The organism is Streptomyces sp. NPDC001604 (assembly GCF_042893475.1).
In the GTDB taxonomy this organism is placed as follows: Bacteria; Actinomycetota; Actinomycetes; order Streptomycetales; family Streptomycetaceae; genus Streptomyces.
In genome coordinates, this window is record NZ_JBIAUY010000014.1 from 1 (window position 1) to 113,327 (window position 113,327).

At 70.5% G+C, this 113,327-nt stretch carries 107 protein-coding genes and 3 pseudogenes (1 of these 110 running past the window's edge); 71 read left to right on the top strand and 39 right to left on the bottom strand.

Going from position 1 to position 113,327, the window contains the following annotated elements; all coding sequences use genetic code 11:
• The first annotated feature begins 271 nt into the window (after positions 1-271).
• Positions 272-433 carry a hypothetical protein gene (locus ACFY1E_RS31315; RefSeq protein WP_389081676.1) on the top strand — a complete coding sequence of 54 codons (162 nt, stop codon included), beginning with the start codon at positions 272-274 and terminating at the stop codon, positions 431-433.
• A gap of 84 nt (positions 434-517) precedes the next feature.
• On the opposite strand, the gene ACFY1E_RS31320 is transcribed toward ACFY1E_RS31315, so the two are convergent.
• The 5 genes from ACFY1E_RS31320 to ACFY1E_RS31340 all read right to left on the bottom strand — a co-directional run bounded on the left by ACFY1E_RS31320 (position 518) and on the right by ACFY1E_RS31340 (position 5,951).
• Entirely contained in the window at positions 518-3,025 is a 2,508-nt protein-coding gene (locus ACFY1E_RS31320; RefSeq protein WP_389081678.1) for an ATP-binding protein, read from the bottom strand.
• A gap of 170 nt (positions 3,026-3,195) precedes the next feature.
• Positions 3,196-3,996: an intradiol ring-cleavage dioxygenase gene (locus ACFY1E_RS31325; RefSeq protein WP_389081681.1), complete on the bottom strand. Its 801-nt coding sequence runs from the start codon at positions 3,994-3,996 to the stop codon at positions 3,196-3,198.
• A 161-nt stretch (positions 3,997-4,157) separates the two neighbouring features.
• Complete coding sequence (locus ACFY1E_RS31330) at positions 4,158-4,832, bottom strand: pyridoxamine 5'-phosphate oxidase family protein (protein ID WP_389081683.1); 675 nt, start codon at positions 4,830-4,832, stop codon at positions 4,158-4,160.
• Positions 4,771-5,361, bottom strand: a complete 591-nt coding sequence (locus ACFY1E_RS31335) for a CoA-transferase (protein WP_389081685.1) — start codon at positions 5,359-5,361, stop codon at positions 4,771-4,773. The genes ACFY1E_RS31330 and ACFY1E_RS31335 overlap by 62 nt, the downstream gene beginning before the upstream one ends.
• On the bottom strand, positions 5,358-5,951 hold the full coding sequence (locus ACFY1E_RS31340) for a VOC family protein (RefSeq protein ID WP_389081687.1): 594 nt from the start codon (positions 5,949-5,951) through the stop codon (positions 5,358-5,360). Before ACFY1E_RS31340 ends, ACFY1E_RS31335 begins: the two co-directional genes overlap by 4 nt.
• Before the next feature lie 88 nt (positions 5,952-6,039).
• On the opposite strand from ACFY1E_RS31340, the gene ACFY1E_RS31345 reads away from it, so the two are divergent.
• The 6 genes from ACFY1E_RS31345 (at position 6,040) to ACFY1E_RS31370 (ending at position 11,224) form a co-directional block, all read left to right on the top strand.
• Positions 6,040-6,801, top strand: coding sequence for an MFS transporter (locus ACFY1E_RS31345; protein ID WP_389081689.1), 762 nt, complete (start codon positions 6,040-6,042; stop codon positions 6,799-6,801).
• A gap of 91 nt (positions 6,802-6,892) precedes the next feature.
• Positions 6,893-7,048, top strand: coding sequence for a hypothetical protein (locus ACFY1E_RS31350; RefSeq protein WP_389081692.1), 156 nt, complete (start codon positions 6,893-6,895; stop codon positions 7,046-7,048).
• A 254-nt stretch (positions 7,049-7,302) separates the two neighbouring features.
• A complete protein-coding gene (locus ACFY1E_RS31355; RefSeq protein WP_389081694.1) occupies positions 7,303-7,692 on the top strand; it encodes a YciI family protein in 390 nt (129 codons plus the stop codon).
• 5 nt (positions 7,693-7,697) lie between these two features.
• On the top strand, positions 7,698-8,966 hold the full coding sequence (locus tag ACFY1E_RS31360; RefSeq protein ID WP_389081697.1) for an RNA polymerase sigma factor: 1,269 nt from the start codon (positions 7,698-7,700) through the stop codon (positions 8,964-8,966).
• Positions 8,967-9,037: 71 nt separating this feature from the next.
• Positions 9,038-10,648 (top strand): MFS transporter, encoded by a 1,611-nt coding sequence (locus ACFY1E_RS31365; RefSeq protein ID WP_389081699.1) that lies wholly within the window; start codon positions 9,038-9,040, stop codon positions 10,646-10,648.
• Between the two features lie 42 nt (positions 10,649-10,690).
• On the top strand, positions 10,691-11,224 hold the full coding sequence (locus ACFY1E_RS31370) for a dihydrofolate reductase family protein (protein ID WP_389081702.1): 534 nt from the start codon (positions 10,691-10,693) through the stop codon (positions 11,222-11,224).
• Positions 11,225-11,321: 97 nt separating this feature from the next.
• On the opposite strand, the gene ACFY1E_RS31375 is transcribed toward ACFY1E_RS31370, so the two are convergent.
• Positions 11,322-12,566 carry a cytochrome P450 gene (locus ACFY1E_RS31375; protein WP_389081704.1) on the bottom strand — a complete coding sequence of 415 codons (1,245 nt, stop codon included), beginning with the start codon at positions 12,564-12,566 and terminating at the stop codon, positions 11,322-11,324.
• 384 nt (positions 12,567-12,950) lie between these two features.
• Between ACFY1E_RS31375 and ACFY1E_RS31380 the strand changes: the two genes are divergently transcribed.
• Both ACFY1E_RS31380 and ACFY1E_RS31385 read left to right on the top strand, forming a co-directional pair.
• Positions 12,951-13,493 (top strand): MOSC domain-containing protein, encoded by a 543-nt coding sequence (locus tag ACFY1E_RS31380; protein ID WP_389081707.1) that lies wholly within the window; start codon positions 12,951-12,953, stop codon positions 13,491-13,493.
• A 198-nt stretch (positions 13,494-13,691) separates the two neighbouring features.
• Positions 13,692-14,624, top strand: coding sequence for an NADP-dependent oxidoreductase (locus tag ACFY1E_RS31385; protein WP_389082241.1), 933 nt, complete (start codon positions 13,692-13,694; stop codon positions 14,622-14,624).
• A gap of 99 nt (positions 14,625-14,723) precedes the next feature.
• On the opposite strand, the gene ACFY1E_RS31390 is transcribed toward ACFY1E_RS31385, so the two are convergent.
• Together ACFY1E_RS31390 and ACFY1E_RS31395 are read right to left on the bottom strand one after the other, a co-directional pair.
• Positions 14,724-15,575 (bottom strand): MarR family transcriptional regulator, encoded by an 852-nt coding sequence (locus ACFY1E_RS31390; protein ID WP_389081709.1) that lies wholly within the window; start codon positions 15,573-15,575, stop codon positions 14,724-14,726.
• Between the two features lie 202 nt (positions 15,576-15,777).
• Entirely contained in the window at positions 15,778-18,117 is a 2,340-nt protein-coding gene (locus ACFY1E_RS31395; protein WP_389081711.1) for an alpha-L-fucosidase, read from the bottom strand.
• Positions 18,118-18,470: 353 nt separating this feature from the next.
• Between ACFY1E_RS31395 and ACFY1E_RS31400 the strand changes: the two genes are divergently transcribed.
• Positions 18,471-19,907, top strand: a complete 1,437-nt coding sequence (locus ACFY1E_RS31400) for an RICIN domain-containing protein (RefSeq protein WP_389081713.1) — start codon at positions 18,471-18,473, stop codon at positions 19,905-19,907.
• 42 nt (positions 19,908-19,949) lie between these two features.
• Here the strand turns inward: ACFY1E_RS31400 and ACFY1E_RS31405 are convergent, their stop codons facing one another.
• On the bottom strand, positions 19,950-21,365 hold the full coding sequence (locus tag ACFY1E_RS31405) for an aspartate ammonia-lyase (protein ID WP_389081715.1): 1,416 nt from the start codon (positions 21,363-21,365) through the stop codon (positions 19,950-19,952).
• A 106-nt stretch (positions 21,366-21,471) separates the two neighbouring features.
• Here ACFY1E_RS31405 and ACFY1E_RS31410 point away from each other — a divergent pair, with 106 nt between their 5' ends.
• The 5 genes from ACFY1E_RS31410 (at position 21,472) to ACFY1E_RS31430 (ending at position 25,303) form a co-directional block, all read left to right on the top strand.
• Complete coding sequence (locus ACFY1E_RS31410; RefSeq protein ID WP_389081717.1) at positions 21,472-22,815, top strand: dicarboxylate/amino acid:cation symporter; 1,344 nt, start codon at positions 21,472-21,474, stop codon at positions 22,813-22,815.
• Positions 22,812-23,543 carry an aspartate/glutamate racemase family protein gene (locus tag ACFY1E_RS31415; protein ID WP_389081719.1) on the top strand — a complete coding sequence of 244 codons (732 nt, stop codon included), beginning with the start codon at positions 22,812-22,814 and terminating at the stop codon, positions 23,541-23,543. Before ACFY1E_RS31410 ends, ACFY1E_RS31415 begins: the two co-directional genes overlap by 4 nt.
• Positions 23,544-23,563: 20 nt before the next feature.
• On the top strand, positions 23,564-24,250 hold the full coding sequence (locus ACFY1E_RS31420; protein WP_389081721.1) for a GntR family transcriptional regulator: 687 nt from the start codon (positions 23,564-23,566) through the stop codon (positions 24,248-24,250).
• Positions 24,251-24,594: 344 nt separating this feature from the next.
• Positions 24,595-24,810 (top strand): hypothetical protein, encoded by a 216-nt coding sequence (locus ACFY1E_RS31425; RefSeq protein WP_351464546.1) that lies wholly within the window; start codon positions 24,595-24,597, stop codon positions 24,808-24,810.
• A gap of 211 nt (positions 24,811-25,021) precedes the next feature.
• Positions 25,022-25,303 (top strand): hypothetical protein, encoded by a 282-nt coding sequence (locus ACFY1E_RS31430; RefSeq protein WP_389081724.1) that lies wholly within the window; start codon positions 25,022-25,024, stop codon positions 25,301-25,303.
• Positions 25,304-25,333: 30 nt separating this feature from the next.
• Here ACFY1E_RS31430 and ACFY1E_RS31435 read toward each other — a convergent pair whose 3' ends face one another.
• Complete coding sequence (locus ACFY1E_RS31435) at positions 25,334-26,563, bottom strand: GNAT family N-acetyltransferase (protein WP_389081726.1); 1,230 nt, start codon at positions 26,561-26,563, stop codon at positions 25,334-25,336.
• A 193-nt stretch (positions 26,564-26,756) separates the two neighbouring features.
• On the opposite strand from ACFY1E_RS31435, the gene ACFY1E_RS31440 reads away from it, so the two are divergent.
• Positions 26,757-28,406 (top strand): NAD-dependent malic enzyme, encoded by a 1,650-nt coding sequence (locus tag ACFY1E_RS31440; RefSeq protein ID WP_389081728.1) that lies wholly within the window; start codon positions 26,757-26,759, stop codon positions 28,404-28,406.
• Positions 28,407-28,629: 223 nt separating this feature from the next.
• Here ACFY1E_RS31440 and ACFY1E_RS31445 read toward each other — a convergent pair whose 3' ends face one another.
• The 3 genes from ACFY1E_RS31445 to ACFY1E_RS31455 form a co-directional block, all read right to left on the bottom strand.
• Positions 28,630-29,088: a DUF2267 domain-containing protein gene (locus ACFY1E_RS31445; RefSeq protein WP_389081731.1), complete on the bottom strand. Its 459-nt coding sequence runs from the start codon at positions 29,086-29,088 to the stop codon at positions 28,630-28,632.
• 69 nt (positions 29,089-29,157) lie between these two features.
• Entirely contained in the window at positions 29,158-29,553 is a 396-nt protein-coding gene (locus ACFY1E_RS31450; protein WP_389081733.1) for a DUF2267 domain-containing protein, read from the bottom strand.
• 118 nt (positions 29,554-29,671) lie between these two features.
• Complete coding sequence (locus ACFY1E_RS31455; RefSeq protein WP_389081735.1) at positions 29,672-30,103, bottom strand: Hsp20/alpha crystallin family protein; 432 nt, start codon at positions 30,101-30,103, stop codon at positions 29,672-29,674.
• Between the two features lie 126 nt (positions 30,104-30,229).
• Between ACFY1E_RS31455 and ACFY1E_RS31460 the strand changes: the two genes are divergently transcribed.
• Positions 30,230-30,883 (top strand): type III effector protein, encoded by a 654-nt coding sequence (locus ACFY1E_RS31460; RefSeq protein WP_389081737.1) that lies wholly within the window; start codon positions 30,230-30,232, stop codon positions 30,881-30,883.
• Positions 30,884-31,273: 390 nt separating this feature from the next.
• Here ACFY1E_RS31460 and ACFY1E_RS31465 read toward each other — a convergent pair whose 3' ends face one another.
• Complete coding sequence (locus tag ACFY1E_RS31465; RefSeq protein ID WP_389081739.1) at positions 31,274-32,647, bottom strand: oxidoreductase; 1,374 nt, start codon at positions 32,645-32,647, stop codon at positions 31,274-31,276.
• Positions 32,648-32,833: 186 nt separating this feature from the next.
• Positions 32,834-34,186: an RICIN domain-containing protein gene (locus ACFY1E_RS31470; protein ID WP_389082243.1), complete on the bottom strand. Its 1,353-nt coding sequence runs from the start codon at positions 34,184-34,186 to the stop codon at positions 32,834-32,836.
• Positions 34,187-34,401: 215 nt separating this feature from the next.
• On the opposite strand from ACFY1E_RS31470, the gene htpG reads away from it, so the two are divergent.
• The 6 genes from htpG (at position 34,402) to rph (ending at position 43,523) form a co-directional block, all read left to right on the top strand.
• Positions 34,402-36,306: a molecular chaperone HtpG gene (htpG, locus tag ACFY1E_RS31475; protein ID WP_389081742.1), complete on the top strand. Its 1,905-nt coding sequence runs from the start codon at positions 34,402-34,404 to the stop codon at positions 36,304-36,306.
• Between the two features lie 271 nt (positions 36,307-36,577).
• The gene (locus ACFY1E_RS31480; RefSeq protein ID WP_389081744.1) at positions 36,578-37,642 is read left to right on the top strand and encodes a LacI family DNA-binding transcriptional regulator; all 1,065 of its coding nucleotides are present in this window, start codon (positions 36,578-36,580) and stop codon (positions 37,640-37,642) included.
• 245 nt (positions 37,643-37,887) lie between these two features.
• Positions 37,888-39,003, top strand: coding sequence for a hypothetical protein (locus ACFY1E_RS31485; protein ID WP_389081746.1), 1,116 nt, complete (start codon positions 37,888-37,890; stop codon positions 39,001-39,003).
• Positions 39,000-39,209 (top strand): hypothetical protein, encoded by a 210-nt coding sequence (locus ACFY1E_RS31490; protein WP_389081748.1) that lies wholly within the window; start codon positions 39,000-39,002, stop codon positions 39,207-39,209. The genes ACFY1E_RS31485 and ACFY1E_RS31490 overlap by 4 nt, the downstream gene beginning before the upstream one ends.
• 15 nt (positions 39,210-39,224) lie before the next feature.
• Complete coding sequence (locus ACFY1E_RS31495) at positions 39,225-40,739, top strand: glycoside hydrolase family 43 protein (protein WP_389081750.1); 1,515 nt, start codon at positions 39,225-39,227, stop codon at positions 40,737-40,739.
• A gap of 186 nt (positions 40,740-40,925) precedes the next feature.
• Positions 40,926-43,523 carry a rifamycin-inactivating phosphotransferase gene (rph, locus tag ACFY1E_RS31500; RefSeq protein ID WP_389081752.1) on the top strand — a complete coding sequence of 866 codons (2,598 nt, stop codon included), beginning with the start codon at positions 40,926-40,928 and terminating at the stop codon, positions 43,521-43,523.
• 7 nt (positions 43,524-43,530) lie between these two features.
• On the opposite strand, the gene ACFY1E_RS31505 is transcribed toward rph, so the two are convergent.
• Complete coding sequence (locus ACFY1E_RS31505) at positions 43,531-44,634, bottom strand: ABC transporter substrate-binding protein (protein ID WP_389081754.1); 1,104 nt, start codon at positions 44,632-44,634, stop codon at positions 43,531-43,533.
• A 249-nt stretch (positions 44,635-44,883) separates the two neighbouring features.
• On the opposite strand from ACFY1E_RS31505, the gene ACFY1E_RS31510 reads away from it, so the two are divergent.
• Positions 44,884-45,864, top strand: a complete 981-nt coding sequence (locus tag ACFY1E_RS31510) for a threonine/serine dehydratase (RefSeq protein ID WP_389081756.1) — start codon at positions 44,884-44,886, stop codon at positions 45,862-45,864.
• A complete protein-coding gene (locus tag ACFY1E_RS31515) occupies positions 45,795-46,394 on the top strand; it encodes a hypothetical protein (protein WP_389081759.1) in 600 nt (199 codons plus the stop codon). The genes ACFY1E_RS31510 and ACFY1E_RS31515 overlap by 70 nt, the downstream gene beginning before the upstream one ends.
• Before the next feature lie 59 nt (positions 46,395-46,453).
• Here the strand turns inward: ACFY1E_RS31515 and rox are convergent, their stop codons facing one another.
• Positions 46,454-47,884, bottom strand: coding sequence for a rifampin monooxygenase (rox, locus tag ACFY1E_RS31520; RefSeq protein ID WP_389082246.1), 1,431 nt, complete (start codon positions 47,882-47,884; stop codon positions 46,454-46,456).
• A gap of 109 nt (positions 47,885-47,993) precedes the next feature.
• On the opposite strand from rox, the gene ACFY1E_RS31525 reads away from it, so the two are divergent.
• The 6 genes and pseudogenes from ACFY1E_RS31525 to ACFY1E_RS31550 all read left to right on the top strand — a co-directional run bounded on the left by ACFY1E_RS31525 (position 47,994) and on the right by ACFY1E_RS31550 (position 53,779).
• Positions 47,994-48,305, top strand: coding sequence for a DUF6228 family protein (locus ACFY1E_RS31525; protein WP_389081761.1), 312 nt, complete (start codon positions 47,994-47,996; stop codon positions 48,303-48,305).
• Positions 48,306-48,491: 186 nt separating this feature from the next.
• Positions 48,492-49,487 (top strand): Gfo/Idh/MocA family protein, encoded by a 996-nt coding sequence (locus tag ACFY1E_RS31530; RefSeq protein ID WP_389081763.1) that lies wholly within the window; start codon positions 48,492-48,494, stop codon positions 49,485-49,487.
• Positions 49,488-49,753: 266 nt separating this feature from the next.
• Positions 49,754-50,516 (top strand): annotated as a pseudogene (locus tag ACFY1E_RS31535) (alpha/beta hydrolase).
• A gap of 34 nt (positions 50,517-50,550) precedes the next feature.
• Positions 50,551-51,552 carry a GlxA family transcriptional regulator gene (locus tag ACFY1E_RS31540; RefSeq protein WP_389081765.1) on the top strand — a complete coding sequence of 334 codons (1,002 nt, stop codon included), beginning with the start codon at positions 50,551-50,553 and terminating at the stop codon, positions 51,550-51,552.
• 123 nt (positions 51,553-51,675) lie between these two features.
• Positions 51,676-52,674, top strand: a complete 999-nt coding sequence (gap, locus tag ACFY1E_RS31545; RefSeq protein WP_266951612.1) for a type I glyceraldehyde-3-phosphate dehydrogenase — start codon at positions 51,676-51,678, stop codon at positions 52,672-52,674.
• A gap of 145 nt (positions 52,675-52,819) precedes the next feature.
• Positions 52,820-53,779: a hypothetical protein gene (locus ACFY1E_RS31550; protein WP_389081767.1), complete on the top strand. Its 960-nt coding sequence runs from the start codon at positions 52,820-52,822 to the stop codon at positions 53,777-53,779.
• Between the two features lie 22 nt (positions 53,780-53,801).
• Here ACFY1E_RS31550 and ACFY1E_RS31555 read toward each other — a convergent pair whose 3' ends face one another.
• The 3 genes from ACFY1E_RS31555 to ACFY1E_RS31565 all read right to left on the bottom strand — a co-directional run bounded on the left by ACFY1E_RS31555 (position 53,802) and on the right by ACFY1E_RS31565 (position 57,299).
• Complete coding sequence (locus tag ACFY1E_RS31555) at positions 53,802-54,623, bottom strand: SAM-dependent methyltransferase (protein WP_389081770.1); 822 nt, start codon at positions 54,621-54,623, stop codon at positions 53,802-53,804.
• Between the two features lie 131 nt (positions 54,624-54,754).
• On the bottom strand, positions 54,755-55,990 hold the full coding sequence (locus tag ACFY1E_RS31560; protein WP_389081772.1) for an alpha/beta hydrolase family protein: 1,236 nt from the start codon (positions 55,988-55,990) through the stop codon (positions 54,755-54,757).
• A gap of 118 nt (positions 55,991-56,108) precedes the next feature.
• A complete protein-coding gene (locus tag ACFY1E_RS31565) occupies positions 56,109-57,299 on the bottom strand; it encodes a permease (RefSeq protein ID WP_389081774.1) in 1,191 nt (396 codons plus the stop codon).
• A 95-nt stretch (positions 57,300-57,394) separates the two neighbouring features.
• Between ACFY1E_RS31565 and ACFY1E_RS31570 the strand changes: the two genes are divergently transcribed.
• Complete coding sequence (locus ACFY1E_RS31570; RefSeq protein WP_389081777.1) at positions 57,395-58,018, top strand: DUF1326 domain-containing protein; 624 nt, start codon at positions 57,395-57,397, stop codon at positions 58,016-58,018.
• 323 nt (positions 58,019-58,341) lie between these two features.
• On the opposite strand, the gene ACFY1E_RS31575 is transcribed toward ACFY1E_RS31570, so the two are convergent.
• On the bottom strand, positions 58,342-59,178 hold the full coding sequence (locus ACFY1E_RS31575; RefSeq protein WP_389081779.1) for a DUF2182 domain-containing protein: 837 nt from the start codon (positions 59,176-59,178) through the stop codon (positions 58,342-58,344).
• Positions 59,179-59,342: 164 nt separating this feature from the next.
• Between ACFY1E_RS31575 and ACFY1E_RS31580 the strand changes: the two genes are divergently transcribed.
• A complete protein-coding gene (locus ACFY1E_RS31580) occupies positions 59,343-60,014 on the top strand; it encodes an enoyl-CoA hydratase-related protein (RefSeq protein WP_389081782.1) in 672 nt (223 codons plus the stop codon).
• A gap of 97 nt (positions 60,015-60,111) precedes the next feature.
• A complete protein-coding gene (locus ACFY1E_RS31585) occupies positions 60,112-60,714 on the top strand; it encodes a methyltransferase family protein (RefSeq protein ID WP_389081784.1) in 603 nt (200 codons plus the stop codon).
• Between the two features lie 9 nt (positions 60,715-60,723).
• Here ACFY1E_RS31585 and ACFY1E_RS31590 read toward each other — a convergent pair.
• Positions 60,724-60,963: pseudogene (locus tag ACFY1E_RS31590) on the bottom strand (winged helix-turn-helix transcriptional regulator); the annotation flags it as partial.
• A gap of 12 nt (positions 60,964-60,975) precedes the next feature.
• Here ACFY1E_RS31590 and ACFY1E_RS31595 point away from each other — a divergent pair.
• Positions 60,976-61,227: a hypothetical protein gene (locus tag ACFY1E_RS31595; RefSeq protein WP_389081787.1), complete on the top strand. Its 252-nt coding sequence runs from the start codon at positions 60,976-60,978 to the stop codon at positions 61,225-61,227.
• 151 nt (positions 61,228-61,378) lie between these two features.
• Here ACFY1E_RS31595 and ACFY1E_RS31600 read toward each other — a convergent pair whose 3' ends face one another.
• On the bottom strand, positions 61,379-61,957 hold the full coding sequence (locus tag ACFY1E_RS31600; protein ID WP_389081789.1) for a TetR/AcrR family transcriptional regulator: 579 nt from the start codon (positions 61,955-61,957) through the stop codon (positions 61,379-61,381).
• Positions 61,958-62,049: 92 nt separating this feature from the next.
• Between ACFY1E_RS31600 and ACFY1E_RS31605 the strand changes: the two genes are divergently transcribed.
• From ACFY1E_RS31605 to ACFY1E_RS31615, 3 genes are all read left to right on the top strand, one after another.
• Positions 62,050-62,496, top strand: coding sequence for an anthrone oxygenase family protein (locus ACFY1E_RS31605; protein ID WP_389081792.1), 447 nt, complete (start codon positions 62,050-62,052; stop codon positions 62,494-62,496).
• Between the two features lie 88 nt (positions 62,497-62,584).
• Entirely contained in the window at positions 62,585-63,010 is a 426-nt protein-coding gene (locus tag ACFY1E_RS31610; RefSeq protein WP_389081794.1) for a DUF4267 domain-containing protein, read from the top strand.
• Positions 63,011-63,588: 578 nt separating this feature from the next.
• Positions 63,589-64,578, top strand: a complete 990-nt coding sequence (locus ACFY1E_RS31615; protein ID WP_389081797.1) for a phosphotransferase family protein — start codon at positions 63,589-63,591, stop codon at positions 64,576-64,578.
• Positions 64,579-64,628: 50 nt separating this feature from the next.
• Here ACFY1E_RS31615 and ACFY1E_RS31620 read toward each other — a convergent pair whose 3' ends face one another.
• Together ACFY1E_RS31620 and ACFY1E_RS31625 are read right to left on the bottom strand one after the other, a co-directional pair.
• The gene (locus tag ACFY1E_RS31620; RefSeq protein WP_389081799.1) at positions 64,629-65,387 is read right to left on the bottom strand and encodes an alpha/beta fold hydrolase; all 759 of its coding nucleotides are present in this window, start codon (positions 65,385-65,387) and stop codon (positions 64,629-64,631) included.
• An 82-nt stretch (positions 65,388-65,469) separates the two neighbouring features.
• The gene (locus tag ACFY1E_RS31625) at positions 65,470-66,393 is read right to left on the bottom strand and encodes an SDR family oxidoreductase (RefSeq protein WP_389081802.1); all 924 of its coding nucleotides are present in this window, start codon (positions 66,391-66,393) and stop codon (positions 65,470-65,472) included.
• 85 nt (positions 66,394-66,478) lie between these two features.
• On the opposite strand from ACFY1E_RS31625, the gene ACFY1E_RS31630 reads away from it, so the two are divergent.
• Complete coding sequence (locus ACFY1E_RS31630; RefSeq protein WP_389081804.1) at positions 66,479-67,045, top strand: TetR/AcrR family transcriptional regulator; 567 nt, start codon at positions 66,479-66,481, stop codon at positions 67,043-67,045.
• 20 nt (positions 67,046-67,065) lie between these two features.
• On the opposite strand, the gene pstS is transcribed toward ACFY1E_RS31630, so the two are convergent.
• A complete protein-coding gene (gene pstS / locus ACFY1E_RS31635) occupies positions 67,066-68,211 on the bottom strand; it encodes a phosphate ABC transporter substrate-binding protein PstS (RefSeq protein ID WP_389081806.1) in 1,146 nt (381 codons plus the stop codon).
• 404 nt (positions 68,212-68,615) lie between these two features.
• On the opposite strand from pstS, the gene ACFY1E_RS31640 reads away from it, so the two are divergent.
• On the top strand, positions 68,616-69,914 hold the full coding sequence (locus tag ACFY1E_RS31640; RefSeq protein WP_389081809.1) for a hypothetical protein: 1,299 nt from the start codon (positions 68,616-68,618) through the stop codon (positions 69,912-69,914).
• Positions 69,915-70,194: 280 nt separating this feature from the next.
• Here ACFY1E_RS31640 and ACFY1E_RS31645 read toward each other — a convergent pair whose 3' ends face one another.
• Positions 70,195-70,800 carry a cadmium resistance transporter gene (locus ACFY1E_RS31645; RefSeq protein ID WP_389081811.1) on the bottom strand — a complete coding sequence of 202 codons (606 nt, stop codon included), beginning with the start codon at positions 70,798-70,800 and terminating at the stop codon, positions 70,195-70,197.
• Between the two features lie 9 nt (positions 70,801-70,809).
• Positions 70,810-71,400 carry a TetR/AcrR family transcriptional regulator gene (locus tag ACFY1E_RS31650; RefSeq protein WP_389081814.1) on the bottom strand — a complete coding sequence of 197 codons (591 nt, stop codon included), beginning with the start codon at positions 71,398-71,400 and terminating at the stop codon, positions 70,810-70,812.
• Between the two features lie 164 nt (positions 71,401-71,564).
• On the opposite strand from ACFY1E_RS31650, the gene ACFY1E_RS31655 reads away from it, so the two are divergent.
• The 8 genes from ACFY1E_RS31655 (at position 71,565) to ACFY1E_RS31690 (ending at position 77,813) form a co-directional block, all read left to right on the top strand.
• On the top strand, positions 71,565-72,584 hold the full coding sequence (locus tag ACFY1E_RS31655) for an aldo/keto reductase (protein WP_389081817.1): 1,020 nt from the start codon (positions 71,565-71,567) through the stop codon (positions 72,582-72,584).
• A gap of 25 nt (positions 72,585-72,609) precedes the next feature.
• Positions 72,610-73,494: an LLM class flavin-dependent oxidoreductase gene (locus ACFY1E_RS31660; protein ID WP_389081819.1), complete on the top strand. Its 885-nt coding sequence runs from the start codon at positions 72,610-72,612 to the stop codon at positions 73,492-73,494.
• Between the two features lie 144 nt (positions 73,495-73,638).
• Entirely contained in the window at positions 73,639-74,295 is a 657-nt protein-coding gene (locus ACFY1E_RS31665) for a DUF1326 domain-containing protein (RefSeq protein ID WP_389081821.1), read from the top strand.
• Positions 74,296-74,388: 93 nt separating this feature from the next.
• Positions 74,389-74,748, top strand: a complete 360-nt coding sequence (locus ACFY1E_RS31670; RefSeq protein ID WP_389081824.1) for a zinc ribbon domain-containing protein YjdM — start codon at positions 74,389-74,391, stop codon at positions 74,746-74,748.
• A gap of 169 nt (positions 74,749-74,917) precedes the next feature.
• Entirely contained in the window at positions 74,918-75,256 is a 339-nt protein-coding gene (locus ACFY1E_RS31675) for an ArsR/SmtB family transcription factor (protein WP_389081826.1), read from the top strand.
• A complete protein-coding gene (locus tag ACFY1E_RS31680; protein ID WP_389082248.1) occupies positions 75,256-76,980 on the top strand; it encodes a SulP family inorganic anion transporter in 1,725 nt (574 codons plus the stop codon). Before ACFY1E_RS31675 ends, ACFY1E_RS31680 begins: the two co-directional genes overlap by 1 nt.
• On the top strand, positions 76,977-77,384 hold the full coding sequence (locus ACFY1E_RS31685) for a pyridoxamine 5'-phosphate oxidase family protein (RefSeq protein ID WP_389081828.1): 408 nt from the start codon (positions 76,977-76,979) through the stop codon (positions 77,382-77,384). Before ACFY1E_RS31680 ends, ACFY1E_RS31685 begins: the two co-directional genes overlap by 4 nt.
• Positions 77,385-77,399: 15 nt before the next feature.
• Complete coding sequence (locus tag ACFY1E_RS31690; RefSeq protein ID WP_389081830.1) at positions 77,400-77,813, top strand: ATP-binding protein; 414 nt, start codon at positions 77,400-77,402, stop codon at positions 77,811-77,813.
• Between the two features lie 306 nt (positions 77,814-78,119).
• On the opposite strand, the gene ACFY1E_RS31695 is transcribed toward ACFY1E_RS31690, so the two are convergent.
• On the bottom strand, positions 78,120-78,914 hold the full coding sequence (locus ACFY1E_RS31695; RefSeq protein WP_389081832.1) for a 2-phosphosulfolactate phosphatase: 795 nt from the start codon (positions 78,912-78,914) through the stop codon (positions 78,120-78,122).
• Positions 78,915-79,143: 229 nt separating this feature from the next.
• Between ACFY1E_RS31695 and ACFY1E_RS31700 the strand changes: the two genes are divergently transcribed.
• A complete protein-coding gene (locus ACFY1E_RS31700) occupies positions 79,144-79,494 on the top strand; it encodes a metalloregulator ArsR/SmtB family transcription factor (protein ID WP_351464415.1) in 351 nt (116 codons plus the stop codon).
• Between the two features lie 643 nt (positions 79,495-80,137).
• Here ACFY1E_RS31700 and ACFY1E_RS31705 read toward each other — a convergent pair.
• Both ACFY1E_RS31705 and ACFY1E_RS31710 read right to left on the bottom strand, forming a co-directional pair.
• Positions 80,138-80,806 carry a hypothetical protein gene (locus ACFY1E_RS31705; RefSeq protein ID WP_389081834.1) on the bottom strand — a complete coding sequence of 223 codons (669 nt, stop codon included), beginning with the start codon at positions 80,804-80,806 and terminating at the stop codon, positions 80,138-80,140.
• A gap of 21 nt (positions 80,807-80,827) precedes the next feature.
• Positions 80,828-83,134, bottom strand: a complete 2,307-nt coding sequence (locus ACFY1E_RS31710; RefSeq protein ID WP_389081837.1) for an FdhF/YdeP family oxidoreductase — start codon at positions 83,132-83,134, stop codon at positions 80,828-80,830.
• Positions 83,135-83,288: 154 nt separating this feature from the next.
• Here ACFY1E_RS31710 and ACFY1E_RS31715 point away from each other — a divergent pair, with 154 nt between their 5' ends.
• The 4 genes from ACFY1E_RS31715 (at position 83,289) to ACFY1E_RS31730 (ending at position 87,034) form a co-directional block, all read left to right on the top strand.
• On the top strand, positions 83,289-84,203 hold the full coding sequence (locus tag ACFY1E_RS31715; protein ID WP_389081840.1) for a LysR family transcriptional regulator: 915 nt from the start codon (positions 83,289-83,291) through the stop codon (positions 84,201-84,203).
• An 87-nt stretch (positions 84,204-84,290) separates the two neighbouring features.
• Positions 84,291-84,908, top strand: coding sequence for a dihydrofolate reductase family protein (locus ACFY1E_RS31720; protein WP_389081842.1), 618 nt, complete (start codon positions 84,291-84,293; stop codon positions 84,906-84,908).
• A gap of 180 nt (positions 84,909-85,088) precedes the next feature.
• Positions 85,089-86,195, top strand: a complete 1,107-nt coding sequence (locus ACFY1E_RS31725) for an NAD(P)/FAD-dependent oxidoreductase (protein WP_389081845.1) — start codon at positions 85,089-85,091, stop codon at positions 86,193-86,195.
• 59 nt (positions 86,196-86,254) lie between these two features.
• Entirely contained in the window at positions 86,255-87,034 is a 780-nt protein-coding gene (locus ACFY1E_RS31730; RefSeq protein ID WP_389081848.1) for an SDR family NAD(P)-dependent oxidoreductase, read from the top strand.
• A 12-nt stretch (positions 87,035-87,046) separates the two neighbouring features.
• On the opposite strand, the gene ACFY1E_RS31735 is transcribed toward ACFY1E_RS31730, so the two are convergent.
• Positions 87,047-88,009, bottom strand: a complete 963-nt coding sequence (locus tag ACFY1E_RS31735) for an alpha/beta fold hydrolase (protein ID WP_389081850.1) — start codon at positions 88,007-88,009, stop codon at positions 87,047-87,049.
• A 119-nt stretch (positions 88,010-88,128) separates the two neighbouring features.
• On the opposite strand from ACFY1E_RS31735, the gene ACFY1E_RS31740 reads away from it, so the two are divergent.
• Positions 88,129-88,926 (top strand): SGNH/GDSL hydrolase family protein, encoded by a 798-nt coding sequence (locus ACFY1E_RS31740; protein ID WP_389081853.1) that lies wholly within the window; start codon positions 88,129-88,131, stop codon positions 88,924-88,926.
• 523 nt (positions 88,927-89,449) lie between these two features.
• Positions 89,450-90,040 carry a PadR family transcriptional regulator gene (locus ACFY1E_RS31745; RefSeq protein ID WP_389081855.1) on the top strand — a complete coding sequence of 197 codons (591 nt, stop codon included), beginning with the start codon at positions 89,450-89,452 and terminating at the stop codon, positions 90,038-90,040.
• A gap of 13 nt (positions 90,041-90,053) precedes the next feature.
• Here ACFY1E_RS31745 and ACFY1E_RS31750 read toward each other — a convergent pair whose 3' ends face one another.
• Positions 90,054-90,494 carry an ATP-binding protein gene (locus ACFY1E_RS31750; RefSeq protein WP_389081857.1) on the bottom strand — a complete coding sequence of 147 codons (441 nt, stop codon included), beginning with the start codon at positions 90,492-90,494 and terminating at the stop codon, positions 90,054-90,056.
• Between the two features lie 225 nt (positions 90,495-90,719).
• Here ACFY1E_RS31750 and ACFY1E_RS31755 point away from each other — a divergent pair, with 225 nt between their 5' ends.
• The 7 genes and pseudogenes from ACFY1E_RS31755 (at position 90,720) to ACFY1E_RS31785 (ending at position 96,705) form a co-directional block, all read left to right on the top strand.
• Complete coding sequence (locus tag ACFY1E_RS31755) at positions 90,720-91,370, top strand: TetR/AcrR family transcriptional regulator (RefSeq protein ID WP_389081860.1); 651 nt, start codon at positions 90,720-90,722, stop codon at positions 91,368-91,370.
• Positions 91,371-91,465: 95 nt separating this feature from the next.
• On the top strand, positions 91,466-92,791 hold the full coding sequence (locus ACFY1E_RS31760) for an acyltransferase (protein WP_389081862.1): 1,326 nt from the start codon (positions 91,466-91,468) through the stop codon (positions 92,789-92,791).
• A 48-nt stretch (positions 92,792-92,839) separates the two neighbouring features.
• Positions 92,840-93,138 (top strand): annotated as a pseudogene (locus ACFY1E_RS31765) (acetoacetate--CoA ligase); the annotation flags it as partial.
• A 36-nt stretch (positions 93,139-93,174) separates the two neighbouring features.
• Positions 93,175-93,681 (top strand): MarR family winged helix-turn-helix transcriptional regulator, encoded by a 507-nt coding sequence (locus ACFY1E_RS31770; protein WP_115910969.1) that lies wholly within the window; start codon positions 93,175-93,177, stop codon positions 93,679-93,681.
• 256 nt (positions 93,682-93,937) lie between these two features.
• Entirely contained in the window at positions 93,938-94,471 is a 534-nt protein-coding gene (locus ACFY1E_RS31775; protein ID WP_389081865.1) for an NUDIX domain-containing protein, read from the top strand.
• Between the two features lie 143 nt (positions 94,472-94,614).
• Entirely contained in the window at positions 94,615-96,183 is a 1,569-nt protein-coding gene (gene murJ, locus ACFY1E_RS31780; RefSeq protein ID WP_389082250.1) for a murein biosynthesis integral membrane protein MurJ, read from the top strand.
• Between the two features lie 96 nt (positions 96,184-96,279).
• On the top strand, positions 96,280-96,705 hold the full coding sequence (locus ACFY1E_RS31785) for a CBS domain-containing protein (protein ID WP_389081867.1): 426 nt from the start codon (positions 96,280-96,282) through the stop codon (positions 96,703-96,705).
• A 772-nt stretch (positions 96,706-97,477) separates the two neighbouring features.
• On the opposite strand, the gene ACFY1E_RS31790 is transcribed toward ACFY1E_RS31785, so the two are convergent.
• Positions 97,478-98,599: a CapA family protein gene (locus tag ACFY1E_RS31790; protein ID WP_389081870.1), complete on the bottom strand. Its 1,122-nt coding sequence runs from the start codon at positions 98,597-98,599 to the stop codon at positions 97,478-97,480.
• Positions 98,600-98,704: 105 nt separating this feature from the next.
• On the opposite strand from ACFY1E_RS31790, the gene ACFY1E_RS31795 reads away from it, so the two are divergent.
• Positions 98,705-99,466 (top strand): hypothetical protein, encoded by a 762-nt coding sequence (locus tag ACFY1E_RS31795; protein ID WP_389081872.1) that lies wholly within the window; start codon positions 98,705-98,707, stop codon positions 99,464-99,466.
• Positions 99,467-99,472: 6 nt separating this feature from the next.
• On the opposite strand, the gene ACFY1E_RS31800 is transcribed toward ACFY1E_RS31795, so the two are convergent.
• A complete protein-coding gene (locus tag ACFY1E_RS31800) occupies positions 99,473-99,781 on the bottom strand; it encodes a hypothetical protein (RefSeq protein ID WP_389081875.1) in 309 nt (102 codons plus the stop codon).
• A 105-nt stretch (positions 99,782-99,886) separates the two neighbouring features.
• On the opposite strand from ACFY1E_RS31800, the gene ACFY1E_RS31805 reads away from it, so the two are divergent.
• Positions 99,887-100,558: a dienelactone hydrolase family protein gene (locus ACFY1E_RS31805; protein WP_389081877.1), complete on the top strand. Its 672-nt coding sequence runs from the start codon at positions 99,887-99,889 to the stop codon at positions 100,556-100,558.
• Between the two features lie 245 nt (positions 100,559-100,803).
• Complete coding sequence (locus ACFY1E_RS31810) at positions 100,804-101,451, top strand: phosphoribosyltransferase (RefSeq protein WP_389081879.1); 648 nt, start codon at positions 100,804-100,806, stop codon at positions 101,449-101,451.
• Positions 101,452-101,547: 96 nt separating this feature from the next.
• Here the strand turns inward: ACFY1E_RS31810 and argG are convergent, their stop codons facing one another.
• Positions 101,548-103,002 (bottom strand): argininosuccinate synthase, encoded by a 1,455-nt coding sequence (argG, locus tag ACFY1E_RS31815; RefSeq protein WP_389081881.1) that lies wholly within the window; start codon positions 103,000-103,002, stop codon positions 101,548-101,550.
• A gap of 130 nt (positions 103,003-103,132) precedes the next feature.
• Here argG and ACFY1E_RS31820 point away from each other — a divergent pair, with 130 nt between their 5' ends.
• The gene (locus ACFY1E_RS31820; protein WP_389081884.1) at positions 103,133-104,221 is read left to right on the top strand and encodes a hypothetical protein; all 1,089 of its coding nucleotides are present in this window, start codon (positions 103,133-103,135) and stop codon (positions 104,219-104,221) included.
• A gap of 156 nt (positions 104,222-104,377) precedes the next feature.
• Positions 104,378-105,199: a fructosamine kinase family protein gene (locus ACFY1E_RS31825; protein WP_389082252.1), complete on the top strand. Its 822-nt coding sequence runs from the start codon at positions 104,378-104,380 to the stop codon at positions 105,197-105,199.
• 117 nt (positions 105,200-105,316) lie between these two features.
• Here the strand turns inward: ACFY1E_RS31825 and ACFY1E_RS31830 are convergent, their stop codons facing one another.
• The gene (locus ACFY1E_RS31830; protein ID WP_389081886.1) at positions 105,317-107,488 is read right to left on the bottom strand and encodes a hypothetical protein; all 2,172 of its coding nucleotides are present in this window, start codon (positions 107,486-107,488) and stop codon (positions 105,317-105,319) included.
• A 195-nt stretch (positions 107,489-107,683) separates the two neighbouring features.
• Between ACFY1E_RS31830 and ACFY1E_RS31835 the strand changes: the two genes are divergently transcribed.
• A complete protein-coding gene (locus ACFY1E_RS31835) occupies positions 107,684-110,020 on the top strand; it encodes a molybdopterin cofactor-binding domain-containing protein (RefSeq protein WP_389081889.1) in 2,337 nt (778 codons plus the stop codon).
• 18 nt (positions 110,021-110,038) lie between these two features.
• Positions 110,039-110,515: a (2Fe-2S)-binding protein gene (locus ACFY1E_RS31840; protein WP_389081891.1), complete on the top strand. Its 477-nt coding sequence runs from the start codon at positions 110,039-110,041 to the stop codon at positions 110,513-110,515.
• A gap of 4 nt (positions 110,516-110,519) precedes the next feature.
• On the opposite strand, the gene ACFY1E_RS31845 is transcribed toward ACFY1E_RS31840, so the two are convergent.
• Entirely contained in the window at positions 110,520-111,488 is a 969-nt protein-coding gene (locus tag ACFY1E_RS31845) for a LysR family transcriptional regulator (protein WP_389081893.1), read from the bottom strand.
• An 83-nt stretch (positions 111,489-111,571) separates the two neighbouring features.
• Between ACFY1E_RS31845 and ACFY1E_RS31850 the strand changes: the two genes are divergently transcribed.
• On the top strand, positions 111,572-112,264 hold the full coding sequence (locus tag ACFY1E_RS31850; RefSeq protein ID WP_389081896.1) for a type 1 glutamine amidotransferase domain-containing protein: 693 nt from the start codon (positions 111,572-111,574) through the stop codon (positions 112,262-112,264).
• 120 nt (positions 112,265-112,384) lie between these two features.
• Complete coding sequence (locus tag ACFY1E_RS31855; protein WP_389081898.1) at positions 112,385-112,786, top strand: SseB family protein; 402 nt, start codon at positions 112,385-112,387, stop codon at positions 112,784-112,786.
• Between the two features lie 75 nt (positions 112,787-112,861).
• On the opposite strand, the gene ACFY1E_RS31860 is transcribed toward ACFY1E_RS31855, so the two are convergent.
• A protein-coding gene (locus ACFY1E_RS31860) for an RICIN domain-containing protein (RefSeq protein WP_389081901.1) crosses the window boundary here: on the bottom strand, positions 112,862-113,327 show its final stretch. It continues 1,286 nt past the right edge of the window; the window shows 466 of its 1,752 coding nt (coding positions 1,287-1,752); the start codon falls outside the window, past its right edge — the gene reads right to left on this strand; the stop codon is at positions 112,862-112,864.

The window sequence follows — 113,327 nt, forward strand, 5'->3', positions numbered from 1 at the left end:
AGGAGCACCTGACAGCCGTCTTCGCCCGGTTCGGCGTCCGCAGCCGACGAGAGCTCATCGCCGCGCTCCTCTCCTCGCACCGGCCGAGCCAGGAGGACTGATACGCAGGCCTACGCAGGCCTTCCCGGCGGGGAACTGCTGACGGGGTTCGCGAGACGCGGGCCTCGCAGATCAGCACCAGGCAGGCACCGCCCCGAGCAAAGGCACGCTCGGGGCGACGGCCGTCTGGGACTCCCGCCCTGAGGCCCTCGTCCTCGGTGCACGTGACCGGGTGCGCCCAGCCACGGAGAGACGGCGGGGTGCGGCCAGTGTTCTTCACCGCGGACGCGCCAACTGGGCCCGGATCTCCGTGGCCGTCCTGATCGGCGGCACCGCCGTCGCCGTCACGATGGTGGCGCTCGCAGCCCGCCCCACCCCGGCCGGACAGACCTGAGGCCCCATCGGCCGCCCTCGGCGGATGAGTCGCACGGGGTCGGGCCTGTCCGTCGCGTGACGGCGGCGCGAGGCCGGTGATGCGTCACGCCGGCGTGTCTCCGGCCTTGGTCCGTGTGGCCACCCACAGGGCGATCCGGGTGCGTGACCGCAAGCCAAGCTTGTCGCGCACCTTGTCCAGGTGTGTGGCGACCGTATGGATCGAGAGACCGAGCCGCTCAGCGATCTGACGGTTGGTCAGCCCGGCGGCGACGAGCTCGGCCACCATGAACTCCCTTCCGGTGAGCGTCAAGTGGCCGTCTGCGGCTTCTGCGGCGTACGTCGCCGCGCGGTGGTCGTTGCTTCTCGTACGCAGCGCGTACGCCACAAGCCGATCCGGGGACAGGCGGCGACCGCCGCTGACGGCCGCGTCCCGAGCGGATGTCGGCAGCCGTGTGCTGATACGGGTCACCGTTCGTTCCACCTGGCGTCGCCATGGCGCCTCGGAGACGGTGTCGAGGCGGCGGCGTGCCTGTGCGCTCGCCTCGTACAACAGGAGGGCCCGTCGCGTGTCTCCGCTCTCGGCGGCCACGAGCGCCAGGCCCTCCACGGGGTAGAGGGCGTGAAAACTGGCTTCGGGGACGATCTGCAGCACCTCGCCGAACAGCGCCTCGGCGCTCTCCAGTTGCCCGAGGGCCAGCCGCACGGCGCCCGCCGTGTGCAGAGCGGCCGCGACCTGGTTCCACGGAGCGTGGCTTCTGAGCACGGGCAGGCAGCGGGACATGAGGGTGTCGGCCTCCGGCGCCCCGCCTGCTTGGAGCAGCGCCCAGGCCAGGTGATGGGTGCACCATGCGGTGTCCCTGGGTCTGCCCAGTGTGCCGACGACTTCCAGGCACTCCCGCAGATCGTCCACCGCCGCGTCGAATTCCCCGCGGCACAGCCGCGCCGCGGCCCGCGCGTCCAGGGCGTTGGCAAGTCCGGCGGGGTGAGGGTGCGTGCGCTCCACGGCCACCGCCTGCTCGCCGAGGTGCAGCGCCTGTGCCGGATCGGCCCGCTGGCAGGCCACGCGCGCCGCGAGCGCCGGTACCGCCCCGCCGAGCGTCCTGACGCCGTGTTCCCGCAGCAGTCCCGTCAGTAATGCGCGGGCGGCGGACGGCTGTTCCTGCTCGTAGTGCACGCGAGCCAGTTCCAGTTCCAGCCGTGGACGCGAGACGCCGTCGTGACCGGTGGTGTCGGCCAGAGCCGCCGCGAGGTTGTCCCGTTCCACGGCCAGCGGGCTGCCGGCCTGGTCGGGGAACACCTCCTCGTGGGCCCGGTCCGTCAGTCCGTTCAGCCATACGAGGGCCCGGCGCCTGGTGCTGTGCAACTCGCCGGATGCGAGCAGGCGCTCCAGGGCGTAGGCGCGGATGGTGCTCAGCTGTCTGAATCGCGCGGTCTCCGCCTCTCCCGCCGCGTCTCCCGGGAGACGCGCGATGAGGGACTTGGCCTCGAGGGCGCACAGGATGCCGAGTATCCGCGACGGGGCGACACCCTCGTCGGCGCAGACCGTCCGGGCCGCCGCCGTGTCGAACCCGCCGACGAGGATCGCGAGACGCCGGAAGACGGCCTGTTCGGCCGGATCGAGAAGGCGGTGGCTCCAGTCGATCGCGGCGGCCAGCTCGCTGTGGCGGCCGGGGCCGGTCCTGTGCCCGTCGGACAGCAGCGACAGCTGGGACATCTGGTCGCCCAGTCCTGCCAGGATGTCGCTCGGCGGAAGCGTTCCTGCCCGGCGCGCCGCGAGCTCGACGGCGAGCGTCAGGCCATCCAGTCTGCGGCAGATCTCGGCAACCGTCCGGCCGTTTCCGCGGTGCAGCGTGAACCCTGGTGAACAGCTCGAGGCACGCTCGACGAACAACCGTACGGCGTCCGCCCGCAGCAGGACGTCCGGGTCGTCTCCGGCGTCGGCCGGTGGCAGCGACAGTTCACCGACGCGCAGCACGGTCTCCCCGGGCACCCGCAGGGCCTCCCGGCTGGTGGCCAGGATCCGTAGCCGACGGCAGTGACTCAGCAGGGTCGCGATCAGCCGGGCACACGGCTCGGCCAGGTGCTCGCAGTTGTCCAGGATCAGCAGCTGACGGGTGTCGCCGATCGCATGGACCAGGACGTCGACACCGGATCGTCCGGCCCGTTCACCCACGGCCAGCGCGGTGGCGACGGACGGCGCCAGCGCGACGCCGTCACTCAGCGCGTCGAGTTCGACCAGGTCGACCGGTCCATGGCGGCCGGGCAGACTCCTGGCGAACTCCAGCGCCAACCGCGTCTTGCCGACGCCGCCGGCACCGGTCAACGTCAGGAGCCGTGACGTCCTCAGCAGCGTACGCAGCCGCGACAGCTCCGCCCGCCGACCCACGAAGGAGTCGAGGGCCGGTGGCAGGCCACAACCCTGGGCGGTGGTCCTCGGCGAGCGGGCAGCGCTCTGTGCCGGCGGTGACGCGGCCGTCTGCGCCCGGCCTGAATCCGGGCGTGCCGAGCGTTGCCGGAACGCCCGTTGCCTGCAGGCGCCGGAGCAGTAGCGAGCCGGTCGACCATTGCGGGGACGACCCGTCAGCGGCGCACCGCACGACTCACATGTCATGCTCCGGTCATCCCCGCATCCCGGCCGCCCATGCCCGGATGCGAGGTTCACGTCCCGCATCGACGCACTGGGACACACGACTCCGCGCGGCATGCATGGGCGGCCGACGGCGCAACGGCGGTGGCCGGCACCGTCGTAGCGGACCGGCAACCGCCCGGGCGTCGGCACTGTCAGGGCACGGCGTCGGGATCGATGCCGAGTACAACAGTGCCGGTCACTCCCTTGCCGAGGTCGCTGCCGACCTGCGTGAGCGTCAGCAGGGTCGAGGAGCCGCCGTTGCGGTAGATGCCGTCCCTGGCGTTGAGCGTGCGCGTGGCCGTGTTGTTCCGGTAGGGGGCCAAAGCGGCGACCCTGCTGTTGTACGTCTCCGGGAAGTAGAGCTGACCGGTGTGGGAGACGTGGCCTCCCCGGTACTTGCCGTTGGCGACGCTGCCGCCGACATGCGTCTTCACATGGATGTGGAGGGCACGGCCGACGTACCAGCCGGGATAGATGGTGGTGAATTCGGCGACGCCGCTGGAGTCGGTCAGTTGCACGCCACGCAGGAAGGTCGTGTCGGGGGTGGAACCTCCGGCCACGTAGCCGGAGTAGACGCCGAGAGCGTCGCAGTGCCAGATGTCGACCGCCGTGCCGGGCAGCGCGGAGCAGGTCGCGGTGTCGATCACCTTGACGCGGAGGGTGAGGGGCACGCCGGACTTGCCCTCGGTGATGTCCTTGCGGACCGTCTCCAGGTCCAGGTAGTACGGCCCCTCGGTCTGCTCGGGCGTGAGGACGCAGTCGGCGGCCTGCCGGGCCGGGGCAGCGTCGCTCCGGCTTGCGGCCGAGGCAGCCTGCCCGGACGTGAGCCCCAGGGCAGCCGCTCCGAGGGTCGCACCGCCCAGGGCGGCGATGACGGTTCTGCGGCTCGCGCCGCCGGCCGGCTCGGGTGCGCGCTCGCGTTCTGTGGAATGGGGGCGGGGGGTGTCAGTCATGCTGTGAGAATGGCGCGCGCGGCGGTGCGTGGGATCGATCGGATGACCGGTGAATCGGGTGCGTTACGAAACGCACGGCGCCGACGTCCGCTCTCCCGGCCACACCCGGGTTGCGGAGCCGCAGTGCGGGGTGTTGCCGTAGCGGACTCGCAGGCTGGTCGTCAGCGGGAAGGCAGCCGCCTCCCCGACTCGGCTGCGGCGCCGAAGTAGTCGCCGCCCTTGCGCTTGACGTCGTCCGTGCCCCACGCCTGCTCACCGTTGGAGGCCGTGTCGCCGTTTCCGTTCGCGTTCTGCCGCAGTGGTGCCTTGACCAGGCGAGGTATGTGCTTCGAGCAGTGGATGTAGGCCTCCTCGACCTCCACCTCCACCCACATCTGGGGGCGGCGGCCCGGCACCGGATCGACCGGCAGATGCGGATGCCTCCGGCGCATCGCCTCGTCCGTGACCAGCTGTGCCCGGCCGTTGACGTGCAGGCCGATACGGTCCTGGGAGAAGTCGATCATCAGGATGCCGACGTGCGGGTTCTCCCGGATGTTGCCGAGCGAGGCCATGACTCCGTTCCCGCGGTACTCCGGGTACGCCAGGGTCGTCTCGTCGAGTACCCCGAGGAATCCGGGCGGTCCGGCCCGGAATGTGTTGTCGCACTCGCCGTGGCGGTCCGCCGTGGCGAGGAAGAACATCTCCTGGCGGGCCACGAACTCCTGCATCCGCGGGTTCAGCCGATCCAGTACCTGCTCGTCGTAGAAGCGGTCCGCGCGGTCGAGGGTGTCCAGCTCACGCTGCATCTGGTGTTCGCCGTGGCTTCCGGGCCGGTCCACCCGCTCGTCGTGATCCAACGATCCTCCTGACAGCGATTCCTTCAGGGCACCAGCCGAGGAGCGCCGCGGCCGCGTAGGAGAGCGTAGAGCAGGTCGCTCGCACTGCCCTTCGAGGGGCGGCCGCGGGTCCTGCCAGGAACAGCGCGCCGTAGGCCACTGGGGCCGTGCTCCCGATCTTGTAGAACCTGGGCGCTCGGCGCAGCTGCGACCCACGAGTCCGATTGGAGGGGAAGTGGAGGGGAAAGGGACACACGGTCCTGCGCACCCGGCCCTCGGCCGGCAGTGCGGCCGGCCCGGTGTCGCCGTTGCCTGCATTGTTCGACAGCACCGTCAGCTCGCTCGCGCCTCGCCGGACGGGCGTGTCGATCAGCTCGACGGGTATCCCGGCGATGCCGAACCATCCGACCAGCACAGCCGTCCTCGATGCCCGACACGGCCTCGTCGGCGTCCGCGCAGCACGGGTGAGCGCGCGTCCGAGAGCGGCAGGCCTACGGCGGACGCGACAGAACACCCAGGCAGTGGGCAGGTCCTGGAGGGGGAGGGTCACCCGGTGACGTGGAACTCGTTCCCACCGGCGTCGAGGAACTCGCCGGGTTCCCGGTCGGGTCGGGTGACCTCCAGCCGCAGCCTGTTCCGGGCCTCCTTCGGCGCCGCAGGCGGTCCCATCACCAGCGAGACCGTGCTGGTGGGCCGTCGGCGCAGCCGGACGCCCCAGTCGTGAGACTCGACCGCGTGCCAGTCGGCCTGGGACTGCCAGAAGGCCCGCTGGGCGTAGCGGTCCTCCTCCGTGACGTCGAGGCAGATCGCGACGAGGCCGGAGTCGGCGAGCACTCCGGGGTGCCCGGGGCGCAGCACGCAGAACTCGTTGCCCTCCGGATCGGCCAGCACGTCCCACGGGACGTCCCCTTGGCCGATGTCGACTCGCGTCGCACCGAGTGTGCGCAGGCGCGCCACCTCGGCCTCCCAGTCCGGCCCCCCGGCCAGGTCGAGGTGCAGTCGGTTCTTGCGCGCCGTCTTCGGCTGCGCGGTCGGTACGAATCGCAACTGCAGGCCGCCCGTTCGCCCCCGCGTCGCGTCCGACCAGAAGCGGTCCATGCGCGCCACGTCCAGCGCGTCGATCACGATCCCCGTCAGCATCCCAACCCCCGGAAATAGGCGTCGAACCTGTCGCCGTCTCATTCTCGCCGTCGCCGTCGCCCTCGCCCTCGCCTTCAGCGCGGCGCCCATGTCGGGAACATGCTGCCGCCCGGGGCAGCGGCGCAGTAATGATCGGGCTGTTCCTGATCGTCGAGTCCCGCACCGCCACCCGCTGATGCCGCTGCGCCTGTTCCGCAATCGCAGCCTGGTCGCCGCGATGGGCATCACCTTCGTCTTCATGGGCACCTTCGGCGCCCAGTACTGCTTCTTCACCGTGTACCTGCAGAACGTGCGTGGCTACGGCGCCCTGGCCACCGGTCTGGCGTTCCTGCCCGCGGCGCTGGTGGGCATGGTCGGCACCAAGCTGAGCGAGAAGCTGCTCGGCAAGGTCGGTCCCCGCGCGACGATCGTCACCGGTCTGCTCGTGGGCGCCACCGGCATGGCCGTCCTGGCGCTGGGGATGTCCCCGAACGGTGGCTACCCGGCCCTGCTGCCCGGCGTGATCCTGCTCAGCCTCGGCCAGGGCATCGCCTGGACCGCGATGTTCGCCGCGGCCACCAGCGGCGTCGACGCCCGCCACCAGGGCATCGCCTCGGCCATGGCTTCCACCACTCAGCAGATCGGCTCTGCCGTCGGCCTGGCGATCCTGGTCGCCGTCGCCAACAGCGGCGTCGAGGCCACGACCGGCCCGGGCCTCGTTCCCGGCCTGCGCACCGCGGGATTCACCGCCGGCGCCCTCACCCTCCTCGGTGTCGCCGTCGCCCTGACCCTGCGCCGACCCGGCACCACCCCTCCGCCTCCCACCACGACGCAGACCCCGCAGAAGACGGACACCGGCATCCCCGCCTGAGCCAAGGACGTCCCCGATCGCCCCGCTCTCCGCGAGGGCGATCGGGCTCGGCGTCGTGCCGATCGGTGTCGGCTCGGCGTGCAGCCGATGTATGCGTGTTGCCCGGCCCGGCGGTGGTGCGCACCCATGGCTGCGCGGACTCCTCGAGTGCGCCTGGGCGTACGGCGATCCACAACAGCGCCTCGGTGTGGGCGCCCAGGAGCGCGAGGTCGAGCTCGGTCACGAGGCGCAGCACCTGGCCGCGTAGGAGTGCGTTGTTCTGCTTCACCCCAAACTCAACAGCCCCCGAGGAACCGCTGGTTCGCCCGGCCGTGTTCCTCGCCGGCGCGGTCTCGGGCCTGCTGTGAACTGCGCGGCACGCCGCAGCATTCGCCGCGGCCGGTTCCTTCTTGCGGGGAAGCGATATGTGGTACTGCTTTCGAGCCGGATTTGTTGCTGTCTGTGCGGCGTTGGGGCCGGGACCGGATGGTCGCGGGTCCGGGCTCGCCTGACGGCGGATACGTGGAGGCCGTGATGTCGGAACCTGTGGGCGAGGACCAGGCCCCGCGTAGCACATTCATGTTGATCTTTCGTGGGGGTGCTGTCTCGCGGCCGGACCTGTCGCCGTCCGAGCTTCAGGCTCACGTCGAGAAGTGGTATCGCTGGTCGGAGAAGCTGGCTGGAGAGGGCAGGCGCAACACCGGAATCGAGCTCGGTGGTCCGGGGGCCACAGTTCACGGTCGCGACCTGGTCACCGACGGTCCGTACGCCGAGTCGAAGGATCTGGTGACCGGCAGCATGATCTTCGAGGCGGCCTCGCTGGAAGACGCCATCGAGGTCGCGCGCGGGTGCCCGACGTACGAGTTCGGCGGGTCCGTCGAGGTGCGGCCGGCCCACAATCATCGGGTCTGACACTCGTGGCCGTAGACCCCGATCCGCTCCCACCTGCGGAGCTGGTGGAGGACCTGTTCCGCAGGGAGTACGCACACCTGGTCAGCGCCCTGGTCCGGGTCCTGGGCCCGTCGAACATCCCGCTCGCCGAGGACGTCGTCCAGGACGCGCTGGTGAGCGCCATGCAGGCGTGGCGCTTCGGGCTGCCGCGGGACCCCAAGGCGTGGATCATCCGGGCAGCCCACAACCGGGCGATCGACATCATCCGCCGGGAACAGCGGCGCCGCTCGTTCCTGCCCGAACTGGCCACGACAACGGCGCTGACCGACACCATCGAGGCGGCCCTGGCTCCGGCTGCCGAGGCAAGCAGCCAGCTGGCGATGATGTTCGCTGTGTGTGATCCCGGCCTGAGCCGCGAGACGCAAGTCACCCTGGTCCTGCGGTGGCTGTGTGGTCTGTCGCCCAAGGAGATCGGTCAAGCGTTCCTGGTGGACACCCAGACCATCGACCGGCGCCTGCATCGCGGTCGCGGACGCCTGCGTACGCTGGGCCGGTTGCCCGACGTGGACGACCTGCCCGACCTCGACGTCCGGCGGGGCTCGGTCCTGCGGTCGCTGTATCTGCTGTTCAACGAGGGCTATCACGGCAGCAACCCGCAGGACCCGGTACGTCCCTTTCTGTGCGACGACGCGCTGCAACTCACCGAGTTGCTGCTGCAGGCCAGGACGACCGCGCATCCGGACGCGCACGCCCTGGCCGCCTTGTTCTGCTTCGGCACCGCCCGTCTGTCCACCCGCATGGACGAGCTGGGTGTCTTCGTACCCCTGGAGGACCAGGACCGGCGCCGCTGGGATCGCGCGCGTATCGAGCGCGGCTTGATCCATCTCGCCCACGCGGCCACCGGGGACCACATGTCCCGTTGGCATCTGGAGGCCGGCATCGCCTGCGAGCACGCGATCGCGCCTTCGGTCCAGGAGACGAACTGGGACCGGATCATCGGCTTCTACCAGGTCCTCGCCGAACAGTCCCCAAGCCCCGTGGTGGCACTCAACCGTGCGCTGGCCGTGGCCGAACGGGACGGCGTCGACGAGGGCCGCCGCGAGCTGCTCGCCCTGGCGCAAGAGCCCAAGCTGGCTCGCTACCCCTTCTACTGGGCGGCCCGTGCCGACCTGGAACGGCGGGCCGGCCGCCACGCCCCGGCCCGGGAGCACTATGAGCACGCGATCGCGCTGTCCCGCAGCGCCGCCGAGCGCGCGGCCTTCGAGCGACGGATCGAAAGCCTGAAAATCTCCTAGGGGTGTGTCCGGTTTCGGCGGCCGCCGTTCGTCCTCCTCCTGAGATCGCCCGATCAGACCAGGAGAGACCGATGCCAGAGCCGTCAAACGACCTCGTCAAGGACCCCTGCACAGAAGGACCTCCGCCCGCGACGGGACGCCGACACCTCGAACGCAGGGCGGCAGTCGCGACCGCGGTGGACCCCGGCAACCACTTCGGCGGCGGCAAGGCCGCGCCATCGGGCCATGTGCACCGGTGGCGGGCGTTCTCGCTGCTGGCCGTGGCGTACTTCATGACGGCCGTCGACATGCTGATCGTCAACGTCGCGCTGCCGACCATCGGCCGCAAGCTGCACTTCGCGCCGGCGGACCTGCAGTGGGTGGTGACCGCGTACGCCCTCACCTTCGGCGGGTTCCTGCTGCTGGGCGGGCGCGCCGCCGACCTGCTCGGGCGCAGGCGCGTGTTCACAGCCGGGCTTGCGTTGTTCACCGCGGCCTCGCTGGCCTGCGCACTGGCCGGCAACAGCATCTTCCTGATCGTCATGCGGGGCGTCCAGGGCCTGGGCGCCGCCCTGGTGCTGCCCGCCGCGCTGTCGATCGTGATGAACATGTTCACCGAGGGCGCCGAGCGCAACAAGGCACTCGGCCTGTGGGGCGCCATCGGCGCCAGCGGCGCGACCGTCGGCGTGCTGGCCGGTGGTGCCCTCACGCGGTACGCCGGCTGGCCGTACATCTTCTACCTGAACGTGATCGTCAGCGGGGCCGCGTTGCTGCTGACCCGGCGTGTGCTGCCGGAAAGCAGGTTGCGGGGCACACACCGCCGCTACGACCTGCTGGGCGCCGTCACGGTGACCGCAGCACTGACGATCATGGTGTACGCGATCTCGCAGGCGCCGACCGCCGGGTGGACAGCCACCCGGACCCTGACCCTGCTCGCCCTGTCGACGGTCCTGCTGGCCGCGTTCGTGGCCGTCGAGGCCCGGGCGCAGGCGCCGCTGCTGCCGCTGCGGTTGTTCCGGCTGAGCACCCTCGCCGGGTCCAACGCCGTCGGATTCCTGCTCGGCGCCGGCTTCTACGGATACATCTTCATCGGAACCCTCTACATGCAGCAGGTACTCGGCTACTCCGCGATGAACACCGGCCTCGCCTGGCTCACCGTCGGCCTGACGGGAGTGGTGCTCGCCGGGCCGGCGCAGATGCTCGTCACCCGCACCTCCATCAGGCTGGTGATGGCGACCGGACTGACCCTGACCGGCGCCGGGATCCTGTGGGCGACCCAGGCGCCCGCCCACGGCGGCTTCTGGGCGAGCCTGGCCGGCCCCTTCTTCCTCACCGGCACCGTCACCTGGATCTTCATCCCGGTATCGATCGGAGCCCTGGTCGGCGTCACCGAACGGGACGCAGGCATCGCCTCCGGCCTCATCGACTCGTCCCAGCAACTCGGCGGCGCCATCGGGATCGCCATCGCCTCCACGGTGGCGGCCACCCGCACCCGCGACCTCCACACCCAGGGCCACGCCCTCACCGACGCGCTCACCGGCGGATTCCACACCGCCCTCTGGGTCTGCAGCCTCGTCATCATGGCCGCCGTTCCCATCGCCTTTCTCCTCATCCGGCGCACCGACATCACCCAGGCCGCCACGCTCTCGCCAGGTCACGTTCCCGACCCGCCCCCGCCGACTGACCGTCGCGGCCTTCGCTGAGGCAGCGGTACGCCCTCATCCACCCAAGTCAGGAGAGCCACCATGCGCAAACTCATCGAATCGACACTGGTCACGCTGGACGGCGTCATCGAAGCCCCGGAACGCTGGTCCCTCTTCGACGCCGAGTCCTCGGCGTACTCGCTCGAACAACTCGGCAACTACGAGGCGTTCGTCATGGGCCGGACGACCTACGAGACCTTCTACGCCAACTGGGGCCACGTCACCGGCAGCCCCTACATCGACCGCATCAACGCCATGCCCAAGTACGTGGCGTCTCGATCACTGACCGAGACGACATGGAACGCCACCCTGCTGGGTCCCGACCCGTCCGGCACGATCGCGAAGCTGAAGAGTGAGCCCGGCAAGGACCTCATCAAATACGGCACCACTCGTTTCGACGACGCCCTCATCCGACACCACCTGATCGACGAGTTCCGCTTCTGGTACATGCCCGTCGTGGCGGGCTCAGGGCAACGGCTCTTCGAACACGTGGACACCAAGGGACTGCACCTCAGCCTCACCGGCGAGAAACGACTGCAGAACGGGTCTGTCATCCTCACCTACGTGCCTCGCTGAGCTCACGAGGCTGCACATCACCGATCGACGTACGGGTCCACGCCCACTTGGTGTGGAGCGCGGACCCGACCTACCTGTCCGCCGTGTCGGGGGGTGCTCAGCGAAGGCGTACCGGGAGGGAGCGGTGGCCGTTGGAGATGAAGGAGTCCACCGGCTCCAACTCGTCCGGCTCCACCGCGAGTTGCAGATCGGGGAAACGCTCGAAGAGCGCCGGCAGCGCGATCCGTGCCTCCAGCCGCCCCAGCGGGGCGCCCAGGCAGAAGTGCACGCCGTAGCCGAAGGCCAGGTGCTCCTTGTCGACGCGGGTGACATCGAAGCGGTCCGCGTCGTCGCCGTACTTGCCGGGGTGGCGTCCGGCTGCGGCGTACGCGGCCAGGATGGCCTCGCCCTTGCCGATCACGACTTCTGCGGGACCGCCGAACTCGCTCATCGGCAGATCCTCCACGGCGTACCGCAGCGGCAGGCTGGCGACCGGTGCCTCGACGCGCAGCGTCTCCTCGATCACGTCGTCCCAGGAAGCGTGGCCGCTGCGGACGAGTGCGAGTTGGTCGGGGTGGGTGAGCAGTGCGTGAATGGCGTTGTCGATGAGGTTGACCGTGGTCTCGTGGCCCGCGCTGACCATGAGCATCAGGGTGTCGAGGAGTTCCTGCTCGCTGAGGCGGGTGCCGCCCTCGTCGTCCCGCGACGCGATGAGGGCGGACGTCAGGTCGTCGCCGGGTGACTCCCTTTTGGAGGCGACGAGCTTGGCGAGCGCCGCGTAGAACCGCGTGTAGATGTCGGTGACCTCCTCCGGCGTGGCGGAGGTGTGGAAGACGCCGTCCACGACGGCCCGTAACTCTGCACCCTGGTCCTCGGGCAGGCCGAACAGTTCGCTGATGACCTGGATCGGCAACGGGTAGCACAACCCCTCGCGCAGATCGACGACCCGCCCGTCCTGTCCGGCCTGCTCGACCCGGTCCAGCAGGTTCTTGGTGATCTCTTCGACACGGGGCTGGAGCGCGGCGGTGCGGCGAGCGGTGAAGGCCTTGGAGACCAGGGCGCGCAGGCGTTTGTGCTCGCCGCCGTACGCGGTGAACATGTTCTGCACCGCGACCCATGTGAACAGCGGCCATTCCGGGGCGACTTCGCCGTTGATCCAGCGGGTCCAGTGGCGGCGTGCGTCCTTGGAGACGCGTGGGTCGGTCAGCAGGCGCTTGAGCAGATCGGGGGAGCTGACGGCCCATGCCGCAACCCCGTCGGGGAGTTCGACCGAGGTCACCGGTCCACGCTCGCGGATACGGGCGGCTTCGCCGTGGATGTCACGACCGGCCGGGTCGATGACTAAGGGGTCGGGATGCCCCATCGCAGCCTCACAGAGTCTCGAACGTCGATACGAAGCGTTACGCTACTTCGCCGTAGCGTCGTCGGGCGAGCCCTCCAAGGCGGCCGTCCGGGCCCGCGCGGTCAACCTGCCGGGCGGGCAGAACCTGGGGCGCGGGCGCCGGGCCGTGGCCAAGGGCAGGCAGGGGGCAGGCGGTGGTCTCCCCTTTCGCCGGCCCCCGGCACCCTTTCCTGTCCCTGCCACGGTGCCACCTTCGCCCCGACCGGCGAGTCGCTCACCCACCCCAAGTCGGTACGTCCGCTATCCCGGCTGCCCCGGATCGCAGTGCGCGAGACCCGCGGGCCACATCCATGCCCTGGCTAGGCTGGTATCTGATCACGGTTACCGACGAGGGGGTCCGAGGTTATGAGCGGGACAGTGACGGCGGTCAGCAGCAACGGGGACTACTCGTTCACCAAGCCGAACCGGGACAGCGTCAGATTGCTCGCCGGGCTCGGTGTGGAGGGAGACGTGCACGCCGGTGTGACGGTCAAGCACCGCTCGCGCGTCGCGCAGGATCCCACCCAGCCGAATCTGCGGCAGGTCCACCTCATCCATGAAGAACTCTTCGCCGAGGTCGGTGAAGAGGGCTTCAAGGTGGCGCCCGGCGAACTCGGCGAGAACATCACCACGCGGGGCATCGATCTGCTCGGCCTGCCGGTCGGCACGTTGCTGCACATCGGCGCCTCCGCGGTCCTGGAAGTCACCGGCCTCCGCAACCCCTGCCTGCAGATCGACAACTTCCAGGACGGGCTGCTGAAGCGGGTCGTCGGCCGTGACGAGGCGGGGAACATCGTGCGCAAGGCCGGAATCATGAGCATCGTGAGGGAAGGCGGCGTGGTGTTCCCTGGAGACACGATCGACACGGAACTTCCCAGCGGTCCGCACCGCCCCCTGGACCGGGTCTGACCGTCCTGCGCAGGCAGAACGCACCTGAGGCTGCCGCTGTCCGCCGCGCAGTCCGACAGCGGGCGGACTGCGCTCGGTCGACGCCCTGAACGTCTGGAACGGATTCCTCCTCCCCCTGATCCTCACCCAGATAGGGGACCCCAGGGCGGAATGTGTCCCTTCGGGCTCGTGTTGCTCCCGGACATGAGCGAAGCAGTGGTGGCAAGCGCATACGGCGGTCCCGAGGTCCTGTCCCTGGTGGAGGTGACCGTCCCGGAGCCGGGGCCGGGCCAGGTACGTGTCGCGGTCCGTGCCGCAGGCGTCAATCCCTTCGACTACAAGGTGTACAGCGGTGCCTTCGGAACCGACCCGGGACGGCTGCCGCTGCGGCTCGGCACCGAGGCCGCCGGTGTCGTGACCGCCGTGGGCGCCGACGCGGTCGGCCCCGCGGGTCCGGTCGAGGTCGGCGACGAGGTGATCGCCTATCGCGCAGCCGGCGCCTACGCCGCCGAACTCGTCGTACCGGCTTCGTCGGTAGTGCCCAAGCCCGCCCGACTGTCCTGGGAACAGGCCGGCGGACTGATGGCTGCCGGAGTCACCGCCGTGCACGCCCTCGAAGCGGTCGGCCTGGGCAAGGGCGAGACGGTGCTCATCCACGGCGCCGCCGGGGGAGTGGGCCTGACGGCCGTGCAACTGGCGGTGGCGCGCGGGGCCACCGTCCTGGGAACGGCGAGCCAGGCCAAGCACGACCTGCTGCGCGACCTGGGCGCGATCCCGATCACTTACGGGCCCGGTCTGGCAGACCGGGTCCGAGCGGCGGCGCCGGGTGGCGTCGATGCGGCGGCCGACCTGGTGGGCACCGACGAGGCGGTGGACGTCTCCGTTGAACTCGTGGCCGACCGCTCCCGCATCGCCACCATCGCCGGCTTCGAGCGCGGTGCCCGGGCCGGCATCAAACTCCTCGGCGGCGCGCCCGGCGCGGACCCGGGTACGGAGGTCCGGGCCGCGGCCCGACTGCAGCTCACCGCGGAGGCGGAGGCAGGACGGCTGCGCATCCTGATCGCCGACACCCACGCGCTGCACGAAGCCGCCGAAGCCCATCGCCAGATCATGACCGGCCACATCACAGGGAAGATCGTTCTGATCCCGTAGCGCCGCCGGGAGTCTGCCCTGACCGCGGTGACCGGCCGGTGGTGGTGCGCGGTAGCTCGCGCGCCGTCCGGAGGTCCCCGTCCGGTTGGTTGCCGCGGGTCACTGCGAGCCGGTTGCCACCAGCGTCGCGGTGATGGGTTCGAGTTCGGTGATCAGTTCGTCGAGCTCGGCGGGAGACAGCGCTTCGTAGGGCGGGGTGGCGAGCTCGTCGGTGAGGGCTTCGACGCGGTGTTTGACCTCGCGGCCGGCCTCGGTGAAATGGCCCTCGGCGTCGACGAGCCCGCGCTCGCGCAGGCCGTCCATGACCGCGGCCAGCCGCTGTTTCGGCAGGTGATGGATGCGTCCGAACGACTCCGGCGGGTGGATGCCCTGTTCCAGCGCGGACAGGACATGGGCTTCCGTGCCGCCGATGCGTGCGCCGACGAGGGCGGCGATGTGTCCGTCGCCGCGGTGCTCGCGCAGCATGGTCGCGGAATGCCACAGGCGGGCGACGGGGTCGCTCGGGATCGCAAGGCTGCGCATGCCGGCGTACATCACCCGGCCTTCGGTGGGGGCGCTCGTGGCGGCCTTGGTGGTCAGGTCGGCGGCACGCACCAGGCCGGGGGAGCCGGCCAGCTCGTCGCCGAGGATGCGCCGTAGGGACGCCGCGCTGCCCCGCTCCCGCGCGGCGACGGAGGCCTCGGGCGGGATCGTCTCCCAGGCGCTGGGGATGTGCCGTGCGGCTTCTCCGTCGGCGAAGTTGTAGAAGGCCGCGTGCACGACCCGGGCCTCCACGCGTCCCAGTGGTGCGGCCCGGCTGGCGAAGTAGCCGTCCCAGTAGGTGCGGTGGCCGAGCGCGGTCAGCTCCTCGTTGCACTCGTCGGCGCAGTAGGTGACCAGGCAGATCGGCTCCAGGAGCTCGAACATACGACGGGCGATGTGAGTCATCGGCTGCAAGCGCGTCGTACCCATGGGGCTCTCCCTTCGTTTCGGTGTGCCGGCTTGGACCGTCCGGCACACCGGAACTCATCGGTGACCGAAGGGAAGCAGTGCGGACGGGACGCGAGCCGCCCGGCAGGTCGGGCCCGAGGCCTGGTGAGCCGGAGCTGGTCGAGGACGGCGGCACCCAGCATCCGCCTGGCCTCCCCGCTGCCCCACCGGTGTCAGCCGGCCGTCACAGCGCGATGATCTGCCAGTCCTGGTTGGCGCCGCCGGTGGTCGGCCACTGGATGACGTTGGCGCCGTCCGACGTGGACGCATTGGCGACGTCGGCGCACCAGCCGGTGCGGACGTTCACGAGCCGGTAGTAGCCGCTGGTGGCGGAGGGAACCAGCTTCCACCACTGGTTGTCGCTGCCGGAGTCGCCCCGCTGGTCGAGGTTCGCGCCCTGGGCGGAGCCGCCGGGGCTGTCGAGGACCTTGCCGCTCTTGACGTTGGACAGGCGGTAGGAGCCGTCGGTGTCGGGCAGCAGTTTCCACTGCTGGTTGGTGCCGCCGGTCCAGGGCCACTGGATGACCAGGGTGCCGTCGGCGGTCGAGGCGTCCTTGACGTCCATCACCTTGCCGCTGTTGCGGTTGACCAGCTTGTAGGTGCCCAGGTCCGCGGTGAACGGCCGGTCGTAGACCTCCAGGCTGCGGATGGACGCCCACACGGCGGAGGGCAGGCCCGTGACCGTGATCCGGACGTAGCGCGCCTGGGCGCGGAAGAGGGCGACCTGGACCTGGCTGGTGCTGGTGGTGGCGGTCAGGTCGGCCAGCGTGGTCCAGGCGGCGTTGTCGGTTGAACCCTCGATCCGGTAGCGGTAGTTGGCACCGTCCTGCTCCCAGGCGAGGCGGGTTCCGGTCAGGGAGCGGGTGGAGCCGAGGTCGACCTTGAGCCAGTGGCCGGTGCTGCCGTCGTTGGCACACCAGCGGGTGGAGGTGGACCCGTCGACGGCGTTCGACGCGGTGTTGCCCTTGGACGTCTCCTCGCTGTCGGCGGTGGCGGTCTTGCCCGCGGCGATGTCGCCCGGCTGCACGGAGCGGTCCAGGGTGACACCGACGACGCTGTCCTCGGGGTGGGTGGTGCGGTCGATGCCGGTGACGGCGACCCGGCCGTCACCGCCGACGGTGAAGGACAGGCTGGTGCCGGAGCGTACGTCGAACACACGGGTGACCTGGGCATCCCCGATCGAGGGGGTGGTGAACGAGGTGCCGCTGTAGCCGGGCAGCAGGTGGACGTAGAAGGTGTTGTCCTTGTACGTGTAGCCGTACTGGCCGTCCACGGGGTCCCACGGGCCGCCGCGGGTGGAGTACACGGACTGGCCGCAGGCGGTCATGAAGGACCCGATCTGGCGCAGCAGGCTCGCCTGGCCGGAGGGGACGGTGCCGTGCCGGTCCGGGCCCACGTTGACCATGACCGTCAGATTGCGTACCCATGCGTTGACCAGGAGGTTCATGGCGGTGGCGTAACTCATCACCTTGCCGTCCGAGTTGTAGCCCCAGCTGCTGCCGACGCTGAAGACCTTCTCGCTGACCTTGCCGGTGCGGATCGCCCCGGACGGCACGGAGGAGCCCTCCTCGCTGGCATAGTCGCCCACCCAGCCGGAGCGGGAGGTGGCGACGATGTTCGGCTGGTGCTTGCGGACCATGCCCATCAGGCCCAGCGGCTTGCCGGCCGAGTCGGTCTCGCCGTAGGCGGAGTCCACCGGCCACTGGTTGGCCGGGTCGCGGAACTGGCTGGGCTCCCAGAAGAACGCGCCGTCGGCGTCGGTGCCCTGCTCCGCGATCCAGCCGCCGTCCCACCACAGGTCGTCGATCACGCCGTACTGGGTGACCAGCTCCTTGACCGACTCGTACACCTCGGTCTTCATGATCCGCGCGTTCTCCTTGTGCGCCGGATCGGTGGTGTAACCCCACGGGTTGGTCGCGCAGTTGGTGCCGGTGACGTCGTAGTAGCCCGGGTAGCGCCAGTCGATGGGGGAGTAGTACAGGCCCACCTTCAGCCCCGCCGCCCGTACCGCCGCCACGTAGTCCTTGACGAAGTCACGGCTGAGCGGCGCCTGGCCGGAGCTCCAGGCGTTGGGGTGGTTCAGCGGCCACAGCGCGAAACCGTCGTGGTGACGCGTCGTCAGGGTCACGTACTTCGCCCCGAAGTCCTTCGCCAACTGCGCCCAGGCCGTGGGGTCGTAGGCGTCCGCCGTGAACTGCTCACTCGTCGCGTCGGTGACGTACTTGCGGTAGTTCGCCGGCGTGATCGGGGCGTTGTGCATCCACCACTCGCCCTTGGCGGGTCCCGAGTAGACACCCCAGTGGATGAACATCCCCAGTTTGGCGTCCTGCAGCCACTGCACCTTGGAATCCGGCTGCTGCTCGAGACCCAGGTCGGTCTTCGGGATTCGCAGGGGAGGCAGCGGCAGCGGGTTGGTGGTCGCGGCATACGCGGGGGGCGCCATCACGGTCGGGCCGACGACGGAGGCCACGGTCGCCGCCGCCATTCCGGCGAGTACCGAACGACGTGAGAGAGCTCTGGGCACAGTTGTTTCCTCCTGCTCGTTGGTGTTCGGATCGCTTCAGCCTCGGGGATCTGGGCGGCCAACGGTGCCTTCGGAAGACATGGGATGCATTAAGGGTGATTGGCGAGGCTGTTGTCCAGAGGCGGGAAGAAGTTTCCGTGTTTCTCAAGGAGTTGTGGAGCGGAATCCGGGCGGTGTGGAGGCAGTCATTGGATGACTAGTGGTGTTCCGTCAGGTGCCGTGCTGCGGATCGATCGCGTCCGAACCGTTGACCCGGCTCCCAGTGAGCTCTACCTTGCCGACGAAAACAAACATCAGTCCACAATTTCCAACGCCTCGTCTGCTGTGGGTGCCCTTCCGCAAAGGAAAACCGCATGTACCGTCGTGCCCGCTTGCCGCTGCCGGCCGCACTCCTGGGTCTCTTTGCACTCCTGATGACCGGCGCCCCCGCGCAGGCCGCTTCGGTCACCGTGACGAACGCGACCCAGTTCACCGACACCACCGGAACCGTGGTCCAGGCCCACGGAGGCGGTGTGATCAAGGTCGGCGCGTACTACTACTGGTTCGGCGAGAACCGCAACCCCGACAACACCTTCAAGGCCGTCTCGGTCTACCGCTCCACCGACCTGAAGACCTGGGAGTTCCGCAACAACGTCCTGACCCGGAGCAGCGCCGCCGAGCTGGCGGTCGCCGACATCGAGCGGCCGAAGGTGATCTTCAACAGCGCCACCGGCAAGTTCGTCATGTGGATGCACAAGGAGAACGGCACCGACTACACCCAGGCCCGTGCCGCCGTCGCGGTCTCCGACACGGTCGACGGCGACTACACCTACCTGGGCAGTTCCCGGCCGCTCGGCATCACCTCCCGGGACATGACCCTCTACCAGGACGACGACGGCACGGCCTACCTGGTCTCCTCCGCCAACGAGAACGCCGACCTCGACATCTTCAAGCTGACCGCCGACTACACCGGCATCGACAGCCTGGTCGCCAACCCCTGGCCCGGCACCTACCGCGAGGCACCGGCGCTCTTCAAGCGGGGCGGCTTCTACTTCATGCTCACCTCCGCCAACAGCGGCTGGAAGCCCAACCAGCAGCGCTACGCCACCGCCACCAGCCTCGCCGGCCCCTGGACGGCCATGACGGACGTCGGCAACGACACGGCCTACGGCTCCCAGACCGCCTACGTCCTCCCCGTCCAGGACACCTCGGGCACCTCGTACCTGTACATGGGGGACCGCTGGGGCAACTCCTTCGGCGGCACGGTCAACGACTCCCAGTACATCTGGCTGCCGCTGACCTTCCCCACCAGCAGGACCATGGATCTGCCGTGGTACCCGCAGATCGCCGTCGACACGGCGGCCGGAACCGTCACCGGCGTGGGCGGCGGCCCCTACTACAACCTCGTCGCCCGGCACAGCGGCAGATGCGTGGACGTGTCGGACAACTCCGCCGCCGACAGCGCGTTCATGGTGCAGTGGGCCTGCAACGGCGGCCTCAACCAGCAGTGGCGGCTGACGGATGCCGGCGGCGGCTACGTACAGGTCATCGCCGAGCACAGCGGCAAGTGCATGGACGTCTCGGGTGCTTCGACCGCAGACGGTGCCTTCGTCAACCAGTACCACTGCACCGGTGGCACCAACCAGCAGTGGCTGCTGCAGGACCAGGGCAACGGCTACGTCCACCTCGTCGCCCGGCACAGCGGCAAGTGCCTGGACGTGAAGGACGCCTCCGCCGCCGATGGCGGCCGCCTCATCCAGTGGCCCTGCGGCACCGGCACCAACCAGCAGTTCCAGCAGCGTACGGCCTGAGCGTGCGGGGATACGTGCGGTGGCCGCTCCGGCGGGGGCGGGTCACCGCAGGGCAACCGATGGTGGGGCGGAGTGCCCGGTGAGGTTCTCGGGCCGCAGGACGACGTCCAGTTGCTCGGCGGTGAGCAGTCCGGCCTCGGTGGCGAGGTCCTTGACCAGGCGGCCGGTGGCCAGGGCCCGGCGGGCGAGCGTGGTGCTCGCGGCATAGCCGATGTGCGGGGCGAGTGCGGTGACCAGGCCGACCGAGCGGTGGACCGTGTCGTGGAGGTGGGCGCGGTTGGCGGTGATGCCGGGGATGCATCGGGTGGCCAGCGTGTCGCCGGCCGCGCGCAGGTGGGTCAGGGAGCGCAGCAGGCTGTAGGCGATGACGGGTTCGAAGGCGTTGAGCTGGAGCTGTCCTGCCTCGGCGGCCATGGTGACGGTCAGGTCGTTGCCGATGACCTCGAAGGCGACCTGGTTGACGACTTCGGGAATCACCGGATTGACCTTGCCGGGCATGATCGACGAACCCGCCTGCACCGGCGGCAGGTTGATCTCGCCGAGTCCGGCGGTGGGCCCGGAGGAGATCAGGCGCAGGTCGTTGCAGGTCTTGGAGAGCTTCACGGCCACGCGCTTGAGGACGCCGGACAGTTGGACGAAGGCACCGCAGTCCTGGGTGGCTTCGATGAAGTCGCCTGCGGGCCGGACGGGTTCACCGCTGATCTCGGCGAGGTACGCGCAGGCGAGTTCGGCGTAGCGGGGGTGGCCGTTGATGCCGGTGCCGATGGCGGTACCGCCGAGGTTGGACTCCAGCAGCAGGGCGGCGGCCTCGCTCAGGCGCCGGCGGTCCTCCTCGATCATGACGGCGTACGTGGTGAGCTCCTGGCCCAGCGTCATGGGCACGGCGTCCTGGAGTTGCGTACGACCGATCTTCAGTACGTCGCTGAACTCCGCCGCCTTCTCGGCGAACGCCGTGGCCAGTGCTCCCAGCGAATCGCCGAGCCGGCGCAGTGAGGTGACCAGGGCCAGCCGTACGGCGGTGGGGTAGACGTCGTTGGTGCTCTGGCCGAGGTTGACGTGGTCGAGCGGATGGATCATCTCGTAGGACCCCCGGGGATGCCCCAGGTGCTCCAGGGCCCGGTTGGCGATGACCTCGCTGGCGTTCATGTTCGTGGAGGTGCCGGCCCCTCCCTGGATCGGGTCGACGACGAACTGCTCGTGCAGGTGCCCGGCGCGGATCTCCTCGCAGGCGTCGACGATTGCCTCGGCGATGTCCGGCGGCAGCAGCCCCAGGTCGCGGTTGGCCCGGGCGGCCGCCTGCTTGACCGCGGCCAGCGCGGTGATCAGGTCCGGGAACTGGGCGATGGTCGCTCCGGTGATCGCGAAGTTTTCCACGGCCCGCACGGTGTGCACGCCGTAGTAGGCGTCGGCAGGAACCTTCTTGTCTCCGACCAGGTCGTGCTCGATGCGTACGGCCATCCGCTGCTCCTCGTGTTCCGGGCCCCTTGACAGGCCACCACGTCCGGCCTCAGTGTTGCCGACCAACACGCAGAACGCAATATATTGCATATGGCAGGAGCAGCCCATGGACACCGCACACCGCCGTCCCACCCATGCGGACACCCCACCGACCCGGCCCTCGGGCTTCCTGAGGCGATGCACGAACGTGCCGATCGGCATCCAGTCGATCGTCGCCGTCGGTCTCGGCGCCCTGATCGGATCCCTCGCCCCGGCCGCGGGCGAGCAGATGAAGACTCTCGGGGACGTGTTTCTGAACCTGGTGCAGGTCGTCGTCCTGCCCCTGGTCTTCCCGCTCATCGTGCTGGGCATCGCCCGCATGGAGTCGGTCAAGAAGGTCGGCAGGATCGCCGGAAAGGCCATCCTCTACTTCGAGCTCGTCACCACCGTGATCCTGCTGATCGCGGTGGGTCTGGCCAAGGTCACAGGCATCGGCAAGGGCGCCCCCGTCCACGGCGCCGACGCCAAGGACCTGGACGGTCTGAGCCAGGGCATCGACTTCCACGAGCTGGTCCTGCACGCCGTACCGAAGAACATCTTCGCCGCGTTCGGCGAGGGCAATCTGCTCGGCGCGATCGTCTTCGCTCTCCTCGTCGGCATCGCCATGGCCGCGATCGGGGAGAAGTCCGAGCCCTTCGCCGCCGTCCTGGAGTCAATCGCCGCGGTGATGTTCAAGGTCGTCGGCTACGTCATCCGCATCGCACCGCTGGGCGTGCTCGGCTTCATCTCCTACGACGTCGCCCACTACGGCTTCGGGAACCTGCGCAGCCTGCTGGGCTTCATCGCGGTGGTCTACGCGGGCCTGGCCATCGTCATCGGCGCGCTCTTCCCGCTCATTGCCGCGATCTACCGCATCCGCTACCTCGAACTGCTCAAGTCCATCGCGGGATTGGCCGGGATCGCCTTCGTCACACGCAGTTCGGAGGCCGTACTGGCCCCCCTCATGGGCAAGTTGGAGGAGTTCGGCGTCAGCCGCTCCACGACCTCCTTCGTCGTCCCCCTCGGCTACTCCTTCAACACCGACGGCTCCGTCCTCTACCAGGCCGCCGCGCTGGTCTTCCTGGCCAACGCCTACGGCGCCGACACCTCCCTGCCTGCCCTGCTGCTCATGGTCGGCGTGTTGGTGATCCTCTCCAAAGGCATGGCGGGCGTCGCCTCCGCCTCCATCGTGGTCCTCATCGCCGCCGGCAACTCCATCGGCCTGCCCGCCGAAGGCATCGCCCTGCTCCTCGGCGTCGACTTCATCGTCGACATGGCCCGTACCGGCGTGAATGTCGTCGGCAACTCCCTTGCCGCCACCGTCGTCGACAGCTCCGAGAAGCGGCGCGCAGCCAAACGGGGCAGTGGCGAGACCATCCACACCCCAGCCGAGCCCGAGACCCCGTCCCTGCACAAGGAACCAGCACAGTGAGCGCCCCCACCACGGAGATCATCGGCATCCTCGGCGGCATGGGCCCGGCCGCCACCGCCGACTTCTACGCCAAGCTCGTCGCGACGACCCCCGGCGCCGGCGACCAGGACCATCTGCGCACGGTCATCTGGTCCGACCCCACCATCCCGGACCGCACCCAGGCCCTGCTCGGTGACGGCCCCGACCCCACCCCGTGGCTGCTCGAGGGCAGCCGCGTGCTGCGCGAGGCCGGCGCCACGGTCATCGCGATCCCCTGCAACACCGCGCACGCCTTCGTCCCCCGCATCGCCGACCATGTCGGCCTGCCCATCGTCCACATGATCGGTGAAGTAGCCCGGCACCTCGGTGCCATGGGCCCGCGCCTGAGCACCGCCGGACTGCTCGCCACCACCGGCACCGTCCGCGCGGGCCTGTACCAGGACTGGCTGGACCGCTTCGGCATCCGCCTCCTCCTGCCCGACGACGCCGGCCAGGACGAAGAGGTCATGACCGCCATCCGAGCGGTGAAATCCGGCGCCCACGACGACACGACGACCGCTCTGCTGGCCCGCGCCGCGCAGCGCCTGATCGAACAGGGCGCGCAGGCGGTGATCGCCGGCTGCACGGAGATTCCGCTGGGGCTGCCCGAGGAGGCCGTGGACGTCCCGCTCATCGACCCGGCCGTGATCCTGGCCAGGGCTCTCGTCCGCCGGGCCAGGACGGGAGCCGCCACCGGAGGGGTCGAGTAGGGCGATGTACTGTACGCAATATGTCACTCGACAGCCCCGTCTCCCGCCGCCTCCTCAGCGACGAGGTCTTCCATCGCCTGCGCGACTCCATCGTGCGCGGCGAACTGGCCCCCGGAGAGAAGGTCAAGGACGGTGAGCTCGCCGAGCGCCTCGGCCTCAGCCGCACTCCCGTGCGCGAGGCGCTCGCCCGGCTCGCCGACATCGGCCTCGTCGAGGCCAAGCCCGGCGTCTATACGCGCATCACCACGCTCAACCGCCGTGACGTCGAAAAGACCCTCGCGGTCCTGCGCTCCCTCGACCAGCTCGCCGTCGAGACGGCCGTGCCCGTCATGACGAAGCAGGACCTCCACGCCATGCGCGAGGCCAACCGGGACTTCGAACGGGCCGTCACCGCCAACGACACCGCCGCCGCGCTCGCGGCCGACGACCGCTTCCACGCCGTACCGATCGGGGCGGCCGACAACCCCGTGCTGAGCCGGATCGTCGAACAGTTGCACCCGCAGATCCACCGCATCCTGTACCGCAAGTTCTCCACGCTGCTGGGCGGCCGCAACACCATCGAGCACCACGACCAACTCGTGGAGATCTGCGCCACCGGCGACGCCCGTTCCGCCGCCGAACTCTCCGCACGGCACTGGTCCGAACTCGGCGGACACATCAACGAACTCTTCGACACCAATCAGTTCGTCGAGCCGACTTCGGGATGAGGGGGCATCCCCTGCGGCTGGGGGGCAGGCCGACTCCGGCAGTCGGCCACCTTGCAGAGGGGGCTTGAGGCGATTACGGCACGATCAGGCCAGCCGGTCCCCTGGGGGCGACGTGACATGGTCTGGACACGCGGTGGTGCGAGACGCGAGCCTCCCGACGTGATCAGGCGGACGGCGTCCAGCAGGGGCTCGCGACGCGGGCACGCGGCAGCCGACGGCTGGGCCACCTGCCGGTGGTGTGCGCCCTCGGCCACCAGTCAGGAGCCCGTACCCGGTGACACCTGCCCTGGAGTGCCACGACCGCCCCGCATGCGCCCAGCCGTCACACAGCGCACCCTGGTGCCATGGCGGACGCACAGCCCATCGTGATCTACCCGCCCGCCGAGGACGGCGGGCGGAGGGTCCGTGTGGGCGACCACTTCCGCGGGATGGCATACGGGCTGCTGGACATCGTCGAGTTCCTGCGCCTCGCAGGTCTGGAGGACGCCGACGAGGCGTGGGTGCGGGAATCCGGGCTGGTCGAGTGGCGGGGCGGCGGCCCGGACGCGTGGCAGCACTGAGCCGGGAAGCCGCTGCGTACTCAGCGTCCCGGATGACGTGGCTCGGCATGACCCACACCGAGACCGAGATCGCCGCAGAGCTGGTCCGGGATCTGCTCGAACGGGCCGTCGCCCGGGCCCGTATCAGATCGAAGCCGCCATCGCCGCCGTCCACTGCGAAGCCCCCAGCCGGCAGGCGACCGACTGGCCGCAACTGCTCACGCTCCACGACATGCTGCTCGCCGTCGACCCGTCGCCGATCGTGCGGCTGAATTGGGCCGTCATCGTCCGCCACACCGACGGACCGGCGCGCGCCCTCGCTCTGGTCGACGAGCTCACCGATCCGCTGGGCCGCTACCACCTCTTCCACGCCGCCCGGGCCGCCCTGCTGCGTGACCTCGGCCGTACCGACCAGGCGCGTCAGGCCGACGAGCAGGCCCCGAAGCTCACCGCCGACCCGGCCGAACGCTCCCTGCTCGCCACCCGATTGCACCCCACCCACGACATCCACTGACTGCGGAACCGTGGAACTGCGGAACTGCGCTCAGAACCAGTGCAGGCAGTGCGGCGAGCGCTCGCCGCGGAAGAGGGCGTCGGCGAGGGCGGCCGCGCCCGGGCGGTGGGCCCGGATGTGCCCGGCTCGCACGAGCGTGCCGGGGGCCGTACCGCCGAGGTAGATCGAACCGAGGTCGCTCACGTCCAGTGACAGGTCCGGCTCCCGGTCCGTGGGGACGCATTCGGCCTTGCCGTCCCGCACCGTCAGCAGAAAGCGGCCGTGCTCGCCCAGGAACGGGTCGTCCACGTCGAGGACGAGCTCGCCGTCCATGAACCAGCCACGCGCGGTCAGCGCACGCGGGACGTCCAGCAGCCGCACCCAGAGCCAGTCCGTGTCACCGCTCACCTCACCGGCGCGGAAGTCCGCAAGCTGCCAGCGCAGCGGACTGTCCGGCGGGATGTGCTTGAAGACCACCTGACGGACCAGGTCGTGTCCGAGCACGAAACGGGCCAGGGCCGTGAAGGCGGCGTCGTCGGTGGCGATGGTCTCGTCGACCGTCAAGGCGTCCCCTTCGCCGACCGCATAGCTGGCGTATCCGTCCGGGACACCGCTGGCATCACGGTGTACGGCCACATGGCGCGACGTCGGAGCGATGGGGGGCTGCCCCGCGCCCGAGGTCCACCAGCGGTGCGGCCTGGACAGCGCACCGGGCTGGGCGCGGCGGTAGCGGTCGTAGACCTCCTCCAGGAGCTCGCCGCACTCGGCACGCCGCAGCAGCTCCACCGAGCCCGTGTCCCGGCCGGTCGCCTCGGCCGTTCCGTGCGCCCGGGGGAGGGCGAGGGCGGCTCGGTGGCGCGGCACCGTCAGCCGCTGCGTGTAGGTCGCCGGGCCGTAGCCGAACCTGCGGTAGATCACGGCCTCGGAAACCAGCAGTACGGAGAGGAACTCCCCTCGGGCCCGCACTTCGGTGAGCTGGTGCCGCATCATCGCGGTGAGCACGCCCTGGCGTCGGTGCGAGGGCAGGACGCCGACGGCGGTCACCCCGGTGGCGGGGACGAGGATCCCACCGGGCAGCGTGAGCTCGAAGGAGTACGCACCGGCGGTGCCGACAGGCCGCCCGTCCGCCGTCACGGCCATCAGATTGCGGTCCATTTCGAGGGCCGCCCACCACACCCCGCCGCCGCCCTCGGCCGGAGTTTCCGGGAAGCGACCGAACGCGGCGTGCAGGGTGTCGACGAAGACATTGAAGTCCTGGTCGGTCGTGGAACGGATCTCCATTGCTGCCGCTGCCTCCCGGGATACCGGCACCACGACCCGCGGCGCCCCGCACAGTGCAGCGTTGAGGTGTGTCCAGGTCAAACGAATTTCGGCCGGGCCCACGCGTGCGGGGCTGCGGTGCAGCAGGCCGGTTTGCTGCCGGACCGCACGGGAACCCCGGAGCGGGGACGATGCAGTCGACGGAGGAGTACTCATGTCCTCGCGCCGCGACGACCCGCACGGGCGGGCCCTGCTGACCGACGCGCTGCGGAACAAGGGGGTCGCCTTCACACGGGAGGAACGGGAGAGGCACGGCCTGCTGGGGGCTCTCCCACCGGGTGTGCTCTCCCTGGAGCAGCAGGCCCGCCGGGCCTGGGAGCAGGTTCAGGCCCAGCCGGACGACCTGGCCAAGAACGTCTGCCTGGAGCAGCTGCACGATCGCAACGAGGTGCTCTACCACCGCCTGCTCACCGAGCATCTGACGGAACTGCTGCCCATCGTCTACGACCCCACCGTGGGGCAGGCGATCAAGCGGTACAGCCATGAGTACCGGCGTCCTCGCGGGGTGTACCTCTCCATCGACCACCCGCAGGACGTACGGCCCGCGTTCGAGGCGCTCGGCCTCGGTCCGGACGATGTCGACCTGGTGGTGGCCACCGACGCCGAGCAGATCCTCGGCATCGGCGACTGGGGTGTGGGCGGCATGCAGATCTCGGTCGGCAAACTGGCCGTCTACACGGCCGCCGCCGGCCTCCATCCGGGCCGGGCGGTCCCCGTCATGCTCGACGTCGGCACCGACAACCAGGCACTGCTCAACGACCCGCTGTACGTGGGCAACCGGCACAGCCGGGCCCGCGGGAAGGACTACGACGCGTTCGTCGCCGCGTACGTGGACACGGTGCGCGACCTGTTCCCGCACGCGTTGCTGCACTGGGAGGACTTCGGCCCCGGCAACGGCCGCAGGCTGCTCGAGACGTACGGCGAGAAGGTCTGCACGTTCAACGACGACATGCAGGGCACCGGCGCCATCACCCTGGCCTGTGTGCTGAACGCGGCGCGCGTGTCCGGGACACCGATGCGCGAGCAGCGGGTGGTCGTCTTCGGCGCGGGCACCGCAGGGGTGGGCATCGCCGACCAACTGCGCGACGCCATGGTCCGCGACGGCCTGGACGGCGAGGAGGCTGCGGCCCGCATCTGGTGCGTGGACCGGCAGGGCCTGCTGTTGCGGTCCACCGACGGGTTGCGCGACTACCAGCGGGTCTACGCCCGCCGCGACGAGGAATGGTCCGACGACCACGAGCGGCCGATCGGGCTGAAGGAGGTCGTGGAGCGGGTACACCCGACCGTGCTGGTCGGCACCTCGACCGTGCATGGGTCCTTCAGCGAGGACATCGTCCGGTCCATGGCCGGGCATGTGGAACGACCGGTGGTGCTGCCCCTGTCCAACCCCACCGACAGGATCGAGGCGTTGCCGGAGGACGTCCTCAGGTGGACCGACGGCAAGGCCCTCGTCGCGGCCGGCGTCCCGGTTGCTCCGGTGGAGCTCGACGGCACCACGTACGTCGTCGGCCAGGCCAACAACGCCCTGCTCTACCCGGGCCTGGGCCTCGGGGCCGTCGTGGCGCGGGCTTCCCGGATCACTGACGGCATGCTCCAGGCGGCCGCCGAGGCGGTGGCGGGCCTGGCCGAGCTGTCCGGTCCGGGCGCTCCGCTGCTGCCGCAGGTGGAGAACCTGCGTGCCTCGTCGGCGACGGTGGCGGTGGCGGTCGCCCGCCGCGCCGCCGAGGAGGGAGTGGCGCGCGCCCCGCTCGACGACGTCATCCAGCAGGTCCAGGACGCCATGTGGCAGCCGGACTACGCATGACGGAGCTGCGGCTCGAACCGGGGGATGTCGCCGACGAGTTCGGCGCCCGCGCATACGGATGACGGTCTTCGGTTTGCGATCCTGGGGGCGGTCGGCAGGATGCCGGTGACCCGACGCACTGCGCGGACTCTGCAGCCCGCGCACGTGTCGCGGTCACCGGCGTGCCGGGGCAGCGGAAAGGCGCGGCCCGCCTATGCGGCTTCACCGGAAAGGCGTGGCCCGCCTATGCGGCTTGGGATGCGGCGTGGGATGCGGCTTGGGTGAGTTCCGCGCGGCCGAACAGCAGCGCGTAGCCGGACGGGAGCTGGCGCAGGATGCGGGTGACGAGGTCGGGGCCCGCGTAGGCCGCGACGGCGGAGAAGACGGAGCCGGTGTCCCAGCGGGTGGTGGCCAGAGAGGCGCCGTTGCGGGCGGCGAGGTCCTTGACGAAGGCCCAGCCGGTCAGCGGCTGGGTGTCGGGGATCTGGGCGGTGAGGATGCGGGCGGCTTCGAGGGGGAGGCGGGCGGCGAGGTCGACGCGTTCATCGCCGGTCAGCTGGCGTCCCAGCCCGGCGAGGACGAGGCGGACGGCCTGCTCGGCCTTCTCGCGGGTGGGATAGGCGCCGTCGTAGCGGACCTTTTCCAGCATCTGTTCGTACGCTCTTCCAAAGGGCTGCTGGAGCGGTGCGCTGTGGTCGGACATCACTGCGGTGCTTGCCTTTCTGTCACCGGGGTCGTGGCGACCGGTGCGCGGTCACCGGTGGATGGGTGGTCAGGTGGGCTGGACGCGGCCGAAGAGCAGGTCGTAGCCCGCGGGGAGCTGGAGCAGGATCTCCTTGAGGAGGTCGTCGCCGGCGGCGTCGGCGGCCGTGGACAGGACGGCGCTGACGTCCCAGGCGGCGGTCTGCTCGGTCGCCCCTTCGATCCAGGCCGCGGTCGCGCGCACGAACCGCTCGGGGGACAGCGGTTCGGCGCTCTGCAGCGGGTTGAGCAGGATCAGGGCGAAGTCCTCCGGCAGACGCGCCGCCAGCCGGGCGCGTACGTCGCCGACCAGGTGCGCGCCCAGCAGGGCGAGCACCACGCGTGCCGCGCGGTCGGCTTCCTGCAGGGTGGCGTACTCGCCGCGTTCCTTCACATGGTTGAGGAACGCTTCGCGTCGCACAGTCACGTCGGCCGCCACCCTTCCTCGTCCTCAGGGAACGCTCGTCCTCAGGGAACGGAGGGCAGGCCCCGGGGGGAGATCAGGTACCTGTCCTCCGCCGTGGTTCCGTCTTCGGCTGTCCCGCTCAGCCGGAGATCTCCTTGCGGTCGGATCCGACACCGATGGTGATCTTGCGGGGCTTGGCGCGCTCGGCGATCGGGATGCGCAGGGTGAGCACGCCTGCCTCGTAGTCGGCCCGGATGTGCTCGGTGTCCAGGGTGTCGGCCAGCACGAGCTGGCGCGAGAAGACGCCGAGCGGCCGTTCCGACAGCTCCATCTGTACGTCGTCGGCCTTCGTCACGGGCCGGCGCTCGGCCTTGACGGTCAGCATGTTCCGTTCGACGTCGATGTCGATCGCGTCCGCGCTGACACCGGGGAGGTCGAAGGCCACCACGTACTCGTCACCCTCGCGGTAGGCGTCCATCGGCATCGGGGACGGCCGGGACCACGTGCCCGGGCCCATCAGATGCTGCGCCAGCCGGTCCAGCTCACGGAAGGGGTCAGTGCGCATCAACATCGAAAACACCTCCAGGAAGGTTCGGGCAGTTGCTGCCAATGCGCCTCACGGAAACCGTTGTACCATGTCATCCAATGGATGACAAGCGAGGCGTCATCCAAAGGATGACAGACTGAGGAGGTGCTCATGAACCCGGCTGACCAGCCGAAATCGTCCAGCAACGGCGCACCAGGGCCGACGTCGTTCCTCGCCGCTGCGGCGGCTCTGCATGCCATAGACGACGCCCTGCAGGCCGCCCGGCACGAGGACCGCGACACCGCAGACACCCAGGAGGTCGCCCCCGAGAAGGCGCTGGCCTCCCTTCTGCTGCTGCGGCAGGTGCGCGAGCAGCTCGCCGAATGGGAAACCGGCCTGATCGAGACCGCCCGCCAGGCGGGTGCCAGCTGGGCCGACCTCGCCCACCCCCTCGGCGTCTCCAGCCGGCAGGCCGCCGAACGCCGCTATCTGCGAGGCCGGCCGGGCCCCGCAGGCACCACCGGCGAACAACGCGTCCAGGCCACCCGCGAGCGCCGCGCCGCCGAACGCACCACCGCCGCCTGGGCCCGCCGCAACGCAGCCGACCTGCGCCGCATCGCCGGCCAGATCAGCGCCCTGACCGACCTCCCCACCGCGGCCCGCAACCCACTCAGCCAACTCCACGCGGCCCTCGCCCACGACGACCCCGCCGTCCTCGTCGACCCCCTCAACGCCACCCGCCCGCACCTCACCCCCGGCCACCCCGAACTCGCGGCCCAGCTCGATGCCCTGACGAGCGCCGCGACGAACCCGGCGGCTCCCTGAGCTTGGAGGTGTGTTGCTTCGGAGCACGTCCAAGTACGGCGCGGATGGACGGGGTGGCCAGGAGGATGAGCGCGGCGGTCGCGTACGGGGCGGCGCGGACACGGGCAACGTGGCCCTCGGGGATCTGCAACTTGACGCCCCGTTCACTGCGGCGAGCACCATGAGCAAGGGGAGCACCGCATACGGCAGGAAGAGCCGCAGCACGATGCCCAGGTGCCGCCCCGTTTCCCGGGCACTTCGCTTTCGAGCGGTCACGGAGCCACGGGTTGCCGTCCAGGCCGAGGTCTCGGTCGCGGGGCTGGTCCACGCTCGACTGTGCCTGCCGACTCCACTTCGCCGCCCCGCGCCCGGCCAGGCGACACCCACAACACCGACTCCGCAGCCGGCTCGCTAGTTCCTGCTCAGCGTCCGCGTCACCCCGGCCACCACCGCGGTCGTCAGGACCCAGCCGATCGCGATCAGTGCGTACGCCAGTCTCTGGACACCGCCCTGCGCCCAGTGCCAGTGGTCGCGCTGGCCCAGGCCGCCGATCGGTACCAGCAGGTCGAGGGTGTAGACGACCGGGTTGAACGGCGTGCCCTCGTCCTTCGTGTTCGCCACGGGGTCGTGCGCCGCGAACACGAGTGAACCGATCAGTGTGAGCAGGGCCAGCCAGATCCCGGCGATCCACGGACGGTAGCCGTATCCGACCGTGGAGTCGAGGAGCCAGCCCCAGGCTCGGCCCGCCGGCCCCAGCGTCGCCCGGCGGCTCCGCTCCCGCACGAGCAGCACGCGCCGTGCCTCGTCCTCGTGCCCGCATCTGCGGTAGTGGGAGGCGAGTTGCTCGTAGGGCTGCGGGATGTAGACGGGCTGGTGGCGCAGCCATTCCAGCCGGTTCTCGACGTCCTCGCGGCGGGTGGGCGCCGTATCGCCGAGCCAGCCGTACGTCAGCCCGTCCAGGCCCAGTGTCCTCGGCCAGGTCGAGGGGTGGTCCTGGATGCGGTCCGCGTGCGCGGTGCGCAGGTTCACGCCGCCCGCGGGCCGGTACCGGAAACGCAGATCGAGCGCCCCGGCCTGCAGCCCTACGCACATCAACGACGTGCCGGAGCCCAGCAGTTCGGCATCGTCGAAGGTCAGCAGGTCCTCTATCCGTGCGCTGCGCAGCCGTATCCTGCCGTCGGTCGTGAACCCACGTGACAGCCGTACGGTCGACGCCTTGAGCATGTCTCCTTGAAAGGCGAACACGTCCGCCGCGCCCACCGTGATCCGCGCGCCGCGCATCCAGAGCCCACCCGCCAACTCCGCCCCGGGGAAGCTGACTTCGCCTTCGGCGACGAACCCGTCCTCGCAGAACACCCCGCCCCGCATGACCAGGCCACCGGCATCTACCGCCCTCCGCCCCGGCGCGATCAGCTGTGCTCCGTCGAGCTGGAGCGCTCCCGCGATGTCCGCGTGCACGAGTTCGAGGGCCTGCTGCCCGTCCCCGCCGATGGTCGAGCGGCGCAGGTCGAGCCGCCCGCCGAACTGTGCCGTCGGTGCCCGGAAGCCGGGCAGTGTGCAGTCGACGACGCTCACCCCGAGCGTCGTCGCCCCCTCCAGACTGACGGCCTCGTCGAACCGGCACGTCTCGAACCGCAGGGACCGCCTGATCTCCGCCCCGTCCAGGAGCAACGCCCCGGTGATGTGGGCACCGCGCAGGATGTACGGCTCGGCGCCCGCCGCCTCGTCGAGGATCTCCCGCCGGACGAGTTCCGCGCCGACCGTCCGGCCGGGTTCAGGCGACATGGGCGGTGCCGAACTCGGTCCAGGCCACTGCCCCTTGTTCGCACCAGGCGAGCGGGACGGCGCTGTCGTACGGTCGGCTTGCGGTGTTCATCACGCTCCAGGCGGTCCGTCCGGCAGGGGTGCACTCTCTGCTCGAGACAGTGCCGGGGACCGCAGCATTCCACACCTGTGCGGAACCACCGGAGGTCACTGTCCCGGCGCGAGGACGTACGTGTTGAGGCTGCCCACTGTGGTCAGCGGGCTGGGGGAGCCGAGGTCGTAGCGGTCCACCGCAAGGTAGTTGGGCTTCTTGCGGGCGGCGGATGTGCAGAAGTTCTGTGCGCGGTTGAGGAGTTTGCCGTTGTCCGTCTGCGCGGTGGAGCCGATGGTGTAGTCACGGAAGTGGTTCATCACGAACAGCGGGTGGAAGGCGGACGAGTCCGTGGTGAGGGGGCGGGTGTCCCAGCGGCTGTAGCAGGACCAGTCGGAGGCACCGATTCCGCCGCCCATGGACCAGTAGTTCTCCACGGTCCACTCACGCTGGTACATCACCCCGAAGGTGTCGCGGGTGCCCCAGCCGCTCGAGGTGTCGCTCGCCCTGGTCCGGTCGCTGAAGATCAGCAGCTGCTTGCCGCGTGCGGCCAGGTCGGCCATGGTGGGCCAGCCCTTGGTTGCCACCCCCTCCTGGTCGGGCCGGTACAGCACGTCGGAGAGTCCGCTGACGGAGGCGAGGGAGGACTTCAGTACGTCGGAGGAGGCGTAGTCCTCCAGGAAGACCGTGGCGAACTGGCCGGGGTGGGCCTTGAGGAAGTCGACGATGCGCTGCAGGTCGGTGGCGAGCGGGACCGGGCTGCTGACGCCGTCGCAGCTGTTGTGGCAGAGCACGGCCTGGCCGTTGACGGCGTAGTCGTCGAGCATGAAGCCCCGTACGCCGTCGGCCAGTTGCCGGCTGATGCCGTAGCTCTGGTTGGGGAACCAGCTGACCGGGAACGTGGCGAAGTTGCCGTCGACGCCGTTGGCGAAGGCGTTGTGCGCGGTCAGGAAGGTGACCTGGTCCAGGGTGCGGGTGTCGGCGGAGGGCATCGCCGTGGTGGCGTAGGTGACCGGGGTGAGGTACCAGCGGGCGAGGTCGCCGGCCGAGCCGAGTTGTACGGCGCCGGCGTCGGAGGCGGAGCCGGTGAGGTACTGCGAGGTGCCGGGGACGGTGATCGCGTACGTGCTGTCGGCACCGCTGGTGATCGTCCACGTCGTCCCGTCCGCGCCGCAGCCGGCGGTGACCGCGGAGGTGCCGCTGCGGCCGAGACAGGTGCCGGACTCGTCGGCGTTCCGCAGCTGGTAGCCGCCGCCGACCGCGACCGGTGTCCATTGCTGGTGGTCCTCGTTGCCCTTGGGCTGGTGCGCGGCGACGGTGCCGCCGGCGTCGGCGGCGTTGCGGCCGGTGGTGTAGTTCTGCAGGTAGACCGAGGAGGTCGGCACCGCCGCCGAGGCCGTGCCGGGCAGCAGGGCGGGTGTGGACAGGGCGAGGGCGGCGGAACAGCACAGGACGCGCAGGGGGCGCAGGCGCACGGGGGGTTCCCTTCACTCCGGCACGGGCGTGCCGATGATGACCGAGACATGACATATCCGGTGACACGTGCGTTACGCCAGATGCTGCGGGCGAATTACTGTCGGCAGGCGGGTCATTGACGACCTGTCCCCCCGCTCGCCGCCTGCCATGTTTTACAGTGAATCTCACCTGACCTGGCACTTTAGGGACCTGCGAGGACACACGAGCCATGCCGACCGAAACGTTTGAGTTCCAAGTAGAGGCCCGTCAGCTGCTCCAGCTGATGATCCACTCGGTCTACTCGAACAAGGACGTCTTCCTGCGGGAACTCGTCTCCAACGCCTCCGACGCGCTCGACAAGCTGCGTCTGGAAGCGCTGCGGAACGACAGCCTCGACGTCGACACCTCCGACCTGCACATCGAGATCGCAGTCGATCCGGACGCCCGTACGCTCACCGTGCGGGACAACGGCATCGGGATGTCGTACGACGAGGTCGGCCACCTCATCGGCACCATCGCCAACTCCGGGACCGCCGCCTTCCTCAAGGAGCTCAAGGAGGCACAGGACGCCGCAGGGGCCGAGGGGCTCATCGGACAGTTCGGCGTCGGCTTCTACTCCGGTTTCATGGTGGCCGACGAGATGACCCTGGTGACCCGGCGTGCCGGTGAGACCGGCGGCACCCGCTGGTCCTCGCGCGGCGAGGGCACCTACACCCTGGAGAACGTCGACGACGCACCGCAGGGCACCGCCGTCACCCTCCACCTCAAGCCGGCCGACTCCGAGAACCAGCTGCACGACTACACGTCCACCTGGAAGATCAAGGAGATCGTCAAGCGGTACTCCGACTTCATCACCTGGCCGATCCGGCTCGTCCCGCAGCCGGGCGGCGACGGCGAGGACACGCCCGAGCCCGAGACGCTGAACTCGATGAAGGCCCTGTGGGCCCGCTCGCGCGACGAGGTCTCCGACGACGAGTACCACGAGCTGTACAAGCACGTCAGCCACGACTGGCGCGACCCCCTGGAGACCATCCGCCTGCAGGCCGAGGGCACCTTCGAGTACCAGGCCCTGCTCTTCCTGCCCGCGCACGCCCCGCACGACCTGTTCACCCGGGACTTCCGGCGCGGCCTCCAGCTCTACGTCAAGCGTGTGCTGATCATGGACGACTGCGAGGCGCTGCTGCCGCCGTACCTCCGCTTCGTCAAGGGTGTCGTCGACGCGCAGGACCTCTCGCTCAACGTCTCCCGCGAGATTCTCCAGCAGGACCGGCACATCCGGATGATCCAGCGCCGGCTGACCAAGAAGGTCCTGTCCTCGGTCAAGGAGATGAAGGCCAGCGACCCCGACAAGTACACCGCGTTCTGGCGGGAGTTCGGCGCCGTACTCAAGGAGGGGCTGTTCGGCGATCCCGACAACCGCGACGCCCTGCTCGCGGTCGCGTCCTTCGCCAGCACGCACTCCGAGGACGAGGCGACCACCCTCCAGCAGTACGTGGAGCGGATGAAGGACGGCCAGAACGACATCTACTACATGACCGGCGAGTCCCGGCAGAGCCTCGAGAACTCCCCGCACATGGAGGCGTTCCGGGCGCGCGGCGTGGAGGTCCTGCTGCTGACCGACCCCGTCGACGAGGTGTGGGTCGACGCGGTGGGCGAGTTCGAGGGCAAGGCGCTGCGGTCCGTCGCCAAGGGCGAGATCGATCTCGACGTCCAGGGCGACGAACAGACCGAGGCCGAGCGGGAGAAGCAGACCGAGGCCTACGCCGGTCTGCTGGGCTGGCTCAAGGAGCAGCTGGCCGAGGACGTGAAGGACGTCCGCCTGTCGACGCGTCTGACCGTCTCCCCGGCCTGTGTCGTCTCCGACGCCCACGACCTGACTCCGGCACTGGAGAACATGTACCGGGCCATGGGCCAGGAGGTCCCGCCCACCAAGCGGATCCTCGAGCTCAACGCCACGCATCCGCTCGTGGAGGGCCTGAACCAGGCGTTCCAGGAGCGCGAGGACCGCACCGAACTCGTGGAGACGGCCGAGCTGCTGCACGGTCTTGCCGTCCTCGCGGAGGGCGGCCAGCCGAAGGAGCCCGCGCGTTTCGTGAAGCTGGTGGCGGAGCGGCTGGAGCGCGGCCTGCACTGACGGGCGGCCTCTCGTGGAGGCACTCGGCACGGCCGGCCCGTGCCGAGTGCCTGCCCTCGAGCAGGTAGGGCTTTCTGGGGGTCAGCCCGCGCGTTATAAAGCGCACTGGGTTTGCCGGAAACTTTCGCTGTGAGCGGCGGAGAAATCTACATAAGATGTGTCCCGAGGCCACAGTTGCGTCGGTAAGAGGTGCGAGGATGACGGCGCAACGCCTGTACGCCACCGCTCAACCGGCTTTCGCGCCAGGCCCGCGTCGGGTGCGTACGGTTCGATGATCGGGAAGGCCATCTTGGCGGACAACGCAGCAGACGGACCGTCGGATCGGCAGCACGAGGAACGTGACGCGCCCAAGTCGGTCACGATCGCGTACATCGCCGAGTCGGCCGGGGTGTCGGTGCCGACCGTGTCCAAGGTGCTCAACGGAAAGTCGGGGGTGTCCGCGGCCACGCGCGCCCGCGTCGAGGAACTGATCAACCGCTACGGCTACCGCAAGCCTACCGGAGCGGGCCGAAGCAATGTCGTCGAGCTGGTGTTCCGCGAGCTCAAGGACATGTGGGCGGTCGAGATCATCCGGGGCGTGGAGCGGGTGGCGCGCCGCCACCGCGTCGGCGTCATGGTCTCCGAGTTCGGCCTGCACGACAGCGGGGCGCCCGCCTGGGACGACACGGTCGCCCGGCGCCCGAACTGCGTGCTGTCCGTGGCACAGCTCTCCGAGGCCGAACGCGAGCAACTGACCGCGAAGGGCATCCCGTTCGTCGTCTTCGACCCGGTCATGGAGCTGCCCGACGACGTCCCGTACGTGGGCGCCACGAACTGGTCCGGCGGCCGCGCCGCGACCCGCCACCTCGCCGACCTCGGCCACCGCCGCATCGCGATGATCAGCGGCCCCGAGGGTCAGCTGTGCTGCTCCGCCCGGCTGGACGGATACCGCTCGGCGATGCAGGCCGCGGGCCTGCCGGTCGATCCGGAGACCGTCGTGCATGCCGGCCTCACCCGCGACGACGGCTACGAGGCGGCGCGCACCCTGCTGGCCCTGCCCGAACGCCCGACGGCGATCTTCGCCGCCAACGACCTCCAGGCCCTCGGTGTCTACCAGGCGGCGCGCGAGGCCGGCCTGCGCATCCCGGACGACCTGAGCGTGGTCGGCTTCGACGACCTGCCGGTGGTGGCCTGGGTGGATCCGCCGCTGACCACCGTCCACCAGCCCCTGACCGAGATGGCGGCGGCGGCGACCGAGATGGCGCTCACCCTCGGCCGTGGCGAGCAGGCGCCCCAGGCGGGACTGGAGATCGCGACCACCCTGACGGTCCGGGGGAGCACCGCTCCGTTGAAGTAGGACCCAGAAGTTCCGAAACTTTCGTGTCTCTGCCACGACACTTGCCAAGCGCCATCGGCCCCGAGACCGTGGTGCGTGTCTCCCGCCCGCTCGTCATCCCGCCGGAGGGCACATGCGCAGGCTGGTTCAAGGCCACCGCACCCGCCTGATCGGGGTCGTCGCAGCCGTCGCGCCGGCCGCGGCCGGCTCCGTCACGGCCGCGGCCGGCGACGGCGCGAGCCGCTTCCGCCGCGGTCACCGCCTCCGTGTCGGTGGACGCCGGCCGCACCCTGGCCAGCATCCCGGCCACCGGCGGCGGCATGAACGTCGCCGTGTACGACGGCAACATGAACCACCCGTCGGTTCCCGGGCTGCTCAAGGACGCCGGCGTCGGCATGGTCCGCTATCCGGGCGGCAGTTACGCCGACGGATACCACTGGCAGACGCACACCGTCGAGGGCGGATACGTCGCCCCGAACACCGACTTCGACACCTTCATGGGCACGGTACGCGCCACCGGAGCACAGCCGATCATCACCGCCGACCACGGCTCGGGCACCCCCGAGGAGGCGGCCGGCTGGGTGCGGTACGCCAACGTGACCAAGGGCTACGGGGTGAAGTACTGGGAGATCGGCAACGAGGTCTACGGCAACGGCCTCTACGGCGCCACCTGGGAGACCGACCACCACGCCGGCAAGACCGCCACGACGTATGCGGCCAACCTCGTTCAGTACGCGACCGCGATGAAGGCCGTGGACCCGACCATCAAGATCGGTGCCGTGCTGACCACTCCAGGGTCCTGGCCCGACGGCATCACCGGGCCAGGCGACATGATGGACTGGAACCACGCGGTCCTCTCGATCGCCGGCTCGAAGATCGACTTCGTGATCGTGCACCACTACCCGAACGGCAACAGCCAGGCCGACCTGCTGGGCAGACCCCAGGCGGAGATCCCCGGCATGGCAGCGACCCTCCGCTCACTGATCAACCAGTACGCCGGGAGCAATGCGCCCCACGTGGGCATCGCGGTGACCGAGGCCAACGCCAACGCCTACAAGGACACCTCCCCGAACGGGCTGTTCGCGCCGGACGAGTACCTGACCTGGATGGAGAACGGCGCCTTCACCCTCGACTGGTGGAACCTGCACAACGGCACCGACTGCAGCCGTGTGACCACCGTGGAGGGCGCCAGCGACTGCGACGACGGCGGAATCCTCTCCGGCGGCGCCTCCTGCGAGCCGCCGCTGAACACGCCCTTCCCGCCCTGCTACGGCGCCCGGATGATCACCAAGCTGGGTGCGCCGGGCGACCGGCTGGTCCGCCCGCCAGTTCGACGGCGCTGGTGTCCGCGCACGCCGTGCGGCGCGCGAACGGCGACGTGAGCGTCCTCCTCATCAACAAGGACCCCGCGAACGCCGCCACGGTGACCCTGTCCTACAGCCGGTTCACCCCGTCCTCCTCGGCCACCACGACCGTGTACTCGTACCTGAAGAACGCCACCTCGATCGGTTCCGCCGCCACCGGAAGCGCCACCCGCCAGACCGTGCCGGCCTACTCGATCGTGGTCGTACAGCTGCACCACAACTGAAAGGATTCGATCAGGGTGTCGAGCAGGCCCGAAAAACGCACCACTGCCATCAACAACCCGGTCATCCCCGGCTTTCACCCCGATCCGAGCATCTGCCGGGTGGGCGAGGACTACTACCTCGCCTGCTCCAGCTTCGAGTACTTCCCCGGCGTACCCCTCTTCCACAGCCGCGACCTGGTGCACTGGACCCAGATCGGCAACGCGCTGGACCGGCCGAGCCAGCTACGCCTGCCGCTCGACTCGCGCTCCTCGGGCGGGATCTACGCGCCCACCCTGCGCCACCACGACGGGCGCTTCTGGCTGATCGTCACCAACGTCAGCAGCGACGGAAACCTGCTGGTCACGGCCACCGACCCGGCGGGCCCCTGGTCCGACCCGGTTCTGCTGCCCGAAGTCCCCGGCATCGACCCGGACCTCGCCTGGGACGAGGACGGCACCTGCTGGTGCACGGTGGCCGGGGTCTCGCAGGTCCGCCTCGACCCGTACACCGGGGAGACCTTCGGGCCCGCACGCAAACTCTGGTCCGGGATGCCCGGCGCCAAAGCCCCCGAGGCACCGCACCTCTACCGGATCGGCGACCACTGGTACCTGCTCATCGCCGAGGGCGGCACCGAACGCTGCCACGCCGTCTCGATCGCCCGTGCCCGCACGCCCGACGGCCCCTTCGAGCCGTGCCCGGACAACCCGATCCTCACCCACCGCGGCACCGACCACCCCATCCAGAACACCGGCCACGCCGACCTGGTCCAGGCACCCGACGGCTCCTGGTGGATGGTGCTCCTCGGAGTACGACCGGGCGGCGGCACCCCGGGCTGGCACGTGCTCGGCCGCGAGACGTTCCTGGCACCGGTGACCTGGGTGGACGGCTGGCCGGTCGTCGGTGAACTGTCCCTCGAGGCTCCCGTGCCCCCGTGGCCGCTGCAGCCGGGCCCCGTCTTGCCGGTCCGGGACGACTTCGTCCTGAACGAACTGGCCCCCCACTGGGTCTCGTTGCGCCATCGCCCCACGGAGCACTGCACCACCAAGGAACGGTCCGGATGGCTGACCCTGCGCGCCCGCGGAGCCTCGCTCGACGACACCGACGTGACGTTCGTCGGCCGGCGGCAGCAGCATCGGTCCTGCCGGGTGCGGACCCTGGTCGACGCGGGGGAGGGGCGCGGCGGCCTGGCCGTACGCCTCGACGAGCAGCACCACTACGACATCGAGGCGGCCTCCGGCGAGGTCCAAGTGCGGGCCCGCATCGGCCCGTTGAGCACAGTGGTGGCGTCCCGACGCGTACCTCGCGGACCTGTGGTGCTCCGCATCGAGGTGACCGCCGTCGACACGCTGAACGACGCGCGCACCGGCCCCGACACCGTGTCGATCGGCATCGAGGAACCGGACGGCACCTTCGCCGAACTCACCTCGCTCGACGGCACATACCTGTCCACGGAGGTCGCCGGCGGTTTCACCGGCCGCGTCTTCGGAATGTTCGCCGCAACCGGCACCGTCCACTTCGACTGGTTCGACTACCAGCCGCTCGACCGCTGAAGGGGGCCCTGCCCGGCCGGGAGCGGGTCCTTCCCCCTCACCCGATGGGTCAAAAAAGCAAAGGCAAGGAGAGATCTCTCCTTGCCACTCTCAACGTATAGCGCACTGGGGGGCTTGCCGCAAGGCCCCGGTCGCCGTGCAGAATCGTCGGCCGGTGCCACAACCTGCGGAAACGGGGAGCAAGTAGTGACCGAGCAGTACGTGCTGGACCTGCAAGACGTGGACGAGACCCGGGTCGCGGTCGTCGGCGGCAAGGGCGCACACTTGGGCGGACTGTCGCGGATCGAAGGCATCCGCGTACCGGGTGGGTTCTGTGTGACGACCCACGCCTTCCGCCGGATCATGGCGCAGGCGCCGTCGATCGACGACCGGCTCGATGAACTGTCGCGCACCACCTCGGACGACCGGGAGGCGATCCGCACGCTCAGCGCGCAGATCCGCCGGACCATCGAAGAGACTGCCGTCCCGGCCGATCTCGCGGCGGCGATCACCCGTGCGCTCGGCCGGCTCGGCGAGCATGCCGCGTACGCCGTCCGGTCCAGCGCAACGGCGGAGGACCTGCCGACGGCCTCGTTCGCCGGCCAGCAGGACACCTACCTCAACGTGGTGGGGCCGACGGCGGTCCTGCAGCACGTCAGCCGGTGCTGGGCCTCGCTTTTCACCGAGCGGGCCGTGACCTACCGTCAGCGCAACGGCATCGACCACCGCACGGTCCTCATGGCCGTGGTCGTGCAGCGGATGGTCTTCCCGCATGCCGCCGGCATCCTGTTCACGGCCGACCCGGTCACGGGCAACCGGAAGGTCGCCACCGTGGACGCCGGCTTCGGCCTCGGCGAGGCCTTGGTCTCCGGCCTGGTGAACCCGGACGTCTACAAGGTGCGCGGCGGCGAAGTCGTCGCCAGGACGATCGCCGCGAAACAGCGTGCCGTCCAGGCCCTGCCGGCCGGCGGAACGCAGGAAGTGGCGATCGATTCACAGCGCCAGGAGCAGCCGGCGCTGACGGATGCGCAGGTCGTGCAACTCGTGCGGCTCGGGCGGCGGATCGAGGCGCACTTCGGGCGCCCGCAGGACATCGAATGGTGCCTGGTCGACGATGACTTCCAGATCGTTCAGAGCCGGCCGATCACCACGCTGTTCCCCGTCCCCGAGCGGGACGACGAGGAGAATCACGTCTATCTCTCCGTCGGCCATCAGCAGATGATGACCGACCCCATGAAGCCCCTGGGCATCTCCGTGTGGCAGCTGACGGCCATGGCACCGATGCTCGAGGCCGGCGGCAGGCTGTTCGTCGACGCCACCCGCCGCCTGGCCTCGCCCGCGAGCCGCGCCGCCCTGCTGGAGCTTGTCGGCAGAGGAGATCCTCTGATCAGGGACGCCCTGGAAACCGTCCTGGAACGTGACGACTTCATCCCGTCGCTCCCGGACGGGGGCCCCGTCGGGCCGCCGGCCGGCGGCGCGTCCGCCCCGACCGAAGCCGATCCGGCCATCGTCGGCGAACTGATCGAGCGCAGCCGGACGTCCGTCGCCGCCCTGGAGCGCGACATCCGTACCAGGAGCGGACCGGAGCTCTTCGACTTCCTGCGGGAGGCCTTCGAGGAGCACAAGCGAGTCCTCAGTGATCCGCTGAACATGCAGGCGATCATGGCGGGGATGGAGGCCACATGGTGGCTCAACGACAAGCTGGAGGAATGGCTGGGCGAGAAGAACGCAGCCGACACGCTCACGCTGTCCGCCCCCGACAACATCACCTCGGAGATGGGACTGGCGCTGCTCGACGTCGCCGACGTGATCCGCCCGCATCCGGAGGTGGTGGCGTTCCTGCAGGGCGTCGAGGACGACGGCTTCCTGGACGAACTGGGGAAGCTCACGGGCGGGGCCGAGGCGCGTGATGCCATCGAGGCCTACCTGGACCGGTACGGCATGCGCTGCGTCGGTGAGATCGACATCACCAGGCCGCGTTGGCGTGAGCGCCCCAGCACGCTGGTGCCCGTGATCCTCGACAACGTCAGGAACTTCGAACCGGGCGCCGCCGAGCGGCGTTTCGAGCAGGGACGGCACAAGGCGCAACAGAAGGAACAGGAGGTGCTGTCACGCTTGCGGGCCCTGCCGGACGGGGACCGGAAGGCCGACGAGACCAAGCGCATGATCGACCAGGTCCGGGCCTTCATCGGATACCGGGAGTACCCGAAGTACGGCATCATCAGCCGCTATTTCCTCTACAAGCAGGCCCTGCTGGCGGAGGCGGAGCGGCTCGTGCAGGCAGGTGTGCTCCCTGAGCGGGAGGACATCTTCTACCTCACGTTCCAGGAACTCCACGACGTCGTGCGCTCACACCAGGTGGACGACCGGCTCATCCAGCAGCGCAAGGATGCGTTCCGGTCCTACCAGGCGCTCACACCGCCCCGGGTGCTCACCTCGGATGGCGAGGCCCTCACCGGGGCCTACCGGCGCGACGACGTGCCGGCCGGCGCCCTGGTCGGGCTGCCGGTGTCCGTCGGGACCGTCGAGGGAAGGGCCCGCGTCATCCTGGACATGGCACAGGCCGAACTCGAAGCGGGCGACATCCTGGTCACGCCCTTCACAGACCCCAGCTGGTCACCGCTGTTCGTCGGAATCGCGGGGCTGGTGACGGAGGTGGGCGGCCTGATGACCCATGGCGCAGTCATCGCCCGCGAGTACGGCTTGCCGGCCGTAGTCGGCGTGGATCAGGCCACCCGCCTGATCCGGGACGGACAACGGATCCGCGTGCACGGAACCGACGGGTACATCGAGATCCTGTCTTGAAGCCCCCTCAGCCGGTGTGAAGGATCCGAAAGCGATCGGGCTGCCCCGGATCCCGGTCGACGACCTGGACCGGGGGCTCGGCCCATTGCCACACGCCGATGCCCGGCACGCGGGAGAACCGGATCAGCCCGCGGCTCCCTTCGACTGCGACGCACGGCCAGGACTCGGCGATGCGCGCCCGGTCCACGCCGTGCGAGCGCAGCACTCCGGCGAGGACGGCGATCGTGTCGTAGCCCTCGAAGGCGACGAAGGAGGGCGCTTCGGTGAGCCGTTCGCGAAGGGCCTTCTCGACCCGTGTACCGAGCGGGCTCAGACGTTCGGGCAGATAGCGCAGGAAAGGGATCCCGGCGCCGTCGTCGCCCAGCAGCGTCGCCCACTCCGCGAACTCCGGTTGCCCGGCCGGAGCACCCATCATGATCCCGGCGAGGCGCCGGTCGCGGCGGACGGACCGGACGATCGGCACAGCCGGCTCCGGGTGGCCGACCAGAAGAAGGAGGGCGGTCGCACCATGCTGGACCAGTTCGTCGCACACGTCCGCCGAGGTCAGAGCCCTCATGTCGAGCTCGATGACGGTGCCGCCGTGTGCAGCGAGGTACTCGCGCAGGATGCGGGTCCCGGTGGCCCAGTAGACGCTCGGCTGGGCCGCCACGGCGATACGACCGTGGCCCGCGCCGAGGAGGAAGTCCGCGTAGGCCCGCCAGCCCTGCGACTGCGGCGGGGAGAGGCGCGCGACCCATTGCGTCGGCTGCTCGGTGAGCGCGTCGAGAACCGCTGACGAGCAGAGATACGGCAGACCGAGGGCGTCGGCCCTGGCGGCGGCGGCGCGAGCGACGACGCTGTGGTACTCACCCGCCAGGGCAGCCACGCCCAGTCCGGCCAGTTCGTCCACGGCCGCCGCGGCCCTGTGGGGATCAGCCGCGGTGTCCCGGACCACCAGCTCGAGCGGTCTTCCGTCGATCCCGCCGCCGTCATTGACGTCACGGACGGCCAACTCGAGCCCGGCGAGCAGGTGTTGGCCTGCCTCGACCCAGCCGGGTCGTGTCAGCGGAGCGAGAGCGCCGATCAGGACGGAGGATCCGTCCACTCCAGGTGCGGACGCGTGCGTATTCATGCGGCGGCCTCGCCCGAGCAACGAAGCGGCCGCAGTCGCCCGGGGCCGCACGAGTTCATCTCATCCCGCCGCGGCGGGCGCACCTGGGTGATCATGCCGGCCATTGCATCCACCACCCTCGCGAACAGGCAACCGGTTATCGCCCCCGGAGCCGTACGCGCCGAGCATGGCCCGGCTTGAGCGTGCTGGCGCTGGTACGACGCTGGTGTGACGGAAGGTGAGGACCAGGCCGGGCTACCCTGCCCTGTCATGCAGCAGACGCGCCTCGACACCGCTCGGATCAGGGCCGCCCGCCGGATGATCGACCCCGTCTTCCTCGACACCCCGCTGTACCGCTGCGAGGCGCTGGAGCCCGGTCTCGGCTGCGCGGTGAGTATCAAACTCGAAACGGCGAACCCGGTCCGCAGCTTCAAGGCCCGCGGCACCGAGGTGGTCGCGAGTCTGCTCGCCGGCAAGGGCTCGCGCGCCGTGGTGTGCGCCAGCGCGGGCAACCTCGGCCAGGCCCTCGCCTGGTCGGGCCGTGGGCGTGGGCTCGACGTCACCGTCGTGGCCTCCCGCTTCGCGACCGCGGCCAAGCTCGAGCGCATCCGCGCGCTGGGCGCCACGCTGGAACTGGTGGACGGCGACCACGAGTTGGCCCGTGAGCGGGCGGCGACCATCGCGCGCAACGAGGGCATCCGGCTGGTGGAGGACAGCCTGGACCTCGAGACCTGCGAGGGCGCGGCGACCATCGGCCTGGAACTCGTGGAGGCACGGCCGTCGTTCGACGCAGTCCTGATCGCTCTCGGCGGCGGGGCACTGGCCACCGGTGTCGGGCATGTGGTGAAGGCCCTGGCGCCCGCAGCCGAGGTGATCTGCGTCCAGCCGCTGGGCGCACCGGCGATGACACGGTCGTGGCACAGTCGGCGTGTCGTCACCACCGACTCGACCGACACCATCGCCGACGGCGTCGCCGGCCGGTATCCCATCCCCGCGGTCCTGGACGACCTCCTGCTGGTCGCCGACGACGCCGTCCTGGTCCAGGAGGCGTCGATCATGGCCGGAATGCGGATGCTCTTCGACTACGCCGGCCTGGTCGTCGAACCGTCGGCCGCGCTCGGCATCGCGGCCGTCCTCGAAGACCGTGCCCGCTTCGCCGGCCGCCACGTGGTCACCATCGTGTGCGGCAGCAACGTCGATGTGGACGCCTACCACCGCTGGATCGGCACGGCGCCCGGCAACGGGAGTTGACGACAGCCCGAGCCATCCGGAGGGGCGTCTGCCGCACCGTAAGGGCCCGGCAGACCAAGCCTGAACGTGCGGATGACGGCCCCGGCTGCACCGCAGCCACGGACTCCGGGACAGCGTTCTTCGGCTTCTTCCGCCACCTCGTCGCCGACGCGACCGGCAAGATCGCCATCGGCGAGGCCCTCCAACAGGCCGGGGGGAACGACAGCGGCGACGCCGCCCGGGCATCGGACGGATTGCGCCGAGCCGTCGGTGCGCTGCTTCAGCAGGCCCAGCGCACCGGCGCCGTCCGGGACGACGTCGAACTGCCCGAGGTGTACGACTGCTCGTCGCCACCTCACGAGCCTCGGCACGCGGCCGCCTCGAGGAAGGGGTACGGGACCGGATGCTGGCCATCGCCTTCGACGGCCTTGCCCCGCCACCGGCCACGCGGCGCAGGTGAACACCGGGGCATGCGTCACACCGGCGTACGGACGACCCGCCAGGCAGGCGGTCAGGTCGGGCTCCTGGGATCTCGGCCGGGATGGACCTGAAAGGGCGCCAGGACTCGCCGTCCTCGGCGCAGGAGTGCTTCCGTCCCCGGCGCCCGCGCTCACCTCACGGCCGCACCGAACCACGTGGGCAGCCGCCCGAGCAGCTCCTGCTGGTCGTCACCGACCCACGCCACATGACCGTCCGGCCGTAGCAGGACCGCGGGCACCTCCAGCTCCTCGCAGACGTCGACGACGTGGTCGACCCGGTCCGCCCAGCCTGCCACCGAGAGCCGGCCGGTCCGGTCGAGCAGCAGCCCGCGGCCGCGGTGCATCAACTCGTAGAGACGGCCCCGCTTCAGCTGTACGTCCCGCATGCGCCGGCCGAGCAGGTCGTGTCCCTCACCGAAGTCGTAGCGGATCCCGATCGCGGTGATCTTCTCGATGAGGTACCGGTTCACCTCCTCGAAGTCCATCAGCTGCGACAGCAGCCGGCGCACCGCCCGCGGGCCGGGCTCGGTGGACATCAGCTCCATCTGTGCACGGGTGTTGTCCAGGACGTCGGCGGCCACCGGGTGGCGTTCGGCGTGGTAGCTGTCCAGCAGCCCCTCCGGTGCCCAGCCGTCCACCTCGGCGGCCAGTTTCCAGCCGAGGTTGAACGCGTCCTGGATGCCGAGGTTGAGCCCCTGGCCGCCGGTCGGCGGATGGATGTGTGCCGCGTCGCCCGCCAGCAGCACCCGGCCCACCCGATAGCGCTCGGCCTGCCGGGTGGCGTCGCCGAACCGGGACAGCCGGCGCGGGGAGTGCACCCCGAAGTCGGTGCCGGCGACCGCCCGCAGCCGTTGCTTGAACTCCTCGAAGGTCGGCGGAACCGTGCGGTCCGCGGCCAGCCCTTCGGCGGGCACGACGACACGGAACACCCCTTCCCCGAAGGGCCCGACGCCGAAGCGCTTCTGCGTCTTGCGGACTTCGGCCACCACGGCAGCCACCTCCTGCGGCGGCGCGGCGACCTCCATCTCACCCAGCAGCGTCTCGACCCTGCTGGGCTCGCCGGGGAAGCCGACACCGAGCAGCTTGCGTACCGTGCTGCGGCCACCGTCGCAGCCGACGAGGTACCGCGAACGCAGCCGGGCGCCGTCGGCCAGTTCAGCAGTAACCCCGTCCTCGTCCTGGCAAAGCCCGGTCAGCTCGCAGCCGCACCGGATCTCGGCGCCGAGCTCGATCGCGCGCTCAGCCAGCAGACGATCGGTGGTGGGCTGCGGAATGCCGAGGACATAGGCATGCGCCGAGTCCAGCCCCTCCGGCCAGGGCTTGTCGATGGCGGCGAAGAAGCCGCCGACCTTGTCGTGGCGCCGACCGTGCGCGAGGAACCGTTCCAGCAGACCACGCTGGTCCAGCACCTCGATACTGCGCACATGCAGACCGAGCGCACGCACATATGTGGTCGGCTCTACCTCCCTCTCCAGGACCACCACCTGCACGCCGTGCAGACGCAACTCGGCCGCCAGCATCAACCCGGTCGGACCACCCCCGGCAATGATCACGTCGATGATGAATCCCCCTTGAACAAGGCTGCGTTTCCGCAGGTCCTGGCTTCGGCTGGAGATTCTGCGGTACGACCGGGGCCTTGCCGCAAGGCCCCCTGTGCGCTATAAGTTGAGAGTGGCAAGGAGTGAATTACCTCCTTGCCTTTGTCATTTGTTCCAACGGTCCGCACGATTGCGGACGGCATCGCGGCAGCGGCAACCCCATGGTTGGGACGGTGTACGGACCTGGCAGACCCTCGACAGGGACCTGGCCGTGTCGGCGGTGTTCCGCTCGGGCGGGCACGTCGGGCTGACCTGGACGCTCCGTCCCTGGCACAGCTTTCCCGGCAGTTGGAGCGCGTCGGTCACCATCTGGCTCGAGGCCGGCGAACAACTCGCTGCCGCGGCATCGGACACCCGGCACTTCCTGGAAGGGAATCTGTCGTGACGATCGGCCTGCGCCTTGCCTGGCACGTCGTCGGACACGGCTGGGCCGACTGCACGGTCAGCGGCTGCCAGGCGGTCCTCGTGCTCACTGCCTGCACCACCGCTGGTCACCGTGGACTGAAGGCCCGCTCCGTACTGATGTACAACGGCACCCACGTACTCATGCACTACGGAAGGGCCCGAGCCCATGACAGGAACACGCCCCGTCCGCTGGGGTGTCCTCGCCACCGGTGGCATCGCCCATGCCTTCGCCGAGGATCTGCGCCTGATCCCGGACGACGCCGAACTCGTCGCCGTGGGCTCCCGCAGCACCGATGCCGCCCAGAGATTCGCCGACCGGCACGGCATAGCCCGGGCCCACGGCAGCTGGCAGGGCCTGGCCGAGGATCCCGAGGTCGACGTCGTGTACGTCGCCACCCCGCACTCGGCCCATCGCGCGGCGGCCGCCCTCTGCCTGGAGGCCGGGAAGGCGGTGCTGTGCGAGAAGCCGCTCACCCTCAACCTGGCCCAGGCGCGGGACCTGGTGACGATCGCCCGCAAGCGGAACGTCTTCCTGATGGAGGCGATGTGGACCTACATCAATCCCGCCGTGCTGCGGATGCGGGAGCTGATCGCCGACGGTGCGATCGGCGAAGTCCGCTCCGTGCACGCCGACTTCAGCATCGCCGTGCCCTACGACGCCACGCACCGGCTGCACGACCCGGCCCAGGGCGGCGGCGCCGTGCTCGACCTCGGCGTCTACCCCGTCTCCTTCGCGCACCTGCTGCTGGGCGCCCCCGACGCCGTCTCGGCCTGGGCGCACCTGAACCAGGGGGGAGTCGACGACAACACCGGCATCCTGCTCGGCTACGACAGCGGAGCCGTCGCGGTGCTCTCCTGTTCCCTGGGCACCGAGACCGCACAGCACGCCTCGGTCAACGGCACCCGGGGCCGCATCGAGTTCGCCCGTGACTTCTTCCACGCGGGCGGCTTCGCCCTGCACCGCCAGGGCCACGAGCCCGAGGAGATCCGCCTGCCGGCCTCCCCGGGCAACGGCTACACCCACGAGGCACTGGAGGTGGCCCGCTGCCTGCGCGCCGGCCTCACCGAGTCGGCGTACGTCCCGCTGGACGGCACACTCGCGGTCATGGCGACCCTGGACGCCGTACGAGAGAGCATCGGAGTGCGCTACCCGGGCGAGTGAGTCAGCACTGGACGCGGTACTTCAGGTGGGTCGTGGTCGACGACGACCTCGCTGCCGGGCTGTGCAGCCGTCGAAAATGCGTTGAGCGGGGTGATCTTCGGCGGGTAGTGTCCAGGACACCGTGACGTCGCGCGAGAAGCCGAGGAGGTGAGACCCATGAACGTGGTAGCTGTGTGGGTGCTCCCCCTCTTCGTCACGGGCGGGCGATCGATGTAGGTGTCGCCGGGAGCGCCTCGACAACAAGGCACTCCCGAAAGGCAACACCTATGCACTCTTTGCAGTTCACCGCCGAAGCGTCGTCGAACGGCATGATCGAGCGCGACTTCACCCTGGGCGAGGTCCCCGGCGTCCTCTGGTCGCCGGTTTCCGGTGAGCGTGCGCCCCTGGTTCTGATGGGGCACGGCGGCGGCAATCACAAGAAGCACCAGGCGATGGCGGGCCGTGCGCGGCTCCTGGTGACTGGCTGCGGCTTCCATGTCGCGGTCATCGACGCGCCCGGTCACGGCGACCGGCCGCGCACGGCGCACGACGAGCAGGAGATCGCCGTCATGCAGCGGGCGATGGCGACGGGCGAGCCGGTCGGCCCGATCGTCGTCCGCTACAACGCCCACCTGGCCGAGCGGGCCGTACCGGAGTGGCAGGCCACCCTGGACGCCCTCCAGGAACTGCCGGAGATCGGCACCGGCGGTCCGGTCGGCTACTGGGGCCTGAACATGGTTCACCGCGATCGGCGTGCCGCTGACGGCGGCCGAACCGAGGATCACCGCCGCGGTCTTCGGCCTCCACTGGCCCGACGTCCTGGCCGAGAAGGCGAAGCAGATCACCATCCCGATCGAGTTCGACATGCAGTGGGACGACGAGCACATCCCGCGCGAGGCCGGTCTGGCGCTGTTCGACGCCTTCGCCTCGGCGGAGAAGACCCTGCACGTCAACCCGGGCAGGCACAAGCAACTGCCCCGGTTCGAGGCCGACAGCGGGGTCCGCTTCTTCGCCCGCCATCTGCGCCGGGTGGTCACGTCACCGGCCTGACGTGACCTGCTCGAAGGGGTGACGGCGTCCGGCCATGTGCCGGGCGCCGACGGCGGCACACCCCTCGTACCCTGATCCCGTGCCCACCCCTCGCCTCCACCGCGTCGCCGTCCTGGTCCTCGAAGGTGCGAAGCCCCTCGATGTCGGCATTCCCGCGCAGGTGTTCACGACCCGCGCGAGCATGCCGTACGAGGTGCGGGTGTGCGGGGCGGCACCCGGTCTGGTGACCGGCGGCGACGGGCTGGCGTACCACGTCGCGGACGGGCTCGGCGCGCTCACCTGGGCCGACATCGTGTTCGTGCCGGGCTACCGGTTCCCGGACCGCGAGGACCCGCCGTCGGCCGTCGTCGACGCGCTGATTGCCGCCCATGCGCGGGGCGCGCGCCTCGCCGCCATCTCCACGGGCGCCTTCGCGCTCGCCGCCACGGGCCTGCTCGACGGCAAACGCGCCACCACGCACTGGCACTACACGCGGGCCCTCGCCGAGAAGCATCCGCTGGTCCAGGTCGACGAGAACGTCCTGTTCGTCGACGAGGGCAGCGTCCTCACCTCGGCAGGCGCCGCCTCCGGCATCGACCTGTGCCTGCACATCCTGCGCGGCGACCTCGGCGTGGCCGCCTCCAACCACGCGGCCCGGCGACTGGTCGCGGCCCCCTACCGCAGCGGCGGCCAGGCGCAGTACGTGCCGCGCAGCGTGCCCGAACCGCTCGGCGAGCGCTTCGCCGCCACCCGCGAGTGGGCCCTGCACCGGCTCGACGAACCCCTCAGCCTCGACGCCCTCGCCCAGCACGCCGCGGTCTCACCGCGCACCTTCTCGCGGCGCTTCGCCGAGGACACCGGATACACGCCGATGCAGTGGGTCATGCGCGCCCGCATCGACCTGGCCCGTGAGCTGCTCGAACGCTCCGAGCGCAGCGTCGAGCAGATCGCCAATGATGTGGGCCTGGGCACCGGAGCCAACCTGCGCCTGCACTTCCAGCGCATCCTCGGGACCACCCCGAGCGAGTACCGGCGCACCTTCACCCGTGGCGAATAGCCGGCCGCCCGTGCCTGGCGCGATCCTTTCGAACCATGGCGCTCACGCCACGGCCACGCACGGACCCCGCACGCCAGGCTGGTGGTGCACCCAGACGAGCCGCAGAGACACCAAGGGGTATTCATGACTCGCGTCGCCATCAACGGATTCGGCCGCATCGGACGCAATGTGCTGCGCGCCCTGCTGGAACGCGACAGCACCATCGAGATCGTCGCCGTCAACGACCTCACCGAGCCCGCCACCCTCGCCCGGCTGCTCGCCTACGACTCCACGGCCGGCCGGCTCGGCCGCCCGGTGACCGTCGACGGCGACACCCTCGTCGTCGACGGCCGGCGCATCAAGGTCCTCGCCGAACGCGACCCGGCACAGCTGCCCTGGGCCGAACTCGGCGTCGACGTCGCCCTTGAGTCCACCGGCCGCTTCACCTCGGCCAAGGCCGCCCGCGCCCACCTCGACGCGGGCGCGAGGAAGGTCCTGGTCAGCGCACCCTCGGACGGTGCCGACGTCACCCTCGCCTACGGCGTCAACACCGACGCGTACGACCCCGAGCTGCACACCATCGTCTCGAACGCCTCCTGCACGACCAACGCGCTCGCCCCGCTCGCCGCGGTCCTCGACGAACTCGCCGGCATCGAGCACGGCTTCATGACCACCGTGCACGCCTACACCCAGGAGCAGAACCTCCAGGACGGCCCGCACCGCGACGCCCGCCGCGCCCGCGCCGCCGGCATCAACATCGTGCCCACCACGACGGGCGCCGCCAAGGCGATCGGCCTCGTGCTGCCCGGCCTCGACGGCAAGCTGTCCGGCGACTCGATCCGCGTCCCGGTCCCGGTGGGCTCGATCGTCGAGCTGAACACCACGGTCGCCCGCGACGTCACCCGCGACGACGTGCTGGCCGCCTACCGTGCCGCTGCCGAGGGCCCGTTGGCCGGCGTCCTTGAGTACTCCGACGACCCGCTGGTGTCGTCCGACATCACCGGCAACCCGGCCTCCTCCATCTTCGACTCGGCCCTGACCCGCGTCGACGGCCGCCACATCAAGGTGGTCGCCTGGTACGACAACGAGTGGGGCTTCTCCAACCGGGTGATCGACACCCTGGAGCTCCTCGCAGCCGGCTGACCGGCGCCACGCCGCCCTCACCTCGGCCGTGGTGGGGGCGGCCGGCCGCGTCCGGGGCCGTATGCGACACCTGTGATGCGGCTGTGACGCGGAACTGTGGCCTCCACCACGGTCTGTCGCCCTCGGCCCCTGATGAGCTGGCCCCATGCGCGCAGCCGCCCCCCTCTTACTGCTTCTGGCCTCCACCCTCGCCCTCGCGGGGTGCGGGCAGCCGTCCGACTCGCCGACGCCCGAGGCCGGTCCCACCTCGTCGAGCGACCCGCGGTTCCTGCCGCTGGCCGCGTACGACGTGTCCGACGCCGGACACACCGTCGGCACGGCCCGCTGGACGCTCGCCAAGCAGTGCATGGTCCGCCTCGGGTTCGACGACCTCAAGAACCTCGACATCGACCCCCTGCCCGACTGGCCCCGCCGCCCGGCGGGCACCGGCGTGTTCACGGCCGTCGCCTACGCCGACGACGACTTCCGCTACGGCATCCAGGACCCCCGGCAGGCCGCGCGCTACGGCTATCAGGCAGCGCGGATCGAGTACGAGCGCCGCTACCCGCAGAGGGCATGGACCCTCTCCCAATACCTCGCGCTCACCGGCGAGTTCTTCGGCGACGATCCGAAGTCCGTGCACGGCCACCGCATCCCGCGCCGCGGCTGTCTCGGCGAGGCGGACCGGGCGATCTACGGCAGCAACCCGCAGGACCGCAGGGACCCGGTCCTGGAACTGGAGTCCAAGAGCCTCCAGCAGGCCATGAAGGACCCCGTCTGGAAGAAGGCGGACCAGGCGTGGTCTGCCTGTATGCGCAAGGCGGGCCACCACTACGCCACCCCCGGGGACGCCCAGACCGGCGAGGACCGCCGGCGCGAGGAACTGGAGGAACGACTGACCGCGCGGCCCAAGGACTCCGACGCACCCTCGGCCCTGGAGAAGCAGACGGCGACCGCCGACGCCCGCTGCAAGCAGCAGACCGGCTACGTCCGCGCCGTCCACGCCGTCGACGTACGCATCCAGAACCGGCTCATCGCCGAGAACCGGCCGAAGCTGGAGAAGCAGCGCCGCTGGAACCGCGACGCCGTCCGCAAGGCGCACGACATTCTTGAGGGCCGGTCATGACGACCGGCCCTCAAGGGCTGCCTCAGGGCTTCCGCGCCACCCCGCAGAACTGCGTCACGTCGACGATCTCGCCGACCTCGGGCTGCTCCGCACGCCAGCGTGAGCACGACACCACGCCCGGCTCCAGCAGTTCCAGACCGTCGAAGAAGCGCAGCAGCTGCTCGCGGCTGCGGAGTTTCATCGGAGCCGAGCCCTGCTCGTTCCAGCTGGCCACCGCCGCTGTCATGGCCTCGGTGTGGACCTCGGCGGTGGGATGGGCGAGCGCCAGGTAGCTGCCGGAGGGCAGGGCGGCCACGAGCCGGTCGACGATCTCGTACGCCTGCTCGTCGTCGCTCACGAACTGCATGATGCCCAGCAGCATGAGCGCCACCGGCTGCTTGAAGTCCAGTGTCCGGGCGGCGCCTTCGAGGATCGGGCCGGGTTCGTGGACATCACCGTCCAGATAGTCCGTGACGCCCTCGGGGCTGCTGGTGAGCAGGGCCTGGGCATGCACCAGGACCAGCGGGTCGTTGTCGACGTAGACGATCCGGGTCTCGGGGGCCAGCCGCTGGGCGACCTCGTGCGTGTTGTCCGCGGTGGGCAGGCCGGTGCCCAGGTCGAGGAACTGGCGGATGCCCGCCTCGCCGACCAGATGGCGCACCGCACGTCCCAGGAACGCCCGGTCGGCCCGGGCGGAGTCGACGATCTCCGGGAAGTACTCCAGGACTTGGTCGCCCATGGCGCGGTCGGGGGCATAGTTGTCCTTGCCGCCCAGCCAGTAGTTCCACACCCGTGCCGAGTGCGGGGTGGTCAGGTCCAGCCGCGCCAGCACGGCCTCACGGTCGACGGCCGGTTCCTCGGTCATGACACGCTCCTCGTCCTGGACCGGCGGCCCCCTCGACCGCCGCCCCTCGCGCCTGTGGGCAAGCGACAACGTAGCGGGCGGTGCAGGTTCAGGCCACCGATTCCCGGATCTTGCGAGGCGCCGCACAGCGTTCAGAAGAACCGTGCTTCCGGAGGGCAGCCGGACGCCCCGTCCAACAGGCCGCCGTCGTCCCGCCCGCGCAGCCAGCGGTCGAAGAAGGCGGCCACATAGGCCCGTTGGGCGCAGATCGCGTGCCGTGGGGCGATGGTGCCGATGTTCTCGACGACGGTCTTGCGGGGTAGGCCGAGCCGGCGGGCGATCTGCGGGATCATGGCTTCGGCGTCGGTGTACGTGGCGTGTTGCGCGCCCCGCAGGCTCAAGCCCCGGTGCCAGCCATGACTGTTCCGCCACAGGGCCCGCCAGGAGGGCACCGTCCCGAGGTCGTTGCCGTCCTTGCCGATCAGCAGAAAGGGGCGGTCCAGGCCGTCCGCGGCGACGGTGGACAGGTTGCCCGGGGTGCTGTCCTCCTGGACGTACGCGAGCACGCCGTCCAGGTCGGCCGCTGCCGCGATGCGCGGGTCGTCGTGCATGGTCTGCAGGGCGGTGAAGCCGCCTGCCGACTGGCCGAACATGCCGATGCGTCCGAAGTCCAGCCCGCCGTACAGGACTTGGGGCAGCACGCTCGGCAGTGCGTCCAGGAGGAAGCGGGCGTCGGCCACCCGTACGTCCATGGTCTTCCGCAACAGGGCGGTGATGCGCTGCTGGTCCGGGTACGCCTTGGCGAACTCCGCGGGCAGCACGGAGCGTTCGACGCGGCCGCCGGGGAACTCGACGGCGCAGGCGTCGTAGGTGTGATCGAGGGTCACCACGGCGTAGCCCCGGGAGGCGAGGTCGTCGCAGAGCGTGGAGCCCAGTGAGCGCGGGTCCCCGGCACCGGGGGAGTAGCAGACGACCGGGAACGGACCACCCTCCCGGGCGACCGGGGCGCCTTCGTGGGCGTGCGTGCGGGTGGCCGCCCAGTCGACCCGGCTGCTCGGCACATCGGTGAAGCTGTTCAGGGCCGCGAACCCGGCGGCCTCGCCGGGAAGCATCTGGGGTGCGGCCGGATACCCGCCGACGGTCCGGGCCGGATAGCGGATGCCGACCATGAGCTCCCGGTACGGCTGCGACACGACCCAGGGATCGGCACGCGAGGCATCGACGAGCCGCAGCGAGACCGTCCCCACGGGGTACGGCCCGCTGGGTGCGGGCAAGGCCAGCCGCACCGGCCCGGCCGTGCGCGGCTCGGCGGCCGCCGCTCGGGCCGGAACGGCGGACGCTGCGAGTGCTGCAATGGCCGAGAGCATGGCTGCGCGACGGGTCGGCATGTCTGAACTCCCTTGTCCGTACGGGTGAAATGACCACGTACAGACTCGTGGAGCGGCCCCGTCGCCGACCATCCGGCAGGCCGGTCGATGCGCATGGGGGTTATCCCACAGACCCTTCTCACGCCTCACCCGGACTGTGGGTGTGCCCGTGTCCGTGCTCGTGCTCGTGTTCCCCGGCGTCGGGTGAGCCGCCCATCATCCGCAGCATGGCCGGGCCGCCGGTGCGCCAGAACCGTACGAGCAGGGTCGCGGCCAGCAGCAGGAAGACGAGATTGAGCCAGGTCGTGTAGTTCCAGGTGATCCCTTCCTCGGGGATCGTGGCATCGGCCTGGTCGGGGATCAGGCCGAGCCCGCCGAACGCGAACTCGACGACGTAGCCGGCGACTGCCATCGCGGCGAAGAAGGTGCCCAGGAGGAAGACGGCCGTCCGGGCACCGTAGTACTTCCGGTAGATGTTCAGGATGGGGAGGATCAGCAGGTCGGCGTAGATGAAGGCGATCACCCCGCCGAAGCTGATGCCGCCCTTCCACAGCACCACGGCCAGCGGCACGTTGCCGATCGAGCAGACGAACGTGGCAATGGCCACCAGCGGTCCGACCAGCGGGCCGATCAGCTTGGCGGCGAGCGGATGGTCCGCCAGGAAGAACGTGCGCCAGAAGTCGTCCGGCACCCAGGCCGCGATCGCCCCCGCGATCAGCAGCCCCGCCACCAGGTCCCGCAGGATCGCCGCCCACTCCATGACGAAGATGTGCGACACGGACGTGAATCCGGCCCGGGAGAACAGGCGCCGGGTGAAGCCGCCCTCCGCCCGCACCGACATGTCCATGGCCGCGTGGCCCTCCATCGACCCTGCGACCCCGCGCTGGGCCTGCTCCCGCGCCCGGCTCAGCAGCCGCTCGCGGAGGAACATGCGGAACAGCACGGCGAGTACGACGATCATGATCGGCCCGCCGACGAACTCGGCGGCCGTGAACTGCCAGCCCATGAGCAGCGCGAGGATCACGCCGAGCTCCACCACCAGATTGGTGGAGGCGATCTCGAACGCCATGGCCGCCGTGAAGTTCGCGCCCTTGCGGAACAGCGAACGGGCCAGGGCCACGGCCGCGTACGAGCAGGACGACGAGGCCGCCCCCAGCTCCGCCGCCCGGGCGAGGGTGTGTGGCCGGTCGTCACCCAGCAGCCGCACGACCGTCGACCGGCGCACCACCGCCTGCACCACGGCCGACAGGGCGAATCCCAGGATCAGCGCCCAGGTGACCTCCCAGGTCATCGACCCGGCGATGGACAGTGCGTGGCCGATCGCTTCCACAGGGCACCTACTTGTTTACATGGTGATTTGTCAGGTTTAGCGTGAAAGTAAAGAACGACGCTCGCCGCCGTCATCATCGGAAATGGGGAGCACTCATGTCGTGGACGATATCCGGCACCTATGTGGCCGGTTGCTCTTGTGCGGTGTTGTGCAGCTGTCCCTACGACGGACTGCCGCGGGACGCCGAGGGCGGCACCGAATGCCGGGGCACCGCGGTGTTCCATGTGGCGGACGGGAACCTGGACGGTCTCGATCTGTCCGACGTGGACTTCGCGTTCTACAACCTCTTCCCCTCCAATCTGTCCTCCGGCAACTGGAAGGTCGGCCTGGTCGTGGACACCTCCGCCAGTGATGAGCAGGCCGAGGCCCTGGAGCGCATCCTCTCCGGCCGGGAAGGCGGACCGTTCGGCCAGCTGTCGCAGTTCTACGGGGAGTACCTGGGCATGGAGCGGGCTGCCGTCTCCCTCACGGAAGGAGACGCGCGGGGTCTCACGGTGGAGGGCCGCACAGAACTCTCCTACGAGCCGCTCACCGGGCCCGACGGCAGCTCGACGAAGATCAGGAACGCCATGTTCGGGTTCGCACCCGAATTCGAGGTCGGCAGGACCACCGGCCGTTCCGACGCTTTTGGGCTGAGCTACGAGGCGTCGTACGGCGAGACCGCCGACTACGTCTTCAGCAGCGAGGAGACCGAGGAGACCGCCCACGGCCGCGTCTGAGCGAAAGGGCGGAACCGAACCGGGTGGCGAGTGCGAGGGTGCAGGACACGAGGCACCGCTGAGCGCCGGTGAGCCCCCGCGCGTCCTTGCGACCGTGTTCTCGGCGGCCTCGCTGTCGAGGTGTGTGCCCATCGCGCTCCTTGTTGGCACCCTGCTCTCACTGGTCAACCAGGGCGCGGTCATCGCGTCCGGGGGTGCCACCGCCGCGACCTGGCTGCGGGTGCTGTTCAACTAACTGGTGCCGTTCTGCGTGTCCAGCGCCGGGTTCTTCAGCTGCCGACGGGCGGCTTGGCGGACCGTGCGGTCACCCGGGGCCAGGTGAGTCACATGCCGTCCATCGACGGCATCGACCCCTGCAGCCCCGGTAGCAGCCAGTCCTGGAACGGGGCGAGCACGGCCAGTACGAGGAAGGCGACACCCACGGCCCGCGCGAGCAGCGGACCACGGGACCACAGCTTCTCGACGAAGATCACCACAGCGAGCCCGGCCATCGCCGCCACGTTCATCACCCCGAGCGGGATCAGGACGACCATCAGCCCCGCGCAGCAGCCGACACAGTAGGTGCCGTGATGGACGCCCACCCGAAGATCTCGGGCCGGCCGGCGGAACCCCGCGTAGTGCACCAGGTGGCTCAGGGGGTCGCGGCAGTGCCGCAGGCAGACGTACTTGAGGGGGCCGAGCTGGTACAGGCCCGCGAGCAGGAAGGCCACCGAGCCGATCCAGCGCCCGGCGGTCGGATGATCGTCCACCAGACGGCCGGTGAGGGCCAGGGCCGCGTAGGCGAGCAGTCCGAACGCGGTCCACACCAGCAGATATCCGCCGATGAACTCGGCGGTGCGCACGGTCCGCGTCCAGCCGGAGGACTGCCGGCCGATGCCCCGCACCCAGGTGATGGCCACCGGTGCCATGGACGGCAGCATCATGGCCGCCATCATGGTCACCCACAGCAGCAGGAACAGCGGCAGCGCCATCCCCATCGTGCCGGGCTCGACCCCCATGTCCCGGGCCTGCCCGATGGTCAGCGCCCAAGCGGGCACCGCGATCAGGACGACCAGAAGCCAGGCGACCGCCAGATCCCGCGTCGGCAGCAGGCCCCCACCCGTTCCGGTCGGCGCGGGCGACCGGGCGGAAGCGAGGGTGGAAGTCCGGATGTGACGCATCGGGTGCTCTCCTGCAGACACTTCCAGGAGAGCACGCCACCGCAAGGGCTGCCAGCGCGACGAAACATGGGCCGCCGCCCACCTCTTGCACGTTCTACGGCCGACCCGTAAGTTACCCGTCGGTAGCAAAGGTTCCTGTGACCACCCAGCCCGAGGAAGCCGCCATGCCCGTACTCGACCGCCACGACGACGTCTACGTCCTCGACCTCGGAGACGGCGAGAACCGTTTCCACCCCGACTGGATCTCCGCCGTCGACGCCGCCCTGGACGAGGTGGAGAAGGCGCAGGGGCCCCGCGCACTGGTGACCACCGCGACGGGCAAGTTCTACTCCAACGGGCTCGACCTGGACTGGCTGTTCGCGCATGCCGACCAGCACCGGGACTACGTCGTCTCCGTCCACGCGCTCTTCGCGCGGCTGCTGTCCCTTCCCGTGGTCACCGTGGCCGCGCTGCAGGGGCACACCTTCGCCGCCGGAGCCATGTTCTCGCTGGCCCACGACTTCCGGGTGATGCGCGCCGACCGCGGCTTCTGGTGCCTGCCCGAGGCCGACATCAACATCCCCTTCACGCCCGGCATGTCCGCCCTCATCCAGTCCCGCCTGACGCCGCGGACCGCCCACGAGGCCATGGTCACCGCCCGCCGCTACGGCGGCCACGACGCCCTGGCCGCCGGCATCGTCGACCACGCCGTCGCCGAGGACGCCGTAGGGACGACGGCCCTCGCCCTCGCGCAGCCCCTGGCCGCCAAGGCGGGCGACACCCTCGCCACCATCAGGACCCGTATGTACGCACCCGCCCTCGCCGCCCTGCGCGACACGGCCGACCCCTTGGGCTGACTGCACGGGCTCCAGCCGCCTCAGCCCGTGGGTGGAGGTCTCTCCATCGACCCGTGGGTGGTGGTGATCCACTGGGTGCGCGGAGCAGGCTTGAGGCATGGGTTCACTCCACTCGGCACTTGTCGCTCTCACCGGTGTCTGTGTCCTGGTCTTCGTCGTGGCCTGGATCGCGGGCGCCGTCTACTTCGGTGCGAAGAGCCAGGCCGGCCTGCGCGGCTGGGCGCACGGTGTGCGACGCACGTTGCCTCGTCGGCTTCTGCTGACAGTGGGCGCCCTTGCCCTGTCCACGCTGGTCCGTCACTCGCGGGGTTTCTGGCGGCATCTGCAGTTCTGGCAGCCCGAACTCGCCCTCCTGGGCGCCCTGCTCGCCGTCGCCTCCACCGCGTTGCTGCTGTGGGCCCGCTGGGTTCTGGGCACGATGTGGGCAAGCGTCCCGATGGTCCGGAACCACCACGAGCTGCGCACCGACGGCCCCTACCGGCTGGTGCGGCACCCCATCTACACCGGCCTGCTCGGCCTGGTCACCGGCTCCATGCTCGCCTGCGGCTTCGGTGTCTGGATCGCCCTTATGGTGGTCTCCATACCGTGGCTGCTGCGCCGGGTCCGGGTCGAAGACGGCCTCATGGCCGGCCAGTTCGGCACGTCCTACGACGCCTACCGCGCCCGAGTGCCGGCGCTGATCCCCCAGCTGCGCCGATGACGGCTCTCGTCAGTGGATGTCGTGGCCGGGATTGGCCCGGTCGTACGCATGCCGCGCCTCGGCGATGACGGCACGGTGCGCAAGCGACCAGTCGGCGAGCGCCTTGACCAGGTGGGTCAGGCCGGCCCCCGTCTCGGTCAGACGGTAGTCGACCTGGGCCGGGACACTCGGGTAGACGGTGCGCAGTACGAGGGCGTCCCGTTCGAGCCTGCGCACGGTGAGGGTGAGCATGCGCTGGGTACGCCGGTCACGGCGGGGCAGGTGGCCGGACGGCTCGGGGTCGCGCATCGCGCCATCAGCCTGGGCGAGTACCGGCGCAGACTGCTCGAGGAGACGCCGGGGCTGCTGCCGTTCCAGCCGCCCATGCTCGCCTCGATCGCCACGGCCGTCCGACACGGCTTCCTGGACGGCACCACATCCGACCTCGCGGACCTCCTCGGCCGCCCGGCCCGCGACCCGCTGGCCATGGCCGTTGCAGCCGCATCCGCCACGAGACCAGCAGCAAGCCTCTAGCCGCGGGCGACATTTCGATCCGTTCCGTGGGCCGAGCAACTCGCTGATACGGATACCTCCCGGCCGGGAAAGTGGACCGCGCCGCGTTGCGACCAAGAAGGCGGCCGTGGATGGCCGAGAGCCCCGGCCGTGGGCCGGCCCGGACGACGGGTCAGATGACGGCGAGCCGGTCCACCAGCAGCTCCACCCGCTGCTCGGTGTCGCCCGGCGGTAGCCGCCCCTCCCGGGTCAGGGTGGCGAGGCCGTGCAGGGCCGCCCAGAACGTCTCGGTGTACAGCCCCGGGTCGACGCCGTCCCCGGCGACCCCGCCCAGGGTCTCCAGCAGGGCGGCGAAGGCGTCTTTCAGTGGCTCGGGTGTGTCCTCCTGCGCGTACGGGAGGCCGCCGTCGAGTTGGAACAGGGCGTCGTAGACCGCCGGGTTGCGTTCGGCGAAGTCCAGGTAGGCGCGGGCCAGCGCAGCGACCCGCTCGCGCGGGCTGCTCGCGGCGGAGGTCGCGGCCCGCACCGCCGCGGCGAGCTCGCCGGCGCCTTCGAGGGCGACGGCGCCGATGATCTCGCGCTTGCCGCGGAAGTGGCTGTAGAGGACGGGCTGGCTGTATTCGATGCGCTCGGCGAGCCGGCGGGTGGTGACCGCGTCCCAGCCCTGCTGCTCTGCGAGTTCCCGGGCTGTCGCCACGATGAGGCGCTCGCGCTCCGCCCGTTCGCGCTGCTTGCGTTCCTTTACCGACATGACTCGAATCCTAGCACCGCTAGACAACCGAGCGGCAGCAGTACTAGCGTTGCCTCATCCGCTAGCAACGCTAGATTCCAGGAGGGGTCATCATGCTCGCCGCACTCGAGGTCTTCACCACCGTGGTCGTCGGCGTTTTGGTGGGGGTGGAGTTCTCCGTCGCCTTCGTCATCAACCGGATCCTCGACGCCCTCCCGGAGGACAGCGGCCAACTCGGCCATGCCCATGGGGGCCGGATGCTCGGCGCCGTCATGCCGTTCTGGTACATCGGCTCACTCGTCCTCGCCGGCATCTGGGCCGTCGCCGGGTGGCACCACCACGGCACCGGACTCGTCGTCACCGCCGGCGCGCTGCTCATCCTCAGCGTGATCATGTCGATTCTGCTGCTCGTCCCGATCAACAACCGGAACAAGACGTGGACACCCGACAACCGGCCCGCCGACTGGAAGCAGCAGCTGAACCGCTGGAACCGCTACCACTACGTCCGCGTCGCCGTGCTCATCGCCGCCTTCACCCTGCTGGTCGCCGCCCTCGCCTGAGCCCGCGGGGCTCACCCGCCGCACGCTCCATGAAGCACGCCAAGTCGACGAAGACTCACAAGAACGAAGACTCACAAGGGGGAGAACAATGTCGTTGAAGAAGATCAACACCGTCCTGGCCGCCGCCTTCATCCTCTTCATCCTCTGGTTCGGAGGGGAGTTCATCCTGAGCCCGGAGGCGACGGCGCCGACCTTCGGCCTGCCGAGCTGGCCGTCCGGCGACGGCGGCGGGTTCCTGATCATCAAGGGAATCCGCGACGTCGTCCTGGCCCTGGTCCTGGGCATCCTGCTCGTGACGGGCCAGCGTCGGGCACTGGGCTGGGTGCTGATGGTGGAGGCCCTCGCCGCATACGGCGACATGGCCACCGTGCTCGCCCACCACGGCTCCGTGGCCACCGCGCTCGGCGTCCACGCCCTGACCGCGACACTGATGGTGGTCAACGGACTGCTGATCATGCGCGAGACCCGCAAGGTGGCGGCCGCTCCGGCAACGACCACCCCGCAACCCGCCTGACGCCACCTCGGCGCATGGGCGGCGGCCTGGGCCCGTACCTGCGAAGCTTCCTCGCAGCGGACGCCCAGGCCTTCCCCATTCCTGTCGGGGGCACATCGGAAGCGGCATGAGGGCGCAGCGCACCGGCCTGGCGTGCGCCGGGTCGAGCGCGTCGAGCACCAGCTCGTAGACATTCGGGTCGTACGAGCCGCCCAGGTGGCCGGTCAGGTCCAGCGGGCAGACGCTCTGCAGCAGGATGTTGTGCCCGGTCGCACCCGGCTCCGACCGCCGCCCGCGTCGCGCTCGCGCACGGCGCGCCAGGTGCACCCGTTCGGCTCACGTGCGGTCAGCCGGGCCGTCCGGATGCCATCGCTTGCGAGGCCTCGGTTGCGGAGCCGCGCCGGTGGAGAGGGGCGGGGCGCAGGGCGGCCTCAGCTCGCCGAACACCGAACCGACAGGCCGGCGTTGAGAGGTCGCACGCCTGCCGGGACGGTGACGGGGCAGCTCCGTGGCCACCGTCGGCGAAACAAACCCGTCGCCTGTGCATCGCTGCTCTCGTAAGGTGCGCGGGTTGTCGTGACGAAGGGGCGGTTCGGGACGTGGAGTTCAGGGCAGCGACGCAGGAGCAGTTGGCGAGTGCGGCGCGGGAGGCGCTCGGCGCCGGGCGGCGGCTGGAAGCGGCCCAGCGGATTGCGGGCGGCAGCAAAAAGGGCGTGTACCGCCTGGTGATGGACGATGCGACGACCGCGATCGCCTACCTGTGGGACGACACCGAGAACTACTGGCCGACGGCCGAGGGCGACGACGACCTCACCGACCCGTTCTCGCCCGGTCTCGGACTCGACGTGTTCGAGGCCGCGCACGCGCGACTTGCGGCGCTCGGCGTCGGCGTCCCGGCGATCCGACTGGTCGACCGCGACGGCTCACACTGCCCGGCGGACCTCGCGATCGTCGAGGACCTTCCGGGGGAGAGCCTTGAGCAACTGCTGGCGCGCGATCCCCGCGCGGCAGCCCCGGTCATGGCCCGGCTCAGGGAGGCGTTGGAGGCGATGCGGGGTTACCGCGCGCCCGGCTACGGCAAGGTGGCCGTGGTCGAAGCAGGCGGAACGTCACGCGGGACGTCGTGCGAGGGTGTCGTACTGGAGCGGGCCCTGCGGGACCTCACCGAGGCGGCGTCGCGTGACCCGCGGATCGCAGCGGCCCGCGAGCAACTGGAGGAACGGCTGCTGGGCCTGGCCGCGGCGGTCCGGCCCCGCTCGGAGTACGCGGTCGTACACGGCGAACTGGGCCCCGACCATGTGCTGGTGGACCCGGACGGGAACCCGGTGATGATCGACATCGAGGGCACGATGTACTTCGACGTCGAGTGGGAGCACGTCTTCCTGCGGATCCGCCTGCACGACGCCTATGGGCCGTTGGCGGCCGACGGGCTGGACGAGTACCGGCTCGCGCTCTACCTGCTGGCCCAGCGGCTCTCGCTGACGGCGGGACCGCTGCGGCTCCTCGACGGCGACTTCCCCGACCGGTCGTCCATGGCGGGCATCGCCGAGTACAACCTCAAGCAGGCGCTGGAACTGATCCGTACCTGAACGCCCTTGGGCGCCGGCCCCGTCCTGCCCGCGTCCCGTCGGGCCGCCGCTCAATGATCAGCGAGGAAATCCAGGATCGCCGCGGCGAGTTCCGGCGTACCGGCCGCCGTCCCGTGATCTCCGGGCACCACCGCGCTGGTGCCCCGCGGCAGCGCCGCGGCCAACTGGCCGGCCGTGGCGGCCCGTTCGTCATCGGCACCGATCACCACGAGCGTCGGCACCTGGATGCGGCCGAGCGGCTCCAGCGGCGTGGGGACGACCGAATCCAGTACGTGCAGCAGGGCCACCGGATCCGCGCCACTGGACCGGAGCCACCGGTCGGCCTGCTCCTCCGGCGAGCCCGGCTCGAACGAACCCGACCCGGCGAAGACCCGCCGCAGAAACGACCCCGCCCCGCCGCCGAGGCCGAGCACCTCACGCAGCCCCTGGCCGGCGACCACCGCCCGACCCGGTGTCGCACCGCGCACCAGCATCCGCACCACCATGCGTGCCCCGAGTGAATATCCCCCGAGGTCGTAGTCGTCCAGTGCGAGGTCGTCGAGTAGTGCGAGGCCGTCCTCCGCCAGTACGTCGGGCGAATAGCAGGCAGCGTCGTGAGGCTTGGCGCTCCGCCCGTGCCCACGGAAGTCCGGCATGATCACGCGGCGTCCGTGGGCCGCGAACGTCTCGGCATGGCCGTGGCGCAGCCACATCGTCGAGTCGCCGCTGATGCCGTGCAGCAGCACCAGCGGTCTGCCCCGGCCCACTTCCCGGTAGGCGAGGCGTACACCGTCACGGCCCGAGAAGTACGACACATCAGGCTTCGGCATGCATCGGAGCGTATCCCCGGCGGCCCCACCTCGCCGCCCGTGCAGGGCTGTCCTCGGCCGGGCCGTTGCTACGGCCGCGTGGTCAGGAGGCGGTGGCAGGGGTGCGGAAATAGTGGCCTTTGTCGAGGTCGTCGAGGAGGCCGGGGCCGGTGGGCTCCCAGTTCAGGAGTTCGCGGGTCAGGGTGCTGGACGCCGGGCCGTCGAGTGCCAGGAAGCGGCCCAGCCAGGCGAAGTGTTCCACCGCGGCGTCGGGGGCCACCGACGCCACCGGCACATCGAGGTGACGACCGATCACCTCGGCGATGTCGCGGATCGGGACGCCCTCCTCCGCGACGCCGTGCAGTACCGCGCCCGCAGGGGCCTTCTCCACCGCCAGGCGGAACAGCCGTGCGGCATCGAGACGGTGGACGGCCGGCCAGCGGTTGGTGCCGTCGCCGACATAGCCGGAGACACCCTTGTCCCGGGCGATGGCGACCAGGGTGGCCATGAACCCGTTGTCCCCTTCCCCGTGGCAGGTCGGAGACAGCCGCACCACGGATGAGCGCACCCCGCGCGAGGCAAGCGCGAGCAGCGCCGTCGCGGTGGCGGAGCGTATGGACACCGGCGAGCCGTCGACCGCGGGCATGTCCCGCTCGTTCGACAGCCGGCCCGGCTTGAGGCCGACCAGCCCGGAGGCGAGGACAAACGGACGGCCGGTGCCGGCCAGCGCCTCGCCGAGGGTGTCGACGGCGCGTCGGTCGGCCTCGGCGGCGCCCTGGAAATCGCCGGTGAAGGCGAGGTCGTGCTTGAAGGCGAGGTGGACCACCCCGTCCGAAGCGGCGGCGGCGCCGGCCAGGACGTCGAGGTCGTCGACGGTGCCGCGGACCACGTCCGCACCGGCGGTGATGAGGGCGGCGGCAGAGGCGTCGGAGCGGGCGAGCCCGACGACCCGATGCCCGGCGTCCAGGAGTTCGGGAACGAGCGCGGAGCCGATCCAGCCGGACGCGCCGGTCACGAAGATGCGCATGAGAGAGCCCCAAACTGTCGATGTCAGTGACTGTCATCGACGCTAGCACGCGATGGCAGGGACTGTCATCACGTAGGATCTGCTCATGAGCAGATGGGAGCCGAACGCGCGCGAACGCCTGGCGAAAGCGGCGTTGGAGCTCTACGGCGAGCGCGGCTACGAACAGACCACGGTGGCGGAGATCGCCAAACGGGCCGGCCTCACCGAGCGGACCTTCTTCCGCCACTACGCCGACAAGCGCGAGGTGCTGTTCGGCGGTTCCGGCGCGTTGCAGGAGCTGTTTGTGAACGCAGTGGCCGAGGCCCCGCAGTCCACGGCCCCGATCGACGCGGTCGCGGCCGGCCTTGAGGCGGTCTCCACCGCGTTCGTCGGCCGCCACGGACACGCCCGGCGGCGACACGCCGTCATCGTGGCGAACGCGGTACTCCAGGAGCGGGAGCTGATCAAGCTGGCCTCGATGTCGGCCGCTCTCGCCGACGCCCTGCGTCGGCGCGGCGTGCCGGAGCCGGCCGCGAGCCTGACCGCCGAGGCGGGGGTCGCCGTCTTCAAGATCGGCTTCGAGCGCTGGGTCGAGGCGGCCGAGGAACGCGCCATGGCGCAGTTCATGCGGGAGTCGCTGGACGAGCTCAAGGCCGTGACCGCGGGCGGCTGAAGCCTCACGGTCCGGTCGGGTCAGGACAGGCTGTTGATCTTGCTGCGGACCTGGTTCACGATGGCGGCCGGGAGCGTCGCATAGCCCTCGAAACTCAGGTCCTGCTGGCCCTGCACACTGGCGATATACGTCAGGAACGCCTTGGTCGCGGGCCAAGTGGCCGGGTTGTTGCCCTTGTCGCAGACGATCTCGTACGTGACCATGTCGATCGGATACGCACCCGGGGTCTTGGTCGCGTAGTCGAGCTTGAGCACGAGGTCGTCACCGTTGCCGGCGATTTTGGCCGTGGAGATCGCCTTGGAGGCCGTGAAGACACTGGCGTCGACGGGAGTGGTGGCGCCGGTGTCGATGGAGACCGTGGGGATGTCTCGGGCGATCGCGTAGGACAGTTCGACGTAGCCGATCGCACCCACCGTCTTCTTCACGTGGTCGACCAGGCCTGAGGACTTCTTGGCCGAATCGCCGCCCTTGGCCTTCCACTCCTTGCTGTGCCCGTGCGGCCAGTCGCTCGGTGCGGCGGCGCTCAGATAGGACGTGAAGTTGTCCGTCGTGCCGGAGGAATCGGAGCGGTGGGACGCCCGGATCGCCGTCGACGGCAGCTTGGCGCCGGGGTTGAGTTTCACGATCGCCGGATCGTTCCACTTCGTGATCCGGGAGTCGAAGACCTTGGCGAGCGTGGCGGCGTCCAGAATCAACTTCCTGACGCCCGGCAGGTTGTAGCCGATGGCGATCGGGCCGCCGACCGCCGGCAGGTGGACGGCCCGGCCGCCGTTGGAGCAGACGCTCTTGGACTGGGTGATCTGGGCGGCGCTCAGTGCGGAGTCGGAACCCGCGAAGGCGGTTTTGCCCTGCAGGAAATCGTTCTGGCCGGCGCCGGAGCCGTTGCCCTCGTAGCTGATCCGAGTGCCGGGGCAGGCTCGCATGTAGGTCTTGATCCAGGACTTCATCGCGAACTCCTGCGCGGTGGAGCCGGAGGCCGCCACATGGGCCGCCTTGCCGCACTTGACGCCGCTGGCGGCCGTCTTGGTCGGTGCGGCAGCGGTGGACGATCCGCCGGACGACGCGGAGCTTCCGCTCGAGCCGCAGGCCGTCAGGAGCAGGGCGCCGGAGACAACCGCTGAGCCTGCCGCCAGGGCGCGCGGCCTGCTCTTGCGCTGAGGCTTCACTCTTCGGTGCTCCTTGCTAGTGGGCGGCCGCGGGCGGCGCAGCGGAGGGTGATGACCGCGGATCAGGTAGCGGTCACAGCCCGCACCTTCGGTGAACTATACGCATAAAAGAGGACAAGTCAGGTGATTGGCTCAGCGGGCTGGAGTCGTGTGAGGGTGATGTACGCCGCCAGGGCGCCCACCAGGTGGAGCGGCGGCCGTCGGCTTCCGAACCTGGGCGACTCACTCAACCCGTCCCGGGTCGAACCCTCGCCGCCGGCCGGGCCAACTGGCCTCCCGCGCTACACCATCCGGTGGCTTATGGCCGTCAGAGCGTTATTCAAGTCTCCGATTTTCTGATCATTCCACTATCCGGCTCTTGGTACTGACCGGCCGTCATGAAGCCCCGAACCGAGTCGAGGAGAGTGGAGAAGATGACGAAATCGCCGCGATGGCGATCCGTTCTGACGCCAGCTGTCATGGCTGCCGCCCTTGGCGCTGCCGCGCTGTCGAACGCGGGAACCGCCTACGCCCAGGATCTCACCACCCCGCACCCGCCGTCCCCGGCGCCGCCCGCCTATCCGGCACATCCGGGGAAGCCTGAGTATCCGGATCATCCGGTGAAGCCTGAGTATCCGGAGAAACCCGCTCATCCGCAGCATCCGGAGAAGCCCTCGTATCCGGAGCACCCGGTGAAGCCCTCGTATCCGGAGCACCCGGTGAAGCCTGCTTATCCGGAGCACCCGGTGAAGCCGGCTTACCCGCAGCATCCCGTGAAGCCTGCATATCCGGCGCAACCGGTCAAGCCTGCTTACCCTCAGAAGCCTGCGAAACCCGCTTATCCGGCCCAGCCGGTGAAGCCTGCCTATCCGGTGAAGCCTGCGTATCCGCAGCAGCCGGTGAAGCCCGCGTACCCGGTGAAGCCTGCGTATCCGGCTCAGCCGGTCAAGCCTGCTTATCCTCAGCAGCCGGTGAAGCCCGCTTATCCGGCTCAGCCTGTGAAGCCTGCGTACCCGGAGAAGCCCGCGTATCCGCGGCGACCCGTGACGCCTGCGTATCCGCAACAGCCGGTGAAGCCCGCGTTCCCGGAGCACCCGGTGAAGCCTGCGTTCCCGGAGAAGCCTGCGTATCCGCAGCAGCCGGTCAAGCCCGCCTTTCCGGAGCACCCGGTGAAGCCTGCGTTCCCGGAGAAGCCTGCGTATCCGCAGCAGCCGGTGAAGCCTGCGTTGCCGGAGCACCCGGTGAAGCCTGCGTTGCCGGAGCACCCGGCGAAGCCCGCGTTCCCGGAGCACCCGGTAAAGCCTGCGTTCCCGGAGAAGCCCGCGTACCCGCAGCAGCCGGTGAAGCCTGCGTTGCCGGAGCACCCGGCGAAGCCCGCGTTCCCGGAGCACCCGGCAAAGCCTGCGTTCCCGGAGAAGCCTGCGTATCCGCAGCAGCCGGTCAAGCCCGCCTTTCCGGAGCACCCGGTGAAGCCTGCGTTCCCGGAGAAGCCTGCGTATCCGCAGCAGCCGGTGAAGCCCGCGTTGCCGGAGCACCCGGCGAAGCCCGCGTTCCCGGAGCACCCGGTGAAGCCTGCGTTCCCGGAGCACCCGGTGAAGCCTGCGTTCCCGGAACACCCGGAGAAGCCCTCGTATCCGGACCACCCGGCGAAGCCTTCGTCTCCGGACCAGCCGTCGAAGCCCGCATATCCCGACCAGCCGTCGAAGCCGGATCACTCGAAGTAGCCGGCGAAGCGGCACCGTTCGACCTCATTGGACGCGGAGCGCGGGCGGCTCGCCCCGCTCGCGAACCGCTTTGAACACGACAAGGAGAAGCTGCTCCCGGGTGGTGCGGCGGTCAGGTCCGGTACCTGCGCGGCACGGCCGCTCGCGTGACGGCGATGGGTGTCCGCCTTCGGACCGGCGGCCCGGGAAGGAACGCAGGGGCGTCAGGCGGACACTGGCTGCCCGTCAGGGGCTGTCGCGCCGGGCCCGGACGATCGGGCCCGGCCATCGGCCGACGGGGCTACCAGCCGAAGGCGCCGCCCTCAATGAGGATCAGCAGGCCGAGGGTGATCAGGACCAAGGGGAGCAGGACGTGCCCCCACCGGCTGAGTGCCTCGGCGATGACCGGCCGGGTGGCGAAGAAGCGGCCCGCCAGGCACCACACGGCCACCAGAACCAGGAAGACCACGGCATACACGCTCATCCCGCCCAGGCCGGCGGTGGCGAACACGGGAACGTAGACACCGATGTTGTCGCCGCCGTTGGCGAAGGTGACCGCGGCGACCTCCAGCGTTCTCGGGCCGCTGTCCCCGGTCGTCTCCTGTGCGCCGTTCTCGTCCCTGTCGCCGCGGTGTTTCCACGCCTGCCAGGCCGACTTCAGGCCCAGTGCGAGGGGGAGCAGTCCGAGATACGGGATGGCCGTCTCGGGCAGGAAAGTGGCGCCGAACGCCGCGGCGACGGCGACGGCGAGGATGGCGGCGAAACCGGCGTACTGCCCGAGCGTGATCCGGCGGGCGGAACCGCGGTGGCCCGCGCCCTGCGCGAAGAACAGTGACAGCAGCAGGATGTCGTCGATGTTGGTGACGGCGAACAGGCCGGCCGCCTGCGCGATCATGTCCAGGTTCATGGAGGGAAGTCAGTTCGGCCGGCGTAGGCCTGCGATGAGGAGTTCGACCAGTCGGCGCGCGTCGTAGCGAGGGTCGCTTTCCGCGCCGATGCAGAGGTTGCCGACGCCGCGCATCAGCTCGTAGGCCTTGAGGTCGGACCGGATTTCGCCGGATGCGGCTGCCGCGTCGAGCAGTTGGGTGCACACGGGCACGAGGCGGTCGAGGAAGTAGGCGTGCAGCGTGTCGAAGCCTGCGTCGTCGGACTGCAGTACGGCGGCGAGTCCGTGCTTGGTGACCAGGAACTCGACGAAGAGACCGATCCACTGGCCCAGCGCTGCGTAGGGTGTCGGGCTGCTCGCCAGCAGGGCCGGGCCGGCCTCGGCGCAGGCCTCGACCTGGTGCCGGTAGACGGCGACGATGAGGTCCGCCCGCGTCGGGAAGTGGCGGTAGATCGTGCCCATCCCGACACCGGCCCGCGCCGCGATGTCCCGTACCGGCGCTTCCACGCCCGAGGTGACGAAGACCGCGGCGGCCGCGTCGAGCAGGGTCTGCTCGTTGCGCCGGGCGTCCGTCCGCTTGGGGCGGGCTGCGCGTCCCGCACCCTTGTCGCCGTCGTTCACCGTGCCGTTCCCTCCGCCATCGGGCTTGCTTAAGCGGAGCAGTGTTCCGTATCGTAATCGGAGCGACGTTCCGCTTTGCTCATGATGCCAGAGCCGGAGCCCCGCGACCAAGCCATGCCCGGTCGCAACGCACCACCACCCACCCGCAATGGAGGAGCACGGTCATGCAGTACCGCACCTTGGGCCGCACCGGTGTGCAGGTCAGCTCGCTCGCGCTCGGCGCGATGAACTTCGGCAGGATCGGGCGCACCACTCAGGACGAGGCCACCGCCATCGTCGATGCCGCGCTGGAAGGCGGGATCAACCTCATCGACACCGCCGACGTGTACGGCGACGGCGAATCGGAGGAGATGGTCGGCAAAGCCATCGCGGGCCGCCGCGACGACATCGTGCTGGCCACGAAGGCGGGCCTGCCCATGGGCGAGGAGCGCAACCGCCGGGGGAGTTCGCGCCGTTGGCTGGTCGCCGCGCTGGACGACAGTCTGCGCCGGCTCGGCGTCGACCACGTCGATCTCTACCAGATCCACCGGTGGGACCCGAGCACCGGCGACGAGGAGACGCTGTCGGCCCTGACCGATCTGCAACGCGCGGGAAAAATACGCTACTTCGGGTCCTCCACCTTCCCCGCCCACCGCATCGTGCAGGCCCAGTGGGCCGCGCGCGAGCATCACCTGGGCCGTTACGTCACCGAACAGCCCAGCTACTCGATCCTGCAGCGCGGGATCGAGACGCACGTCCTGCCGGTGACCGAGGAGTACGGGCTCGGAGTGCTGGTGTGGAGCCCGCTGGCCTCCGGCTGGCTGTCGGGCGCCGTCCGCGCCGGCCGCTCCATCACCACCAACCGCTCGGCGTCCATGCCGCAGCGCTTCGACACCGGCCTTCCCGAGAACAGGGCCAGGCTCGACGCCGTGGAGCGGCTGGCCGAGCTCGCCGACCAGGCCGGACTGACGATGATCCAGCTCGCGCTCGGATTCGTGACCGCCCACCCGGCCGTGACCAGCGCACTCATCGGCCCCCGCACGCTAGAGCACCTGCACTCCCAGCTCGCCGCCGCCGACACTGTGCTCCCGGCCGACGTACTCGACGCGATCGACACGATCGTGGCCCCCGGCACCGACCTCGCCCCGCACGAGAAACACGACACCCCGCCTGCCCTGCTCGACCCCTCACTGCGCCGCCGCTGACCGTCCGAGGAGGAACGGCAACCCCATGACGACGACCGCACCGCGAGTCCGTTTCGGCATCATGACCCCTCCCATGCAGGTCGACCACCGCGACATCCTTCGGGTGTGGCGCGAGGCCGACACCATCCCGGAGATCGAGCACGCCTGGTTGTTCGACCACCTCATGCCCATCGCAGGCGACCCGGACGGCCCCGTCTACGAGGGCTGGACGCTGCTCGCGGCCCTGGCCGCACAGACCCACCGCCTGCGCCTCGGCCTCCTGGTGACCAGCAACCGGTTCCGGCCGCCCGCCATGCTGGCCAAGATCGCCACGACCGTCGACGTCGTCTCCGGCGGCCGGCTCGACCTCGGCCTCGGCGTGGGATCCCGGCCCGACCCGCCCGAGGCCCGGCGTGAGTATGCGGCGCACGGCCTGCCCTTCCAGGACACCGCCCATGCCGTGGAAAGCCTGGCCGAGGCGTGCACGGTGATCCGGCGCCTGTGGACAGAGGAGCAGCCCTTCGACTTCCACGGCACTCACCACCACCTCACCGGAGCCTTCGGCAACCCCAAGCCGGTCCAGCGCCCCCATCCACCGATCCTCATCGGGGGACGCTCATCCGCGACCCTGCGCGTGGCCGCCGAGCATGCCGACCTGTGGAACATGCCGGGCGGCGACCTCGACGACGCAGTCCGCCGCGGCGCCCTGCTGGACCGCCACTGTGCCGAGATCGGCCGCGATCCCGCCTCGATCACGCGCTCGATCGTCCTGCCCGTCTCCTACGACCGTCCGGACGCCACGAGGGACACGATCACCGGGGCGATCGACGCCGGCTTCCGGCACATCGTCCTGGGGCTGCCTTCGCCCTACCCGGACGGTGTCGTACGGTGGCTGACCGACGAGATCATCGGCGTGTCGGCCCTCGTATGAACCGCTGAGCGGGGCCGGGTTCCCCTCCCGGCCGGTCAGGTGCAAGCTGGAAAGGAGGCCGTTTCGCGATCCCGCGAGCGGGCTCGGGAAACCCGGTCTCGCCACTCCGAGTGAGCCCCTCGGGCTCGGCAGGAGGGATGCGGGATGAGTGAACAGATCACCACCGGTACGTCCTGGCACCTGACCGGCGACTGGTTCGATGTGTGCAAGTGCGCCATACCGTGCCCTTGCACATTTGCACAGCCCCCCACCTACGGCGACTGCGACGGCGTCCTGGCCTGGCACATCCGGGAGGGCAACTACGGCGATGTGCGGCTGGACGACCTCAACGTCGTGATTGTCGCCTCCTTCAACGGCGACGTCTGGACCGGCACGCACACCGACCCGTACGCCGCGGTCTTCCTCGACGAACGCGCCGATGAAGAGCAACGCGGGGCGCTCCAGGCCGTCTTCGGCGGTGAGGCGGGCGGATGGCCGGCGCAGTTCGTGGGGATGTTCCACCCCGAGATGCGCGGCATGGACGTCGTCCCCATCCACGTGGAGATCGACGAGGACCTCGCCGGCTGGCGGGCCGAGATTCCCGACCGGGTGACGGCCTCCGCCGAGGCACTCACCGGCCCGACGACGCCGGACGGCGCACGCGTCCAGCTCCACAACGCACCGGGCGCCGAGGTCGGCCCGGGCCAGGTCGCCACCTGGGGGCGGGCCACGACCGACCGCGCCAACGCGTTCGGCTTCTCCTGGGACCGCTCGGGGAAGTCGAGCAAGTACTTCCCGTTCGACTGGAGCGGGCCCGACTGAGCGGACACACGCTTCCCGCCCCGGGCATGGCATGGCCTTTCGGCAGGTCGGCCGGGGGGCGGTGCGGTGGGCGGCGCCGGATAACCTGGCGGGATGAACGAGAATCCTCCGCCCTGTCCGAAGTGCTCCTGTGAGTACACCTACGAGATGAACGCCCTGGTGGTGTGCCCCGAGTGCGGCCACGAATGGGTGCCCGCCGAGGCTGGTGCCGAGGGAGGCGGGGCTGCCGGGGAGCGGGTCGTCAGGGATGCCGTCGGCAATGTGCTGCAGGACGGCGACTCCGTGGTGGTGGTGAAGGCGCTCAAGGTGAAGGGCAGCCCGTCGGGGATCAAGGCCGGGACCAAGGTGCGCAACATCCGGCTGGTCGACGGGGTCGACGGTCACGACATCGACTGCAAGGTCGACGGTTTCGGCGCGATGCAGCTCAAGTCGAGCGTGGTCAAGAAGGCCTGAGCCCGGCGCGGGACCCCCTCCATCGATGAGTGGGCCTGGGTGCAGTCGGATGCGGAATTGCAAAATTTCGCAATTGGTTAGATGCTGGCTTGGTTGGGTCTGCAGGTAGCCGCGGGCGCAGCCATTCGTGTCCGTCCCGTGTGCGGGACCTGGCAGAGTCCGAGGGGTCGTGTCCGTTCCGCTGTACCAGGCCAAGGCCGAGTTCTTCCGGATGCTCGGCCATCCCGTACGGATACGCGTGCTGGAACTGCTGCAGGACGGGCCGATGCCGGTGCGGAACTTGCTGGCTCAGATCGAGGTCGAGCCCTCCGGGCTGTCGCAGCAGCTTGCGGTGCTGCGCCGCTCCGGGATCGTCACCTCCACCCGCGAGGGCTCGACCGTGGTGTACGAGCTGGCCGGCGGCGACGTCGCCGAGCTGATGAAGGCGGCGCGGCGGATCCTGACCGAGATGCTCGCCGGGCGCAACGAACTGCTGGCCGAGCTGCGGGAAGCCGAGGCTGTCGCATGATGACCGGAGCAATCGGCCGTGCCCGGGCCCGGATCGTGGTGTTGCTGCCAGGGCGCGCCGACCTCGCGGAGATGCGGCGCGACCCGCGCCGCGACCTGCTGGCGGGCCTGATCGTGGCGATCGTGGCACTGCCCCTGGCTCTCGGCTTCGGGGTCTCCTCCGGGCTGGGTGCGGAGGCGGGCCTCGCGACCGCGGTGGTCGCGGGCGCGCTCGCGGCGGTGTTCGGTGGGTCCAACCTCCAGGTCTCCGGGCCGACCGGCGCCATGACGGTGGTCCTGGTACCGATCGTCGGCCGGTACGGGAGGGCGGGGGTGCTCACCGTCGGACTGATGGCGGGCGCCATGCTCGTCGCTCTGGCGGTGCTGCGGGCCGGGAAGTACATGCAGTACGTGCCCGCCCCGGTCGTCGAGGGCTTCACCCTCGGTATCGCCTGCGTGATCGGCCTGCAGCAGATCCCGAACGCGCTCGGCGTGCCCAAACCGGAGGGCGACCGCGTTCTGGTGGTGACCTGGCGTGCCGTCGAGGAGTTCGTGAAGTCCCCGAACTGGACGGCCGCCGGGTTCGCGCTCGCGGTGGCCGCGGTCATGCTGGTCGGGGCCCGGTGGCGGCCGACCGTGCCGTTCTCGATCGTCGCCGTGATCGCGGCGACGATCGTGGCTCAGCTGGCCGGCCTGGACGCGGCGAGGCCGATCGGCGATCTGCCGTCGGGGCTGCCCGTACCCTCGCTGTCCTTCCTCGACCTCGGCTCGCTGGGCACCCTGCTCGCGCCGGCCGTGGCGGTCGCGGCGCTGGCCGCGCTGGAATCCCTGCTGTCCGCCTCGGTCGCCGACGGCATGACGGTGGGTCAGAAACACGATCCGGACGGGGAGTTGTTCGGCCAGGGCCTCGCGAACATCGCCGCCCCGCTCTTCGGTGGCGTCCCGGCCACCGGTGCGATCGCCCGCACCGCGGTCAACGTCCGCACCGGGGCCGGCTCCCGGCTCGCAGCCCTCACGCATGCCGCCGTTCTCGCCGCGATCGTCTTCGCGGCGGCGCCGCTCGTCTCGAGGATCCCGCTGGCCGCCCTCGCCGGCGTCCTGCTGGCCACCGCGATCCGCATGGTCGAGGTCGGCTCGCTGAAGGCCATGGCGAAGGCGACCCGGTCCGATGCGCTGATACTCGTCCTCACCGCCGTGGCGACGCTGGCCCTGGATCTCGTGTACGCCGTGATCATCGGTCTCGTCGTCGCCGGTGCCCTCGCCCTGCGCGCCGTCGCCAGGGAGGCCCGCTTCGACCAGGTGCCGCTCGACCCGGGTGACCACAGCGCCGAGGAGCACGCGTTGCTGGCCGAGCACATCGTCGCCTACCGCATCGACGGACCGCTGTTCTTCGCAGCCGCCCACCGCTTCCTGCTGGAGCTGACCGAGGTCGCCGACGTGCGGGTGGTGATCCTGCGGATGTCGCGGGTGTCGACGATGGACGCCACCGGCGCCCTCGTCCTCAAGGACGCCGTGGAGAAGCTGCGCCGCCGTGGCATCGTCGTCCTCGCCTCCGGGATCCGCCCCGGCCAGCGCCAGGTCCTCGACTCGGTCGGCGCGCTGGAGCCGCTGCTGCACGAGGGGCGGGAGTACGCCACCACTCCCGAGGCGATCCGCGCCGCCCGCGAGCATCTGGAGACGGCCGGAGTCCTGCCCGTCGGTCCCGCCCGGCCGTCCCGGACCTCCAGCGAGGAAGTTCTGCCATGAGCACCGTCCCCGCCGCCCTTCGTATGGTCGAGGTCTCCGGTGCTGAGGCCTTGTGGCTGCTCGAAGGCAGCAGTCTTGGCAGCCTCGTGTACGCCCAGCGGGGGGCGAGCGTGATCAGGCCCACCCGGCACGTGTGGGAGTACGGCCGCCTGGTCGTCCGTACCCCGGCCCCGGCCATGGCGGTGCCTGTGACGGGGACGTACCACGTCGCCGACATCCGCGCCGTCTCCGGAACCGGCTGGACGGTCACCGTCTCCGGCCCCGTCGAGGTGATCACCGACCGCGATGAAGCCGCTCACCACCGGCGCACCCTCATGGGCTGGAGTCACGGCCCGCACGGCACCCTGCTGCGCCTGCATCCGAAGGCGGTCACCGGTTTCCGCCTCGCCCGCGCGGAGGCCTGAGTGAGGTCCACACAGATGGAGACCTTGCCCTACCGGCACGTGCTCACCCTGCCGGCCGAACCATCGGCCGTACGGCTGGCCCGGGAGACAGCTGAGCAGGCGCTGGTCGAGTGGGGCATCGGCGTGCGCCACCCGGCGGTGGACCCGGCCCTGCTGATCCTTGCCGAGCTGGTCACCAACAGCGTCCGGCACGCCGCCGTTCACTCCCCGACGGTGACCGTGATCTATGCGGCGGGCCCGGACTGCCTGGCCTTCGCCGTCCACGACCGCCATCCCCACCAGCCGGCGCTCTACGGCGCGGACATCGGCTCCGGCGCCCGGGGCCTGGCCACCGTCAGGGAGCTGGTCCTGGCCCTCGGCGGCACAGCGGTGGTCCGGGCGGATGCCGACGGCGGGGGCAAGAGCATCTGGATCACCCTTCCCCTCTGAACCGGCCGGCAGACTCCGCCCGGCAACCCGCGGAGGGAGGTTCACCACCATGACCATCGACTGGCGCTACACCGTCGAGGACGACCTCGGCATCGTGTCCGTCGCCGGCTGTCTGGGCATGGACGCGGTCCGCCGATTTTCCGGCGCGGTCGGCTGGGCGCCGGCCAGGGGCACCGGCCTGGTCGTCGTCGACCTGACCGAGCTGCGCAGCTGGTGCAGCGCAGGCGGCACCGGTGGCGAGGCGTCACGAGTGGCGCACCACCGGATGGCCGGCCGCGGACCAGGCAGGCGAGTGACCGCCCCGGGTCATCCCGGTGCGAAGACGCCGTCATCGTCCCGGACGGGCACGAGTGCGCAGACATCGTCCTCGGTGGCGATGGCCACGTCGGCGACGAATCCCATCGCCGCCAGCCGGCGGCCGGAGGCACTGGTGGCGACAGCGTGCACGATGTCGGCTGTGCCTTCGTAGCTCGCCTTCGCGGCGGCGGCTTCCGTGGAGAGCGGGCCCGCACCCTGGGAGTGCAGTTCGCAGATGAGGGAGCCGGCGCCCAGCAGGTCCTCGAGGGCCGGGCGCAGGGTCCCGTCCGGCCACCGCTCACCCGCGGCGATCACCGCGACGGGATGCCCGGGAGTGCCGTAGCCGCGGGCGGTGAGCCAGCTGCTGACCGCGGTGATGTTGCGCAGACAGGCGGCGGCCACCTGCACGCCGGGTGGCGCGGCGGCGGCGATGGCGGCGCCGTTGGGCGACGGCAGTACCAGCCGGGCCACAAAAGGGGCGGCCCGCAGGTGGGCCGGGGAGAGCGACCACGGGGTTGACGGGGTGACGGTGGTGCGGTGCGTGGCGAGCCGGGCGTCCCGCCGGCGGGCGTACGCCTCCGCGGCCGCGGAGGCGTCGGTTCGTTCGGCCTCGGTCGCAGACCCGCCGGGCCACCCGAAGGGCAGAACGCGGATCCCCTTCTCGACGGCGACGCTCAGCGTGGTGGAGAACGACAGTACGTCGACCGTGACCAGACATGCGGCCTCGGCGGCGAGACGGCCGGCTCCGGTGGGACCCCACTCGAAGCGGATCCCGGTGCCGGTCTGCATGTCCCAGTCACCCATCGCACCCTCCCCGGTCGGCCTGCCGTGACGGGACCTGAGTAATTGCTAACATTAGCAATTACTCAGGTCGTCATCGGTGGATTCGGGCGGTTGCCTTCCTCGGGTGCGGATTCGGTCTGGCCGGTGTCGCGCGCGAGGATGGGCGCATGTTCTGGATGAGTGGGTGGATGCGATGCGCCGAGGTTCGGTCGGCAAGGTCGCGCTGTTGTAGCGGGGAGGGGGCGGCCAGGTGAGTACGCCGCTGTACCAGCTGAAGGCCGAGTTCTTCAAAACACTCGGCCACCCGGCTCGTATCCGGGTACTGGAGCTGCTGAGCGAGCGCGAGCACGCAGTCGCGGAGATGCTGCCCGAGGTCGGCATCGAGCCTGCGCACCTCTCGCAGCAGCTGGCCGTGCTGCGGCGCGCGAACCTGGTCAAGACCCGCAAGGAGGGCTCGACCGTGTACTACTCGCTGACCAGCCCGCACGTCGCCGAACTGCTCCGGGTGGCCCGCACGATCCTGTCGGGCGTGCTGGCCGGACAGGCCGAGTTGCTCGCCGACCTGCAGGCAGCTCAGGTGGAGGGCGGGCCGCCGTCGTAGCGACGGCTTTCGGACGGCGGTCGCCTCCCGAGGCAGGGGGAGCGGACGTGGATGCAGGACGCCGGAGAGCGGTCGTACTCCTCGCGACGCTGGGGACGTTCGGTGCTGCGCTGGTAGGGCTGTATGCACTGACGGGCGTACGGCTCGCCCATGATGCAGCCGACTGAGGGTGGTCGCCCATCGACTTTGCCGTCGCCGCCTCCGGGGCCGTGGACAAGGCGGTGACACCGTGGGCCGGCCACGCCCCGCTCGCAACCACGCCTCCGGAGGGGGAACCGCCCGACGGTCCACCGGATCGCTCCGACCCTGAGCCCGAGCCGTCCGGCGGCCATCGGCCCCGAATCCGGGACCGGCTGGCGACCGCCGTGGTGACGGCGGCCGTCACGGCCGCGGTGAGCGGCATCGTCTACGGGGCCCTGGCGCCGAAGGCACGGCGGCTCGGAGACCGCCTGGAGTGTCAGCACGGACGCCGGGGGCGGCGGTAGCGGCGCCTTCGAGGTCCAGCCACTTACCGACGCATACGTCGTCCCGGGCAGGACCACGCCTAGCCCTGCCGCAGCTTCTGCCTGCGCGTCATCGACGTCGACCACGGCAACTACGCGACGACGGACGACATCACCTACTACCGGACCGCAGTTGACCCTCAGCCGTGCCCTGCGTCGACACCTCCTCGCAGCCCCCACTCATCAAGCCCGGAGTAGATCAATGCGGTGCGGCCTCCGGGGATGCCGAGCGCCTCGGCCTCTCCGGAATGAAGCGCCACCAGAGAGTCAGGGCCTCGCCACCAGGTGTCTGCAAGGCCCATCACCTCGCGCACCGGCTCGTAGCCGTCCAAGTCGATGTCAGCGACGTCGTCGCCGACGAGCCGGGTAACCTGCCTCGCCCACAGGGATGCGTGATGGGCCAGTGCGAGCGATTCCACCCAGCCCTCGACGGTCGCGTGCAGCGGCGCCCATCTGTCTGCATGGATTCCGAACTCGCCCGACGGACTGATCATGAATGAGTAGGGGACCGCGGTCCGTTGCATCCCGGCCTCGAACCACCACCCCGCGTCGTCCGATTCGGGCGAGTCCGGATCGAGGTACTTGGGGCCTCCGTCGTACTGGGACGCGGGTGGCAGGAGCAGACCGCCCCATCTCTCCTGGTAGGCCGCCATTCGGTCGATCACTGCTGCGGGGACGCCCCGCTCGAGCCACCACTGCCGGTGCCCCTCCACGGGCCGGACATCGACCTTGACGCCGTGCGCGCGGACGAACGATCGGGCTCGTCGAGTCAGGCCGTCAGGCACATCGTCGAAGAGGTTGAGATTCACCAGGGCGACGCTACCCGCTGCTCATGCCGGTGCCCGCTCGGGCGCCCGCTCCAGACGGACGATCACGCTCTTCGACGTCGGCGTGTTGCTGATGTCCGCGACGCTGTCGAGGGGCACCAGCACGTTGGTCTCCGGGTAGTACGCGGCGGCCGAACCCGGGGGAGTGGAGTAGCCCACGACGCGGAAGGCCTCCGCGCGGCGCTCCGAGCCGTCCGACCAGATGCTGACCAGGTCGACGAGGCTGCCCTCGGCCAGGCCGAGGGCAGTGAGGTCGGCGGGGTTGACCAGGACGACGCGGCGGCCGCCCTTGATGCCGCGGTAGCGGTCGTCCATCGCGTAGGGGATGGTGTTCCACTGGTCGTGCGAGCGCAGGGTCTGCAGGACCAGGTGGCCCTCGGGTGCCTGCAGCATCGTGAAGTCGTTGACGGTGAAGACGGCCTTGCCGCTGGGGGTGCGGAAGACGCGGGAGTTGACCGGGTTGGGCAGGCGGAAGCCGCCGGGGTGCCGTACCCGCTCGTTGAAGTCGTGGAATCCCTCGACGACCTGGGCGATGCGGTCGCGGACGAGGTCGTAGTCGGCCTCGAAGTCCTCCCAGGGGATGTCCGGTTCGCCGCCCAGCACCCGGCGGGCGAGGCGGCTGATGATGGACACCTCGCTCAGCAGGTGCGGGGACGCGGGAGCGAGCCGGCCGCGGGTGGCGTGGACCTCGCTCATGGAGTCCTCGACCGTCATGAACTGCTCGCCGCCCGCCTGGACGTCCCGGTCGCTGCGGCCGAGCGTCGGCAGGATCAGCGCGGTGCGTCCGCACACCGCGTGCGAACGGTTGAGCTTGGTCGAAATGTGCGCCGTCAGACGGCAGTTGCGCACGGCGCGCTCGGTGGCCTCGCTGTCGGGCGTGGCCCGGACGAAGTTGCCCGCGACACCGAGGAAGAGCTTGGCCCGGCCGTCTCGCATGGCCCGGATGGAGTCCACGGAGTCCAGGCCGTGCGCGGTCGGCGCGGTGAAGCCGAACTCCTTGCCCAGCCGGTCCAGGAACGCCTGCGGCATCCGCTCCCAGATGCCCATCGTGCGGTCGCCCTGGACGTTGCTGTGCCCGCGCACCGGACACACCCCCGCGCCCGGACGGCCGATGTTGCCGCGCAGCAGAAGGAAGTTGACGACCTCCCGGATGGTGGGCACGCCGTGCTTGTGCTGGGTCAGGCCCATCGCCCAGCAGACGATGACACTGCGGCTGTTCAGCACGCGCGCGTGGACCTGCTCGATCTCGTCGCGGGTCAGCCCGGTGGCGTCCAGGACGGCGTCCCAGGACGTGGCGCGGATCCGTTCGGCGAAGGCGTCGTAGCCGGTGGTGTGCTCGTCGATGAAGGCCCGGTCCAGGACGGTGCCCGGCTCCTTGTCCTCCGCCTCAAGGAGCAGCAGGTTCAGCGCCTGGAACAGGGCGAGGTCGCCGCCGGGGCGTATCTGCAGGAACTGGTCGGCGATGTCCGTGCCGCGGCCGATGACTCCGCGTGCCTTCTGCGGATGCTTGAAGCGGAGCAGTCCCGCCTCGGGCAGCGGGTTGACCGCGACGACGCTGCCGCCGCGCCGCTTGGTCTCCTCCAGCGCGGACAGCATCCGCGGGTGGTTGGTGCCGGGGTTCTGCCCCACGACGAAGACCAGGTCCGCGTTGTAGAGGTCGTCGAGGCTGACGCTGCCCTTGCCGATGCCCAGGGTCTCGTTCAGGGCCGAACCGCTGGACTCGTGGCACATGTTGGAGCAGTCCGGCAGGTTGTTGGTGCCGAAGGCCCGCGCGAACAGCTGGAGCAGGAAGGCCGGCTCGTTGGCCAGCCGCCCTGAGGTGTAGAACAGCGCCTCGTCCGGGTGGTCCAGGGCGCGCAGCTCCCGCGCGAGCAGGTCCAGCGCCTCGTCCCAGCCCACCGGCTCGTAGTGGGTCGCGCCCTCGCGCAGCACCATCGGCTCGGTCAGCCGGCCCTGCTGGTTGAGCCAGTAGTCCGACTTCCGGCTCAGCTCGTCCACCGAGTACTGCCGGAAGAAGTCCGCGGTCACCCGCCGGGAGGTGGCCTCGTCACTGATGTGCTTGGCGCCGTTCTCGCAGTACTCGTTGCGGTGCCGTTCGCCCGGCGCGGGCTCCGGCCAGGCGCAGCCGGGGCAGTCGAAGCCCTTCGCCTGGTTGATGCTGAGCAGCGTCAGCGCGGTGCGCTTCGGTGAGGTCTGGCCCAGTGCGTACTTGAGCGCGTGTACGACGGCGGGAGCGCCGGTGGCCCAGGTCCTGGGAGCCGAGACCGACAGCCCGCCCTCGTCCGCTCCGTCTTCTTCGAAGTCCCGCATCGCACACCACGCCCTCTCGTCCGCACGACACTCTTGGCCAGCGCGTCGGACCAGGTCAAAGCGGAAGTTCCTATCGCGTGACAGGCGGCACCGATCAAGGCAGCGTGTCCGGGGCCCCGGCGCGGGACGGCCGCGGGCGAGGGATCATGGGACGGTGCTCCTGCGTCAACTCGAATACCTCGTCGCCCTCTCGCGCGCCCGCCACTTCGCGAAGGCGGCGCAGGCCTGCTACGTCTCCCAGCCGACCCTGTCCGAGGGCATCCGGAAACTGGAGGACGAGCTCGGCATCCCCCTGGTCCGGCGGGGCCGCAGGTTCGACGGCCTGACTCCGGAGGGCGAGCGTGTCGTGCTGTGGGCGCAGCGCATCCTCGCCGACCGGGACGCGATGCAGGGCGAGATCCAGGCACTGCGGGCCGGGCTGACCGGAAGGCTGCGCATCGGCACGGTCCCGACCGCCGCCACGGCGGTCGCGCTCCTGACCCAGCCGTTCTGCGCCGCCAACCCGCTGGCGACCGTGCAGGTCTTCGCGGACCTGCAGTCCGTGGACATCGTCAGCCGACTCCAGACGTACGAACTCGACGCGGCCGTGACCTACCACAGCACCGTCGTGGAACACGGCTTCAAGTTCGTCCCGCTGTACCTGGAGCGATACGTCCTGCTGATCCAGCGCTCCGGCCGCGATTCCGGCCCGGCCGAGATCTCCTGGAAGGAGGCTTCCCAGTACCCGTTGTGTCTGTTGCATCCCGGGATGCAGGGGCGTCAGGTCCTGGAGGCGGCCTTCGAGGCGGCGGGCGTCTCCGTCACCCCGCGCGTGGAGACGGACTCCATCGCCTCGCTGTTCGCGCAGGTCAGAGCCGGGCACTGGGCGAGCGTCGTACCGCACGCCTGGCTGCATGTCTTCGGCGTGCCCGCGGGGATGCAGGCCGTTCCCCTGGTCCGCCCGGTCCGCACGGAGCGCATCGGCCTGGTCCTCCCGGCGCGGGAGCCGGTCTCGGTGATCGGGCAGGCGCTGATCGACGCCGTAGGTCAGGCGGGCGTGGCGGCCGCTCTGGAACGGCTGCCCGACTAGCCGGCACCGATGAGTTTCCCGGTGACCGAAGGTCTCCCCATCAAATGCAGGCGGGCTGCAGAGAGACACAGAACGGGAGAGATCCTCATGGGGAAGGTCACCACCTCGGCGTCGATGTCCCTCGACGGGTTCATCGCCGGTCCGGCCGAGACGGGTTTCGAGCATCTCTTCGCCTGGCACCGCAACGGCGACATCGAGGTGCCGTCCGCCGATCCGCGCTGGTCCTTCCGGCTGTCACCGGCCAGCGCGGAGCATCTGCGGCACCAGATGACTGCCTTCGGGGCACTCGTGGTCGGTCGCCGACTGTTCGACGTCACCCAGGGCTGGGGCGGTAGGCACCCCTTCGGCGTGCCGGTCTACGTCGTCACCCACCGGGCGCCCGCCGACTGGGCCCACCCGGAGGCCCCCTTCACGTTCGTCACCGACGGCCTGCACAGTGCGATCCAGCAGGCAAAGGCCACCGCCGGTGCGCGCGACGTGGGCGTGGCCGCGGGCGACCTGGCCCGCCAGGCACTGGACGCCGGGCTGGTGGACGAGATCCACGTCGACCTCGTCCCCGTGCTCCTGGGCGCCGGCACCCGACTCGTCGGAGACCTCACCAACGCTCCGATCACGCTTGGCACCCCGCGTGTCGTCGAGAGTGCCGGGGTCACTCATCTCTATTACGCCGTGAACAAGGAGTCGGGTCACCCCGTCAACAAGTAGTCGGGGACGCACCAGGCCCGCGCCGCATCCACGCCCTCGCGTTCGCTTCACAGAATTCCCACAAAGCCCCATGAGAGCTTTAAGTTTCAAGCGGTACGCTCATTCGCACTTCGAGTGGCCGAGGAAGCCCCCACATCGCGGCGCTCGCATCCCCCCACAGGCAGGCACAGGAGACGCGTTGTGCGCGACGGCGACGTAGTAGTGATCGGCGGCGGCTACGCGGGAGTACGGCTGGCGAAGCGACTGGACTCGGTGGCGCGGGTCACGCTGGTGGACCGCAAGGAGGTCTTCTTCCACCGTATCGCCTCGCTGCGCGCGGGAGTTCGCCCGGAGTGGTCGGTGACCCCCTTCATCCCGTACGACCGACTGCTGCGCAGCGGCCGGGTGGTCGTGGGCAAGGCGGTCCGTATCGACACCACCGAGCGCCAGGTCGTCCTGGCGACGGGGGAGAGGCTGCCGTACGACGTGGTGGTGATCGCCACCGGCGCCGACTACCCCGAACCGGCCCGCTTCACCGGCACCACCACCGACGAGGCGGTCAAGTCCTTCGCCGGGCACCAGCAGAAGATCGCCGCGGCCGGGCATGTCCTCGTCGTCGGCGGCGGCCCCACCGGCGTCGAACTCGCCGCCGAGGTACGCCTGGCCCGGCCGGACGCCCGGGTCACGCTCGCCCACTCCGGGCCGGCACTGCTGCACTCCACGGGCGTCGAGCGGGCCGGGCGCAGGGCCCGGGCCTGGCTGGAGTCCCACGACGTGGAGGTACGGCTCGACTCGTTCATGTCGCCCGGCAACGACTTCGGCACCTATCGCGACGCGCACGGCACCGTCATCGAGGCCGACCTCTCCTTCTGGGCGACGGGCACCACGCCCAACACGCTCTGGCTGCGCCTGGGCGGGCACGGCGACTGGCTGAACCCGGCCGGGCACGTCAGGGTCGACCGCACCCTGCGGGTCGAGGGACGGCTGGACGTGTTCGCCGTCGGCGACGTGAACGACGCCACCGAACTCAAGATCACCCCCGCCGCGCTGGCCCAGGCCGACCTCGCCGCCTGGAACATCCGCACCTATCTGAACAGTTCGGGCAGGCACCGCAAGGACCCGCGCCTGTACCGGGCGATCCACCGCACCCCGCTCATCGTGCCCTTCGGCGCGGCCGACGGGCTGACCCTGCTGCCCGTGCCGGGCGGCGAGAGCGCGGTCCTCGGCGGCCGCACCTCGGTGCTGGCCAAGGCGAAGACGCTCATGACCCCGTACATGAGGCGCCAACTCGGCTACACCGCCGCCTGAGGCACAGGCCGGCCCGCCCGCGTCCAGGGCGCGGCGCGGAGTGTGTCTAGGGTGCGGGCATGACCTCGCAGACATACCTCTCCGAACTGTTCTCGCTCAGCGACCGCGTCGCCGTGGTGACCGGCGGCAGTTCCGGCATCGGCCGGGCCATCGCCGGGGCCCTCGCACGGGCCGGGGCGAGCGTGGTCGTCGTGGCGCGCAGGGAGGCGGAACTGGCCGCCACGGTCGACGAGCTGACGGCAGAGGGCTGCCGGGCGGCCTGGGCCAGCGCCGACCTGGGCAGCCGCGACGGCGTGCGGGCGGCGGCCGAGAAGGCGGCCGGGATGTTCGGGGAGCCCGACATCCTCGTCAACAGTGCCGGGATCAATCTGCGGCCGCCGATGGGGGAGTTGGGCGAGGACGTCTGGGACACCACGATGGCGGTGAACCTGGAGGCGCCCTTCCTGCTGGGACAGCGCTTCGGCCCCGGCATGGCCGAACGGGGCTTCGGACGGATCATCCACGTCACCTCCCAGCAGGCGCACCGGGCGTTCGTGCAGAGCGGGGCCTACGGGGTGTCCAAGGGGGCGCTGGAGTCCCTGGCCCGTTCCCAGGCCGAGGCGTGGTCGCCGTACGGCGTCACCTGCAACACGCTGGTGCCGGGCTTTGTGATGACCCCGCTCAACGAGCGGCTGTCGTCCGACCCGGAGAAGGTGGCGGCGCTGGCCGCCCGCACCATGGTCGGGCGCAACGGTCTGGCCGAGGACTTCGCGGGTGCGGCGGTGTTCCTGGCCAGCCGTGCCTCCGCCTACGTCACCGGACAGGCCCTCTTTGTCGACGGCGGACTGTCGGTCCACTGATCACGACACCGTTCACACCAGTGCGGTGAGGAAGTTGGTGAGTGCCTCGTTCACCTCGCGGGGACGCTCCTGCTGCGTCCAGTGGCCGCAGCCGGCCAACTTGACCGGTTTGCGGCGCAGGTCGGGCATCAGGTCCGGGAGGGCCGCGATGAGCTCGGGCGTGCCGGGGAAGGCCGGGACCAGGTCGCGGTCGCCGTACACGTACAGGGCGGGTGAGCTGACGACGGCGTCGTGCCAGGGGGCGGTCAGTTCCCAGTTGCGATCGAGGTTGCGGTACCAGTTCAGCGCCCCGGTGAAGCCGTCGGAGAAGCTCTCGGTGAGGGCGTCGAGGTCCTCCTCGGTGAACCACTCCGGCAGGGTCTCGGGGTCCGTCATGGTCGCCAGCCAGCCCTGGCCGGGTTCGATCAACGGCTGGGCACCCGAGCCGGCACCGGGCGCGTCGCCGGAAGCGGTGTAGAAGATCTTCCGCAGTGCCGTGCGGGTGTCCTGCGCCAACTCGGCGTCCGCGACGCCTGGTTGGCTGAAGTAGTTCCAGTAGAAGCGGCCGTGGAACCGCTCGTCCATGACGGCCAGCGGCGGCCGGGAGCTGCGGAACGGCGGCGGCACGCTCAGCCCGGCGACGCCGCGTACGACGTCGGGCCGCAGCAGGGCGGTGTGCCAGGCGACCGGGGCGCCCCAGTCGTGCCCGACGACGAACGCCCGCTCCTCGCCGAGCGCATGGATCAGGCCGACGACATCGCCGACCAGGTGGAGGATGCTGTAGGCGCCCACCTCGGCGGGGCGGTCGCTGCGCCCGTATCCACGCTGGTCGGGGGCGACCACGCGGAAGCCGGCTTCGGCCGGCGGACCGAACTGGTGACGCCAGGAGTGCCAGGACTCGGGGAAGCCGTGCAGCAGCACGACCAGGGGGCCTTCGCCCTCCTCCGCCACGTGCAGCCGAATGCCGTTCACGTCAACCATCCGATGCTCAACCATGGGCACGAGCCTACGGCGCCGTGATCTTCAGGTCGCTGATATAGTCAACAATGCGAGTAAGGGATTAGTCACCTATGCCGATCGGTGGTCGTGCCGTGTCGACGGAAGGCGGTGGGTCCGTGGCCGGCAGTGGATATCTGCGGTACGTCGCAGTCGGTGACAGCCAGACCGAAGGCGTCGGCGACGGCGACGACGTCCAGGGCCTGCGCGGGTGGGCGGACCGGCTCGCCGAGCAGATCGCGCGGGAGAGCCCGGGCCTGCTGTACGCCAACCTCGCCGTGCGCGGGCGGCTGGCCGGGCAGGTGCGTGCCGAACAGCTGGCGCCCGCCCTTCAGTTGCGGCCCGACCTCGCCACGGTCGTCGCCGGCCTCAACGACGTGCTGCGGCCCCGGTTCGACGCGGACGAGGTCGCCGGCCATCTGGAGGCCATGTTCGCCGCGCTCACCGGACAGGGCGCCCGTGTCGCGACGGTCACCTTCCCCGACCCCGGCCGGCTCGCCCCAGCGGCCCGGCCGCTCGCACCCCGCGTTCTCGCCCTCAACGCCCGCATCCGGGAGGCGGCCCGACGGCACGGCGTCGCAGTGGCCGACTCCTGGCCCCACCCGGCGGTGACCGATCCCCGGATGTGGAGCCCCGACCGGCTGCACGCGAGCCCGCTCGGCCACGCCCTCATCGCGGCCGCCGTCGCCCACGCCCTCGACCTGCCGGGCAGCGACGACGGCTGGACGCGGCCGCTGCCTCCCGAGGCGCTGGTCCCCAGGGGCCTGCGGGCCGTCGGGGCCGAACTGCGCTGGGCGGGCGCCTTCTTGGGGCCCTGGATCGTACGGCGGGTGCGCGGCCGCTCCTCCGGCGACGGCCGCCGGCCCAAGCGGCCCGCACTCCTCCCGGTGACCGCACTCGCCGACGGACCCTCCTGAACCGCAGGAGGATCAGTCCGGCCCGCGCGCAGTCTCCGCATGCCGGCGCACCTCGTCCAGCGCCCCTTGCACCTGCGACTCGGGCGATGGCGCAGCCTGATGCGCCGCGCCGTGCAGCCCATGCTCGACCGGGTCGGCAGCCGGCTGCCCGAACGCGTCGAGGCCATCGGGGACTCGCGCCGCCGTCCCCGCCCCGAACAACTCCGGCTCGCCCCCCGGGCACCCGGCCGGACAGCCGCCACTCGACGAGGAGCGCCGCGCCGAGGTGACGGTCTTCCCGGACTTCGACACCGCCGCCCGCACCGACCCGTCCTCCGGTGACCCGGCGTGCACAAGAGCGCCGGTATGGCATGTGCTCACCGGCTAGGGCAACGGGCGCCCTGCGGCTGGGATGTGAACCCCGGCCTCGAGTCTGAGCGGCTGACGGCGCTGCCGGACCGGCTCGGCCTCGCGGGACGCCGGGCCCGACACCCGCCGTAGTAGTCGTCCTATTGACTAATCAACAAGGTGTTAAATTGGGGCAATGGCTCTGCGCAACGCGGTGATGGCCGCGCTTCTGGAGGGTGAGGCGTCCGGGTACGACCTCGCGAAGGGCTTCGAGGCCTCCGTCGCCAACTTCTGGATGGCCACCCCGCAGCAGCTCTACCGCGAGCTGGAGCGGATGGAGAGCGAGGGGCTCGTCTCCGCGCGGGTCGTGCAGCAGGAGCGGCGGCCCAACAAGCGGCTCTTCTCGCTCACCGAGGCCGGCCTGGAGGTCCTGCGCGACTACGTCGGCGAGGCCCCGGCCAAGCCCCCGGCCCTGCGGGACGAGCTGATGGTCAAGGTCCAGTGCGTCGACATCGGTGACGCAGGGGACTTCGAAGCCGTACGCGCCTCGGTCGCCGAGCGCTTCGAGCGGGCCACCGCCAAGCTCGCCCGCTACCGGCGCATGCAGGAACGCATGCTCGACGGCCGCACCGAGGACGAGTACCTCGCCACCGCCGAGCGCATCGGCCCCTACCTCACCCTGCAGGGCGGCATCGCCCTCGAGCGGGCCAACCTGCAGTGGAGCGAGACGGCCCTGAAGAGGCTCGAACAGCGCGCCGCGGCACTTGCCGAATCATCCGGCGACTGACCCGGCCGGTGCGCTACCTGCACGGCTTCTGCAGGCCGGCGACGGTGTGCGGGCGGGGATGGCGCACCAGGGCCCACACCGTCTTGCCGTGGCGTCCCCGGGGCCGTACACCCCAGGTCTGGGCGAGCTGGTCAACGAGGTGCAGGCCGCGCCCCTTCTCGTCGTCACCGGTGGGCACGTCATGCAGGACCGGCTGCGTCGGGCTCTCGTCGGAGACGGCTATGAAGCACGAGCCGTCCGCCCGCGCCGTCACCGCCAACTCGAACTCGCGCTCCAGGATGGGGCCGTGACGCACGACGTTCGCCGCCAGCTCGGAGGCCAGCAGGACGACCCGCTCCGTCATCTCGTCGTTCGATGCATGCCCCCAGCTGGCCAGATGCTGCCGTACCCGGTACCGGGCGAAGCCGACCGAAGCCGGATGACGGGGAAGCCGGAACGCCTCACGTCTCAGCACACGCATCCCTCCCGAATGACATCGAAAAGATCTCGACACTCGAATAAGCGCACAGTGACAGATGAATGTCACTGCGCACACGAGGGGCGGCTGAATCTGGCCATATCTGGCCGAGTGTCGCCTACTGCCTGCTGCGTAGCCGGTCTGGTCAGACGGGCGCCGTGCCAAAATGGACGCCATCGCGCCTGCTCAACCCACCCGTCCACGCACCGCCGAGGTTGAACCGTGACCAGATCCGCCGCCCGTGTACCGCTGCGCCGCAACTCGCGGTCCAACCGGGCGCGCATCCTGGCCACGGCCCGCCGGGAGCTCGGCCGCAACCCCGACATCACCCTCGAGGAACTCGCGCGCGCCGCAGGTGTCGTACGGCGCACCCTCTTCGGTCACTTCCCCGGCCGCTCGGCCCTGCTGGAGGCGCTCGCCGAAGAGGCGTCCGAGACGTTCAAGGAAGTGCTGGTGGACGGGGTGCGGCCCGAGGAGCCTGCCGACCGGGCGCTCGCGTACTTCGTGCTCCGCATCTGGCCGGTGGGCGACCGCTACCGGATGCTGTTGGGCCTGGCCCGGCGGGACCTGGGTGCGGAGCGGGTGACCGAGGTCCTGGCCCCGGCCCGCGAGGTGGTCACGGCCGTCCTGGAGCGCGGACAGCGCGAGGGCGTCTTCCACTCCCAGCTGCCGCCCGCCGTGCTGAGCGCCGGACTGGAGGCGATGACGGTCGCGCTGCTGGAGGACGTCAACACCGGGGCGCTGGAGGACGACGGGACCCGTACGGCCGTCGCCGTGCTGATCGCGGCCGGTGTGCCGGAGAACCGGGCGAGTGCGGTGGTCGAGGAGGTCGCGGCGATCGTGCCGCGCGAGGAGCCGGCCGCGGACGTGTGAGCCGCGGATCCGGGTGATCTCGTACCGGGCACGGATTGGTTGCGGCCCGGACGTCCCGCCGTGTCGGTGGTGCGGCTGCGGCAGCATGGCGAGGCATGAGCCGAGACCGGTACGTCGACTTCCTGCGGGCGTGGGCGATCGTTCTGGTCGTGCTGGGCCACTGGCTGATCACCGCACTGCTGCACGGGCCCGGTGGTGAGCTCACCGCTCCCGAGTTGCTGGCGAGCGTGCCCTGGACCCAGTGGCTGACCCTGCTCTTCCAGATCATGCCGCTGTTCTTCCTGGCCGGAGGCCACGCAGCGGCGGGCTCCTGGGCTCGGACGCGGTCGACGGGCGGCACGGCCACCGGCTGGGTGGGGCGGCGGGCGGTGCGCCTGCTGCTGCCGACGGCGCTGTACAGCGGCTTGGTCCTGCTCGCCGTCGGAGTCTGCTCGACGGTCGGCGTCGACCCGGGCACCCTCGCGCTCGTCGGATGGGCCATGGCGATGCAGTTCTGGTTCCTGCCGGTGTACCTGCTGCTCAGCGCGCTGACCCCGGTCCTGCACGCGGCGCACCGGCGCTGGGGGCTCGCCGTCCCCGTGGCCATGGGCGCGGTCGCCCTGATCGCGGACACGCCGGCGCTCACGGCCCACGCACCCCACGTCGGCCTGCTCAACTACGTCCTGGTCTGGGGCGTCGCCTACCAACTCGGCTTCTGCTGGCGTGACGGCCTGCTGAGCGAGCGCCGCCCGCTGCTGCCGGCGGCGCTCGCCGCGGGCGGCGGACTTGCCTTCGCGGCGCTGGTCGCGCTCGGCCCCTTCCCCGTCAGCCTGATCCTGGTCACCGGACAGACGCCCAGCAACACCAACCCGCCGTCGGCGGCGATGCTGTCCTGGGCGGTCGCCCAGGCGGGCGCCTGCCTCCTCGCCGCACCGGTGCTGCGGCGCCTCCTGGAGCGCGAGCGGGTGTGGCGACTGGTGCGCCCGGTCGGGGGCGTCAGCATGACGCTGTATCTGTGGCACATGCTGCCGGTGCTGGTGGTCGCCGCCGCGTTCTACCTCCCCGGCCTGGCACCCGAGCCCGCCCTCGGATCCGCCGCCTGGTGGGCACTACGAGTGCCCTGGCTGCTGGTGCTCGGCGTCGTCCTGGTCGCTGTGGTGTCAGCCGTACGGCAGTTGGAGGGCGGCCTGGTGCAGCGGTACAAGCGGATCCGCCCGGACGCCGGCCAGTACCGCCCCTGGCTGCTCTGGCCGGGTCTGGCCGTATGCGCCACCGCCCTCAGCCGCTTCGCCACGCGCGGCTTCACAGCCGACGGCCGCTTCCCCGCGCCGCCCGCCCTGGCCCTGGCTGTGGGCGCGGCACTGGTACTGCTCCACCGGCGGCCGACGGAACCCGGCAGCACCGAGCGCGCCAAGGGCAACGCCCTGGAGGAGGCGGCCTGACGGCCGGGCTCGTCCCGTGGATCCCACTGAGCGGGCCCCGCAAGCTGTGGCTACTGGATGCCGTTGTCCGTGGTCCTCGCGCCGGGACGGTTCTCGACGACGCCCTGCGGGAGAAGGTCCGCGACGCGATCCGCACCGGTGCGTCCCCGCGGCACGTACCCGACGAGATCCTCCAGGCCCCTGCCGTCCCGCACACCCGCACCGGCAAGGAGCTCGAGGTCCCGGTCAAGCGCCTGCTCCAGGGCGCTTCCGTCGAGCGGGTGGTCGATCCGGCCGCCGTGGACGCCCCCGACCTCGTCCACTACTGCGCCTGGCTGGGTGAAGAGCGCCGCAAGAGCAGAATGTAATTGAAAGTTCAAACGGTGCTCCGGTAGGGTGTACCCATGCCCACCACGCCGCGCTGGCTCAACGCCGAGGAACGACGAGCCTGGCTGGCCTACGTCGACTTCTCCACGCTGCTCGCCGACTATCTCAACCGCCAGCTGAGGCGCGACGCGGGCATGACGCATGCCGACTACAGTCTGCTCGCCTATCTCTCCTCGACGCCCGACGGCGTCCTCGGCATGTCCGAACTGGCCCAGCGGCTCAAGATCACCCGCAGTCGGCTCACCCATGCGGTGAACCGGCTGCGGGAGGTCGGCCTGGTCGACCGCCGCGAGGACCCCGCAGACGGCCGCGGCCAGCTCGCCGTCCTCACCGACGAGGGCCGCGCACTGCTGGAACGGGCCGCCCCGGGCCACGTCGACGCGGTACGCCGGGCCGTGTTCGACGCCCTCACCCCGGAACAGGTACGGCAGTTCGCCGAGATCGGCGAGGCCATCAGCGACGCCCTGCACCGCGTGGAGAACACCGAGACCGATCCGGCCGTACTGCCGTGGCGGCGCAGGTAGGACTCGGCGCCACAGGTCGCTGCGGGCGGTGGACGCCGCGCGGGCGGTGGCCGAGCTCGCCGGTGCGGCCCAGCAGGTCCACCAGGTACCAACAGCTCCTTGCCGATGGCACTGATCATGCTGATCGTGGTGGCGGCGGCGGGAGTCGCCCTGCTGACGCCGGCCCGGCCGTGGCGGGGGCAGGGGGAACCGGCCGCAGCCTGATGGGTGCGGAGGACGGGCACCGATGTCAGTGGCTCCTCGTACGCTCCGGCAGATGACACACCACCGTATCGAGCCACGCACCCTGGAAGCCGCACTCCACGATGTCCGGCAGGCCAAGGCCGTGCATGACAACGCCCTGGAGTGGCTGCTGCGCCCCGACGCGGCACTGAACCCACCGCTTGCCGCTGAGGTGTGGGCCTTCGACAGCACTCTGACGGAGGTCCTGCTGGTGCGCCACCCTTGGCGGGGATGGGTGCCGCCCGGTGGGAAGGTGGAGCCCGGCGAGACTCCTCGCGAGGCGGCGCGCCGGGAGTTGTTCGAGGAGACCGGTGTCCGGGCCGAACTTCATCCCGTGCCGGCGGCTGTCACGGTGCGCTCCTATCATCCCGACTGGGCTGCCACCTTGGGTGTGACGTTCATTCAAGTTGTGGACAGGCCAACGGAGTTGACGCCTGAGGAGGGCCAGCCCGCGGACTGGCTGCCGCTGGACGAGCCGTGGCAGGGCTGGTTTCCCGAGGACCGGCTGCGGATGCAGCGGTGCGCGCAGTGGCTCGGTGAACGCGGCCGGCGAGTCGGGGGATCTTGATGGCATAGGTTGGCCGCATGAAGCAGGGGGAACAGCCCGCGACGCCGACCACGTCATCGGGCGACGGAAACGGAATACGAGGGCGGAGTGCCGCCCGGCGGAAGACGGCGGCGCCGGGTGGACCGGCCCGGTCGTCGGTGCTGATGGCCGTGGCCACCGTCGTGTCCCGCGCCACGGGGCTGATACGGCAGGTGCTGCAGGCCGCGGCGCTGGGCGTGGGCCAGCTGGCAGGCACGTACAACACCGCGAACACGGTGCCGACCAGCCTGTACACGCTATTGATCGGCGGCGCGCTGAACGCCGTCCTGGTGCCCCAGCTGGTACGGGCGCGCGCCACCCATCCGGACGGCGGCCGCGCCTACGAGCAGCGCCTCGTGACCCTGGTGGTGTGTGTGCTCGGCGTCGGCACCGCACTCGCCGTGTGGGCCACACCGCAGATCGTCGGCGTCTACATCCAGGACACCCCGAAGAAGCACGAGGCCTTTCAACTCACGGTGACGTTCGGGCGGTTCCTGTTGCCGCAGATCTTCTTCTACGGGTTGTTCGGCATCTACGGCCAAGTACTCAACGCCCGCGAGAAGTTCGGGGCGATGATGTGGACCCCGGTCCTCAACAACGTCGTCCTGATCGGCATGTTCGGCGCCTACCTCGGCCTGATGACCGTCCCGAAAGGGGTCGAGGACATCACCGTGACCCAGGTGCGGCTCCTGGGCATCGGGACCACCGCCGGCATCGCCGTACAGGCTCTGGCGCTGATCCCGTTCGCGCGGGCCGCCGGATTCCGCTTCCGCCCGCGGTTCGACTGGCGCGGTACCGGCCTGGGCGCCGGTGTCCACGCGGCGAAGTGGACGCTGCTGTTCGTCCTGGCCAACCAGGTCTCCCTGGCGGTGATCACCAACTACGCCAACGCCGCCGACGCGCAGCAGCCGAAGGCCGGCGTGGGTTACTCCAACTACATGTACGCGCAGACCATCTGGATGCTGCCCCAGTCGATCGTCACGGTGTCTCTGGTGACCGCGCTGCTGCCGCGGATGAGCAGGGCCGTCGCCGAGGGGCGTGTGTCCGACCTGCGCGCCGACCTGTCGCGGGCGCTGCGCATCAGCGGCGTCGTCATCGTGCCCACCGCCTTCCTCTTCCTCGCGCTGGGCCCCCAGATCGCCACACTGATGTTCGCCCACGGCGCGTCCGACGCCGCCGCCGCACAGCCGGGCGGGCAGATGCTGCAGGCCTTCGCTCTCGGCCTGATCCCGTTCTCCGCGCAGTACCTGCTGCTGCGCGGCTTCTACGCCTTCGAGGACACCCGCACGCCGTTCTTCATGGCCGTGTGGATCTCCGCGGTGAACATCGCCCTTGCCACCGCCTGCCATGTGCTGCTGCCCGCCCGCTGGTCCGTGACCGGCATGGCCGGCGCCTACGCCCTCTCCTACCTCGTCGGCCTCGCGGTCACGGCACGGCTGCTGCGCCGCAGGACCGGCGGCCGCCTGGACGACGGCGCCCTGCGCCGCACCTACCTCAAACTGCTGACCGCCGCCGCCCTCGCCGCGGCCGCCGGCTGGGGTACGGCGCAGGCCTGCGCCGATTTCCTGGGCAGCGGCACCTGGGCCACGGCGGGCGCCCTCGCCGCGGGAACACTCGCACTGGCTCTGGCGTTTCTCGCCCTGGCCCGTTTCCTGAAGATCGCAGAGCTGCGCAGCCTGCCCGGGCTGCGGTGACGCCCGCCCAGCGAAGGCCGATGGCCGGTTTGCCTCCTGCGCTGCGGGCTACGCGGGCGGGAGCACTACTCGCCGATCCAGGACCTGGGAGCTGCCATGACCCGCAAGATACGCGACGTGATGTCACCCGGCGCGGCCGCCGTCGAGCCCATGACCACGGTGGCGCGCGCGGCCCGTCTCATGCGTGAGCAGGACGTCGGCGACGTGCTGGTGGCCTACGACTGCGACCTGTTCGGTGTGCTCACCGACCGGGACATCGTGGTCCGGGCCCTCGCCGCGGGCCGTGACCCGGCCGCCACGACCGTCGGCTCGGTGTGCACGCCACCGCCCGTGGTGACCCTGACGCCGGACGACACGACCGACCGCGCCATAGAGCTGATGCGCAAGTACGCCGTCCGCCGCCTCCCGGTCGTCGAGCGCGGCGGTTGCCCGGTCGGCATCGTCAGCATCGGCGACCTCGCCGACACCGAGGACCCGCACACCGCCCTGACGGACATCAGCAGGGCGGCCCCGAACCGCTGACGTCGGTACTCCTCGCCGAGCTGCAACGAGTGCGTGCGCCCCTCGACGCCCCACTCGTCCACCGGGGATCTTCGCCCGGCGTCGATGGCCCGGATGCTCGGCCGGCCGGTGTGGGCGCAGACCAGCCGTCGTACGCCATGTCGTACGGACTGTTCGGGCCCCGGCCTGCGCGGCGGCATGACCGCCGATGTCGCCGCGGAACCGGATCGGGTGGCCCCGGGCGGCCGCCTCGGCGGACATGCGGGTCCGCGTTCGCGGCCCGGGTCGGGACCTCCAGAAGTCTGGCGCACACACGACGACCGGCCCAGTCGCTCTGTTCGGCCCCGGCCTGCATGGCGGCATGACCGCCGATGTCGCCGCGGAACCGGATCGGGTGGCCCCGGGCGGTCGCCTCGGTGGACATGCGGGTCCGCGTTCGCGGCCCGGGTCGGGAACTTCCGGAAGTCCGGCGCCCACACGACCACCGGTCCGCCCTCCCGATGCGGTAGCCGTAGGCGGGATGAGAGGTGTGTGCCACCGGCAGGCGCTGCAGCCGTAGCTCGCCAAACGCAGGTCATCGGCCCGGTTACGGATGCCGCGGTGGAGTGCCGAGCGGAGTTCTGGCTGCTCGTCGGGGACCAGGCAGGTATCAAGTGCTCCCGGCGGTGGTGCGGCGCCTGGGCCGGCGTCGAAGGTGATGCGGTGGCCGCAGTGGCGCAGCAGCAGTCCTGTGGGCGCGGAGCGGGCCAGTTCATCGCGCCCACGCCCAGCAGCGTCAGCCGGAGCCAGTGGATCACGAGCCAGTCCCGGTTCGGTGCGTCAGCGAGAGTGTGCCGTCGGGATCCAAGGTCACGTGTACGGGGGCGCTGATGCGGTTCAGGGTGGCGCACAGCGAGCCGCGGTCGGTGTCCGACGGGGGCTCGAGCCGCATGCGGCGGGCCTGCAGGGGCAGCATGTGCAGGCCGGTCAGGCGCCCCGTGTCCGCCGTAAGCGTGACGAGGTAGGCGATCCGCAGGTCGTCGCGGTACTCCTCCCAGCCGCCGATGCCCTCGTAGTCGTCGATGAAGTCGCCGCAGCCGTACAGGATCAGCCGGTCGCGGTACACCTCGATCCGGCGGGGGTGGTGCGAGGAGTGGCCGTGGACCACGTCGACGCCGCCGTCGACCAGGGCGCGGGCGAAGCGGACGTGCTCGCGGGGCACCCGGTGGCCCCAGTTCGAGCCCCAGTGCACGGACACGACCACGACGTCGCCCGCACGCCTTTCCTCCCGGACCCTCCGAACCACCTCCGCGGCCGCGGCCGCCGACACCTCGGGCAGATACGCGACCCCGGACCGGCCGGAGGCGGCCGCCCAACCGGGCGGAACACCGCTGGAACGTGCCCCGAGGGCGAAAACCAGCACCCGCCCCGCGCCCGGAACCGGCACCACGGCGGGCGCGTACGCCTCCTCGGCGTTGCTTCCCGCTCCCACCACCCGCAGGCCCGCGCGGGCGAGCGCGTCCAGGGTCTCCGTCAGTCCCTCGCGGCCGAAGTCCAGGACGTGATTGTTGGCGAGGACGCAGACGTCCGGGGCGGCCACCGTGAGGGCGGGCAGGTTGGCGGGGTGCATGCGGTAGTGGATCAGCTTGTCGGGTGCGAAAGCGTCGCTGCACGTCACCGACGTCTCCAGATTCACGATCCGGACGTCCGGGGCGGCCCGTTCCAGCACCCGGAGCGCAACACCCCAGGGCCAGGACGGAGCGACAGGCGCAGGGATCGGACCGTTCACCGACTCCGCCAACCGGACATAGGAGCGGGCGTCCTCGACGTACCCCTCCCGCAGTTCCGGATCGCCGGGATGCGCCAGGATCTGATCGACGCCGCGCCCGAGCATCACATCACCGCACAGGAACAGCGTCACCGCGCCGCCGCCCATGCCCCCACGGTAGTGGCGGCCACACGGAAGGGGCGAGCGTGAGCCGGTGCACTTCGGGTAGGTGGAACGACGACCAGGGAACGCACCGCCCCGCGGGAGAATCCCATGAGCGTCACCCTCGTTCACCCACGCCCCAAGTTCGCTCCGGCGCACCTCACCGAGCCGCCGCCGTCCGGCTACCTCCACATCGCCGCCGCGGTGGAACCCCCCGGCGGGATCGGCAGACCCGGCCACAGCCGCGGCAAGACGCACCTGCTCGACCTGCTGCGGGCCGAGGCGGAGGACCTGGCCAGCCTGGGCGAGGTGAAACGGGCGAGCGTGTACCGGGCCGCCGCCGTGGCACCGACCGTCGGCCTGCACCCGTCGGACACCGTGCATCCGGCCCGCTACGACGTCGTCGTCCTCGTCGAGACCCGGGCACCGCAGGACATCGACCAGGTGCTGGACAGCGCCGCCTACCGTCACCTGCGCCGACGGCTGGAGCAGGCCGCGGGAGACCTCCATGTGATGACGGCCCGCTGCGCCAAGTGCCTCGCCGATGTGGGCCGCAGCCAGGAAGGCCTGTTCCAGTTCAGCTACTTCGTCGGTGACGATCCCGAACTCATCGCGGAACTGTGGGAGCACCTCGCGGGCTGGTACGCCGCCGAGACCGGCCTCGACAACTCGCTGCTGCTGCAGCCCCTCGACGGCACGACCTCCGTCTACTGCTTCGTCGGCCACGCCCACTGGGACCTGAGCCTGGCGGCCGTCGCCCTGCGCCAGTTCACCAAGCCGAGCTTCTACCGCTTCCTGCAGCCCACGCTGAAGGAGAACCGCACCACCGTGATGCCGGTGCTGTACCACCTCGTACGGCTGCGGGACCGGTGACGCACCTCAGGGCCGCTGGTCCGGTCCCGTCATGTCGTCGAGACGGGTCGTGTCACCGGCGTGGCGCGTGCGCACCCTGCGGTGGCGGCGATGCGTCGGGCGGTGCGAGGCGCCGCTGACCGCGGTGGCCAGCGCCAGGCAGAAGATGAGGGCCAGCGCGAGGCCTGAGCTGAAGACGGCCAGTGTGTTCATGGTGGCGATCTGGTGATCGAGCACCGAGACGGTGTATTCGGGGCCCCCGGACAGGTTGCCGGCGATCGCCAGGGCGGTGAAGGCGCCTGTCGCCCCGAGGAGAAGCAGTCCGATGAGCAGCATCCGAGTCATCTCCTCGAAAGAGGTACTTCGCCGGTACGGGTACCCGGGACCCAGCAGGCCATACGAGGCCCCACGGGGCCGGCCACGAGGAAGAAGATGATGGCGATGATCTCCCAGCTGATCTCGGTGCCCGCCGACGGCGTGGCCCTTCCGGGCGATCTGGTCCTGCCCGACGCGGCCCGCGCGGTCGTGGTGTTCGCGCACGGCAGCGGCAGCTCCCGGCACAGCCCCCGCAACCGCGCGGTCGCCGCCGAACTGCGCACCGCCGGACTGGGCACCGCCCTGATGGACCTGCTCACCGAGGAGGAGGACCGCCGGGACGCCTCCACGGCCGAGTACCGCTTCGACATCCCCCTGCTGGGCCGCCGCGTCGTCGCCGTCGTCGACTGGCTGGAAACACAATCCGACACCAGGCAGCTGCCGGTCGTCCTGTTCGGTGCCAGCACCGGGGCGGCAGCGGCCCTGGTGGCCGCCGCCGAGCGGCCGCGGCGGACCCTCACCGTCGTGTCGCGAGGCGGGCGCCCCGACCTGGCCGCCGATGTGCTGCCCGGCGTACGGGCCCCGGTGCTCCTGATCGTCGGCGGCCGCGACCCGGAAGTGCTGCGGCTGAACCAGTCGGCCGCCCGGGAGCTGAGCGGCCCGCACTCGCTGCGCATCGTGCCCGGCGCCACGCACCTCTTCGAGGAGCCCGGAGCGCTGGAGCAGGTCGCGGAGATGGCGCGGAACTGGTGCGAGGACCGTCTCAAGATCGCTGACGAGGCGGCGGCGAAGCAGTGACGGGCGGGGCCGCGCGCGTCCTCCGCCGTGGCCCCTGCCGCTGTGCGCGGTCGGTCGTTCTTTCAGGGTCGCGACCGCGCTGATGCTGCTGCTGAGCGGCCCTGGCACCGCGCCCGCCAGCGCCGCACCCCCGCCTGCGGGGGAGGGACGGAGGGACCGCCGGGGCGCGTGCTTCGACGGGCGCGTGCGGGGTACGCGGGGAACCGGACCGGGGGGAATCCGCGCGGGAAGGAGTGGCGACCGCGATGCAGTTCCATGACCGCACGGCGGCCGGGCGGGAACTGGCCGAGCGGCTGCGGATCCAGCAGGAGAAGGGCGTCCTGCCGCACCCCGTCGTCCTGGCCCTCCCGCGCGGCGGCGTCGCCGTGGCCCGGGAGGTGGCGCGGGCGCTGGATGCCCCCCTCGACGTACTGGTCGTACGGAAGATCGGCGCCCCCTTCCAGGAGGAGCTCGGCGTCGGCGCGATCGTCGGCGACGACGACCCCCTCTTCGACGACGAGGCCCTCGTACAACTGGGCCTGACCCGGGCCATGCTGGCCCCGGTGGTGGAACGCGAGCGCAAGGAGCTCCACCGCCGCGAACGCCTCTACCGTCAGGGCCGCCCCGCACCCGATCTGACGGGCCGCACCGCCATCGTGGTCGACGACGGGCTCGCCACCGGGTCGACGGCCCGTGCCGCCCTGCGCCACGTGAGGCGTCAGGCCCCCGAGCGGGTCGTGCTCGCCGTGCCGGTCGGCTCGCCGCATGCGGCGGACCAGATGCGCGCCGAGGCCGACGAGGTGCTCTGTCTGCAGCGCCCGGCGTCCTTCATGGCCGTGGGCCTGTGCTACGAGAGGTTCGAGCAGCTGACGGACGAGGACGTGCTGCGGGCCCTGCACACGGCGGCCGGCTGAACCCGCTGCGTACGGGGGTGTCGATGCACCGACGGAAAGGCCGGCCCGACACCAACGTGTCGAGCCGGCCTTCTACGTGCGCAGACGGTCCGCCGGTCAGTCCGTGCCGGACTCCATCGCGGCCCGGTCCAGCAGCGCGTCCTCTTCCGAGACCTCGCCGCGGGAGGCGATGGCCTCCGCGCCGCCCTCCGGCAGCTCCGGCATGGTGCCGATCAGGCCGGTCGCGGCCGCCTGGGAGGCGCCGATGGTGGGGCTGCCGGTGCCGATCAGGCCGAGGCCGACGTACTGCTCCAGCTTGGCGCGCGAGTCGGCGATGTCCAGGTTGCGCATGGTGAGCTGGCCGATCCGGTCCACCGGGCCGAACGCCGAGTCCTCGGTGCGCTCCATCGACAGCTTGTCCGGGTGGTAGCTGAAGGCCGGGCCCGTGGTGTCGAGGATCGAGTAGTCCTCACCGCGGCGCAGCCGCAGCGTCACCTCGCCGGTGACGGCCGCGCCGACCCAGCGCTGCAGCGACTCGCGGATCATCAGCGCCTGCGGGTCCAGCCAGCGGCCCTCGTACATCAGGCGGCCGAGGCGCCGGCCCTCGTTGTGGTACTGGGCGAGGGTGTCCTCGTTGTGGATCGCGTTGACCAGGCGCTCGTACGCGGCGTGCAGCAGGGCCATGCCGGGCGCCTCGTAGATGCCGCGGCTCTTGGCCTCGATGATCCGGTTCTCGATCTGGTCGGACATGCCCAGGCCGTGCCGGCCGCCGATGGCGTTGGCCTCCATCACCAGGTCGACGGCGCAGGCGAACTCCTTGCCGTTGATCGTCACCGGCCGGCCCTGGTCGAAGCCGATCGTCACGTCCTCGGTGACGATCTCCACCTCGGGGTCCCAGAACCGCACGCCCATGATCGGCTCGACGGTCTCGACGCCCGTGTCCAGGTGCTCCAGCGTCTTGGCCTCGTGGGTGGCGCCCCAGATGTTGGCGTCGGTGGAGTACGCCTTCTCGGTGCTGTCCCGGTAGGGCAGGCCGTGGGCGACCAGCCACTCCGACATCTCCTTGCGGCCGCCGAGCTCGGTCACGAAGTTGGCGTCGAGCCAGGGCTTGTAGATCCGCAGGTGCGGGTTGGCGAGCAGGCCGTAGCGGTAGAACCGCTCGATGTCGTTGCCCTTGAAGGTCGAGCCGTCGCCCCAGATCTGGACGTTGTCCTCGAGCATCGCCCGCACCAGGAGGGTTCCCGTGACGGCGCGGCCCAGCGGGGTGGTGTTGAAGTAGGCACGCCCGCCCGAGCGGATGTGGAACGCCCCGCAGGTGAGCGCCGCCAGGCCCTCCTCGACCAGCGCCGCACGGCAGTCGACGAGACGCGCGATCTCGGCACCGTACGTCTTCGCACGGCCGGGCACCGAGGCGATGTCGGGCTCGTCGTACTGGCCGATGTCGGCGGTGTAGGTGCACGGGACGGCGCCCTTGTCGCGCATCCACGCGACCGCGACGGAGGTGTCGAGGCCGCCCGAGAAGGCGATGCCGACGCGCTCGCCGGCGGGCAGGGAGGTGAGGACCTTGGACATAGGAAGAGTATGCATCATCTCGCATGATCATGCAAAGCCTTGGTCGAAGGGGACTGCCGGGCTGGTCCTGGTGCCTTCGATTCCTGCAGGTTCCTGCCCCGGGGAGCCGCCTCTCAGGCACCATGATCGTGTGACATACGCGGTGACTGTGGACGTGGACCTCCCCAAGGGTGCCCCGGAACTCGACGTTCTTCAGCGGGAGGGCGTCGGCTTCCTGCTGCGCAAGGGGCTCGATTCGATCGCGGCCATCGAGGGGCCCGACGGAATGGAAGTCGACCTGGTGGACGACGTCATCGCCGTCCATCCCGCCGGGGTCCTGCTGAAGCTGTTCGTCGACGCACCGGCACTGGAGTTCGCCGAGGACGCCGCCCGTGAGGTCGTCGCAGAGCTGCTGGAGCGCAGCGAACCCCTCGCCGACTGGGAGATCACCCGCTGCGGGGTGGAGCTGCACCCCGACCTGCTGCAGGAGAGCCTGGACGCGGCCGACGGGCCGGACGCACCGCCCGCGGACCCCGCGGAACGCGCACGCCGTCACGCGGCGGCCGAACCCTCCACCGGGCCCGGGCGTCTCGACCGCGACGAGGTCGACGCCATGCGCGGCACACTCCGTGCTCTCGCGCCCACTCTGCGCGCCTTCCCGCTCGAGGCCTTCGGCCACCACGAGGACGAGGAGCAGCGGATCGTCAGCCGTGAGGCGGCGGAGATCGCGGCCGGTGCCGTCGTGTACGCCATCGATCTGCTGGTCGACGAACTCTTCACGGACCTGGCCGGTCTGGAGGAGGACGGGCCCACCGTCGCGGAGACCGACGCGCCGTTCATGGTCCTGGACGATCTGCCCCCGCAGTTCGCCCTGCAGTACACGGTCCTGTTCGTCCGACGGCTGACCGTCACCGCGGTGACCATGACCGGCCGCCTCACCCAGCCGCACTTCGGCGGGCCCAGCTGCGTGGCCGAGGAACTGCTGCTGAAGTTCCTGCTGGCCCAGGCCGAGGTGACGGCCGACCTCTACGAGTTGCTGAGCGACGAGGTCGAAACCGCCCTGCAGGTCTTCGCCGACGGCGTGTTCGAGGACCTGGACCACGACTGGCTGTACCCCCCGGCCGCGGACGGCGTCGCCAAGGGCGCCGTGCAGGACTGGTTCATCCCCTTCGGCGACGAGAGGTACGTCCATCCCTACGCCGCCAATGACGACGGCGACGACGAGGAGCCCCTGGACTGACCGGGCCCCGGACCGCCCACCCCGGACCGACTCCGGCCGGCCCGCGGCGGTCCTAGGGTGGTGTCCGTGCACACCGGCTTCCCCTCCGACGACGACAACGACGGCGCCGACAGCGACAGCGCCCGCAGCGACGGACCGGGCGCGGCTGCGGCAAGGATCACCGGGCGTACCGTGCGCGGCGAGCGGCGGTTGTCCGCATCCCTGGCCGAAGTGGGCCTCGACGACGGGCAGTCGGTGATGGTCAAGCGCGCCGACGGTCCCGGCGCGGTGCAGGCAGAGGCGGCCGGCCTGCGCTGGCTGGCCGACGCCGGCACGGTCCGCGTTCCGGACGTCCATGGGCACGACCGGCGCTGGCTGGTGACCGACGTGGTCGTGCAGGGCCCGCCGACGGCCCGGGCGGCGGTGCGGTTCGGGCGCGGGCTGGCCGCCCTGCACGCCGCGGGCGCCCCCGCGTTCGGCGCGCCGCCGCCCGGCGGTCCGGTGGACGCGTACATCGGGCTGGCTCCGATGCGCAATGTTCCCGGCACCGACTGGCCCTGCTGGTACGCCGAGCACCGCGTGCTGCCCTATCTGCGCGAGGCCGTCGACCGGGGCACGATCCGGCCCGGCGAGACGGCCGTGATCGAGCGCGTCTGTGAACGGCTGCCCGGACTGGCGGGGCCCGCCGAGCTGCCCGCCCGGCTGCACGGCGACCTGTGGAACGGCAACGTGCTGTGGGGGGCCGACGGGCACGCCTGGCTGATCGACCCGGCCGCACACGGCGGACACCGGGAGACCGACCTGGCGATGCTGCACCTGTTCGGCTGCCCGCACCTGGAGCACGTACTCGACGGCTATCAGCAGACGGCCCCGCTGGCCGACGGCTGGGCGGACCGGGTCGGGCTGCACCAGCTCTTCCCGCTGCTGGTGCACGCCGTGCTGTTCGGCCGCGGATACGCCGAACAGGCCCTCGCGGCAGCACGAAGGGCCCTCGCGTGACGAGACGCGAGAGCCCTTGTGTGAAGTGAGCGGCGAGGAAAGCGAGGGGACTAGTGTCAGAAGGTGTTTTGAGAAGGAAGTCCCGGTCATGGCCTCGCCTGCGGCCCACCCTAACAGTCAGTCGGGGATCAGGTCGCGCAGATTTTCCGGGGTGAAGACCCGGGAGTCCGGGTGCAGTCCGTCCGGCCGTTCCAGGCCGATGTAGGTGACAGGACCCTCCGGGATCGTCCTGCCGTCCCACACCGTCACCGTCGTACCGCCCTCGGCCATCAGACCGGTGACGTACCGGACACTGATGTGGTCGCGCTCGACGATGCCGCGCAGCAGCGTCTCGACCGTGATGCGGTTGCCCTCGACCTGGTTGGCCGAAGGAGCGCCCTTCAGATACAGGTGCAGCCACTTGGCGGTCCAGCTGCCGTCCCGCCCGCGCCTGAACACCAGCGGCAGTGCGACCCGGCCCGGACCGCGCAGCTCCGACTTCATCCGCACCGTGGAGGGCTCGAACGGCCGGCCCTTCTGCTCGCCCTCGCGCAACATGAAGCCGAAGAAGGACTCCTCGACCTCCTCGAAGCCCTCGCCCGCGAAGATGTTGACCTGCGGCAGGATGAAGGTGCTGCGCACCGCGCCCAGCCGCAGGTTGATGAACTCCGAGGCACCGTCCGGCGCTTCGGTGATGTCGCCCGAGTGCTCGCCCTCGAACTGCGTGAGCGATGTGTACGACAGCCAGGACACCGTCCGGTAGCGGGCGTCCAGCATCACCGCCGACAGGTCGAAGTCCGTGCGCTGCTCCGCCTGCTTCCAGTAGACGAAGAACCGCAGCAGCTCCGCGGCGACCGGAGTGACCGAACCGCGGGGCAGCACACCGAGGCCCGCTGCGGTCGCCCGCCCGCTGAGCGGGAGCGCGACGTCGAGGACCTCGGGGTCGACCAGCAGGTGCCCGGGAGCCGGGAGACGGCGGCGCATCTCCGCGTCGAGGGCGGCGATCAGCCGCTTGCGCTGCGTCGGCGCCACCGGCGGCCGGGTGTCGTCGGTGACCCAGGCACGGCCGCGCCGGTTGACGAACACGCGGCGCTCACCGGTCTCCTCGGCCCGGTTGTGCAGGTGTTCGCGCACCGACAGCACGACCCGGCCTGACGCCTCGGACACCACCTGCTCGGCGGCGGCCACCACGGCCTCGCGCTCGTCCTCGACCTGCGCCGTGCGCAGCAGCCGGTCCAGGGAACGCAGCAGCTTGCCCGGCGCCGACTTCAGCAGCTCGGCGGCCCCGACCACGTCGTCCCTGCCCAGCAGCTCCTCGACGCGGCTGTCGAAGGACCGCACCTGCTGCTCGCCCCGGGCGACGGCGAACACCTCGGCGGCGTGCGGCCACTGGGGGTACTCGTGCGGATGGAGCCGCTCACCGAGCCGCTTCCACGGCTCGCGATTTGCGGACACGTCGGCGAGCTTGGCCGGAGCCGCCGCGACGAGCGCGTCCAGACCGGCGAGCAGCGCCCGGCGCACCGGACGAGGAAGCGTACGGAAACGGGTCGGCTCCAGGAGCGTCACATCACCGCCGGACACCGCGCAGGCCAGTCGCAGCACATCGGTGACGCTGTCGATCAGCAGACCCGAACCGGCCGCCAGACGCGCCGCGTTGACGACCGCACGGTTCTCCCGGACCGGTATCGCCTCGGGCTGCGGCCCGTCCACGCAGTGCCCGGCGAGCACCCCGAGGTCGCCCAGGTCGTCCTCGCCCAGCGGCGTGCTGCTGCCGGCAAGCGTCAGATACAGCGCCCTGACCTCGTCCTCCATCGTCCCGCCCAGGTGCAGCACGGTCAGCCGGTCGCCCGCTGCCGCGATCAACTCGTCGTGGGCGGCGAGCATTTCGGCGTACGTGTGCCGGTAGGTGCCGTAGGAAGGCAGCGTGAGCAGGTCCACCACACCGCTCTGCAACTGGGCGAGCGTCCCCTCGCGGGTCTTGTCGTCGGCGAGCGCCTCGGCGATGCAGCGCATCCAGAAGTCGAAGGTGTCCGGCACATGCGCCGGGAAGTCGATGAAGTACACGTTGTGCCGGACGTGGTCGCCCACCATCTCCCGGACCGTACGCAGCGTACGTACGGCGGTGTCGACGACTGCGCCCTCGGACAGCCCCGACAGGTGCGCCAGCAGGTCACCCGAGAGCTTGAAGCCCGCCGCCATCAGCACGGCGTCGAACTGCCGTGCAGCAACGTCCCCTTGACCGGCCGGACCGGTCGGCAGGGGAAGGCGGTGGGTGTGCCGGATGACCAGCGGTTCCAGACGGTCGGACATTCCGGAATGATCGCAGAGCCGTGACCGCCCACGCATTCGGGTTTTCTGCCCGACCCCCGCCCGCCCGCTTCACACACCCCGCGACTTATGGCTTTTCCGTGTGGAAGCGGCTCGTAGATCTTTCGCGGGACGCGCCTGACGTGCACAGTCGGGATCCGCCATCGAGGCGAGTGCCACGCGCTTGGAGGACCGCTGATGGGAGCCCACGAAAACCCGCAGCCGCAGGACGCCGATCCCGCTGCGGACGGCATCGGGCGCAGACGCTTCCTGGGATACGTCCTGGCCGCCTCGACGCTGACCGTCGCCGCCGAGCTCGGCGAGGCCGTCCTCACGCCCAGCCGGGCCGCAGCGGTAGTCCCCTCCGCGCCCGGACCGGCCGAGATCTACGACCTCAACGACATGCTCACCCATGCCACCCTGCCCACCGCGAACCTGATCACCATCCGGGTCGACTCCGACGGCACCGCCTCCTTCGCCCTGCCCCGGGCCGAGGTCGGACAGGGCATCACCACCTCCAGCGCGATGCTCGTCGCCGAGGAACTGGACCTGCCGCTGGACAAGGTCCGCATCACCCTCGCCGACGCCCGCCCCGAGTTGCTGTTCAACCAGCTCACCGGCGGATCCAACACCACCATCTCCACCTTCACCCCGATCCGGGTCGCGGCCGCCGTCGCCCGCGGCCGGCTCCTCCAGGCCGCAGCCCTCGAACTGGGCGAGGCCGCCGACACCCTCACCGCGAAGCTCGGCGTCATCACCTCCTCCGTGACCGGCAAGAGCCTCACCTACGGCGAACTCGCCGCGAAGGCAGCCGCAGTGACGACCAGTCAGGTGTCGGTCATGCTGAAGAAGCCGTCCGAGTTCAAGGTCATCGGGACCCCGCAGCGACGCATCGACGCGCTGGAGGCGGTCACCGGCCGCAAGAAGTTCGCGATGGACGTGCACGTGCCGGGCGCGCTGCCGGCCATGGTGTGCCGGCCGCCCACGATCAACGGCACGGTCCGTACGGTGGAGAACCTCGACGAGGTGCGGACCATGCCCGGCATCACCGACGTCGTACGGATCTCCACCGGCGTAGCCGTCCGCGGCCGCACCTTCGGGCAGTGCATCGACGCCGTGCGCGCCCTCGAGGTCACCTGGGGCCCCGGCACCGTGGACGACGCCACCGACGACACCATCCGCGACGAACTGCGCAAGGCCGAACTCCCGCTGCCCGCGGTCGACCTGCTCACCAAGTCGGTCGACGCCCGCTTCACCTTCCACTTCGCCAGCAACAGCGCCCTGGAGACCAACTGCGCCGTCGCCGACGTACGCGAGGACTCGGCCGAGATCTGGGCCGGCCTGAAGTCCCCGATCACCGCCCAGGAAGAGATCGCGCTCACCCTCGGACTACCCGCGAGCGCCGTCAAGGTGCATGTCACCCAGGGCGGCGGCTCCTTCGGACGCAAGCTCTTCCACGACGGAGCCGCCGAGGCCGCCGAGATCTCCAAGGCAACGGGCAAGCCGGTCCGGCTGATGTGGCACCGCACCGACGACTTCCGCCAGGGCCGCACCCACCCCATGTCCACCTCACGGGTGCGCGCCACCTATGCGCTGGGCCAGGTCCTCACCTACGACCAGCGCCACACCTCCGTGGCCACCGACTTCGGCCACGGCGTCGGCGAGATCATCACCTCCGAAGCGGCCCGGCTGCCTGTCGGCGACCTCACCTTCTCCGAGACGATCTTCACGCTCACCCAGCAGACCCCGTACAACTTCGGCGTCGTCACCCAGCTCCTCAGCGAGATCGACAAGGGCTTCCACACCGGCTCCATGCGCAACATCTACTCGCCCAACGTGCGGTGCGCACAGGAGCTGGTCGTGGACGAGCTGGCCAAGCGGATGGGCAAGGACCCCTATGAGTTCCGCCGTGCCTTCCTGAAGGACGAGCGGGCCCGGGCCGTCCTCGACAAGGCCGCCGAGGTGGGCGGTTGGGGACGCAGCATGCCGGCCGGCACGGCCCAGGGCATCGCCCTGCACCCCGAGTACCACTCCTGCGTCGCCGTCCTCGCCGAGATCGACTGCCGTCCGCAGACCACCGGCCGCAAGGTCCCCGACGCGTACACCGGACCGCGGGTCACCAAGGTGGTCTGCGCGGTCGACGCCGGGCTGGCCGTCAACCCGCGCGGCCTGGAGGCTCAGATGATGGGCGGCATCATGGACGGCATCGCGATCACGCTCAGTTCCGGACTGCACCTGGCGGGCGGGCATTTCCTGGAAGGCAGTTGGGACAACTACTTCTACACCCGCCAGTGGAACACCCCGCCGGAGCTGCAGATCGTCGTCATGCCGCCGACCACCGGCAGGCCCGGCGGCGCGGGCGAGCTGGCCGTCGCGGGCGCGATGGCGGCCGTGGCCTGCGCGTACGGGCGCGCGACCGGCACCATGCCGACCACGTTCCCGATCAACCACGCAGGCCCCCTCGGCTTCGAACCGCTGCCCACCACCCCGCCGATCCCGGCGTCCCCCACCGACGGCCTGAGCCGCGCCTACTAGGAGCCCAGGAGGTTCTTCGTGCCCGAACACACCTTCATCCTCAACGGCAGACCGGTGACCGTGGACATCGAGGACGACGTACGGCTGCTGTGGGTCCTTCGGGACGTCCTGGGCGTCACCGGACCGAAGTACGGATGCGGGCTCGGCGTGTGCCAGGCCTGTACGAGCCACATCAACGGCAAGGCGTTCAACCCCTGCAGCGTCCCGGTCAAGGACCTCGCCCCCACTGACGAGGTGACGACCATCGAAGGCCTGCCCGCCACCGTCGGCCGGGACCTCCACCCGATGCAGGAGGCCTGGCTGGAGTACGACGTCGCACAGTGCGGCTACTGCCAGCCCGGCCAGATCATGACCGCGGTCGCCAAGGTCCGCCAGGCCCGCGAGGAGGGCCGCGACATCACCGAGGCCGACCTCGACGAGATCCGCAACGTGTGCCGGTGCGGGACGTACCACCGGATCAGGGAGGCGATCGTGGCGGGTGCGAAGAAGTACTGACCCCCTACTGCTGCCGGTTGTCGCGTACGGCCTGGAGCAGGTGGTCGCGGACCAGGGCTACGTGCGGGTTGGCGGAGGCGCCGGGGCGTTGGACCAGGAAGGCGGTGTTGATGGGTGGGTCGTCCGGGTCGTGCAGCAGCACCAGGGCGCCCGAGGCCAGTTCGGCGGTGCACAGGTAGCGGGGGAGGACCGTGAAGCCCGTACCGCCGGCCACCGCCGCCTTGACCGCGTTCAGGTCGGGCATGGTGACCGCCGGCTGACTGACGAGTCGTCTGCCGAAGACATGACGCCAGTAGCGGCGCACGATCGGCAGATCCTCGGCGTAGGCGACCAGCGGCACACCGTGGAGGGCGGCGGGCCCGGCGCCGGCGATTCCGGCCGGCCCGCCGATGCGCTCGGCCCAGACGGGGGCGGCTACCAGCACGAAGTCCTCGTCCCCGAGGGGCACGGCGGCCAGGGCCCGGCCGCGTGGCCGGAAGGTCGCGATCACCAGGTCGTGGCGGCCCGCCCGCAGATCGTCCAGGAGCGGCTCGGTCAGTCCGGGAGTGATGCGCAGCCGCACGCCCCGGTCCACCAGCGGCGCCAGCCCGGGCAGCACGGAACGGGTCAGGAACTCGTGCGGTCCCGCCAGGTGCACCGGCTCCGGCGGCTGGTCGTCGGCCGGTCCGCCCCGGCCGGTGATCGTGGCGAGGGCATCCAGCGGCTGCACGATACGGGCGGCGAGCTCGTCCGCGTACGGAGCGGGGGAGACCCCGCGGGCCTGGCGCTGGAACAGCTCCCGGTCCAGTTGCCGCTCCAGCGCGCGCACCTGCGTCGTGACCGTGGGCTGCGACAGCCCGAGCAGACGTGCCGCGGCCGTGAACGAGCCGGTGCGATAGACGGCGAGGAAGGTGCGCAGCAGATTCAGGTCCAGGGCGGCCGAGCCGCCGACCTGCGCCCTCTCCTGCCGGTCATTGGTTTCCCTATTCCTCATATCGATGAGCCTATTGGATTCCTATGGCAGACAGGACTTACGGTCGGATCACGACCACGCTGACGACCCCTCGGAGACAGAGCATGTCGAAGATTCTTTTCGTGATGACCGGCGTCGACTACTGGACGCTGGCCGACGGCACCCGCCACCCCACCGGCTTCTGGGCCGAGGAGGCCGTCGCCCCCTACGAGGCGTTCAAGGCCGCCGGTCACGAGATCGTCGTGGCCACTCCGGGCGGTGTCGTACCGACCGTGGACAAGGGCAGCCTCGCCGCCCAGTACAACGGCGGGCAGGAGAACGCCGACCGCGTCGCCGGCGTGCTCGCCGCCGCCACCGAGCTGCAGCATCCCATCAGCCTGCAGGACGTGAACCTCGACGAGTACGCCGCCGTCTACTACCCCGGTGGCCACGGCCCGATGGAGGACCTCGCCATCGACGCCGACTCCGGCAAGCTGCTCACCCTCGCCCTGGAGTCCGGCAAGCCGCTCGGTGTCGTCTGCCACGGCCCGGCCGCGCTGCTCGCCGCCGAGCAGGACGGCGTCAACGCCTTCGCCGGGTACCGGGTGGCCGCCTTCACCAACGACGAGGAGACCCAGTCCGGCTTCGCCGACAAGGCCAAGTGGCTGCTGCAGGACCGGCTGACCGAGGCAGGCGTGCTGGTCCAGGTCGGTGAGCCCTGGGCGCCGCACATCGTGGTCGACCGCAACCTCGTCACCGGCCAGAACCCGGCCTCCTCCGCCCCGCTCGCCGCGGAGCTGCTCAAGACGCTGGGCTGAACATGACGTCGGTGGCAGGGCGGGGAGACATGACCCACGGGACTTCGGGTAGCGGCCCCGGCGGACCACTGGCGGGCACAGTGCCGTGTCCCGCTGTTCGACCCGGTGATTGGATCAACCGTGACCGACTACTCTTCCGACGGCTCCGCCCCCGCCGTACATCAGGCCCTGCGAGCCGTGGTCGGAGGCGATGCGGACGAGGCCGAGCTGAACACCCTGGCCGGCAGTGAGGTACTCGTGCCGGCCGGTTCCGCTGCTTCCCAGGAGCAGGATCCCTCGGCGGTGACCTTGCCCGTCTACGCGCAGGAGGACGGCACCGAACTGGTGCCTGTGTTCACCACCGAGAACCGCCTGCAGTCGGCGCTTCCGCAGGTCACCCAGCATCGCCGGATCGCGCTCGGCACGCTCGCCCGCCGCTGGCCGTCCGAGACCCTGGCGCTCGTCATCGACGTCGGTACACCCGAGGAAGTGGCTCTGACGGCCGCGGGGGTCAGGCAACTGCTCGACCGCGGCGCCGCCTGACATGACACCCCGGCAGTCCCTTACGTCATCCTGAGCCTGGGCGTTCCCGCAGCCACGGGAACGCCCACGCTCACCTCACCGCGACGTCAGCTTCCACAGGTGGTCGGCCGTGCCGTTGTCGTCCCACTGCAGGACCTGCGCCCCGGACGACGTACTCATGTTGTTCACGCCCAGCAGCAGCCCGCTGTTGTAGTTGGCGATCTTGTAGTAGCCGTCGCCGGACGGGATGAGCTGCCAGAGGTGGTCGGCGGTCCCGTTGTCACCCCAGATCAGGGCCTTGCCGCCGTCCGCGGTGCTCATGGAGTCGATGCCCAGCAGCAGCCCGCTCGCCTTGTTGACGATCTTGTAGAGGCCGGAGCCGGCGGCCGTCAGCGTCCACGACTGGCTGCTGCCCGTGCTCGACGTCGCCTGGACGACCGAAGTGCCCTGCGCGGTTCCCGCCCCCGAGGTGTCGAGGGCGAGAGCGCTGTTCTTGTTGGTGATCTGGTACGTGCCGGCCAGCGAGGTCGAGGTGCCGCTCGGGGTGATCACCAGGTGGTAG

Bases quoted from the DNA above. Each gene is read 5' to 3' on its own strand.
- ACFY1E_RS31320 (WP_389081678.1), bottom strand. From the start codon at position 3,025: ATGACATGTGAGTCGTGCGGTGCGCCGCTGACGGGTCGTCCCCGCAAT.
- ACFY1E_RS31325 (WP_389081681.1), bottom strand. From the start codon at position 3,996: ATGACTGACACCCCCCGCCCCCATTCCACAGAACGCGAGCGCGCACCC.
- ACFY1E_RS31340 (WP_389081687.1), bottom strand. From the start codon at position 5,951: ATGCTGACGGGGATCGTGATCGACGCGCTGGACGTGGCGCGCATGGAC.
- ACFY1E_RS31345 (WP_389081689.1), top strand. From the start codon at position 6,040: ATGTCGGGAACATGCTGCCGCCCGGGGCAGCGGCGCAGTAATGATCGG.
- ACFY1E_RS31350 (WP_389081692.1), top strand. From the start codon at position 6,893: ATGCGTGTTGCCCGGCCCGGCGGTGGTGCGCACCCATGGCTGCGCGGA.
- ACFY1E_RS31365 (WP_389081699.1), top strand. From the start codon at position 9,038: ATGCCAGAGCCGTCAAACGACCTCGTCAAGGACCCCTGCACAGAAGGA.
- ACFY1E_RS31370 (WP_389081702.1), top strand. From the start codon at position 10,691: ATGCGCAAACTCATCGAATCGACACTGGTCACGCTGGACGGCGTCATC.
- ACFY1E_RS31375 (WP_389081704.1), bottom strand. From the start codon at position 12,566: ATGGGGCATCCCGACCCCTTAGTCATCGACCCGGCCGGTCGTGACATC.
- ACFY1E_RS31380 (WP_389081707.1), top strand. From the start codon at position 12,951: ATGAGCGGGACAGTGACGGCGGTCAGCAGCAACGGGGACTACTCGTTC.
- ACFY1E_RS31390 (WP_389081709.1), bottom strand. From the start codon at position 15,575: ATGGGTACGACGCGCTTGCAGCCGATGACTCACATCGCCCGTCGTATG.
- ACFY1E_RS31400 (WP_389081713.1), top strand. From the start codon at position 18,471: ATGTACCGTCGTGCCCGCTTGCCGCTGCCGGCCGCACTCCTGGGTCTC.
- ACFY1E_RS31405 (WP_389081715.1), bottom strand. From the start codon at position 21,365: ATGGCCGTACGCATCGAGCACGACCTGGTCGGAGACAAGAAGGTTCCT.
- ACFY1E_RS31410 (WP_389081717.1), top strand. From the start codon at position 21,472: ATGGACACCGCACACCGCCGTCCCACCCATGCGGACACCCCACCGACC.
- ACFY1E_RS31420 (WP_389081721.1), top strand. From the start codon at position 23,564: ATGTCACTCGACAGCCCCGTCTCCCGCCGCCTCCTCAGCGACGAGGTC.
- ACFY1E_RS31425 (WP_351464546.1), top strand. From the start codon at position 24,595: ATGGCGGACGCACAGCCCATCGTGATCTACCCGCCCGCCGAGGACGGC.
- ACFY1E_RS31430 (WP_389081724.1), top strand. From the start codon at position 25,022: ATGCTGCTCGCCGTCGACCCGTCGCCGATCGTGCGGCTGAATTGGGCC.
- ACFY1E_RS31435 (WP_389081726.1), bottom strand. From the start codon at position 26,563: ATGGAGATCCGTTCCACGACCGACCAGGACTTCAATGTCTTCGTCGAC.
- ACFY1E_RS31440 (WP_389081728.1), top strand. From the start codon at position 26,757: ATGTCCTCGCGCCGCGACGACCCGCACGGGCGGGCCCTGCTGACCGAC.
- ACFY1E_RS31445 (WP_389081731.1), bottom strand. From the start codon at position 29,088: ATGTCCGACCACAGCGCACCGCTCCAGCAGCCCTTTGGAAGAGCGTAC.
- ACFY1E_RS31455 (WP_389081735.1), bottom strand. From the start codon at position 30,103: ATGTTGATGCGCACTGACCCCTTCCGTGAGCTGGACCGGCTGGCGCAG.
- ACFY1E_RS31460 (WP_389081737.1), top strand. From the start codon at position 30,230: ATGAACCCGGCTGACCAGCCGAAATCGTCCAGCAACGGCGCACCAGGG.
- ACFY1E_RS31465 (WP_389081739.1), bottom strand. From the start codon at position 32,647: ATGTCGCCTGAACCCGGCCGGACGGTCGGCGCGGAACTCGTCCGGCGG.
- htpG (WP_389081742.1), top strand. From the start codon at position 34,402: ATGCCGACCGAAACGTTTGAGTTCCAAGTAGAGGCCCGTCAGCTGCTC.
- ACFY1E_RS31480 (WP_389081744.1), top strand. From the start codon at position 36,578: ATGATCGGGAAGGCCATCTTGGCGGACAACGCAGCAGACGGACCGTCG.
- ACFY1E_RS31505 (WP_389081754.1), bottom strand. From the start codon at position 44,634: ATGAATACGCACGCGTCCGCACCTGGAGTGGACGGATCCTCCGTCCTG.
- ACFY1E_RS31510 (WP_389081756.1), top strand. From the start codon at position 44,884: ATGCAGCAGACGCGCCTCGACACCGCTCGGATCAGGGCCGCCCGCCGG.
- ACFY1E_RS31530 (WP_389081763.1), top strand. From the start codon at position 48,492: ATGACAGGAACACGCCCCGTCCGCTGGGGTGTCCTCGCCACCGGTGGC.
- ACFY1E_RS31540 (WP_389081765.1), top strand. From the start codon at position 50,551: ATGTGCCGGGCGCCGACGGCGGCACACCCCTCGTACCCTGATCCCGTG.
- gap (WP_266951612.1), top strand. From the start codon at position 51,676: ATGACTCGCGTCGCCATCAACGGATTCGGCCGCATCGGACGCAATGTG.
- ACFY1E_RS31550 (WP_389081767.1), top strand. From the start codon at position 52,820: ATGCGCGCAGCCGCCCCCCTCTTACTGCTTCTGGCCTCCACCCTCGCC.
- ACFY1E_RS31555 (WP_389081770.1), bottom strand. From the start codon at position 54,623: ATGACCGAGGAACCGGCCGTCGACCGTGAGGCCGTGCTGGCGCGGCTG.
- ACFY1E_RS31560 (WP_389081772.1), bottom strand. From the start codon at position 55,990: ATGCCGACCCGTCGCGCAGCCATGCTCTCGGCCATTGCAGCACTCGCA.
- ACFY1E_RS31570 (WP_389081777.1), top strand. From the start codon at position 57,395: ATGTCGTGGACGATATCCGGCACCTATGTGGCCGGTTGCTCTTGTGCG.
- ACFY1E_RS31575 (WP_389081779.1), bottom strand. From the start codon at position 59,178: ATGCGTCACATCCGGACTTCCACCCTCGCTTCCGCCCGGTCGCCCGCG.
- ACFY1E_RS31580 (WP_389081782.1), top strand. From the start codon at position 59,343: ATGCCCGTACTCGACCGCCACGACGACGTCTACGTCCTCGACCTCGGA.
- ACFY1E_RS31585 (WP_389081784.1), top strand. From the start codon at position 60,112: ATGGGTTCACTCCACTCGGCACTTGTCGCTCTCACCGGTGTCTGTGTC.
- ACFY1E_RS31600 (WP_389081789.1), bottom strand. From the start codon at position 61,957: ATGTCGGTAAAGGAACGCAAGCAGCGCGAACGGGCGGAGCGCGAGCGC.
- ACFY1E_RS31605 (WP_389081792.1), top strand. From the start codon at position 62,050: ATGCTCGCCGCACTCGAGGTCTTCACCACCGTGGTCGTCGGCGTTTTG.
- ACFY1E_RS31610 (WP_389081794.1), top strand. From the start codon at position 62,585: ATGTCGTTGAAGAAGATCAACACCGTCCTGGCCGCCGCCTTCATCCTC.
- ACFY1E_RS31620 (WP_389081799.1), bottom strand. From the start codon at position 65,387: ATGCCGAAGCCTGATGTGTCGTACTTCTCGGGCCGTGACGGTGTACGC.
- ACFY1E_RS31625 (WP_389081802.1), bottom strand. From the start codon at position 66,393: ATGCGCATCTTCGTGACCGGCGCGTCCGGCTGGATCGGCTCCGCGCTC.
- ACFY1E_RS31630 (WP_389081804.1), top strand. From the start codon at position 66,479: ATGAGCAGATGGGAGCCGAACGCGCGCGAACGCCTGGCGAAAGCGGCG.
- ACFY1E_RS31645 (WP_389081811.1), bottom strand. From the start codon at position 70,800: ATGAACCTGGACATGATCGCGCAGGCGGCCGGCCTGTTCGCCGTCACC.
- ACFY1E_RS31655 (WP_389081817.1), top strand. From the start codon at position 71,565: ATGCAGTACCGCACCTTGGGCCGCACCGGTGTGCAGGTCAGCTCGCTC.
- ACFY1E_RS31660 (WP_389081819.1), top strand. From the start codon at position 72,610: ATGACGACGACCGCACCGCGAGTCCGTTTCGGCATCATGACCCCTCCC.
- ACFY1E_RS31665 (WP_389081821.1), top strand. From the start codon at position 73,639: ATGAGTGAACAGATCACCACCGGTACGTCCTGGCACCTGACCGGCGAC.
- ACFY1E_RS31670 (WP_389081824.1), top strand. From the start codon at position 74,389: ATGAACGAGAATCCTCCGCCCTGTCCGAAGTGCTCCTGTGAGTACACC.
- ACFY1E_RS31680 (WP_389082248.1), top strand. From the start codon at position 75,256: ATGACCGGAGCAATCGGCCGTGCCCGGGCCCGGATCGTGGTGTTGCTG.
- ACFY1E_RS31685 (WP_389081828.1), top strand. From the start codon at position 76,977: ATGAGCACCGTCCCCGCCGCCCTTCGTATGGTCGAGGTCTCCGGTGCT.
- ACFY1E_RS31690 (WP_389081830.1), top strand. From the start codon at position 77,400: ATGGAGACCTTGCCCTACCGGCACGTGCTCACCCTGCCGGCCGAACCA.
- ACFY1E_RS31695 (WP_389081832.1), bottom strand. From the start codon at position 78,914: ATGGGTGACTGGGACATGCAGACCGGCACCGGGATCCGCTTCGAGTGG.
- ACFY1E_RS31710 (WP_389081837.1), bottom strand. From the start codon at position 83,134: ATGCGGGACTTCGAAGAAGACGGAGCGGACGAGGGCGGGCTGTCGGTC.
- ACFY1E_RS31720 (WP_389081842.1), top strand. From the start codon at position 84,291: ATGGGGAAGGTCACCACCTCGGCGTCGATGTCCCTCGACGGGTTCATC.
- ACFY1E_RS31730 (WP_389081848.1), top strand. From the start codon at position 86,255: ATGACCTCGCAGACATACCTCTCCGAACTGTTCTCGCTCAGCGACCGC.
- ACFY1E_RS31735 (WP_389081850.1), bottom strand. From the start codon at position 88,009: ATGGTTGAGCATCGGATGGTTGACGTGAACGGCATTCGGCTGCACGTG.
- ACFY1E_RS31745 (WP_389081855.1), top strand. From the start codon at position 89,450: ATGGCTCTGCGCAACGCGGTGATGGCCGCGCTTCTGGAGGGTGAGGCG.
- ACFY1E_RS31760 (WP_389081862.1), top strand. From the start codon at position 91,466: ATGAGCCGAGACCGGTACGTCGACTTCCTGCGGGCGTGGGCGATCGTT.
- ACFY1E_RS31770 (WP_115910969.1), top strand. From the start codon at position 93,175: ATGCCCACCACGCCGCGCTGGCTCAACGCCGAGGAACGACGAGCCTGG.
- ACFY1E_RS31775 (WP_389081865.1), top strand. From the start codon at position 93,938: ATGACACACCACCGTATCGAGCCACGCACCCTGGAAGCCGCACTCCAC.
- murJ (WP_389082250.1), top strand. From the start codon at position 94,615: ATGGCCGTGGCCACCGTCGTGTCCCGCGCCACGGGGCTGATACGGCAG.
- ACFY1E_RS31785 (WP_389081867.1), top strand. From the start codon at position 96,280: ATGACCCGCAAGATACGCGACGTGATGTCACCCGGCGCGGCCGCCGTC.
- ACFY1E_RS31790 (WP_389081870.1), bottom strand. From the start codon at position 98,599: ATGGGCGGCGGCGCGGTGACGCTGTTCCTGTGCGGTGATGTGATGCTC.
- ACFY1E_RS31795 (WP_389081872.1), top strand. From the start codon at position 98,705: ATGAGCGTCACCCTCGTTCACCCACGCCCCAAGTTCGCTCCGGCGCAC.
- ACFY1E_RS31800 (WP_389081875.1), bottom strand. From the start codon at position 99,781: ATGCTGCTCATCGGACTGCTTCTCCTCGGGGCGACAGGCGCCTTCACC.
- ACFY1E_RS31805 (WP_389081877.1), top strand. From the start codon at position 99,887: ATGATCTCCCAGCTGATCTCGGTGCCCGCCGACGGCGTGGCCCTTCCG.
- ACFY1E_RS31810 (WP_389081879.1), top strand. From the start codon at position 100,804: ATGCAGTTCCATGACCGCACGGCGGCCGGGCGGGAACTGGCCGAGCGG.
- argG (WP_389081881.1), bottom strand. From the start codon at position 103,002: ATGTCCAAGGTCCTCACCTCCCTGCCCGCCGGCGAGCGCGTCGGCATC.
- ACFY1E_RS31830 (WP_389081886.1), bottom strand. From the start codon at position 107,488: ATGTCCGACCGTCTGGAACCGCTGGTCATCCGGCACACCCACCGCCTT.
- ACFY1E_RS31835 (WP_389081889.1), top strand. From the start codon at position 107,684: ATGGGAGCCCACGAAAACCCGCAGCCGCAGGACGCCGATCCCGCTGCG.
- ACFY1E_RS31845 (WP_389081893.1), bottom strand. From the start codon at position 111,488: ATGAGGAATAGGGAAACCAATGACCGGCAGGAGAGGGCGCAGGTCGGC.
- ACFY1E_RS31850 (WP_389081896.1), top strand. From the start codon at position 111,572: ATGTCGAAGATTCTTTTCGTGATGACCGGCGTCGACTACTGGACGCTG.